This window comes from Ferrimicrobium acidiphilum DSM 19497 (assembly GCF_000949255.1).
Classification (GTDB): domain Bacteria; phylum Actinomycetota; class Acidimicrobiia; order Acidimicrobiales; family Acidimicrobiaceae; genus Ferrimicrobium; species Ferrimicrobium acidiphilum.
Genome location: NZ_JXUW01000001.1, coordinates 115,344 through 221,816, shown reverse-complemented (window position 1 = coordinate 221,816; position 106,473 = coordinate 115,344). Strand labels below are relative to the sequence as shown.

Annotated in this window: 94 protein-coding genes and 1 tRNA gene (1 of these 95 cut by a window edge); 55 read left to right on the top strand and 40 right to left on the bottom strand. The window is 54.9% G+C overall.

The annotated features are described in order from the left end of the window. From FEAC_RS00985 to FEAC_RS00960, 6 genes are all read left to right on the top strand, one after another. Nucleotides 1-337 (top strand): transposase (locus FEAC_RS00985; RefSeq protein ID WP_052565091.1); only part of this gene is annotated, 337 nt, incomplete at its 5' end. A gap of 22 nt (nt 338-359) precedes the next feature. Continuing rightward, nucleotides 360-890: an EAL domain-containing protein gene (locus tag FEAC_RS00980; protein WP_269078243.1), complete on the top strand. Its 531-nt coding sequence runs from the start codon at nt 360-362 to the stop codon at nt 888-890. A gap of 77 nt (nt 891-967) precedes the next feature. Beyond that, entirely contained in the window at nt 968-2,158 is a 1,191-nt protein-coding gene (locus FEAC_RS00975) for an acyl-CoA dehydrogenase family protein (protein ID WP_152623007.1), read from the top strand. Nucleotides 2,159-2,412: 254 nt separating this feature from the next. Next, on the top strand, nt 2,413-3,318 hold the full coding sequence (locus FEAC_RS00970; RefSeq protein ID WP_081901223.1) for a cytochrome b N-terminal domain-containing protein: 906 nt from the start codon (nt 2,413-2,415) through the stop codon (nt 3,316-3,318). Next, nucleotides 3,315-4,316 (top strand): hypothetical protein, encoded by a 1,002-nt coding sequence (locus FEAC_RS00965; RefSeq protein ID WP_052565087.1) that lies wholly within the window; start codon nt 3,315-3,317, stop codon nt 4,314-4,316. The genes FEAC_RS00970 and FEAC_RS00965 overlap by 4 nt, the downstream gene beginning before the upstream one ends. 130 nt (nt 4,317-4,446) lie before the next feature. After that, a tRNA-Glu gene (locus FEAC_RS00960) sits at nt 4,447-4,519 on the top strand. A 228-nt stretch (nt 4,520-4,747) separates the two neighbouring features. Here FEAC_RS00960 and FEAC_RS00955 read toward each other — a convergent pair. Together FEAC_RS00955 and FEAC_RS00950 are read right to left on the bottom strand one after the other, a co-directional pair. Further along, a complete protein-coding gene (locus tag FEAC_RS00955; protein WP_035391163.1) occupies nt 4,748-5,974 on the bottom strand; it encodes an MFS transporter in 1,227 nt (408 codons plus the stop codon). Nucleotides 5,975-6,062: 88 nt separating this feature from the next. Next, nucleotides 6,063-6,449, bottom strand: a complete 387-nt coding sequence (locus FEAC_RS00950) for a TIGR03618 family F420-dependent PPOX class oxidoreductase (RefSeq protein ID WP_035391194.1) — start codon at nt 6,447-6,449, stop codon at nt 6,063-6,065. Nucleotides 6,450-6,480: 31 nt separating this feature from the next. On the opposite strand from FEAC_RS00950, the gene FEAC_RS00945 reads away from it, so the two are divergent. Both FEAC_RS00945 and FEAC_RS00940 read left to right on the top strand, forming a co-directional pair. Beyond that, the gene (locus tag FEAC_RS00945) at nt 6,481-7,314 is read left to right on the top strand and encodes an aminotransferase class IV (RefSeq protein ID WP_035391164.1); all 834 of its coding nucleotides are present in this window, start codon (nt 6,481-6,483) and stop codon (nt 7,312-7,314) included. A 29-nt stretch (nt 7,315-7,343) separates the two neighbouring features. After that, nucleotides 7,344-8,300 (top strand): XdhC family protein, encoded by a 957-nt coding sequence (locus FEAC_RS00940; RefSeq protein WP_035391166.1) that lies wholly within the window; start codon nt 7,344-7,346, stop codon nt 8,298-8,300. Nucleotides 8,301-8,698: 398 nt separating this feature from the next. Here the strand turns inward: FEAC_RS00940 and FEAC_RS00935 are convergent, their stop codons facing one another. After that, entirely contained in the window at nt 8,699-10,276 is a 1,578-nt protein-coding gene (locus FEAC_RS00935) for a gamma-glutamyltransferase (RefSeq protein WP_052565085.1), read from the bottom strand. A gap of 253 nt (nt 10,277-10,529) precedes the next feature. Here FEAC_RS00935 and ald point away from each other — a divergent pair, with 253 nt between their 5' ends. From ald to FEAC_RS00920, 3 genes are read left to right on the top strand one after another with little or no spacing between them, the layout of a single operon-like run. After that, nucleotides 10,530-11,585, top strand: a complete 1,056-nt coding sequence (ald, locus tag FEAC_RS00930; RefSeq protein WP_035391168.1) for an alanine dehydrogenase — start codon at nt 10,530-10,532, stop codon at nt 11,583-11,585. Nucleotides 11,586-11,616: 31 nt separating this feature from the next. After that, nucleotides 11,617-12,966: an NAD(P)/FAD-dependent oxidoreductase gene (locus FEAC_RS00925; RefSeq protein WP_035391170.1), complete on the top strand. Its 1,350-nt coding sequence runs from the start codon at nt 11,617-11,619 to the stop codon at nt 12,964-12,966. A gap of 39 nt (nt 12,967-13,005) precedes the next feature. Continuing rightward, complete coding sequence (locus FEAC_RS00920; RefSeq protein ID WP_035391172.1) at nt 13,006-14,262, top strand: aspartate aminotransferase family protein; 1,257 nt, start codon at nt 13,006-13,008, stop codon at nt 14,260-14,262. A 147-nt stretch (nt 14,263-14,409) separates the two neighbouring features. Here the strand turns inward: FEAC_RS00920 and FEAC_RS00915 are convergent, their stop codons facing one another. After that, on the bottom strand, nt 14,410-15,843 hold the full coding sequence (locus FEAC_RS00915; RefSeq protein WP_035391175.1) for a gamma-aminobutyraldehyde dehydrogenase: 1,434 nt from the start codon (nt 15,841-15,843) through the stop codon (nt 14,410-14,412). 456 nt (nt 15,844-16,299) lie between these two features. On the opposite strand from FEAC_RS00915, the gene FEAC_RS00910 reads away from it, so the two are divergent. The 3 genes from FEAC_RS00910 to mobF all read left to right on the top strand — a co-directional run bounded on the left by FEAC_RS00910 (nt 16,300) and on the right by mobF (nt 20,686). Then, nucleotides 16,300-16,788, top strand: a complete 489-nt coding sequence (locus FEAC_RS00910; RefSeq protein ID WP_052565101.1) for an Lrp/AsnC family transcriptional regulator — start codon at nt 16,300-16,302, stop codon at nt 16,786-16,788. A 217-nt stretch (nt 16,789-17,005) separates the two neighbouring features. Beyond that, on the top strand, nt 17,006-18,367 hold the full coding sequence (locus FEAC_RS00905; RefSeq protein WP_035391177.1) for an aspartate aminotransferase family protein: 1,362 nt from the start codon (nt 17,006-17,008) through the stop codon (nt 18,365-18,367). 141 nt (nt 18,368-18,508) lie between these two features. Continuing rightward, nucleotides 18,509-20,686, top strand: coding sequence for a MobF family relaxase (gene mobF, locus FEAC_RS00900; RefSeq protein ID WP_152623006.1), 2,178 nt, complete (start codon nt 18,509-18,511; stop codon nt 20,684-20,686). On the opposite strand, the gene FEAC_RS00895 is transcribed toward mobF, so the two are convergent. Together FEAC_RS00895 and FEAC_RS00890 are read right to left on the bottom strand one after the other, a co-directional pair. Then, nucleotides 20,675-22,021: an acyl-CoA carboxylase subunit beta gene (locus FEAC_RS00895; RefSeq protein WP_052565083.1), complete on the bottom strand. Its 1,347-nt coding sequence runs from the start codon at nt 22,019-22,021 to the stop codon at nt 20,675-20,677. The two genes, mobF and FEAC_RS00895, sit on opposite strands and share 12 nt — an antisense overlap. Continuing rightward, on the bottom strand, nt 22,014-23,216 hold the full coding sequence (locus FEAC_RS00890; protein ID WP_052565081.1) for an FAD-dependent oxidoreductase: 1,203 nt from the start codon (nt 23,214-23,216) through the stop codon (nt 22,014-22,016). The genes FEAC_RS00895 and FEAC_RS00890 overlap by 8 nt, the downstream gene beginning before the upstream one ends. 251 nt (nt 23,217-23,467) lie before the next feature. Here FEAC_RS00890 and FEAC_RS00885 point away from each other — a divergent pair, with 251 nt between their 5' ends. The 5 genes from FEAC_RS00885 to FEAC_RS00865 all read left to right on the top strand — a co-directional run bounded on the left by FEAC_RS00885 (nt 23,468) and on the right by FEAC_RS00865 (nt 27,706). Then, a complete protein-coding gene (locus tag FEAC_RS00885; protein WP_035391183.1) occupies nt 23,468-24,448 on the top strand; it encodes a lysylphosphatidylglycerol synthase transmembrane domain-containing protein in 981 nt (326 codons plus the stop codon). Continuing rightward, nucleotides 24,438-24,815, top strand: coding sequence for a hypothetical protein (locus FEAC_RS00880; protein ID WP_152623004.1), 378 nt, complete (start codon nt 24,438-24,440; stop codon nt 24,813-24,815). Before FEAC_RS00885 ends, FEAC_RS00880 begins: the two co-directional genes overlap by 11 nt. A 440-nt stretch (nt 24,816-25,255) precedes the next feature. Further along, nucleotides 25,256-25,729, top strand: coding sequence for a helix-turn-helix domain-containing protein (locus FEAC_RS15025; RefSeq protein ID WP_160290299.1), 474 nt, complete (start codon nt 25,256-25,258; stop codon nt 25,727-25,729). Beyond that, nucleotides 25,632-26,009, top strand: coding sequence for a transposase (locus FEAC_RS16215; protein WP_419195357.1), 378 nt, complete (start codon nt 25,632-25,634; stop codon nt 26,007-26,009). The genes FEAC_RS15025 and FEAC_RS16215 overlap by 98 nt, the downstream gene beginning before the upstream one ends. Before the next feature lie 680 nt (nt 26,010-26,689). After that, entirely contained in the window at nt 26,690-27,706 is a 1,017-nt protein-coding gene (locus FEAC_RS00865) for a WD40/YVTN/BNR-like repeat-containing protein (RefSeq protein WP_156099256.1), read from the top strand. A 466-nt stretch (nt 27,707-28,172) separates the two neighbouring features. Here the strand turns inward: FEAC_RS00865 and FEAC_RS00860 are convergent, their stop codons facing one another. The 5 genes from FEAC_RS00860 to FEAC_RS00840 all read right to left on the bottom strand — a co-directional run bounded on the left by FEAC_RS00860 (nt 28,173) and on the right by FEAC_RS00840 (nt 33,736). After that, on the bottom strand, nt 28,173-29,966 hold the full coding sequence (locus FEAC_RS00860) for an FAD-binding protein (protein WP_052565075.1): 1,794 nt from the start codon (nt 29,964-29,966) through the stop codon (nt 28,173-28,175). An 83-nt stretch (nt 29,967-30,049) separates the two neighbouring features. Then, nucleotides 30,050-30,505 (bottom strand): MaoC family dehydratase, encoded by a 456-nt coding sequence (locus FEAC_RS00855; protein WP_052565073.1) that lies wholly within the window; start codon nt 30,503-30,505, stop codon nt 30,050-30,052. A gap of 54 nt (nt 30,506-30,559) precedes the next feature. Next, nucleotides 30,560-30,814: a glutaredoxin domain-containing protein gene (locus FEAC_RS00850; RefSeq protein WP_035388051.1), complete on the bottom strand. Its 255-nt coding sequence runs from the start codon at nt 30,812-30,814 to the stop codon at nt 30,560-30,562. Between the two features lie 155 nt (nt 30,815-30,969). After that, complete coding sequence (typA, locus tag FEAC_RS00845; protein WP_035388052.1) at nt 30,970-32,790, bottom strand: translational GTPase TypA; 1,821 nt, start codon at nt 32,788-32,790, stop codon at nt 30,970-30,972. Between the two features lie 52 nt (nt 32,791-32,842). After that, nucleotides 32,843-33,736: a cytochrome c oxidase assembly protein gene (locus tag FEAC_RS00840; protein ID WP_052565070.1), complete on the bottom strand. Its 894-nt coding sequence runs from the start codon at nt 33,734-33,736 to the stop codon at nt 32,843-32,845. Nucleotides 33,737-33,922: 186 nt separating this feature from the next. Between FEAC_RS00840 and FEAC_RS00835 the strand changes: the two genes are divergently transcribed. The 6 genes from FEAC_RS00835 to FEAC_RS00810 all read left to right on the top strand — a co-directional run bounded on the left by FEAC_RS00835 (nt 33,923) and on the right by FEAC_RS00810 (nt 41,800). Further along, on the top strand, nt 33,923-35,884 hold the full coding sequence (locus FEAC_RS00835; protein WP_160290298.1) for a WYL domain-containing protein: 1,962 nt from the start codon (nt 33,923-33,925) through the stop codon (nt 35,882-35,884). A gap of 46 nt (nt 35,885-35,930) precedes the next feature. Then, nucleotides 35,931-36,308: a pyridoxamine 5'-phosphate oxidase family protein gene (locus FEAC_RS00830; RefSeq protein WP_052565068.1), complete on the top strand. Its 378-nt coding sequence runs from the start codon at nt 35,931-35,933 to the stop codon at nt 36,306-36,308. 193 nt (nt 36,309-36,501) lie between these two features. Beyond that, on the top strand, nt 36,502-37,005 hold the full coding sequence (locus FEAC_RS00825) for a MarR family winged helix-turn-helix transcriptional regulator (RefSeq protein WP_152623001.1): 504 nt from the start codon (nt 36,502-36,504) through the stop codon (nt 37,003-37,005). A gap of 93 nt (nt 37,006-37,098) precedes the next feature. Next, the gene (locus tag FEAC_RS00820) at nt 37,099-39,447 is read left to right on the top strand and encodes an MMPL family transporter (RefSeq protein WP_035388055.1); all 2,349 of its coding nucleotides are present in this window, start codon (nt 37,099-37,101) and stop codon (nt 39,445-39,447) included. 1 nt (nt 39,448) lies between these two features. After that, entirely contained in the window at nt 39,449-40,195 is a 747-nt protein-coding gene (locus tag FEAC_RS00815; RefSeq protein ID WP_035388056.1) for an enoyl-CoA hydratase/isomerase family protein, read from the top strand. A 57-nt stretch (nt 40,196-40,252) separates the two neighbouring features. Further along, nucleotides 40,253-41,800, top strand: a complete 1,548-nt coding sequence (locus FEAC_RS00810; protein WP_035388057.1) for an AMP-binding protein — start codon at nt 40,253-40,255, stop codon at nt 41,798-41,800. Nucleotides 41,801-41,955: 155 nt separating this feature from the next. Here the strand turns inward: FEAC_RS00810 and FEAC_RS00805 are convergent, their stop codons facing one another. Both FEAC_RS00805 and FEAC_RS00800 read right to left on the bottom strand, forming a co-directional pair. Further along, complete coding sequence (locus FEAC_RS00805) at nt 41,956-42,723, bottom strand: PIG-L deacetylase family protein (RefSeq protein WP_081900896.1); 768 nt, start codon at nt 42,721-42,723, stop codon at nt 41,956-41,958. Continuing rightward, nucleotides 42,720-43,331 (bottom strand): glycosyltransferase family protein, encoded by a 612-nt coding sequence (locus FEAC_RS00800; protein WP_052565063.1) that lies wholly within the window; start codon nt 43,329-43,331, stop codon nt 42,720-42,722. The genes FEAC_RS00805 and FEAC_RS00800 overlap by 4 nt, the downstream gene beginning before the upstream one ends. 112 nt (nt 43,332-43,443) lie before the next feature. Here FEAC_RS00800 and FEAC_RS00795 point away from each other — a divergent pair, with 112 nt between their 5' ends. The 4 genes from FEAC_RS00795 to FEAC_RS00780 all read left to right on the top strand — a co-directional run bounded on the left by FEAC_RS00795 (nt 43,444) and on the right by FEAC_RS00780 (nt 49,528). Continuing rightward, nucleotides 43,444-44,121, top strand: coding sequence for a ribonuclease HII (locus tag FEAC_RS00795; protein ID WP_152623000.1), 678 nt, complete (start codon nt 43,444-43,446; stop codon nt 44,119-44,121). A gap of 61 nt (nt 44,122-44,182) precedes the next feature. Then, nucleotides 44,183-44,896 carry a GntR family transcriptional regulator gene (locus FEAC_RS00790; RefSeq protein WP_160290297.1) on the top strand — a complete coding sequence of 238 codons (714 nt, stop codon included), beginning with the start codon at nt 44,183-44,185 and terminating at the stop codon, nt 44,894-44,896. Between the two features lie 85 nt (nt 44,897-44,981). Beyond that, nucleotides 44,982-45,917 (top strand): pirin family protein, encoded by a 936-nt coding sequence (locus tag FEAC_RS00785; protein ID WP_035388060.1) that lies wholly within the window; start codon nt 44,982-44,984, stop codon nt 45,915-45,917. Between the two features lie 104 nt (nt 45,918-46,021). Next, on the top strand, nt 46,022-49,528 hold the full coding sequence (locus tag FEAC_RS00780; RefSeq protein WP_160290296.1) for an ABC transporter ATP-binding protein: 3,507 nt from the start codon (nt 46,022-46,024) through the stop codon (nt 49,526-49,528). A gap of 36 nt (nt 49,529-49,564) precedes the next feature. On the opposite strand, the gene FEAC_RS00775 is transcribed toward FEAC_RS00780, so the two are convergent. Genes FEAC_RS00775 through FEAC_RS00765 form a run of 3 tightly spaced genes read right to left on the bottom strand, consistent with a single transcriptional unit; the run spans nt 49,565 to nt 52,918 of the window. Further along, a complete protein-coding gene (locus FEAC_RS00775; RefSeq protein ID WP_035388062.1) occupies nt 49,565-50,416 on the bottom strand; it encodes a transglutaminase family protein in 852 nt (283 codons plus the stop codon). Next, nucleotides 50,416-51,369 carry an alpha-E domain-containing protein gene (locus FEAC_RS00770; RefSeq protein ID WP_035388063.1) on the bottom strand — a complete coding sequence of 318 codons (954 nt, stop codon included), beginning with the start codon at nt 51,367-51,369 and terminating at the stop codon, nt 50,416-50,418. The genes FEAC_RS00775 and FEAC_RS00770 overlap by 1 nt, the downstream gene beginning before the upstream one ends. 1 nt (nt 51,370) lies before the next feature. Then, on the bottom strand, nt 51,371-52,918 hold the full coding sequence (locus FEAC_RS00765; RefSeq protein ID WP_052565059.1) for a circularly permuted type 2 ATP-grasp protein: 1,548 nt from the start codon (nt 52,916-52,918) through the stop codon (nt 51,371-51,373). Between the two features lie 122 nt (nt 52,919-53,040). Between FEAC_RS00765 and FEAC_RS00760 the strand changes: the two genes are divergently transcribed. From FEAC_RS00760 to FEAC_RS00725, 8 genes are all read left to right on the top strand, one after another. Next, nucleotides 53,041-53,649, top strand: coding sequence for a hypothetical protein (locus tag FEAC_RS00760; protein WP_152622999.1), 609 nt, complete (start codon nt 53,041-53,043; stop codon nt 53,647-53,649). Further along, complete coding sequence (locus tag FEAC_RS00755; protein ID WP_152622998.1) at nt 53,646-55,163, top strand: Y-family DNA polymerase; 1,518 nt, start codon at nt 53,646-53,648, stop codon at nt 55,161-55,163. The genes FEAC_RS00760 and FEAC_RS00755 overlap by 4 nt, the downstream gene beginning before the upstream one ends. Nucleotides 55,164-55,166: 3 nt before the next feature. Further along, entirely contained in the window at nt 55,167-58,388 is a 3,222-nt protein-coding gene (locus FEAC_RS00750; protein WP_081900899.1) for an error-prone DNA polymerase, read from the top strand. 91 nt (nt 58,389-58,479) lie between these two features. Continuing rightward, the gene (locus FEAC_RS00745) at nt 58,480-59,646 is read left to right on the top strand and encodes an ABC transporter substrate-binding protein (RefSeq protein ID WP_035388066.1); all 1,167 of its coding nucleotides are present in this window, start codon (nt 58,480-58,482) and stop codon (nt 59,644-59,646) included. An 82-nt stretch (nt 59,647-59,728) separates the two neighbouring features. Further along, a complete protein-coding gene (locus FEAC_RS00740) occupies nt 59,729-61,027 on the top strand; it encodes an acyl-CoA dehydrogenase family protein (RefSeq protein WP_035388067.1) in 1,299 nt (432 codons plus the stop codon). Between the two features lie 97 nt (nt 61,028-61,124). Beyond that, on the top strand, nt 61,125-61,973 hold the full coding sequence (locus FEAC_RS00735; protein ID WP_160290295.1) for a PIG-L family deacetylase: 849 nt from the start codon (nt 61,125-61,127) through the stop codon (nt 61,971-61,973). After that, complete coding sequence (locus tag FEAC_RS00730; RefSeq protein WP_160290294.1) at nt 61,951-62,376, top strand: SCP2 sterol-binding domain-containing protein; 426 nt, start codon at nt 61,951-61,953, stop codon at nt 62,374-62,376. The genes FEAC_RS00735 and FEAC_RS00730 overlap by 23 nt, the downstream gene beginning before the upstream one ends. Beyond that, a complete protein-coding gene (locus tag FEAC_RS00725) occupies nt 62,377-63,159 on the top strand; it encodes an inositol monophosphatase family protein (protein ID WP_035388069.1) in 783 nt (260 codons plus the stop codon). Between the two features lie 361 nt (nt 63,160-63,520). Here the strand turns inward: FEAC_RS00725 and FEAC_RS00720 are convergent, their stop codons facing one another. Together FEAC_RS00720 and ftsH are read right to left on the bottom strand one after the other, a co-directional pair. Next, entirely contained in the window at nt 63,521-64,345 is an 825-nt protein-coding gene (locus FEAC_RS00720; RefSeq protein ID WP_052565055.1) for a ChbG/HpnK family deacetylase, read from the bottom strand. Between the two features lie 14 nt (nt 64,346-64,359). Continuing rightward, a complete protein-coding gene (gene ftsH / locus FEAC_RS00715; protein ID WP_081900924.1) occupies nt 64,360-66,330 on the bottom strand; it encodes an ATP-dependent zinc metalloprotease FtsH in 1,971 nt (656 codons plus the stop codon). 135 nt (nt 66,331-66,465) lie between these two features. Here ftsH and FEAC_RS00710 point away from each other — a divergent pair, with 135 nt between their 5' ends. Then, the gene (locus FEAC_RS00710; protein ID WP_052565052.1) at nt 66,466-67,215 is read left to right on the top strand and encodes a CPBP family intramembrane glutamic endopeptidase; all 750 of its coding nucleotides are present in this window, start codon (nt 66,466-66,468) and stop codon (nt 67,213-67,215) included. A gap of 65 nt (nt 67,216-67,280) precedes the next feature. Here the strand turns inward: FEAC_RS00710 and FEAC_RS00705 are convergent, their stop codons facing one another. Next, nucleotides 67,281-67,970 (bottom strand): class I SAM-dependent methyltransferase, encoded by a 690-nt coding sequence (locus FEAC_RS00705; protein WP_152622997.1) that lies wholly within the window; start codon nt 67,968-67,970, stop codon nt 67,281-67,283. Between the two features lie 24 nt (nt 67,971-67,994). Here FEAC_RS00705 and FEAC_RS00700 point away from each other — a divergent pair, with 24 nt between their 5' ends. The 3 genes from FEAC_RS00700 to FEAC_RS16210 all read left to right on the top strand — a co-directional run bounded on the left by FEAC_RS00700 (nt 67,995) and on the right by FEAC_RS16210 (nt 69,545). Next, nucleotides 67,995-68,477 carry a DUF6941 family protein gene (locus tag FEAC_RS00700; RefSeq protein ID WP_152622996.1) on the top strand — a complete coding sequence of 161 codons (483 nt, stop codon included), beginning with the start codon at nt 67,995-67,997 and terminating at the stop codon, nt 68,475-68,477. Between the two features lie 6 nt (nt 68,478-68,483). Further along, nucleotides 68,484-68,984: a MaoC family dehydratase gene (locus FEAC_RS00695; protein WP_035388072.1), complete on the top strand. Its 501-nt coding sequence runs from the start codon at nt 68,484-68,486 to the stop codon at nt 68,982-68,984. A 330-nt stretch (nt 68,985-69,314) separates the two neighbouring features. Continuing rightward, entirely contained in the window at nt 69,315-69,545 is a 231-nt protein-coding gene (locus FEAC_RS16210) for a zinc ribbon domain-containing protein (RefSeq protein WP_419195358.1), read from the top strand. A 403-nt stretch (nt 69,546-69,948) separates the two neighbouring features. Here the strand turns inward: FEAC_RS16210 and FEAC_RS00685 are convergent, their stop codons facing one another. Next, a complete protein-coding gene (locus FEAC_RS00685) occupies nt 69,949-70,500 on the bottom strand; it encodes a dTDP-4-dehydrorhamnose 3,5-epimerase family protein (RefSeq protein WP_035388073.1) in 552 nt (183 codons plus the stop codon). Between the two features lie 98 nt (nt 70,501-70,598). Next, nucleotides 70,599-71,696 (bottom strand): type IV pilus twitching motility protein PilT, encoded by a 1,098-nt coding sequence (locus FEAC_RS00680; RefSeq protein ID WP_035388074.1) that lies wholly within the window; start codon nt 71,694-71,696, stop codon nt 70,599-70,601. A gap of 124 nt (nt 71,697-71,820) precedes the next feature. Between FEAC_RS00680 and FEAC_RS00675 the strand changes: the two genes are divergently transcribed. After that, nucleotides 71,821-73,077, top strand: a complete 1,257-nt coding sequence (locus FEAC_RS00675) for a DUF4115 domain-containing protein (RefSeq protein WP_035388075.1) — start codon at nt 71,821-71,823, stop codon at nt 73,075-73,077. Between the two features lie 130 nt (nt 73,078-73,207). Here the strand turns inward: FEAC_RS00675 and FEAC_RS00670 are convergent, their stop codons facing one another. Further along, on the bottom strand, nt 73,208-75,286 hold the full coding sequence (locus FEAC_RS00670; RefSeq protein WP_160290293.1) for a S9 family peptidase: 2,079 nt from the start codon (nt 75,284-75,286) through the stop codon (nt 73,208-73,210). A gap of 119 nt (nt 75,287-75,405) precedes the next feature. Here FEAC_RS00670 and sufB point away from each other — a divergent pair, with 119 nt between their 5' ends. Beyond that, on the top strand, nt 75,406-76,806 hold the full coding sequence (sufB, locus tag FEAC_RS00665) for a Fe-S cluster assembly protein SufB (RefSeq protein ID WP_035388076.1): 1,401 nt from the start codon (nt 75,406-75,408) through the stop codon (nt 76,804-76,806). Nucleotides 76,807-77,179: 373 nt separating this feature from the next. Here sufB and FEAC_RS15410 read toward each other — a convergent pair whose 3' ends face one another. From FEAC_RS15410 to FEAC_RS00645, 5 genes are all read right to left on the bottom strand, one after another. Further along, nucleotides 77,180-77,350: a hypothetical protein gene (locus tag FEAC_RS15410; protein WP_156099257.1), complete on the bottom strand. Its 171-nt coding sequence runs from the start codon at nt 77,348-77,350 to the stop codon at nt 77,180-77,182. A gap of 186 nt (nt 77,351-77,536) precedes the next feature. Further along, nucleotides 77,537-79,174: a sensor histidine kinase gene (locus FEAC_RS00660; RefSeq protein WP_052565045.1), complete on the bottom strand. Its 1,638-nt coding sequence runs from the start codon at nt 79,172-79,174 to the stop codon at nt 77,537-77,539. 17 nt (nt 79,175-79,191) lie between these two features. Continuing rightward, nucleotides 79,192-79,914, bottom strand: a complete 723-nt coding sequence (locus FEAC_RS00655; RefSeq protein ID WP_035388077.1) for a response regulator transcription factor — start codon at nt 79,912-79,914, stop codon at nt 79,192-79,194. Nucleotides 79,915-80,066: 152 nt separating this feature from the next. After that, nucleotides 80,067-81,659, bottom strand: coding sequence for a S1C family serine protease (locus FEAC_RS00650; protein ID WP_052574640.1), 1,593 nt, complete (start codon nt 81,657-81,659; stop codon nt 80,067-80,069). 231 nt (nt 81,660-81,890) lie between these two features. Next, complete coding sequence (locus FEAC_RS00645; protein ID WP_035388078.1) at nt 81,891-82,670, bottom strand: enoyl-CoA hydratase-related protein; 780 nt, start codon at nt 82,668-82,670, stop codon at nt 81,891-81,893. 121 nt (nt 82,671-82,791) lie between these two features. Here FEAC_RS00645 and FEAC_RS00640 point away from each other — a divergent pair, with 121 nt between their 5' ends. Genes FEAC_RS00640 through sufC (FEAC_RS00630) form a run of 3 tightly spaced genes read left to right on the top strand, consistent with a single transcriptional unit; the run spans nt 82,792 to nt 85,093 of the window. Further along, complete coding sequence (locus FEAC_RS00640; protein ID WP_052565042.1) at nt 82,792-83,991, top strand: SufD family Fe-S cluster assembly protein; 1,200 nt, start codon at nt 82,792-82,794, stop codon at nt 83,989-83,991. Beyond that, nucleotides 83,991-84,350, top strand: a complete 360-nt coding sequence (locus FEAC_RS00635; protein ID WP_052565040.1) for a non-heme iron oxygenase ferredoxin subunit — start codon at nt 83,991-83,993, stop codon at nt 84,348-84,350. The genes FEAC_RS00640 and FEAC_RS00635 overlap by 1 nt, the downstream gene beginning before the upstream one ends. Then, complete coding sequence (gene sufC, locus FEAC_RS00630) at nt 84,338-85,093, top strand: Fe-S cluster assembly ATPase SufC (protein ID WP_035388079.1); 756 nt, start codon at nt 84,338-84,340, stop codon at nt 85,091-85,093. The genes FEAC_RS00635 and sufC (FEAC_RS00630) overlap by 13 nt, the downstream gene beginning before the upstream one ends. Nucleotides 85,094-85,163: 70 nt before the next feature. Here the strand turns inward: sufC (FEAC_RS00630) and FEAC_RS00625 are convergent, their stop codons facing one another. Next, the gene (locus FEAC_RS00625; protein WP_052565038.1) at nt 85,164-86,306 is read right to left on the bottom strand and encodes an NAD(P)/FAD-dependent oxidoreductase; all 1,143 of its coding nucleotides are present in this window, start codon (nt 86,304-86,306) and stop codon (nt 85,164-85,166) included. Nucleotides 86,307-86,310: 4 nt separating this feature from the next. After that, nucleotides 86,311-86,502 carry a ferredoxin gene (locus FEAC_RS00620; protein ID WP_035388080.1) on the bottom strand — a complete coding sequence of 64 codons (192 nt, stop codon included), beginning with the start codon at nt 86,500-86,502 and terminating at the stop codon, nt 86,311-86,313. A gap of 122 nt (nt 86,503-86,624) precedes the next feature. On the opposite strand from FEAC_RS00620, the gene sufC (FEAC_RS00615) reads away from it, so the two are divergent. Genes sufC (FEAC_RS00615) through sufU form a run of 3 tightly spaced genes read left to right on the top strand, consistent with a single transcriptional unit; the run spans nt 86,625 to nt 89,076 of the window. Further along, on the top strand, nt 86,625-87,380 hold the full coding sequence (sufC, locus tag FEAC_RS00615; RefSeq protein ID WP_211250006.1) for a Fe-S cluster assembly ATPase SufC: 756 nt from the start codon (nt 86,625-86,627) through the stop codon (nt 87,378-87,380). An 8-nt stretch (nt 87,381-87,388) separates the two neighbouring features. Then, nucleotides 87,389-88,612 carry an aminotransferase class V-fold PLP-dependent enzyme gene (locus tag FEAC_RS00610; RefSeq protein WP_035388228.1) on the top strand — a complete coding sequence of 408 codons (1,224 nt, stop codon included), beginning with the start codon at nt 87,389-87,391 and terminating at the stop codon, nt 88,610-88,612. A gap of 8 nt (nt 88,613-88,620) precedes the next feature. Then, entirely contained in the window at nt 88,621-89,076 is a 456-nt protein-coding gene (sufU, locus tag FEAC_RS00605) for a Fe-S cluster assembly sulfur transfer protein SufU (RefSeq protein WP_081900903.1), read from the top strand. Between the two features lie 90 nt (nt 89,077-89,166). On the opposite strand, the gene FEAC_RS00600 is transcribed toward sufU, so the two are convergent. From FEAC_RS00600 to FEAC_RS00585, 4 genes are all read right to left on the bottom strand, one after another. Continuing rightward, nucleotides 89,167-90,357 carry a phosphodiester glycosidase family protein gene (locus FEAC_RS00600; protein WP_035388081.1) on the bottom strand — a complete coding sequence of 397 codons (1,191 nt, stop codon included), beginning with the start codon at nt 90,355-90,357 and terminating at the stop codon, nt 89,167-89,169. Next, on the bottom strand, nt 90,354-91,913 hold the full coding sequence (locus FEAC_RS00595) for a sensor histidine kinase (RefSeq protein ID WP_035388082.1): 1,560 nt from the start codon (nt 91,911-91,913) through the stop codon (nt 90,354-90,356). Before FEAC_RS00595 ends, FEAC_RS00600 begins: the two co-directional genes overlap by 4 nt. A gap of 39 nt (nt 91,914-91,952) precedes the next feature. Then, a complete protein-coding gene (locus tag FEAC_RS00590; protein WP_035388083.1) occupies nt 91,953-92,669 on the bottom strand; it encodes a response regulator transcription factor in 717 nt (238 codons plus the stop codon). 87 nt (nt 92,670-92,756) lie between these two features. Then, entirely contained in the window at nt 92,757-93,455 is a 699-nt protein-coding gene (locus FEAC_RS00585) for an alpha/beta hydrolase (RefSeq protein ID WP_081900904.1), read from the bottom strand. Nucleotides 93,456-93,531: 76 nt separating this feature from the next. On the opposite strand from FEAC_RS00585, the gene FEAC_RS00580 reads away from it, so the two are divergent. After that, nucleotides 93,532-94,422, top strand: a complete 891-nt coding sequence (locus tag FEAC_RS00580) for an ATP-grasp domain-containing protein (RefSeq protein ID WP_160290292.1) — start codon at nt 93,532-93,534, stop codon at nt 94,420-94,422. Then, the gene (locus FEAC_RS00575; RefSeq protein WP_052565033.1) at nt 94,407-95,189 is read left to right on the top strand and encodes an ATP-grasp domain-containing protein; all 783 of its coding nucleotides are present in this window, start codon (nt 94,407-94,409) and stop codon (nt 95,187-95,189) included. Before FEAC_RS00580 ends, FEAC_RS00575 begins: the two co-directional genes overlap by 16 nt. Before the next feature lie 27 nt (nt 95,190-95,216). Here the strand turns inward: FEAC_RS00575 and FEAC_RS00570 are convergent, their stop codons facing one another. From FEAC_RS00570 to FEAC_RS00560, 3 genes are all read right to left on the bottom strand, one after another. Then, complete coding sequence (locus tag FEAC_RS00570) at nt 95,217-95,513, bottom strand: carboxymuconolactone decarboxylase family protein (RefSeq protein WP_236684572.1); 297 nt, start codon at nt 95,511-95,513, stop codon at nt 95,217-95,219. Nucleotides 95,514-95,597: 84 nt separating this feature from the next. Then, nucleotides 95,598-96,023 (bottom strand): hypothetical protein, encoded by a 426-nt coding sequence (locus FEAC_RS00565; RefSeq protein ID WP_035388086.1) that lies wholly within the window; start codon nt 96,021-96,023, stop codon nt 95,598-95,600. Nucleotides 96,024-96,114: 91 nt separating this feature from the next. Beyond that, complete coding sequence (locus tag FEAC_RS00560) at nt 96,115-97,236, bottom strand: acyl-CoA dehydrogenase family protein (RefSeq protein WP_052565030.1); 1,122 nt, start codon at nt 97,234-97,236, stop codon at nt 96,115-96,117. 95 nt (nt 97,237-97,331) lie between these two features. Between FEAC_RS00560 and FEAC_RS00555 the strand changes: the two genes are divergently transcribed. Beyond that, complete coding sequence (locus FEAC_RS00555) at nt 97,332-97,937, top strand: MBL fold metallo-hydrolase (protein ID WP_035388087.1); 606 nt, start codon at nt 97,332-97,334, stop codon at nt 97,935-97,937. A 759-nt stretch (nt 97,938-98,696) separates the two neighbouring features. On the opposite strand, the gene FEAC_RS00545 is transcribed toward FEAC_RS00555, so the two are convergent. The 4 genes from FEAC_RS00545 to aceE all read right to left on the bottom strand — a co-directional run bounded on the left by FEAC_RS00545 (nt 98,697) and on the right by aceE (nt 104,345). Next, nucleotides 98,697-99,116 (bottom strand): low affinity iron permease family protein, encoded by a 420-nt coding sequence (locus FEAC_RS00545; protein ID WP_035388089.1) that lies wholly within the window; start codon nt 99,114-99,116, stop codon nt 98,697-98,699. Between the two features lie 241 nt (nt 99,117-99,357). Then, nucleotides 99,358-100,428, bottom strand: a complete 1,071-nt coding sequence (locus FEAC_RS00540) for an NADH:flavin oxidoreductase/NADH oxidase (protein WP_035388090.1) — start codon at nt 100,426-100,428, stop codon at nt 99,358-99,360. Nucleotides 100,429-100,981: 553 nt separating this feature from the next. Then, complete coding sequence (locus FEAC_RS00535; protein WP_035388237.1) at nt 100,982-101,575, bottom strand: HhH-GPD-type base excision DNA repair protein; 594 nt, start codon at nt 101,573-101,575, stop codon at nt 100,982-100,984. A gap of 19 nt (nt 101,576-101,594) precedes the next feature. Further along, entirely contained in the window at nt 101,595-104,345 is a 2,751-nt protein-coding gene (aceE, locus tag FEAC_RS00530) for a pyruvate dehydrogenase (acetyl-transferring), homodimeric type (protein WP_035388092.1), read from the bottom strand. A gap of 14 nt (nt 104,346-104,359) precedes the next feature. Between aceE and FEAC_RS00525 the strand changes: the two genes are divergently transcribed. The 3 genes from FEAC_RS00525 to FEAC_RS00515 form a co-directional block, all read left to right on the top strand. Beyond that, on the top strand, nt 104,360-104,848 hold the full coding sequence (locus FEAC_RS00525; RefSeq protein ID WP_336433118.1) for a ribonuclease H family protein: 489 nt from the start codon (nt 104,360-104,362) through the stop codon (nt 104,846-104,848). A gap of 62 nt (nt 104,849-104,910) precedes the next feature. Further along, nucleotides 104,911-105,675, top strand: a complete 765-nt coding sequence (locus FEAC_RS00520; RefSeq protein ID WP_035388095.1) for an SDR family NAD(P)-dependent oxidoreductase — start codon at nt 104,911-104,913, stop codon at nt 105,673-105,675. Nucleotides 105,676-106,098: 423 nt separating this feature from the next. Then, a protein-coding gene (locus FEAC_RS00515) for an aldo/keto reductase (protein WP_035388096.1) crosses the window boundary here: on the top strand, nt 106,099-106,473 show its start. The gene runs 540 nt beyond the window's last position; only the first 375 of its 915 coding nucleotides appear in the window; its start codon is at nt 106,099-106,101; its stop codon lies beyond the right edge, outside the window.

Below are 106,473 nucleotides of genomic sequence, written 5' to 3'. Positions count from 1 at the left end.
GATGAAGGAGTCCTTACGGGCGATCTTTGCTGGTGACCTCGAGATCGACGAGGTGAATGAGATGCTCGATCACTGGTGCAAGCGAGCCTCACGCTCACGACTATCGAGTTTCATCCGACTCTCAAAGACCATCCGAACTCATCGAGACGGGATACTTGCCTCCATCAGACTTGGGGTATCCAATGGAAGGGTCGAGGGACTCAACACCAAAGTTCGCTCCATCATTGCCCGCTCGTATGGGTTTCACTCCGCCAAGGCTACCCTCGCACTGGTGATGCTAGCTTGTGGACCGATTGACTTGAAGTTACCCTATGAAAGGGCGAGTTTATCCACATGAATGTCAATAGAGCCAATTAAAGATCGATCGGTCTTTCATCTCTCGATTCGGTATGGATGTCAATTCATTTGCCGTAGTGAGCTCGCTCAGTTTTCTCGCCAGGATTGCAGGCATTCGTGTCGTTGCCGAGGGTGTAGAGACGACTGACGAGCTTTTTCGCTGGATTCACCTGGGGGGTCAGTTAGTCCAGGGTTATCTCTACTCGCGCCCGATCGATCTGGAGGCCTTCCTTGGCATCCTCGACCGAGGTGAGCTGCTACATCTTCCGAGTCGAGTTTTTGCAGTCGAGGACTTTCTATTGCTCAATGACGCGCTCATCGTCGGACACTTAGATCGCCTGGGTGACGGCTCTTCGCACGTGTGTCCTTTCTTTGACTGGTTTGAGATAAGGCAGGGCCGATGGAGTGAGTTGAGAAGCTTTGCAACTGCTGCTTCGATGCATACGCAACTCCATCACCTGATGGAGCATGGGAGTGACTACCACGCGCTGGCATCGCATTGGGTTGGACAAATTAGGGAACTTCGAAGTGACATCGCCTCACGCTTGCGCTAAGCAGACGCATGTAAGGCAGTGGGTCGTGCTCTGTGATACCACCAACTGTTTGCTAGGCTGAAGCCGAGGAGGGGCAGATGACGATCAGCGAACAAGAGATAAGGTCAGCCACGATAAGCCTTTTAGACGAGGTTGACTTCCAGGAGGTTGGAGGGATCTCCTTTCGCGGCGAGCAGTACGACCGGGGACTCGCGTTTGTGCATCACCCAACGGGCTTAGGTGGCCGTGGGGCGAGCCCAGCTCTTCAAGGTATTGTCGACGAGATACTGGCGGACGCGAACGTGCCGGCCGCCTTCGCTAGTAATCCGATTGGTGTGGGTATGGGTGCGCCAACGGTCATGACCTATGGATCGTTGGAGCTCCAGCGCCGTCTTTTGCGCCCGCTCTTCACGGGTGAAGAGATCTGGTGTCAACTGTTCTCTGAACCTGGTGCTGGATCGGACGTCGCTTCACTTGCAACGCGTGCAGTCAGGGACGGTGACGAGTGGATTGTGAGTGGGCAGAAGGTGTGGACCACCCTTGCTCATGTCGCTCGTTGGGGGATGTTGGTGGCGCGCAGCGATCCTGATGCGCCCAAGCACAGAGGGCTGACCTATTTCGTACTCGACATGCAAGCAGCAGGAGTCGAGGTGCGGCCTTTGCGTCAGATTACCGGCGAAGCCGAGTTCAACGAGGTTTACCTAACCGAGGTTCATATATCCGATAGCATGCGACTGGGTGAGGTTGGAAATGGGTGGTCGGTTGCCATCACTACGCTTATGAACGAACGTGCCTCGATTGGTGGATTGGTTCTCCCTCGTAGCGGCGGAGCCATTGCGGAAGCGCTGCACACCTTTGGCATGAGGGGTAGCCCAGTCGATTCACTCGATCAGCTCATGCAGCTTTGGTGCGGATCCGAGGCACTGAGACTCACCTCGCTACGAGCTGCCGCCCAGCGTCAACAGGGTAATCCGGGTCCTGAAGGTTCGGTGGTCAAGCTGGCGAACGCCGAACTCAACCAGAAGATCTATGAGTTCTGTGTCGACACCCAGCAGGAGGATTCATTGTTCTACCCCGACTATACAATGCGACGGCCAGAGTTTGCTGGTGTCCACGGTGACACGTCTCAGCGCACGGCGACGCAGGCGTTTCTGCGTTCCCGGGCCAACACCATCGAAGGAGGTACCTCCGAGGTGATGCGCAATATTCTTGGCGAACGAGTTCTAGGCCTGGCTGGCGAGCCCCGCTCCGACAAAGAACTTCCATGGTCGCAGATTCCGAAGGGGTGAGTATTATCACGCCAGTTTGATGGTGATTATCATTCGTTGGCATCTACGTGTTACCGCTCGATGGAGTCCGGCTTGTGCGCACTTCGTCCTCGCTCGTCGAGCGGTTATCGGGAGCGAACGCCTGTGTTTTGTGTGACCAAAGTCCCTAACGAAGCTCTTAAATGCTACATAGGATTGATGATAGAGCTTCCCGTGTTGGGTAACTCTGCTGTTGGGTAAGTCGTTCGCGCGTAGGCGCTAGGAAGGATACCGCTATGCACGGTCATCCGATTGTTGGGGCGATTGTCAACCTCAACCATCCTGATCATTACATTCATTGGGGTTTCATCTTGATTTCGGCGGCGAACTTTATCGTCATCGTTGTCTTGGTAGTGCTCTTTGTGCTCGCGATTAGCGTCCCGTTCCTGAAGGGCAAACCGATAAAGCGCAAAAGCTACCAACCGGCTCCTACGGACGCTGACGAAGAGGCTCCTGGGGGTTGGACTGGTCGCGGTCGACGCCTTGGTCTAAAGTACCTTCCCCCAGATAAATTACTACCAGATGGGCAACCTTCCTATGTGTCGTCGTGGGTATACGTCTTTGGCGTTTTAACCATCGGGGCTCTTATCGTCGCGATTTTGAGTGGTATGGTGCTTGCTCTTGAGGGACCGACGTGGTGGCACGTGAGCAATGTTGGCCTCTTTGTTAACTCATTACATCTGTGGTCGGTGGAGCTGTTTATGGGCTTTATGACCGTTCATCTCTGGGCAAAATTCTGGATGGCAGCATGGCGTGGAAAGCGATGGTTAACCTGGATGACTGGCGTGTTGGCGTTCCTGGTCTCGATAGTGGAGGCGTTCACGGGATACCTCTCACAGACCAATTTCGACTCCCAGTGGATTGCATTCGAGTCAAAGGATGCCTTCAACTCGGGCGGCATAGGCGCCTTCTTCAATGCGATGAACTTTGGCCAGGCCCTAATGTTGCATATTGTCGTGGTGCCTATCGTCTTGGTGCTAATTGTCGGGATTCATGTGCTTATGGTCCGTATTCGGGGGGTAGTCCCTCCGATTGGCGCAGAGGCCGCTCATCTCGGGGTCGACGGAGACAACTCGACTGCGGCTGTCACCCTGGACCAGGGGAACGGCACTAAGGGAAACGCGATGGAGGTGGGGCAGTGAGCCGGTGGAGCGAGAGCGAACGAAGGTACAGCAAGCCATGGCGCGGACCGCTGCGTCACTACGACATCCTTAAGGAGGCGACGATTGGTTTTGTGATAGTGCTCGTCTTGGTCTTCATCCTTGCAATCACATTCTCGTCACCAGATGTTCCTCCGATAACGGTTCAGGCCTGGGCAACGGCGCAGCCTGCGGGGTTCATTGATATTGCCCTAACAGAGTTGAATGGAACGAGCACAACCGCGACCTATGGACCGCCTTACAACACAGGAACCGGATCGCTGCAGTCGCTTGGTCCGGTGTCGCTTCAGAAGTTCTTTGGCGTCAAGTACCCGATCAACACTGCGAAGGACTTTGTGCTGAACCCACTATCTACCTTGCCTGGCTTTCCGACGCTGACGGCGGCAATTGCGACCTATGAACACGCATCGAAGGCAACCGAGGCTCGCTGGGTCAGCAACTATCAGACTCGTATGAACAGGCTGTCTCTCAGTAGCTCAGCTGTGATCGCACACATGCCCTCAGCGGGGCCCGTTCCTGAGTTGATGACCCACCTCCTAGCTATGGCGCAATCAGGTGCTCTCGACGCACAGCTCCTCACCCAGTCGAGTTTCTATACCACGAACTACACAAACCCGGTGATGTTCATTGGGGACTCGGTAGTTGCGCAACCCAAGAGCTATTGGAACCAAATTGTTAGCGCTGACCATCTAGAGGGCAACCAGTGGGGTGTGATGAATGAGACAGGATCCTGGCCGGGGCAGCCATGGATGTGGCTCTACACCATGTGGTATCAGGTCCCACCGATGTCAAACTCTGACAATGTAGACGTAGAGGTGCTGGCCATTATGACCGTGTTGAGTCTCGCCCTGCTCTTTGTTCCAGTAATCCCTGGTCTTCGTAGGATTCCAGAGAAAATCCCGCTATATCGTCTCATCTGGCGTCGATATTACCGCGATCCCGAGTTCACCAACGCGGATCTACCTACACAACGGCCGTAGTGTCATGACCCTAGTGTCATGAGCAGTACCGGGGACGATATATTGCGCGTCCTCGGTACTGGCGCTAGATGGTGATCAGAAGTGGCGACTTCGTGGTCTTGAGCCATTAGAGTGGATCGAGTCTCCTAGAGGCCCCATCGTCTAGAGGCCTAGGACACCACCCTCTCAAGGTGGAGACACGGGTTCGAATCCCGTTGGGGCTGCAAAGTATGACCTGCAGATGTGCAGGTCATAGCTCTTGTTAGCACTATTTGTCTATCATGGAAGTATGCCCTCATTGAGCAGCTGCGATCACTGCTCAAGCAGATGAGGTTGATGATCAAGGTGGATACTCTCGCTTCTTTCATCGGACGAAACCTTGAGTTGGAGTATGTCTGTCGACGAGCCAGGTAGGATTCATCACAACGTTTGGGAATATAAAGTTGCTACAGTCAGGAGTTATCTCTAGTGGCGGGTCGCTTGTGCGTCCCCCAGAGGACTATCAAGGCCGCAGCGAGGAAGGTTATTGCCATCAGGATAAAGGCATCTCTGAACCCACCGTCTGCGACCGTGATGCCGATGATGGCGATCCAGAGTGCACCAATCGATTGTGAGGCTGTAAAGAAGACGCCGAACCCAGCCCGGGACATACCAGGTGGTAGATAGTCGGAGAACACCGTCTGACGAAGTGATAGCTCTGAGTACGAGAAGATCCCGATGGCGATGCCGAAGAGGGAGAGGCTGAGTATATCCTTACCGGAGAAGACAAACAGCAACAGTGCAAGGGCACCCAAACCGTAATTCGTGATCAACACGCCACGATGACTTCGTCGATCAGCGAGCGAACCCATCAGAATTGGCCCAACAACGGCGCCAGCGTAAAGCAGAGTCAAAATCACAGTCAGGCTAATTGCCGAAAGATGAAGAGATGTATGCAGATACCCGGGGGTATACACCCCAACAATTCCAATCCCTTGTCCACCAGCGGCGACAGATCCAGCAACTAGCAGCGCGAAGACCGGTCGTTGGCGGATGAGTGCGCGAAGTCGACTCCAAAACCCGATGCCCTCCTGGTCGGCTGAGTCATTGGTCGAGGTTAGCCCACGCCAAGGAGACGGGAGCCACACCGCCACGGCCACGGTAGTGGTCACCAGTAGAGCTGAGAGCGTCCAGAACGCCGCCCTCCAACCATACGTTGCGATGATCGAGGGCATGAGTAGTGGAGCGAGAAGGGTTCCAATGTTGCCTGCCGTGACATGCCAGCTGAGTGTGGTGCCACGTGTTTTCGGGTATCTATTAGCTAGATAGGAGCCTCCAACGGGGTGTTGTGGCCAACCTGCACCAGATTGGATGAGTCGGCCGGCCATGAATATGTAGATGCCTGGAGCTAGGGCCGCAGCGACGGCACCGATGGTAGAGCCGATGTTTTGAATCGTGAACAGGAGACGCGCTGAAGTCTTCCTGACGACTAGCGCAAGTACCTGCAAGGCGCTACCTGCAATCGCTGCAATCGAGAGAAGTATGCCTACCATCGCGTAGTTCGTGTGGAAGCTTACGATAACGTAGGGAATCGCAATTCCTAGTGACGCTACGTATGCATGCTGTCCCGCGTGAGACCAACCGACCACGATCAGATCCCGCAGGCGACGCCTATCGTCCTGGTGGATTCGGGCGCTCATGGCTGCGTATCCTAGTGATCCGTAAAGGGTTTAGCGTTTTCGAACGATGGCAGAGGGCAGTAGTGACGCACGCCGGGAATGACTTTCACTAGTCGACGGCTCTCGTCCGTGTCGGCTTAATCTTGAGGATGACACGTGAAGATTCGATGGTGCCAGCAAAGGCCCCGCCGGTGTACTTTCTCGCCAGTTGTTCGAGGTGTTCATTAGCTAGATCGCCAGTGATGGTGTCGTGAACGATGCCGCGTACCTCCACGTAACGATAAGGGTTATCGCGATCCCAAACGAGAACAGTGACGACGGGATTATGCGAGATGTTACGAAATTTGGCTCGAGCGACCTCGGTGTTAATGAGCAGGTGTTCGTGGTCACAATCGATCCACATTACCGATGACTGTGGAACTCCTTGCGGAGTTAGTGTCGTGAGGGTGGCAAAGTTCTGGCCATGGACGAGGGCTTCAAGAGTCTGATCGAGCATACTACTAGGATAACTGCGGGAGGTTGTTGCCATGACTATGGTGTGGATAGACGGATACCTTCAGGAGGCTGACAACACCGGTGTTCCTGTTTTCGATCATGGCCTTGTGTGTGGCGATGGTGCCTTCGAGACACTTGTGGTTGTAGAAGGCGTAGCCTTTGCGGTGAGAAGACATTTAGATCGTCTTTGTCGTACCGCACGGGGCATGGGACTCCCGGAGCCAGATGTGGAGGCTCTACGCAAAGGGATTGGAGAGCTGATCGTTCGGAACCGGGTTGACACCGCAAAAATACGTATTACCTATACCGCAGGAAATTCAGGTCTCGGATCAGGTCGTTCGAGGGTAGTTGAACCGAGGGCGATCATCGCGACTGAGGAGATTGCACTTGAGCCTGCGACGACGGCACTCGCATTGGCGCCATGGCCCCGTAACGAACGTGGAGTGCTTGCTGGATTGAAGACGACCTCGTATGCAGAGAACGTGATTGCATTGGCCTGGGCGATAGAACAAGGCGCAGACGAAGTGCTGTTCGCGAATACGGTTGGGAACCTCTGCGAAGGATCAGGATCGAATATCTTTCTGGTCCGCGACGGGATAATTGTTACGCCACCGTTGAGTGCTGGTTGCTTGGCAGGGGTCACCCGCGATCTGGTACTGGAGGGCGTTGGGGCCACTGAAGAGGATGTCTCATCTGCCTCGTTGTTCGATTCATCGGTTAGCGAGGTTTTTGTGACCTCCACTCTCAGAATGGTCCAAGGTGTGTCTCGGATTGATCAACGGACGTTTGACAACTCGCCGGGCCCGGTAACCATGAAGGTGCAACAGTACTTCGCGCAGTTGATGCGCGAACGTGCAGATCCATAGATATTTTTCGAAGGCAAAGGTGGCAGGTAGTGAACTTTGAAGAGCTGAGTTTGTTGATCGAACAGCAGTTAGACCCAAGTTCGATGGTGGCGCGTCTGTTTGAGTTGAACGGCTTTGGTGGCGGAGATCGGAGTAATGACCTCATGGTCGTGGCCGGTAGGCAGCGTTATGGTTCAGTGCTCTCCCCGTCACTCGGGTCGAGGCTTATCGCCGAAGGTATGACCGAGGAGCCCAACACCCTCTCACTCGATATCGGTGACCGTGAGGCTGTAGCGAGTGGACTTGCCTGTGGGGGGTCGGTTCGAGTCATGGTGCATCCATGGGCGTGGCTGCCTGACATCAGGCCGCATGTCGGGGCGCGACGGCCGTTCGCTCTAGTGACCGCGCTGGATGCGCAGTCACGCCCCATTGGAATCCAGGTGGCGACTATCGATCTTCCGGGTGATGGCCCTGGAACTCAACAGGCAGCTGAACTACTGGCGCGTGGAAGGGCGGGGGTGTCGGTGCTTGCTTCGGAGCAACTGACGCTTCATATTCACTGCTTCATCCCAAGTTCGCGGTTGGTCGTCATTGGCGGAGGTGTTCTCGCCAAGGCACTTCAGATCCAAGGGGATCTCCTCGGGATAGAGGTAACTCAATTGGGGCAGGGAGAGAAGCCTCCGTTGGTTGGCCGAAGCGATGGAGTGGTCGTACTCGATCACGATCATGATCACGTGACTCCGGTGCTTCACCATATTTTGCAGGATACCGAGGTCTCCTATGTCGGATCCTTGGGCTCCAGGGGGACACAGGAGGAGAGACGGCGACGTTTGCTGGAGTGCAACTGCGTAGAGCATCTCGGGAGAGTGTATGGGCCAGCTGGCTTAGATATAGGGTCTCGCAGTACAGCGGAGACGTCTGTGGCGATTATAGCTGAGATGATTAGCGTGCTGCGTGGTAGATCTGCGGCAAGTTTGCGCGCAGTCCAGGGCCCAATCAACGGTTAACTACGTCATTCTTTATGTCTAGGCGCGTGTATCAACACCATTGCAGCGTGAACAAGAAGTTCTCAGTGCGTGGTCCCAAGTCCAGCGAATTGATGATCTAGGGATAGGTGAATGGTCGCCACTACGGGCCGAAGCCGGCATTGCGATACTGACAAGTTGAAACGCAAGAGTGAAGACCCTCTGTTGTCTGTAGTGTGGACACACCGCCAACGCAGACGTGAATGCGGTTAGGAATATAATCCTGGTCTTCCTGAACATGCGGTCGAGGTGCGTGGATGGAGGTAACGCGCTGGATCTAGTCAACCACAGCACAGCGACTCGATGGCGCACCAACTACCCAAATGTCGTATGAGTGGCCAAGGCAGCTCTACTCTCTATAGCGGAGTTGATCTCATCGCTTAAAAGCCAGCGGTACCAGCCGCCTCTGATCTTGGATCTGAGGCGATCATCCAATTGTTGAATCTTCGGAGTGTGAGATGGGCAACACCTGCGTCCGGCGCGAAAGCTGGGGTTGACTGCACTGGTCCAAATCTTTTTTCGAGCGCATCTATAACCGGCTTTGGCAGGTGCCCCTCACAGGTGAGGATTGGTAGCTGATCGCTGTCGTAGGTATCAAAGCCCGAGAGTTCACTAGTGGTGGGCGAAGAAAATGCAAAGCGTGGCTGAACCAGCGCATCGTTCGGGTCGGCCCCATCGCGTAGTGCTGCAGTGATGACCTGAGCGAGGATGCTGGGTTGGCGATCCGCCCCCATGGTTCCCGCTAGCAGTGCGAGATGACCATCGGGGGTCTGAGCGACGACTGGTGCGAGTGTATGCCTAGGGCGACTACGCGGCTTGAGTTCGTTGGCATCCCCGGCTATGAGATTGAAGCCTACAGCGCCACGGTCATGGATGAAGATGTTGGTATCTGGTGTCGCAAGTCGCGATCCAAATGCATGGCCGTTCGATTGTACCAGCACGATGCCCAGTCCGTTGGCATCAACTGCGGTGATTGCGGTTGTATCTGGTCCAGTTGCGACAGTACGAGTGAGGGGCGTGGCGGGAGAGATTGTGTTGGCCAAGACCGTCGACAGCTCGACTTTATCGTGGTGATACCCGCGCATCCATCCCGTGGTGCGAAAGGCATTGATAAGGTCCGCATACCAGTGAACGTCTCCAACCTCAGTCGGTACCCCGTCGAGTGCGGCTAACGCTCCGAGAGTCAGGAAGCCTGCACTTGGAGCTGGGTTGGTTGCAAGGATATGACCAAAAATAGTCGCCTTGAGCGGCGTTGTGAACCTCGCGATTGGCTCAGCGAGGTCATCTGGACGGAAGACACCTTCGCTCAACTTCATCAGTTCGGCTCCGAACTCTCCGGCATAGAACCCCTCTCGACCGAGTTTTGATATCGCCAATAGCGTTCGAGCTATGCCAGGGCGCCGCACCATTGGAAAAGAGCTAGACGTTGGATTGAGAAAGTTAGCGAGTTCGACTCCAGAGGCGAGATTGCGTATCTGTTCGAAGTTGCGCCGCAGACGATTTGAGGCTGGGAATCCGTTGCTAGCGTAGCCTATGGCCGCTTCGAGGACTTGATCTAGACGGAGTTTACCGAACTTGTGGTGAAGTGCTAGCCATCCGTCGACCGCGCCTGGTACGGTAAGAGCATGAAGGCTAGACCGCGGAATTGAGCTATGGCCATCAGCTCGCAAACTTTCGGCTGAAGCTCCAGTGCCAGACGAGCCAATTGCCTGCAGTGATTGGACCTCCGCAGAACCTCGTGAGGATGGTGGAGAGTAAACGAGTGCTACCAGGTCGCCCCCCAGACCGCATTGGTCGGGGGCAGTCACCGCGAGGACGGCATTCGCCGCGATAGCTGCGTCAATGGCGGATCCGCCACGACGTAGCAGATCTACTGCCGCCTGTGAGGCCAAGGGGTCTATCGAGGATATTGCTGCATTGGGGAAGAGCTGACTGAAAGATGGTGAGAAGTATGACACTTGCCCCAAGAATAGCCTTCAGTGGCTGGTTTTGCGTCGTTTATGCTGACTGTTTGCTTACGCCATGAGGATTCCGTCATTTTATGACATTTAGCTTTTGAATCAATTGAATTGACCTGTATTTCTTATTGATTCGCTTGCACCCTATCTCTGAATGCTCTAGCATAGTTGTGGGTCAAATTGCTCATGAGTTGTCCCGTTACGATTTCTGGCGTCGGGTTTGTCTGTCGCTACGAGTGATTGAGGAGTAAGTATGGTTCAGTCGATCGGCCTTCCTAAGGAGATCAAAGATGGGGAGCGGAGGGTCGCGCTCGATCCCTCTGCTGTGAAGTCCTGTGTTCAGGCCGGATTTGATGTCTTTGTAGAGACAAATGCAGGTGTTGGTGCGGGGTTTTCGAACGCCGACTACGAAGGTGTGGGAGCCAAGATCGCTGCCAATGCCAAAGAGACCTGGGCGGCTGACCTGGTTGTAAAGGTCAAGGAGCCCCAGGAATCCGAATGGGGTTTCTTTCGTAGGGATCTCACGCTTTTTGCATACCTTCATCTTGCGGCAGAGCCCGCGCTGGCTAAAGCCCTTGTTGATAGCGGCATCGATGCCTTCGCCTATGAGACTCTTGAAGAGAAGGGCGGCCTTCCTCTGCTTGCACCAATGAGTGAAGTTGCCGGGCGCACCGCTGCTATCGTAGGCGCCCACTATCTCGCTGCTGGGTCAGGAGTACTTCTCGGAGGGTCAGCTGGCGTACCACCAGCGCGCGTTGTGGTTATAGGGATGGGCGTCGCAGGCACGATGGCTGCTCGTGGGGCTCGCGGTATGGACGCCGAGGTTACTGGTGTCGACATCGACCTCCATAGGCTCTACATGGCCCATCAGGAGGGTACAGTGACGGCAACGCTCGCAAGCTCCGAGCACGCAATCAGCGAGGCTGTGCGAGATGCAGATCTCGTCGTTGGTGCTGCTCTCGTTACCGGTGCCAAGGCACCTAAGTTGGTGCTACGCGACCATGTCGCAAGTATGAAGCCAGGTTCGGTGATCGTTGACTTGGCAATCGACCAGGGTGGTTGCATCGAAACGTCGCGACCGACTTCGCACTCGGAGCCAATATACGAGGAGCTGGGAGTCATTCACTACTGCGTGACCAATGTACCGGGTCAATATCCGAAGACAGCGTCACGTGCGCTGTCGGCGGCGGTCGTCCCGAAGCTCGTTCGACTCGCACGAGATCCCGAAGATCCTATGTTGACCGGCTCGCTAAACATCTCTAAGGGTGAGATCGTTCATCCGGTTGTAGCCCAAGCCATCGGTCGATAGCCGAGCTTATTTAGTGATTGAGCGATAGCCCGTGTCGGTCCTTCCGAGTTTCTGGTTGCACCAGATTGACGAGATAAAGCCACGGGCTTCGCTCCGGTCATCAATCGAAGTCGATGTTGCGATCGTTGGTGGTGGTCTTACTGGTTTGTGGACTGCGCGCTACCTCGCTCGACTCGACCCTAGCCTTCGCGTTGCGGTTTTCGAGCGTTCTTATGTTGGTTTTGGTGCTTCAGGTCGCAATGGTGGTTGGGTATCTAGCCTTTTCCCGGTGTCATTCTCGAGGGTTGAACGCGAGTATGGTTCCGTTCTAGCAGGCGAACTGAAGAGTTCCCTTGAGGCTACGGTTGATGAAGTCGGCAGCCAGGTGGAGCAGCTCGGTATACGGTGTGACTTCACTAAGGCCGGGACGGTCTTGCTTGCCAGAGACCATGCGCAGTGGCGACGGCTGCAAGCAGATGTACCGCTGAGTTCAACTCTATTCGATGCACGCGGTGTTGAGCGTTTCCTGCGCGCGAACGGTGTGATTGGAGGAGCTCATGAGCCACAGTGCGCGACAGTACAGCCCGCCAAGTTAGTTCGTGGACTCGCTGACCGTCTAGACGAGATGGGAGTCAGGATTTACGAAAACACCGATGTCGTGAGTTTTGGGGATCATGCGTTGGTGGCAAATTCGCATACGGTCAAGGCTCGCTCGATCGTGGTTGCGACCGAATCTTATACCGCTCAGTTTGCGAAGTGGCATCGGTTGGTATTGCCGCTCTACTCGATGATGATCGTGACGGCTCCACTTAACGATGCGCAGTACGCATCTATTGGGAGTCCTAAAATTGGTCTGAGTTTCGCCGATGAGAGAAATCTGGTCGTATATGGTCAGATCACCGCTGATCGTAGGATTGCCTTCGGGGGACGAGGTGCTCCCTATGGTTACGGTTCAACGATCACGCCTGCTCCTGAACGTGGGAGAGACATGCGCCAGCGGCTTGAGCGTAGCGTTCGCGAATTGTTGCCCGGCCTCGACGGCGTAGAGTTCACCCATTTTTGGGGAGGAACCCTCGGGGTCACGCGAGATTGGTTTCCACGTATCGATGTGAACGAGGAATCTGGACTTATAAAGGTGTATGGTTATGCAGGCGATGGAGTAGCCTTGACTAACCTCATCGGACGGTTGATAGCACAGCGTTTGCTGACCCCACAACTCCTGCCATCGGTTAGCAAAATCTTCGACCGTCCGCCGCGTTCTTGGGAACCTGAGCCTCTACGCTACCTAGGTATCAATGCAGGACTCGCTATGACGCAAGTTGTAGACAGCTTGGAGCAGCGAGGCATACCTACGTCGATTCTTGACTCGTTGAGGCGTACTTTGATTGGCCAAAAGGGATAAGGTCAGTGTTTTGAGGGAAGTAATGGAAAAGGAGAGAGAATGGCACATTTAGCACCGGTTTGGTCGAAGCTCACACCACTCACTGTCGTCCGTGGTGAGGGAGCTTTGGTTTTCGACACTGAAGGCACGAGCTATCTTGATGCGACGTCGGGGATAGCGGTAACCTCAACGGGCCACAGCCACCCCAAAGTGGCGCAAGCTATTGCAGAACAGGCACAGAAGTTCATTCATGCACAAGTCAACATCTATACATATCATCGCCTTCAGGAGTTGGCTGATCGGCTCGAGGCTATTACACCAGAAGGCATCGACACCTTTTTCTTCAGTAACTCGGGAGCTGAGGCTACAGAGGCGGCCGTCAAGCTGGCACGCCAATATACGAAACGCACGAATCTCATTGTCTTCCAGGGCAGTTTCCATGGTCGCACCGCTCAGGCCATGGCAATGACTACATCTCGAACGGGCTATCGTGCCGGTTATCAGCCTTTGCCTGCTGGAGTATTCGTCTCGCTGTTCCCTGGTTTCCCTCGAGCCGGAGGAGCGGATGGGGCTAGTGTCGATGAAGCGATCGACTACCTTGACTACCTGCTGGCGGCGCAAACCGCGCCTAACGAGACCGCGGCGATGGTAATCGAACCGGTCTTGGGTGAGGGTGGCTATCTGCCTGCGCCGGCGGAGTTCCTCCAGGCTATACGCGAGCGCTGCACGAAGCATGGCATCTTGTTTGTTGCAGATGAGGTGCAAACTGGTTTCGGTAGAACAGGGCGCATGTTTGCAGTTGAGCATTCAAATATCACCCCGGATATCATCGTGATGGCCAAGGGTATCGCCTCTGGTTTCCCGTTTTCGGGCATTGGATCCTCTTTGGAGATAATGAAGGAATGGACAGTTGGTAGCCATGGTGGAACCTATGGTGCCAATCCAATCGGCGTCGCCGCCGCTATTGCAACTATAGATGTCATCAAAGAGGAGGGCTTGGTCGAGAATGCGGCTGCACGCGGAGCGCAGCTCAGTGAGGGCTTGCGGAAGATAGCGGAGTCGCACAAGGAGATTGGGAAGATCCGTTCACTCGGCCTGATGGTCGGTGTGGAGATCGTGGACCCGGTCACGGGTTCACCTGACCCTAGCCGGACCAGTGCCATCTTGAAGGATCTATTTAATACGCATCGAATTATTGCGATGAATGCAGGGACCTTTGGCAATATCATTCGTTGGATGCCACCCCTAATCATCTCCGAGAGGCAGATCGCCACTATCCTTGAGGGCTTTGAGGCTTCGGTGAAGGCCACGACGTAGTCCTGACCGTTTGAGTCGGTGTGGTTGGAATACTGTAGAGTCGGATAGCTTGCTAACATAATGGCCCCGGGATTAAAGCCCCGGGGCCATTATGTTTTAGTCTTGAGCTTCATCTCCAGCAGACGGAATCTGGCGTAGTGTTAACCCTCAGTCATTGCCAATGAAACTCATCACATGCTTGATGCGAGTGTAGTCTTCAAAGCCATACATAGACAGGTCTTTGCCGTAGCCGGAGTGCTTAAAGCCACCATGGGGCATCTCTCCAATGATCGGAATGTGTGTGTTGATCCAGACTGCACCGAAGTCGAGACTTCGAGAGACTCGCATGGCAGTACCGTGATCACGGGTCCAGATGCTTGAGGCCAAACCATATTCAACGTCGTTGGCGAGTCGAATTGCCTCCTCCTCGGTGTCGAAGGTTTGCACGGTGATGATCGGTCCAAAGATCTCGTTTTGGATGATCTCATCCTCTTGCTTTAGATTGTCAACGACGGTAGCTGGGAAGAAGTATCCATTGCGGTCTAGGTCGACACCGCCTGCAGTGATCTTTGCATGATCGGGGAGACGGCTAACCAGACCGAGAATCCGGTCGTACTGGTTGACATTATTGAGTGGCCCGAAGTAAGCGTCGTCTTCGCTTGGTGATCCGACTTTGGTCTCGCCAGCGACTCTAGAAAGCGCCTCCACGAAGGCATCGTGGGCTCCTCGCTGGACCAGTACGCGGGCTGCTGCGGTGCAATCTTGACCGGCGTTAAAGTATCCCGCTCCGGCGATTCCCTCTGCTGCTCGCGTGATATTGGCATCGTCGAAGACGATCACCGGCGCGTTGCCGCCAAGTTCGAGATGAACCCGCTTGACGTCGGCTGCAGCAGCTGTAGCTACTTCTCGGCCAGCACGTAGAGATCCAGTGATCGCGACGAGTTGCGGTGTTTTGTGGCTTACGAGTAGTCGCCCAGTGTCTCGGTCGCCAAGGACCACGTTGAATACACCTGCAGGAAATATCTCACCTATGAGGCGCGCAAGAACCGTCGAACTCGCTGGAGTCGTGTCGGATGGTTTTAGCACTAGCGTGTTCCCGGCGGCGAGCGCTGGGCCTATCTTCCAGATGGCCATCATCATTGGATAGTTCCATGGTGTTACGGCGGCACAGACGCCGATCGGTTCCCGGCGTATATACGACGTGTGATCGGCCATATACTCGCCGGCGCTCTTGCCTTCGAGATTGCGAGCAGCAGCGGCGAAGAATCTGATTTGATCTGCCATAGGTGGGATCTCTTCGCTCAGAGTGAGTGCGACAGGCTTGCCGGTGTTGGTTGTCTCGACTTCGACCAGCTCATCTGCGTGCTTTTCTATGGCATCTGCAAGGCGGAATAGCATAAGGCTGCGTTCTGATGGAGTCGTGTTCCTCCAGCTTTCAAATGCTTTTGCTGCACTTTTGAAAGCGAGATCGATGTCTGCCTCCCTCGAGGCGGGGGAGGTCGCGTACACTTCCCCAGTCGATGGATTGATGATCTTCAGCGTCTCGTCCGCTTGCGCCTCGACGAAGTCGCCCCCTATGTAGTTCTGAAACTGGTCGCTCATAGACTATCCTCCTTCTTATATAGCCGTCGTTTTGCGGCTGGCTAATACCTAGTGGCTTTCAGACGGTCATTCAACCTGTCACCGCCTGCCTCATCAACCATGGGATGAGAGGCTAGCCCGATCCCTACCCTACACCATCTAGGCTCAATTGAAGGGTATTACGAAGGAAATCGCAGATTTTTGCTAGAATTATTGCGTATTCGGTTGACTAGAGCCGAAATTCGATTAAGAATAGTCGTACGCATTGGCTTCATTAAGGTTTGTGGTGGTGGATATGGTATACATCGTTGTATCTGCTCTAGGGCCAGAACATGCGGTTATCGGGTATATGGAGTTGTGGCGGTAACGAGTCGCTAGCGTCGTACTGTCGAGGTAGATGAGAGGGGTCTAGCTTTGGCTAATCATGAGGATGCCGCAAAGATTGGGCACAACTTTCCATTGATCAGAGGTCAGGGACTGCCATCGAATCGGTATCAAAGCTCTCCCATTGTGCCGCCCTTGAGTCTTGATGCAACATCGAAGCGACTGATCGAATTACTGCAGGAGGATGGTCGTGCCTCCTACGCTGCACTTGCCAAGGTGGTCGGGCTCTCGGAGGCTGCGGTTCGTCAGCGAGTGCAACGGTTGATAGACAGCGGCGTGATGCAGATTGTGGCTGTGACGGATCCGACTCGAGTGGGCTTTATGCGCCAGGCGATGGTTGGGCTCAAGGTCACCGGAAATCTATCCTCTGTAGCCCAACAGTGCGCGAGGTTGCCCGAGGTTGACTACGTCGTCATTACTGCTGGCAGATACGATTTGCTCCTGGAGGTGGTTTGTGAGGATGATGAACACCTCTTGGAGTTGATGAGCGATCGAATTCGAATACTAGAAGGTGTTGTATCGGCTGAAGTCAATGTCTACCTCAGGCTGGAGAAACAGACCTATAGCTGGGGGACTCGCTAGCTAGAGAGGAGACGGTCGTTGGATGTTGATCGACTGACGGGCTTCTGCTAGCGTGGGTTGCCAAGCGGTCTGACGCTTCTGACTCAAAAGCAAGCCCGGAAGATGTGGCACGACACGTGCCCGGAAGATGTGGCACGACACGTGCCCGGAAGATGTGGCACGACACGTGCCCGGAAGATGTGGCACGACACGTGCCCAGAGAAGGAGACAAGAGGGAATGAATACAGAAGAGCTTTCAGATTCAGCGCGCAGACATTTGTGGATGCATTTCACTCGTATGTCGTCGTATGCTGATCACGAAGTACCGGTGATGGTCCGAGGTCAGGGTCCTTATGTCTATGACAGTCGAGGCAAACGCTATCTCGATGGCTTGGCCGGACTGTTTGTGGTTCAGGTTGGTCACGGGCGTACTGAGCTGGCAGAGGCGGCAGCAAAGCAGGCCAGTGAGCTCGCTTACTTCCCATTGTGGAGCTACGCCCATCAACCCGCGGTCGAGCTGGCCGATAGATTAGCGGCTATTGCGCCTGGTGATATCAATCGAGTCTTCTTTACCACTGGTGGATCAGAGGCGGTAGAGTCTGCTTGGAAGTTAGCGCGCCAGTACTTTAAACTCATAGGCAAACCAGAGAAGACAAAGGTAATATCCCGAAACCTCTCTTACCACGGCACAACGTTTGGTGCTCTGTCTCTGACTGGGCTGCCAGGGATCAAGACTCCGTTTGAACCGTTGGTGCCAGGGGCAATCAAGGTCCAAAACACCAATCACTATCGTTGTGTGGACTGTGCAATGCTAGACCAGTGCAATCTGGCGTGCGCCGATGATATCGAACAGAGAATTGAATTCGAGGGCCCGGAGACGATTGCTGCTGTCTATCTGGAGCCAGTTCAAAATGCCGGTGGGTGTTTCACCCCAGCACCCGGGTACTTCCAGCGTGTACGCGAGATATGTGACAAGTACGATATTTTGCTGGTATCGGATGAGGTGATTACTGCTTTTGGTCGTCTTGGGTACTGGTTTGGAGCACAGAAGTACGGTTATCAGCCAGACATCATCACGTGCGCAAAGGGAATGACCTCTGGATACTCGCCTATTGGGGCGATGCTCGCTTCCGATCGTCTCATGGAACCGTTCTTGAAGGAGCAGAACAGCTTCCTGCATGGGATTACCTTTGCTGGCCACCCGGTCAGTGCAGCTGTTGCACTTGCAAACCTCGACATTTTCGAACGCGATCAACTCCTCGAACATGTTCGTGGCAAGGAGGGCGAGTTCCGAGCCAAGCTAGAGACTCTTGCTGACTTAGACATTGTTGGCGAGATTCGCGGAACTGGTTTCTTCTACGGTATCGAGTTGGTGAAGGACAAGAGCACGCGAGAGACCTTCAGCGATGATGAGTCCGAGCGTTTGCTCAGAGGGATTCTCACGCCGAAGCTTTTCGAGCTAGGTCTCATTTGTCGCGCCGATGATCGTGGAGATCCAGTTGTCCAGCTCTCACCGCCGCTTGTATGCGAGTCGGAGCAGTTCGATGAGATGGTAGCGATTCTTCGGGAGGCGTTTGAGGCAGCCCAGTCGGCGCTATAGTAGAACTCAACGTGCTCCTCACCTAAAGAAGGAGCAGGCTGTGCAATAGCATCAAAACGCACGCGGCCTTAACCGCCTGCTCTTTGAGGCTGTTTTCTTGGTGTTCCCACCCTCAACGGCGTTAGACCTACGGGGGTGGGAGTGCGACTTTTTAAGATCCGGGGTTCGCTGGGATACTATGCCCAGCAAGAACTAAGTGATGAGATCGGCATCATGCGGCGTCTTGACTTCAGTGGTTCTGAAGACCGCGATCGGACTGAGGTTGTCGGGCTTGGGGATGCTATTGATGCCGCGGAGGGCGTGCGCAACCCCATAAAGGCGTTGGACTTCACGATTGCAGCTCCGAAAGCAGTATCGGTTCTCTGGGCGCTCGCGTCCGATGCCGAGCGCGACCAGATCGAGGGCGTTCATCATGTCGCAGTTGCTCGCACCTTCAGATTGATGGTTGAACTCGACTCAGCGAAGTGTAGTCGGGGGGTGCTGGCTCCGATCGAGAATCTGGCTGCCTTCGATATTGGTCACCGTCTCTCAAGAGCTGGTGATCCGCATCTGCATTCGCATCTGGTTGTGATCAACAGCGCAATGGCGGGGGATCGGACCGTTGCGCTCGATCACGAGAGATGGGCCCGCGGGCTACCCGTCTATGAGCTATGCTATCGATCCGAGTTAGCACATCTGCTCCATTCGCTAGGCGTAGAGTTGACCGGTATTGGCCTTGAATCTTGGCAGATAAAGGGTCAACCGGAGAGTCTGTTGACCGTGTTTTCCAAACGTCGCCATGACGTAGTAGCGACAGTTGAGGGATCACGTTCCTCGCGTTCACGTCAATTGGCGGTCCTGGCTACTCGGCAGCCGAAGGTTTTGTACTCACAAGCAGAGCTGCGTGCGCGATGGGAGTCGGAGGCTCGTCTTGGTGCGGATAGAGCTCCTCTTGCGGTGCCTGCCAGGGGTGGTAGCCGCGCGGTGGCCAAAGTTAGGGTTAACGATCCATTGCTCAATGAGTTCGCGAGAGCTATCGAGCAGGGAGCATCAGGAATCCAAGCAGTAACTGAGGTGGCATTAGTTCGCGCCTTCGGAGAGGAGCACGCATTTCGGCTCCTTAGCCATGGCAAGACGGGGTTCGCAGGGAAGCATATCGGGCTCGATGGCACGCTCTGTCAGTCATATAGATCGCTTTCGGTGTCCGAGCGGTTGCTGTTGATGGAAACGCCGATGAGCAATCTCAAAGTGGTGCATACCTCCAGGGAGCTGGTTTCAATGGTGCAGGCGTTCGAGCAGGCAGGCGTACATGCCGGAGACCGTGTTGCGGTAGCGACCAGAACGCCTCAGGAAGCGGCGTTGATTGTCGGCTTTGGCAACTACAGACCTTCCTCGATGGGCCCAACGCTGATTGTCGATGCAAATGCTATGTCTGCTTCTGAATTGCATGAACTCGTCAGGCGAGGACCGACCCTGGTGCGTAGTCCCGGCGAACCTGTGACTAGCACCACTTCGACGACTGTGCTTGGACTCGAAGGTGCTGCGAGTGAGGCGCTGGTCGTAGCTGAGAGTGCTGGCGTACTTTGGAATCTGTTTGTTGCCGACTGTACCAGATGGGTAGAGTCTGAATGTGAAGAACGGGTGTTTTTTAGCACCCCATCTGCCGGCCTCACCGCCAAGTTGAGGAGAGAGGTGGCTATCAGATCTCCCGATTCGGTGGTTGGCCACTTGGGTTCAAAACCGTTATTCCGCGGGGAGCGCGTGGTATTGGCTGATGGTAGCGATGGACGCATCATCAAGCTAGACGGTGACTGTGCTGAGATCCGAGTGGGTGAAAGCACCGAGATCTGTAGAACTGGCGAGATCAGATTCATGGGCTTTGGCATGCATGCACCCGGTTGCAAAGCGGTGACCTATGGCGCCTCAGCTCCCGAAGATGGCTTGGTAGAGCGTGCGTATCTCTGCCAGCCTGAGCTTAGCGATCTAACTCAAAGCCTGGAACTTATCAAAGATCAAAATGGAGTCTCTTGGATTCAGGACACCGCCGTCGCCTCGATCTCGCAAGCCCGCCTTAGAGAACTTGTTCGCACAAATGGCAGGTTCATAGGTGAGGAGCTCTACCGTCTACGCTCAGTCACCAATACCTTGAGTGGTGTCTATGACCGCGCCGAGGAGTTTGGCTTCGATTCGCGTCGTGGGAGAGATCGAATCATGGATGAGCGCTTGGCGATGCAGCAAGGTAGGAGTGTCAGAGGACGTGGGAACGCCTATTCAAACCTGGGCCATCTGAGTTGGGAACAGAGGCCATCCAGTGAGTCGGAGTTAACGCTAGAGCGGTGAGTTTGCATGCTTCGCATTGCGAAGACGTTCCTTTTTGGTGGCGAGTAGATCGAAGGCGCGAACGAGATGAGCCCTTGTTTTACTCGGCTCAATGACGTTGTCGACAAAGCCACGTTCGGCGGCAATCCATGGGGTTAGATACTCATCTTCGTACTTCTGTTGATGCCGAAGCCTCTCTTCAGCTGGTGCTCGCCGATAGATGATCTCTACTGCTCCCTGCGCCCCCATTACTGCGATTTCAGCGGATGGCCATGCGAAGGTTATGTCGTTGCCGATCCCCTTGGAGTCCATGACTATGTAGGCGCCACCATAGGCTTTGCGTGTGATCAGACAGATTCGCGGTACGTTGCAGGCAGCGTATGAGAAGGCGAGCTCGGCTCCGTGTCGAATCATCCCTCGCCACTCTACGTCCTTGCCGGGCAGGAAGCCGGGAGTATCTACGAGTGTTACGATTGGGATGTTGAACGAGTCGCAGAAGCGAACGAAACGGGCGCCTTTTTGAGCTGCTGGAATGTCGAGCGTGCCGGCCATTATTTTGGGTTGATTGGCGATGACGCCAATGGTACGTCCTTCTAGTCGCGCCAATCCAGTGACGAGTTGGTTTGCCCACGAGGATCGAAGCTCATAGAATGAATCAGCATCCATAATCCCTTTTACCAGGTCGCGTACATCGTAGGCTGCAGTGGGCTGCTCGGGAATGACGGAGTCGAGATCGATATCGATGGGATCTACGGGCTCAATCCTGACTGGCAATTCGTTAGTCGAATCAGGCAGATAACTCAAGAAGCTGAGGATCGACTCCTCGATGCCACGCCGGTCGCTGGCGACGTCGAAGGCTACGCCGGAGCGATTGAGTAGAACCGATGCCCCACCGAGATCCTGGTTTGTTACCGATATGCCGGTAAATTCGGCTACCGATTGCGGTCCGCTGAGGAAGGCGAATGCATCTGGTGCCATAACCACGTAGTCGGCGATCCCTAAGAGGAGGGCGGGGCCGGATACGGCTGGACCAGTCAGTCCTAGCAGGATAGGGACTTGGCCGGAGCAGTGCGCAAGGGCACGGGCTGCGATGCCCCAACCATGAAGAGCGGCAACACCGTCTTGGATTTTCGCCCCTGATGTGGAGAGTTCGCAGACGATGGGTACCCCGCTGCTCGCGGCGGTCGAGGCCGCGTGGGCAATCCTCTCCCCGTCGCGTTCGGAGAGAGCGCCGCGTCGCGTGCTAGCCCGAGAGGATATCCACATGATTCGCCGATCCCCAACACTTCTAAACTCAGATCGGGTAGAACCGGTCGATGAAGCCCTTAGCTCAAGGTGAGGGTTTGTTCTAGCCATCGATCGTTAGCTCCTTCGCTGATCTCTTTGTGGTGCGTATGACGCGCTCGGCAGCCTTGCGCCCCGACTCAATGGCGCCATTCATGGATGGGGATACTAGGTAGTCGCCCGCCAGGAGGACACGTTGACCTATCTCGGCCACCGTTCGCGTGCTTCGGGGGAGGGCATCTTTGACAACGCCGAGCTCTATGAACTCTAGGTTCTCTGGCTCACAATTCACCGCGAGTGCTAGCGCAGTGCGTAGCTCATCTGGAGTAGCAGTTGGATCACATGAAGCGGTGATGAGGTGACGCTCAGGATCGTGGTTGACGTAGCTAGCCGAGATGTCACTCACAGGTGCAACGGTGTAGATCGGACTACCCAGTGAAGTTAGGAGCACGGCAGGAACTCCGAAAAGACGCCGTCGGCTGAGCGCGTGAATATAGCCGATGGATCGCATCGGAGGAAGGTGTAGACCAAGCAAGGCTTCTAGCGCTGGTGGTGCGACTGCAAGAATTATCCAGTCCGCCTGGACGCTACTCCCGTCTTCCAGGGTTAACTGGCCGGTTGCAACGGAGACTGCTCTGTGTAGGTAATGGATGTGACTTGACAACCGCTCTGCTACGATGGCTGGCAGTTGGGCCATACCTCCTGTTGGTAGACTCGCATACCCGTTGAGAAGGCGTTTAAGGATAAACCGCGCGAAATCCGCCGGTCCAGTGAGCTCGGGATCAGCGGTAACTCCTCGGAATAGAGGTGCGAAAACGGTGTCTTGAAGCGGTTGAGGTAGTAGAGCTCCAAGGTCTTTGATGGTCGGTTGTGTTGTATTCAGGTAGCGCCCTGCTGACCTCCAGTCAGGCATTCGCAGCAGCGTGGACAGTGTGCGCAACGTCTGGCGTTTGGTTCCAGGGATGCGACGCGGATCGGAGAGCAGAAGTGGATCGCCAGTCTCGTGAAGATAGACACCTGGGTATAGGCGATTTAGTGGAAGCTCGGAGACGGCGGTAAGGCGGCGGAGTTCAGGGTAATCCTCCAGAACTATCTGAAATCCCTGGTCGAGCGTGAGCCCGTCGACATGTTTGGTGGCGACTCTACCTCCTGGCTTTTCCAAAGCCTCATATATCTCAAAGTCGATGTGGTTGATAGCGAGGTAGTGGGCAGCAGCTAGGCCAGCCATTCCCGCACCAACAATTGCGACTGCTGGAGATTCCGTCACTCGCCTCCCTCTCTTCATCGATTGCAAAACCTGCGAACTAGACAAGCTCATATTAGAGCTTGGGTGCACACGTCATCATTCACGCTAATGTCGGTCGTGCTCTCGGACGTCCCGTTGGAGGACTGCGCTGGGGTATCGGTCAAAGCATGCTCGGTCTGACATAGGGGTCGCGGCTCCTAGTCTGCATGAGTAAAAAGATGTTTCACTTGAGTAGGTAGTGCGACGAAGCGCTCTGAAGGGCTTGCAGCACCTTGGCTAAGAAAATCCCAACCCGGCGATTGCTCCAGTTCGGCATCGGCATTGTAGCGCTCGGCGTCGCTGCTGCCGTGATCTATAGCGAGCGTGGTCAACTTAGTGGCACCACCAGAGTGCTTTCCACGGCGAGTGTCGGGTTAGTTGTCTTAGGATTTGGCCTCGAGGTACTTTCGGACATCTCCTACTCGTTGATGACCTATTATCTTTTGCCAACCGACTTGGGTCGACTAACACGACGTTGGTTCTTTGGTGCCTCGTTAGCAGCGATCGCAATGAACGACTCAATTCCGTTGGGCGCCGGTTTTTCGGTCGCATATCTCTACCGAAAGTTACGCGGCAGAGGCTGTAGCGTCCTTCAAGCAACAGCGGGGTTGCTTGCTGGAAATTTGTTAGCTATTGTTGTGCTCTTAGTCCTGCTCGGCTTCGTCCTGGTAGAACACACGCAAGCCACGTCCGTGCTCAGCAACCTTGACGTCGTCATTCTCTTCGTTTTGCTTCTGTTAGCGGCAGCTGCCATCGTCCGCATGGATCGAGTTCTAGTGGTAGCCCTTGGGCTAGCAGTGCACCTTCGTCGGTTATTTCACCTTAAGCAAGGGTCTAATGAGGCTAACCTCGAAACAGCAGCGCAGCTCCGATTTTCAGCTCGTTCGCTGTTGCAAGCTTCACTTGGTGCCCTCGGGAACTGGCTTTTTGATCTTGCTACGCTAGTGCTGAGCCTGACGGCAGTACATGCACATGTTGGTCTCGTCGGAGTGACCTCTGCGTATATGCTCGGTGCGCTGGCGGCGAATCTTCCAATTACTCCCGGAGGGCTCGGCGTTGTAGAAGGATCCATCACTGTCGCTCTGATCGCTTTTGGTGGGGCACCTTCTTCTATGTTTGCAGCGGTGTTACTCTATCGAGTTGTTAGCTATTGGGTGTGGATTCCCATCGGCTGGATCAGCTATTTTCTATTGGGAGGCTTGCATGAGAGGTAGAGGACGGCATCGGTGGGTCGTCGCGCTGTTACTATGTGCGATGCTGCTGACCTCGTGTGGTGGTGCCCGATCGGTGTCGGGTACCTCGGCAGCTAACTGTGTGAATGCCCTGCAACGTGCCATCACTACAGCACCACATGATGACAGCTTCCGTGGCCTGGCACAGGTCAATGCCCTTGGATTGGCTCGATTGGGCTTTGGCACCGTAGCGCCTGGTCAATATTGCGTGGTCATGTTCTTGAACCTCCATCTGTCGAGTCCTAAACGGTTCGTCCTCGACCTGTACGGCTATACCGAGCGTCCTGTCCATTTGGTTGGTCATGTGCGGCACACTCGTAAAACCCCCAAGTTGCTTGATCTTGCCTGAGTCGCCGGTCAAACGCATCATTCGGTGGGCTGGATGTCGTCTGGGTTGCACGAGAGTCGAGTAAGTGGTTTGAGACGATACGGATGCGCTGGCCAGCTCCTTGGCAATTATTTCGTGGATGAAATTGGACGGAGATCATCGGAAGCAAGCCTGCCGGTCCGGGCTGCGGCTCCTCGGACCTCTGGGTGGGTGAGTCTCGTCGGGGTGATGGCTCGGGTGGGTAGAGAGCTTATGATTTGTTGTTTGCCCTCAGCTGGCGGATTCATGAAGGTCGTTGGAGGATTGGAGGTAACCAGATGGAGCTAGGGTGTCGGCAGTTCCCTAGATGGCTGCCGTCAACTTTTGACCAAACCGGAGCGCAAAGCCCCGTCTGTAAGGGCTGGATAGAGCGACCTCGATTACATCCCAAAGTCAAGTCTGTCAGACTCTCAACCAATACTATGAGCATTCGCGAGCGACTTTATCCACAAGAACAGGAGTTATCCGTTCTCGTGCGTCACTGCTCCGATGCTCGCTATGTCTGGAATCTAGCACTTGAACAACGCAACTCATGGAGACGCCGACGATCACTACCCATTCCCAAGATGCTAGAACTCGCCAAAGTTCGCAAGCTAACTTGGCTCAAAGAAGGCTCGTCCACAATTCAACAGCAAGCTCTGCGTGACTTGGACCGTGCCTTTTGGAACTGGTGGAAACGACCAGACCATTTCGGGCACCCCATTTGGCGTAGAGCCGGTATCAATGAAGGCTTTGTAATACGGGATCTGTCTATTCGACGGCTCAACCGCAAGTGGGGTCAGGTGTTCATCCCTAAGTGTGGGTGGGTTAAGTTCCGCGTCACCCGTGAGTGGCGTGATATTCAAACAGCGTCGTCCGCACGAGTCACCAAAGATCGCGCCGGACGATGGTGTTAGCTTCACCCGTCCAGGTCCACAGATTGAACGCGAGCCTACCGGCGAGATAGTCGGCCTGGACATGGGTGTCACTCATACGGTGGCTACGTCCAAGGGCAAGTTTCTCGATATGAAACTACTCACCAACCGAGAGCGCCAACCTAAGAGGCGACTACAACGCAAACTAGCTAGACAGACCAAAGGCTCCAACCGTCGTAATGCTACAAGGCTAACTATAGCCAAGTTATCAGCAAAAGAAACCGATCGACGCAAAGACTGGATCGAGTGGACCACGACCTGATTGCCCTAGAGGATTTGGGGGTCAAGAACATGATCCGTTCGGCCAAAGGCACAGTTGAGAACCCAGGCAAGAACGTTGCTCAGAAGTCCGGACTCAACAGGTCTATCCTCGAACAGGGCTGGGGTATGTTCCACAGACGGCTCACTGACAAAGCTATCAATGCCATAACCCCAATGCCATAACCCCAGTAGAAATCATCGCCATCAACCCCGCATACACGAGCCTACGTTGTTCTAAGTGTGATCTAAGGACGTGGAGGGACATCGCACGCTAACAAGCACCCAGACCCAGTGAAGCGTCAACCAGCCGAAGCTGCGTGAGCAGCCCAGGAAGCCCCGTCCTTAAGGGTGGGGAGGATGTCACTACCTGTTGGAGTCGAGGCCATGGAATCCGGCCACGGTTGTGAGCGTGCGCCTAGACTTTGCTCTGTGAAGGTGCTGGCTCATTTCGCCCTGGCTAGCTTAGGATTTAGGGCGATACTGGTCGTGATGTGTACATTGACCATGACTGCCTGCGGCGCTGCGTCAATCCAAGTCAATTCCAGCTCTCGATCTGAGGCTACCCCCAAGAGCGTACGATCCCTCTCTGCTAGTGTCAGCGGAACACGTACAGTTGGCATCGCCAAGGGTTTCGACGCAAGCAAAGTTCTTACCACTGCTACGGGTTCTGAAGTAGTGGTCGTGGGAAGTGTGCGTTGTGGGACCGCTTCCTGTACAGCGATTGCCACCAGGTCGTTGGGACCGACGTCGGCATCGGGGTCGTGGAGCAGCGTTACCTTGCACGGCTTAGGATTCAAAAGATCTCGCGGTATAACGGTGATCTCGGATTATCGGTTCGCGAATCGACGAGATGGTTTCGCGCTCTTTACTAGGTATGGCCACACCTTGATCACTAGCAGGCTTTACCTTACTACTAATGGCGGTACTCACTGGCGCGCCGTTGAGCTTGCCCACCGGCAATTTATCGACGCTGCCTTCACGACTCATTCGTTAGTAGGTTTGGCCGGTAAGTGCTCGGCTCATGGCGGAGCACAAGCATGTACCAGTTATGAGTTGATGCGTCTACCGCTCGTGACCGGACGTCCTCAGGTGAATCCGTTGCTCACCCCAAACCTTCCCTACCCGTTCTTAGAGCAGCCCTCGCTCGCGGCACAAGGTTCTACCGTAGTAGTGGTCACCAACCCAACCGGTCCACGAACTGCTTACCCACTCATGTTCGAGAGTCAAGGTGGAGTGCCACCGTTTGTCAAATCGGTTAGAAAATCGCTGGTAGCTGTGACTGCTTGTGGGCTCGCGATTCGGCGACCGGCGATCTGGGCTATGTGCCCTGGAGGGATGAACATTAGCGAACTCCACGCCCCCAGCCTGACCGGTCGATTTACGCAGTTCTGGGATCCGTCGGGAACTATCGGCGATGCCTTCGCTCCGGTAAATGCGGTGGACGCCTATCGTATTGTGGTAAACCCCAGAGAGAATGGATCCACCTTGCAGCTCACGACAGACGCCGGCGCTCACTTCCATACGGTGGCCGCGATCACGTCTCCGGAGTTTTCGCTTGGGGCAACCTCAATCTCATTTGTCTCGTTGCGAACTGGGTTCCTTGCGACGGAACAATTTGTGAAAGGTCACTTCCACCCGTTGCTCTGGAGAACCACGGACGGAGGTACAACGTGGACAAGAGTCTTTCCACCGGCTTGATGGCGATGGGTATAAACGATCGTTAACTATCACACCCGGTAGCGGATACCACTGTGTTTAGAATCGTTGCAGATACTTGCCAAGGGTGGAGACGGGCCAATTTGGCCTCCTCGAAGGACTCTATCAGGCATCTTCGGTGAAGTTGGGCAACCTCAGGAGGTTGGTTCAGCGAGTCTCCCGACTTGAAGCGTAGAGCGATGTTTGGCTGATTGCCTGCAGATTGGTCTCATTTTCCACTGTGTTGGGCCGTCTTTCCTGCCTCCTTGCCACTGGTGTTCGGCTTGATCCACATGCGCTCTCTAGGAGTCCAGGCTTTTGTATCTTTAGAACTTTGAGGCACCTGTGGGGGGATGGCCGAGTGATTTGTATCCGTTTGGTTGGCTTGAAACCTGAGCGAGGACTAGCCATCGTCTCCTTCCGTGAGTTCAGCACTATCACGGAGATGCACACAACCTCTTCTTGTGAACTAGTGCAACAGCGGGTCTTCCGGTTGTTTACATGCTGCGTTGTCTGTAATTGAGCGTAAATATTCGACGATAGGTGGCAGCGTGTCATGCCAGTCGCCAATGACGGTGAGATCAATTCCGGTGTCACCGACTGCAGACTCCAGCGTAAGGTTGACGATGGTGCTGGCTCCGCGGACGCCAGCTAGGTGATTGTGACTGCCACGGGTGCCGATACCAATGTAGAGGGCTGGGGACACGGAACGCCCGGTGATGCCAATTTGGCGTGATCGTGGCATAAGGCCGCGGTCAGCTATCTTTCGTGTGCACCCTAATTCGGCCTTGACGCTCTGAGCTAGTCGGAAGACGTCATCGATTTCGTAAGCGTTCACACCAGCGCCGACTCCGAAGATAATTGGTGCGTTGGCAAAGTTGAAGATGGGGTCAGGCACGGGAGGATCAGTGAGCACGACGCGTCCGCGTTCAGGGACAACCAGTGTGGTCTGTGAAGGCGTGGAGGGGCGCAATCGGCTTGCATGAGTAGGTACTCCAGGTCGAAGCAGCACGATGCCCATAGCTGTGGTCGATGAGACTTTTGCGACGGAGGCGACTGAGCCAACCGTCTTCCAACCTGTAATCTGTGGAAGATGATCGATTTCGAGACGAGTTAGGTCTGTGAGCACACCGGCGTCGAGCAGGACTCCAAGGCGAGCACCGATCTCGCGACCGAAGGAGGTTGCCGGAGCCACCAGCAACTCTTGTGGGTGAGCTCGGAGCCAGTCTGCAATCACCGGTACGAGGTCGTCTTCCATAGAGCTCCCTTTCAGGCGGACCAGGTGGTCGACGCCAGGAAAGCTCTTCGATACTCCTGCGAGGTCGCTTTCGGTGTGGAGTACGCAAAGTTGACAGGCGTTGGACTGGTCGCCGGAGAGTAAATAAGAGACGAAATGTCGATTAAGGTCCGGCTGTTCGGGGTCACATAGATAGGCGGCGTGTTGCATCGGCAAGGTGGTAATAGCTGACACAAGGTTGGATGGAGTCGTCCGATGATGTTGGTCAGCGAGAAAGGCGAGTGCCTTATCGAGCTCGTGCGAGCCATCAACGACGATATTCAATCGCTGGAGAGATTCGTGTTGAATCTCGTCTACGGTAGTCCGCGATTTGGGTTTGTCCACGCTGAAGTGAAGATCATTCCGATCTAGGCGCTGGACGTTCTCGGTTGGAATGGCGGCGATCTCCTCTGCTGAAGGCTTCGCTGGTGTGCAGATTCGTTCAGCAACCGCGATAACTGCCGGGAGCTTTACCTGCACAGATCGGATACCATCATCGAGTTCGGTCGACAGTAGAAGTGAGTTGGCAACCCATTCGAGTTGCTTGGCGGCCCCGGCAAATGGCATATCGAGTAGCTCTGCCAATTGAGCTCCCACTAGACCGGTGTTCGCATCGATGGCAAAGCGACCAGTCAGAATGAGGTCATATGCTAGTTCTCGTGTCCTGATGAAGTGCTCCAAAACTTCGGCCGTGACTAGTGTATCCGCTCCAGCAAAGCTCGGATCGCTAAGGAGATATGCCTCGTCAGCTCCGATTGCTAGTGCTTCGCGCAAGATCTCTGCCGCTGAGGGTGGCCCCATGCTCACCACGGAACATGTGCCTGAATGAGAGCGAGCAAGCTCTACGCCGAAGGTTACGGCTCGGCGGCAGAAGGGATTTAACTCCTGTTCCTCTGGGTGACGAATCATCACTCCCGAGGGGTCAAATTCGGTGGTGTCGGCCTGAGATACCTGCTTGATAGATACCAGAATGCGTGGGCCGTTCATCGATCTGCTCCAATCATGATTGCAACTGTTGCTTAGTTTGTGCCGCGATAATGCAGCATCCATCGAATGAGTAAAGCGATAGGTTAGCTCGGGTCATGCCGTCGTAAGACAAAGTTGGTAGCCACCATTGAGAGGACTAGTTGCCCTGTCGCTGAACTCAGCTCGATGTTGGTTTTGAGAATTCCGCGGTCTGGTTTTGAATGTGATGGCCTCGCCTCAAGGACTACACAATGGAGCCATAACTCATCTCCAGCCCGCACTGGCGCAAGCCACTTAAGACTATCGAGTCCAGGAGAGCCAAGACTGGATTCAGGGGAGAGATAATTGACAACCAGGGTCCTCATGGCGAGTGCGCACGTGAACCAACCACTAGCGATGATGCCGCCGTACATGCTGGTGCGCGCTGCGATTGGGTCGACATGAAACGGTTGCGGATCCCACTGGCGCGCAAACTCGATCATCGAAGCGCTATCCACCTCGATCGGCCCGTACTTGGCCTCTTCGCCCACCGTATAGTCCTCAAAAAATTTTGTTGGCATGCTAATTAGCCTAGCCAGCCCAACTGATGAGTGTTGATCAACCGTGAACCGGCTTTAGCTTGTCGGAGGAGGTGATACCCCAAGCTTTGCAGCAAGCTCTTGGTCGCTTGGTTCAACCAGAAAGCTACCATCTTCGAAGATGATGGTAGGAATGTGCGGTTCTCCTCCTTGTAATCGACCAATCAAAGCCTTCCCGTCGGCATCTTGATCGGTATCGACCCATGTGAACTCCGTTTGTGTGCGTAATAATAGCTCTTTGGATCGTCGACAATCTGGGCACCAATCGGCGCCATACACCGTAATGTTCACTTTAATTTACCTTCGCTCTCGCTACATCTACCACTTGCATACAGTCCTTCACTTATAGTCATTTTGGGGTTGTGAGGCAGTAAGCCCGCGCCCGGTATCTCAAACAAGACGTTGTTGATGACGAGCCATAGCGTGTCCGAATTCGTAGCCGCAGGCTAGGTGGACTGTCCTGGACGCCTTGCCTTGGCTCGAGCTGCTCCATCGAGAATTACCTTACGCACGCGCACTTGGGTCGGTGTTACCTCGACACATTCATCGTCGGTGATGAGCTCGAGTGCTGACTCTAGAGTCAAGGGAATCGGCGGGACGAGACGGACGAGCTCGTCTGCTGTCGAGGAACGTACGTTGGTGAGCTTCTTCTCTTTGGTTGGGTTGACATCCATGTCACCCGGCCGAGCGTTGATGCCTATCACCATACCTTCATAGACCTGGTCTTGCGGGGAGACGAATAGTTCACCACGTTCTTGCAGATTCAAAAGCGCATAGGTCATCGCGACACCGGTGCGGTCCGAGACGAGGCTGCCCTGGCTTCGGGGTTTAATTTCGCCGACTACAGGTCCCCATTTTTCAAAGGTGTGGTGAATGATGGCGCTTCCTCGAGTCGCTGAGAGTAGCTCGCTGCGAATTCCGAGGAGCCCTCGTGACGGAATCAGATAGCTAGCGCGCATCCAACCAGATGCCATCTGATGCATGGAGTCAAGTGTGGCCCGACGCATTGAGACAATTTGGGTGAGTGAGCCGAAGTATTCGTCGGGAACATCTACCTCAAGGAGCTCAAAAGGCTCTTGAACTTGGCCATCTACGACCATTGTGAGCGCCTTTGGCTTCGACACTGTAAGCTCAAATCCTTCTCTGCGCATAAGTTCTATTAGAACCGCGAGCGCAAGTTCGCCACGGCCCTGGACCTCAAAAGTGTCGTTGCGTTCAGTTGGTACTACTTTGATGGCGACATTACCTATTGTCTCTTGGGCAAGCCTAGAGCTGATGAGACGGGCCGTGAGTTTCTTGCCCTCCTTCCCTGCCAGCGGGGAGGTATTAACTCCGATTGTCATCGAGATCGCAGGCTCTTCAATGGTCAGTGGAGGGAGTGCAGTGGGTGCTTCAGAGTCAGCGATAGTCTCGCCGATATTTACATCCTCGAGTCCCGCGACGATGGCAAGCTCACCAGCGGCGACCTCATCCACGGCGACTCGCTCAAGGTAGTGAGTGATAAAGAGCTCACCAAGCCGTATTCGAGTTTGGGTCCCGTCGATGTGGATGCGAGTCACGCTCGCCCCCCGCTTCAGAGATCCTGCAAAAACCCGGCAAATCGCGAGCCTGCCCAGGTATGGGGAGGCATCAAGATTAGTAACCTGGGCTTGAAGTGGGGCGTCAAGGATTGCAAGCGGAGCCGGAATAGTCTCGATTATCGCGCGAAACAGTGGAGTTAAGTCGGTCTCGAGTTGGTCAGCGGCCAGGCCAGCCACCCCTTGTTTTGCGGATGCGTAGATGACCGGGAATTCGATCTGCTCTTCATCTGCTCCCAATTCGATGAAGAGTCCAAGGATCTCGTCGAGCACCTCGCCTGGCCGTGCATCGGGACGATCCACCTTGTTGATCACTACGATCACCGGGAGTTTGCGCTCAAGCGCCTTTCGGAGCACGAAGCGAGTCTGTGGGAGAGGTCCCTCTGCGGCATCGACCAACATCAAGGCTCCATCCACCATGAAGAGGGCGCGCTCAACTTCCCCACCAAAGTCGGCGTGTCCTGGCGTGTCTACCAGGTTAATTTTGTAATCCTCAAAGTACACCGAGGTGTTCTTGGCTAGAATTGTGATCCCTTTTTCTCGCTCAAGATCCATCGAGTCCATGATGCGGTCCTCGATGGCTTGATTCTCTCGGAACGCCCCTGATTGTCGGAGGAGTTTGTCTACCAGGGTTGTCTTGCCGTGGTCGACGTGGGCGATGATGGCAACATTACGTAATTCGTTGGGCACTGTTGTAGATACTCCTCTTGTTAGGGCATGGTGAGATAGGTCGAACGATGATCTAGGCGCCGGTGTTTTTATGAGTTCTTTTGAACTCGCGCTCGACATCGAGCCAAGTAATTGGCTCCGGGTCTGCACCCAGGTCCTCTTGTTTTTGCGCCCTGACCATTATAGCGACAGCGACGGTCCAGAGAATCCCGAAGTCGATGAGCTTAGAGATTCCTCCAGCTAATTGCTGGTCAGCGACCTCCGATACTCCAAATATGAGGTGCATGTTCGTGGCAAAGATTGGATAGAACGAGTGATGAGCAAATATCAGTACGATAGCTGGGAATGACGGCAGGAGGCTTTGGGTGAAAAGATACAGCACTCGTGCACCCGTCGATAGTTTCTTGGTCCCTGGGTTGAGTCTCAGCGCTGGAATCCACATGAGCGCACCGACAACGACGAAGGCTACCTGTAGGTAGACATAGACCACCATCGAGGTGGCTTGAGCTTGGACTATGGTAGCCAATATCGAGAGTACAAATACGCCGCAGTAGAGTATGGTCGTGAGAATTGGTGAGGTGAGAAGTTGAAGTAGTGCGTCGATGAACGGTGTTTCGGTCAGTTTGTGGAGAAGCCAAGTGGGGACTCCAAGGAGGAGCAAAGGAACTGCGACAAGCTCGATGATCATCGTGTGAGTGAGATAAGCAAGGCTTGAGACGTAGCGAGCAAGTTCGAGCGAGGGCCAACTCTCCATCAATGCAAGGATGATCAGACCGGTAATGAATAAAGTATGCTGGCGCCGGGTTACCGCATCTCGCAACCGGACGTGCACGGGCGAGCTGTCTAGATGACGAGCCACCGTGGGTATAAACCGGTAGTAGAATAGTCCTCCGAGTGCCAGGACAATCAGTCCTCCGTACGGAGGGGTGAAGCGAAGCACTACTTCGCCCGTTACAGCGCCCAGCACCTATTCCTCCCAGCGACACACATCCCCCACGTGAGGGTCTCCCACATGAGGGTTACTTGGTAAGTTTAGGCTATTGTTCTGGCTATCCAAAGACAGAGTTTTCATCGTCTGAGCAAGAGCATGGACGCCAGAGGGTTGATCTCGTCGCTCTGGAAGCCGCGTCGAAATAGGAAGGGTTGGTTGAGGTTGGCATTTGATCCTCTGATTCGACTGGTAAACCTCTTTGAACTCTTGAGTACCACCGTCGAGCCGTTGACTCAGGAGACGATCACCGATCTCGTACCTGGGTTCCCCGAATCGCCCCTAGCTCGTGCGCGTGCATTTGAGCGGGCGAAGGCGAGCCTGCGAGAGATAGGTATCCCTCTACGTACCGTGAGCCTGCCGGGACGCTCTCAGGTTGGCTACCGTATCGAGGTACAGGACATCCAATTCGAGTTGGATCTTACCCGCACTGAGTGGGCAGCTCTCGAAGCCGCCCTCGGATGCGCCGTCTTTGTTGGGCAGTATGGGAGGCACTTCGAGACTCGACTAGGTCTCCTGTATCGCCAGGCAGCCCCAATTGTCTGGGAGATGGGAGAACTTGTCCATCTGCACCCTGATCTTGGCAGGGCGATCGCTGAATCACGTCGGCTTCGTTTTGTCTATCGAGGATTGGAACGCGACATCTTTCCTTTTGGAGTCCTCATGCGTTGGGGTCACGCCTACCTGGTAGCCGACGAGCGAGGTCAACAAAAGAGCTTTCGTACCGATCGAATGGAACCTCCTTTTATGGTGGGTCAGATTGACGAATATCCGAGACCCGCTGATTTGAGGTCAGCTCTACCCGAACACCCTTGGCTTCTAGAGGTAGATGAAAAAGTCGAGGTCACACTCGTGGGGTCAAGAGCCCAACTCGAGTTGCTTGGTGCGCGGGTGGCAGTTGAGACGGACGGCGACCCGACTGTAGACGGTGGGAGCTTGACGACGGGCACCGTCGAGGTATCCAACGTCGGTGCGCTCATCTCTGACCTGCTGATGGAGGCTCATCCCGTAGTACCCATAGAGCCGCTAGCGGTTCGACAGAGGTTCATGCGACAGGTCGAAGCGGTACTGCATTCACTTGAAACCGATCTACGTGTAGGTGCACCTGAGGTGATTGACCCAATTCCACTTTCGCCTGCTCGTAGCCGAAAAACTCGAACACTCGAGGATCGTTTTCGAGCGGTGCAGGGACTCCTTTCATATCTCAGAGTAAATGGGGGATCTGCGACGATTGCATCGTTAGCAGAAGCCTCCGGGTTGGTGCCCACGGAGGTGGTCGAGCTGCTGGAGTCAGCGTCGCTTGCGGGCCTTCCACCTTATAGCCCAGATGTGTTGCTCGACGTTATAGTCGACGAGGAGCTGGACCTGGTTGAAGTATCGATTGACTCAGGACTTAGTCGCACACAGCGTATTGACGTGGTCGAAGCTATGACGGTCCTAGCGACACTCGAGGCGGTGACCAGCATTATGGATGGTGAAGTCTCAGAGCTCCAGAGCGCATCTGAGAAGCTACGCTTAGCCATCCGCCAACAACTGCTCCGCTCCGGTGAGGTGATTAACTCAGATAACCCGCCGGAGGTAGTCGCACTCCTGCGGCGAGCGATCGCCGAGCCAGAGTGCGTGGAGTTTGACTATGTCGATGCTGAAGGTCGTGTAAGTGTTCGACACGTGTTCGCGGTGAGTCTATTTGTGCTTGCTGGTAGGTGGTACCTCTTCGGACTCTCGGATGGTAGTGGGCGTCATTTCCGGCTCGATCGTATGCGTCAAGTTCGTCTGCTTGCGTTTGATTCATGCCAAGATGAGTCCGAGATTCGTAAGGCGAGACGTTCTTTAGATCGGCTTGATCCATTGGGTCTACGCTCCTCCGGGACTCCTACTCGATTGCAGCTCAGAGCTGAACAGCTAGCAACGTTGGAGGCTCTCACGATGGGCGTGTTTGACCATGATGGTGATGCATTCGTCGTCTATAGCTTTCGGGAGGAGTGGTTGGAGCGCCTGCTACTAGCACTCGGTCCCGGAACCAGCGGGGTGTTCGGTGCCGGGTTGTTGGCAGCTGTGCGAGCTCGCGGCGAGTCCCTTTTGACCTTGTTAACAGGGCTGACAGGGAATCTAGAGTCGGGTTGCTGAGACCGTCAGCTGTGCTAGCCGGTGATTACCTGAGAGGTGGGAAGCAATGGAGAATTCGGAGATAATAAAGGCGGTGTCATCTAGTAGACACGGACTCCTCGCTACCATTACTAGAAACGGCGCAGTACATACGGTATTGGTAAATCCCTTCTGGGAGGACAGTCACAATGCCATTGCGGTGTTTTCACGCCGCAAGAGTCAAAAGGTCACAAACCTGCTAGCCCGAACAGCAGCCACTTTAACGCTCATTGATGGTTCGAAGTACTTTGCGATGATAGGAGATGCGACGGTAGTCGACGATCCAGCAGTTGTCACCGACTGCTTTGCTGCCTTCGCTGGAAAATATAATCGCGTCCCAGCTCAAGCCGATGATAGGGTGGTGATCTTTGTCACCGTTGAGCGCACGCTTGGGGTTCCATTTTGAGGTGTGTGAGTGCTGACCGTCGGAGCATGTGAGTCCAGCAAACAGGACTGAAAATTGACCGTTGCCCCTGATCCCTCGCGGCGTCGTTTCTGGTATCGATAAGTCCTATGCTTATCAGGCGTAAACAGTTTATGAATGTTTCCATTTTGACGTGATGGGCACGGTCGCCCACGGTTAAGGGAGCGATGTGAAGATGACCGAGATTACCAATGCTAACCTTCAAGAGGTATCGACTGCCAGGTGTATATCTACCGGGCAGCTGACCGATGCGGTGTCGTTGATTCTTGCGATGATGCCGATAGTGCGTACCATCAAGGCACGGGCTGGCAGTTGTCAGATGCATGGCATGTCGATTACTCCTCGACATATGCAGGCGCTTATGCAGATCCTCCTGGTAGGCAGGGTGACGGTGAGTGAACTTGCAGACCAGTTGAGGTTGAGTCTGGCGAGCATCTCTCTGATCGTATCTCAGTTGGCGATCGCCGGACTGCTTGAGCGTCATGAGGACCCTCTGGATCATCGACGTACTGTGGTTGGCCCTGGACCAGAGTATGACCGCTTCGTAGTCGAGGTGTTAGGAGAGCGTTTCCAGCCGCTCATCCATGCGCTCGCAACTCTTTCCTCTGAAGATAGAGAGACTCTCGATCGACTCGCTCATCTGCTATCGTCGAAGTTGGTCGAGACGCTTGATGGATGAAGATACGCCTTCGATGCGCAAGTTCTGGAATATCGATCTGCTCGTGGAGGTTGACTCCTCTGGCATTGGCAAAAATTTTGACAGGAGCTGGTTTTGAGTCGGTTTTTCGAGCGCCTTGGCCTGTTTACGGTGCGTTTCAAGTACGCAATCGTGGTGGTGTGGATAGTTGGCCTGATCGCTGCACTCGCCTTTCTTCCTTCGATTGGGTCAGTAGTGCAGAATAATTTTTCGAACTTTCTGCCGACCAACTCGCCCTCGATCAAGGCTGCACAACTTGCAAATGTGTTCCAGAAAAGCACTGACTCCACCGTGGTTGTACTGGCAGATAGCCCTCATGTCCCACTTACGAATGCCGACTCCACCTATCTCACTGGCCTGTCTCGCGCGCTCAAGTCAGTTCCGACCGTGGTGAAGTCTAACGTCGTTGCTATCTCGGCTAATGGCAAGGCGGAGCAGATCGAAGTGGTTTCGTCCACCTCGCAGTTCAACGATATCGGGATAAAAACCCTGGTGAATGATCTTCAAGCCAAGCTTGCAAGCGATCCCGCCCCAGCTAGCCTCCAGATTCACCTTGCCGGTACCGTCGCGACCGCTGTAGCTCAAGCAGACCAAAATAATTCGAGTGCAAGTGCGACACAGGGCTTCTCGGTTCTTTTCATTCTTGTCCTTTTGTTCATCGTGTTCCGTTCGGTGTTGGCACCCTTGCTCACGCTTCTGCCGGCGCTCGTCGTCTCATTGCTGGCTGGTCCTGTCGTTGCGCGTTTGACTTCCGTCCTGCACTATCAGGTTTCAAGCGTCACGCAGCTACTGATGATCGTGTTGGTGTTGGGTGCTGGAACCGACTATGGGCTTTTCCTTGTTTTTCGGACACGAGAGGAGCTAAATCGTGGACGTTCCCCTCGTGAGGCGGTAGAGTTCGCACTTTCTAAGGTTGGAGAGTCGATCACATTTTCTGCATTGACGGTCATAGCTGCTGTCCTTATGCTGATCACGGCGACCTTTGGTTTCTATCGTGGACTCGGCTATCCACTTGCGATCGCGGTCTTCCTCATGCTTCTTGCCGGCCTCACCCTTCAACCGGCGTTATTGGCTATCTTTGGACGAGCCGCCTTCTGGCCCAGACGAAAGTCTGAAGGACCAGCGAAGGTCAAGTATGGCCTTTGGGGAAGGATCGCTGGTCGGCTTGTGATGCGACCGGTGGTTACCCTGCTGATCGGCGTGGCATTTTTCGGTATACTCGCTCTTTTTGCGCCGTTGAATCGTCCTTCGGGTTTTGCTAGCAACGCCTCTGCTCCCTCGGGAACTAACGCCTATTACGGAAACAAAGACCTTGCTCGATATTTCCCAAAGGCTTCTTTCAATCCGACTGAGTTGATTTTCCGTTTCTCTTCTCCGATCTGGGATCATATTGGCACCCTGCAGACCTTGGAGGCAGATATATCGCACTCTCCGCTGTTTACTCAGGTCGACGGGGCATTGAATCCTGCCGGTGTGAATTTGCCGGCTGCCCAGCTCGCACGGTTGCATTCTGTGCTTGGTCCCGCCTCCAAGCTTCCTGGAGTTAGTACGCAACACATCGTCTCGCCGGGCGTCTATCAACTTTACCGGGCGACCAGCAACTATGTCAGTGCTAATGGTGACGAGGTCCTGTTCGAGACCACCCTTGCTGCTGGGTCACCAGGACAGAATCCTGCCATCAATGCGGTGCCGGCGATCAGGGCATTTACGACGAATATTGCGCACAAGGTGGGGGCCACAAAGTCGGGTGTGGCCGGTCAAGCGTCTGCTTCCTATGACGTATCGGCCGCATCTAATCACGATCTTATCCACATCGTGCCGCTTGTGATCTTAATTATTGCCATCCTGCTGGCACTCGTTCTGCGTTCGATCGTTGCTCCAGTGTTCCTAGTCATTAGTGTTGGTCTCTCCTTCTTTGCTGCTCTAGGTGTAGCCGTGTTGATCTTTATGAAGATTGGTAGCCATAGTGGTTTGATTTTCATCTTGCCCTTCATGCTCTTCCTCTTCTTGCTTGCATTAGGCGAGGACTACAACATACTGGTGATGACCCGGATTCGAGAGGAGTCTCACCACCATACGATTCGAGAGGCGGTGGTAGCCGCTATCGGGGCCACTGGGCCTGCCGTAACATCAGCCGGCATGGTGTTAGCAGGCACCTTCCTCGTGCTGGGACTCGCCTCTGCAGGGCAGGCGGAGGTAGAGGAGATCGGTATAGGCTTAGCTCTCGGAGTCCTTATGGATACCTTCTTGGTCAGGACTCTGTTGGTGCCCTCGGCGGTGGTACTGCTTGGGAGATGGAGCTGGTGGCCTTCGCGGCTCAGCGATGTAGAGCCGGAGCCGGGAGAGGTCTCTCTCGCGGAGGGGTCAACTAGGACTGAATCGGCTGAAGCTAACAATCGGGAGCCAGAAGGACAGTTGAGTTAAGATGGCAGGCGACGTCTTCGCAGAGGTGGATGCTGGTGCGCAACTAGCCACCGTGTGGATTGACAACCCAAGTCGGTTTAATGCTATGTCGATTCAGATGTGGGAGAGACTTGCAGAGGTGCTGCGGGGGCTTGCTCTTGACCCAGCTGTCTGGGTAGTGGCGATTCGTGGCGTCAGTGGCAATTTTTGCGCCGGTGCCGATCTGAGTGAGTTTGGTGAACATCGCCAAGGAGCCGACACGCTCGTGTATGATCAGCGTACAGAGGCGGCACTATCGATACCTCGTGAGATGTCAATGCCGGTGGTTGCATTTGTCGAAGGTTATTGTCTTGGTGGCGGCGTTAGCATCGCAGTGGCGTGCGATCTGGTGTATGCCGTTGAGGGTGCGAGCTTCCAAATCCCGGCAGCGAACATGGGAACCGCCTACCCGGAGGGGGCTCTCTCTAGGCTGCGCGATCGCGTGGGTTATGCCTACGCTTTGCAGTTGATTGCCAGTTGCGCTCGCATCGATGTGGCGGAGGCCGCACGTTATGGACTGGTCACCGAGGCATTCGCCTCTAGCGAGGATCTCATGGCACGCCTCAGTCGTATCGCATCGCTTGCGCCTCGGTCTATAGCCGCAGCAAAGGCAAGCTTGCACGGACGCCTGACGGAGGACGAGCGTCTTGCTATATTTTCGAGCAATGACTACCAAGAAGGCCTTAGCGCATTTGCCGAGCGGCGCTCTCCTCGCTTCACGGGTTTTTGAACTCTCTAGCTCTAGCCTCCATGCTACAGTAGACGTAGTTCTAAGAAGGGGGGAATTGTGAAGGTAGAACTTAATGTGTTGGATTTTTTGTATCGAGCGGTTGAGGCCTTCCCTGAAAGGCTCGCGCTTGTCGACGATCCTGATGTGCCAGGTGCACTCGGTCGCCTCACCTACGGCGAGCTAGGGGAGCGGGTAAAAGGGATGGCCTCCACGCTCGAGGCTATGGGTTATCGTGTTGGTGATCGTATTGGGATCGTCTCACCCAACGCTGGGAAGTTCTTGATCTCGTACTTTGGTGTATCGGGGTACGGGCGAATCCTTGTCCCGATCAACTACAGACTGAACACCGACGAGGTGCAGTACATTGTCCAGCATTCGGGTACGCAGTTGTTGTTAATCGACCCTGAGTATGCGGACATTTTTGGAAAGGTCCAGGTTCCCCGGAAGATGATACTCGATGGAGTGGAGGATGCTGAACTCTTCGCGCCGCTGCGTCCCGGTGCTTCGGTACCAGAGTGGGCGGGAGATGAGGATTTTGCTTGCTCCATCAACTACACCTCGGGTACCACCTCTCGACCAAAAGGGGTTCAGATGACCCACAGGAACGCCTGGATCAATGCCTCGACCCTAGGGTGGCACACCACCGTGACAGACAGAGATGTTCTGTTGCATACGCTGCCGATGTTTCACTGTAATGGTTGGGGTATGCCCTATGCAGTGACTGGTATGGGCGGCAAGCACGTTGTGCAACGAAAGATTGATGGAGAGAGTATTCTTTCGAACGTCGAGAACGAGGGGGTAACGCTCGCCTGCGGAGCCCCAGCTGTCTGGGCTGCGACATTGCAGGGAGCAGAACGCCGCGTGAGTGAAGGACGACGAGTGCCCGGTGGTGACCTCGTGCGGGTCGTCACCGCAGGCGCACCGCCGCCGTCGCGAACCATTGAGAGGATACAGGAGGAGCTCGGCTGGGAGTTCATCCAGATATACGGATTAACCGAGACTTCGCCTCTATTGACCGTAAATCGGCGTCTGAAGGAGTGGGATTCCCTAGATTCGGCTGAGCTTGCTCGTCGACTTGCGATGGCGGGAACGCCGAGTATCGGTGTCCGCGTTGCTGAAGACGTTGACGGCGAGGTTCTAGTGCAGGGGAATCAGGTGTTCAAAGGGTATTGGGAACAACCTGAAGAGACGGCAAAGGCGCTTGCTAACGGATGGTTCCACACCGGTGATGGCGGTGTCTATCGCGATGGGTTTCTTCGCATTCTCGATAGGAAGAAGGATGTCATTATCACAGGAGGTGAAAATGTGTCATCCATCGAGGTGGAGGATGCACTATTCCAACACCCTGCCGTCTCCGAGGTTGCGGTGATTGGAGTTCCCGATCCGAAGTGGGGTGAGACCGTCAAGGCCTTGGTGGTGTTGAAAGCGGGTTCGCAGGCGAGCGAGAGGGAACTTCAGGATTTCTGTCGAGAACATCTTGCTCATTTCAAATGCCCAACCTCGATCGAGTTCCGCGATGAGCTTGCACGGACTGCAACTGGAAAGCTGCAGAAATTCAAGTTGAGGGCGCCCTACTGGGAGGGGCAGGAGCGCCTGGTCAACTAGGTGTTTCGGCGGCAGCGTCGATCCCAAGTTGCTGGAGCTGGCTCGAAGGCCTCCTACTCCAGGTGGCCATCTTGTCGCCGCGCCTGCTATAGGCAGAGGTTTTGGGATGATTCCAGTTAGAACGGCTCAGTGTAGCGATCCAGGCTAACTCTGGGCTAGAGGTCAGTGATCAGCTTGAAGTGCTCTACCAACAGGTCACTGCCGGGTTCGCTGGCTACCGCCAATAGACGAGTCAGGATCTCTTGCTCTGGGTTCGGGGAGTCGATGGCGAGGCCGTAGCTCGATGGGTACTGACTGCGGTGACAGGCGAGCGCTTTGGCTTTGGTATACATGTGAGGTTCCTCGATAATTTCGCTGTGGTCCTCGACGTCTGCCTCGAAGAGTAGGAGCGATGTCGGTCTAGTGGCCGGGAGTGAGAGCTCAGGCCAAAAGCTCTCGTCGCGTGCCTGAACGAGAGCGTCGATAACGACTTCGCCAGCGATTCGGTGATCTGGATGTAAACGGTAGCGTTTCCATGGGTCGTGGGTTAACAAGACGGTGGGGCGAACTGATCGGAGGAGTGCGACCAGGCGAACGATCAGGCTGGGGGTCGCCCTTAGTTCCCCGTCGATCTGCTGCAAGAAGGTGGGAGGCGAGGCACCTAGTACTGTGGCCGCGGCCCGGGCCTCGTCTTGGCGAGAGAGAGCTAATGCTACTTGATCCTGTTCTCGATTCCAGGTACCACGCCTCCCATCGGTCAAAATAGCGATGTGAATTTCGGCTCCCTGTTGGGCCCATTTTGCCAACGTTGCACCGCAGCCGAACTCGATGTCATCGGGGTGGGCCCCAATGGCGAGTGCTACAGCTGGAGTCTCTAGATCTATTGACTGGCTGGTAGTGGAGGTGGATAGATAGGTCGCCAACCCATCGCGTTGCCCACTCATAATATGCTCCATAGTTCTGCATCAGGAAAGGCCTCCTGGGCAAGGGTCAGATCTTCGGGGGTATCGATGTCAAAAGCGTGAGAGCAGGGAGTCGCTACGATCTCAAGTTGTTTTGCTTTGGCTATTCGAACATGTTGGAAGAATGAGTTCGGGCCATAGGAGAATGTAGGGTTAGCCATGGACCTTGGAACTCGAAGGAGGTTGGTCCCTGTCAGATGGGAATCTGGAGTGATAAGGCAGACGTCGTCCGTTGGACTTTGTAAATATGCCTCAAGGCTGTTGAGAAATGGCAGATCGTTAGGGATGATGGTTACAGAGTGGTAGCGGCTGAGCTCGGGGGTAGCGAGGGAGGCAGCGATGGCGGTATTGAGGTCGCCCCCTCGTTGGGAGATCGATCTAATCTCGAGCCTATGTGCTTCGCTAGCGGCCATTGAGTTCTCTGCTAGCAGGTATATGAGGTTGCGGTCTACCAGTGAGGTGATACGACTGATGCAATACCGTGTGAGTCGTGTTCTCTGTTGAGGCGACAGGACGGTGTTGAGGCGGGATTTCGATGTTGCGGGATCCCCCTGAAGGACGAGGAAGGCGACGTCGTTGGATGCGGACACGGCCATTATCCTAGCCATCGCGTGCTCTCGGGGACTACGGTGACTGTACTTGTGGATCTATGATCGTGTCGTTGCCTGCACTCGTATCTGCACTATTGGGTTAGTGGCGCTGATGGGTGTAACTAGCCTTAGTCCGGTGTACATCGGTATTGACGAGGTTGGACGAGGCGCTTGGGCAGGCCCGTTGGCTGTCGGAGCCGCAAGTGGTGACCCGGAAGCTGCAGCGCAAGTGCTTAGACGACGACGAGGTGAAGGGTTCTATGACTCAAAGGCTCTCTCAGCTCAACGACGCGAGGTCGCACTTTCTCAACTTCGCGAGGTAGGCATATCCTTCGCGGTTGGTTTTGCGTCTGCTAGTGAGATAGATACCGTAGGATTGACTCAGGCTCTTGCGATGGCTGCTCGACGTGGCTTACAGGAGCTGGCCTCGAGGCTTGCCGAGCCGCGAGATGAACAACTACTGCTTCTTGATGGCAAAACTAACTATCTTGAAGGAGCACGAGTGGAGACGATTGTAGGAGGTGATCGGGTACACCCATTGATTGCTGCTGCCTCGATTGCAGCCAAGGTTGCTCGCGATGGCTTGATGGTGGACCTTGATTTTGAGTTGCCGTACTGGGACCTCAGCTCCTCTAAGGGTTATGGGTCGCGACGCCATCGTTGTGGGCTTGTATGGCTCGGGCCTTCGGTTGAGCACCGGCGTTCGTTTCGACCTGTGCAAGAACTTACAGCGCCAGCCTCTGGTCGGTTTTTCTCTCCTAGGTCGGCGAAGCTAGACTTACTCAAGTGAAGACAGACGAGATGGGGATCTGTGGATGCGAATGGCTCAGCTGTAGGTGTTAGATCCACAGTTGGATGCTAGATCCGGAATCCCGTTGTGGGCTCAGTTGGCCGAAACCCTACGCGATGGCATAGAGGCTGGTAGATTTGTCGATCACTTTCCTTCAGAGCCTGAACTTGTCGAGGAGTTCAAAGTGTCGCGATCGACAGTGCGTGAGGCTATTCGCTATCTGCGTTCAGAGGGCTATCTAGAGTCGCGACAAGGTAAAGGAACCTTTGTGGTTGCGAGTGAGAGTTTTGAGTCTCTGCATAACCACCGATTCTCGCTGGCTGGAAGGATAGCTGAGTCTGGACTTGCCGAGGTCGCCGAGCTTCTCTGGAAAGGCTCGGTAGATGAGCCAATGCTTGCAGATCGACTTGGATTGAACTCCCACCATTTCTATCTCATCGAGAGGTTACGCGGCTCTCAACATGAGCGCTTGGCACTCGAAAGGGCCTATCTCCCTCGAGTAAACGCTGATAGCTTCGAGGGAGTTGACTTAACCCAAGCGGGCTCACTCTATGCAGTGCTGCAATCAGGGACTGGCATCACTGTTACAGCGGGAACCGATGAGGTATCGGCTGCGATGCCTTCGTCTACTGAGGCCAACCTTTTGGGTGTCTCCGTGGATGAGCCTGTGTTGGTGGTAGAGCGCATCACCTACTCTCATCAGGAGATCGTTGAGTTCCGACGGACGATACTTGTTCCGGCGCGAGTTCGCTTTCGTGCCGAGTGGGGTCGCTAGGTAGCCAACCCTAGTAGGTTGAGCGACTAGGATAATAGTTGCAAATGCAATGACTATCTAGTTGCAATGAATATCGAGGTGAGTAATGGGATCAATAGAGCTTGAGCACTCAACTGTGGTGACGGCAACCCAAGGAGAGGGTCGTAGCGAACGACTCCCCGTGCGGCTTACGCATGCTCCAAGCGGTTTGGAGGGCGAAGGTTTCCCTGTCAAGCGGGCCTTTGCTGGCGTGCCTATGTCGGAGCTTGACCCATTCGTCCATATGGATGAGATGGGAGAGGTCGACTATGGTCCGGGCGAACCAAAGGGTACTCCATGGCATCCACACCGTGGCTTTGAGACGGTCACCTACATGATGGAGGGGCAGTTCATCCACCAGGATTCTATCGGTGGAGGTGGAAGCCTGGGACGAGGTGATACCCAGTGGATGACGGCGGGTGCGGGAATTCTTCACATCGAGCGGCCACCCGAGGCTTTGGTTGTCCAAGGTGGTCTTTTTCATGGTCTTCAGCTCTGGGTGAACCTGCCTTCGCAACAGAAGTGGGTCGACCCTCGGTATCAGGATATCGGTCATACGCAGGTTGGCCTTGGGACCAGTCCTCATCGTGATGTTGCGTTGCGTGTGATCGCCGGCGATCTAGGTACTCTGCGAGGTCCAGGCATCACCTATACGCCGATCAACATGGTGCACGCCACCCTTCACCCGGGTGCGAGGTTGTCGTTGGATTGGCCGCGAGAGTTTAATCTATTGGTCTACATAATGGAGGGTCGACTCCAGTTTGGATCAACTCGTATAGATGGCCAAGCCTCACAGTTGGCGGTCTTTGGGGCGGGTGACTATTTTGAGCTCATGAATCCGGGTACGACCGATGCCGAAGTAGTGTTACTCGGAGGACGTCCTATCGGTGAGCCAGTTGCCCACTACGGACCGTTCGTGATGAATACTCGAGCCGAACTTGAACAGGCGATTGCGGACTTCCAGGCTGGAAGGATGGGTCAGATCCCCGTCGCTCACATCTAGCCATCGCTTGAATGTGGTGGAAGCTAGGCTAGCTAGAGAGAGCGACAGGTAGAGGTGATGTCAGGTTGACCAAAGGGTGGATGTCTCAACTCGTTGGAGTTGTGTTGACTCAACGAAAAGAGTTGCTCATCGCGTTGGTCACTGCGATCCTCGGGACGGTCGCTACTCTACTTGTGCCGATCTTTGAGGCAGCGTTCGTCGACTCATTGGGTAGCCATCACGAACAGGTTGGATGGTTGATCGCCCTTATTGGCTTGGCGATCGCCGCCTTTGGGTTGGCCTTTCTTCGCCGATTCTTCGGTGGGCGCTTGGCACTTGGCGTACAGCACTACCTGAGGACGCGTATCTTCAACCATCTTCAGAGGATTGACTTTGCCGCTCACGATACGCTGCAAACAGGGCAACTCGTCTCTGAGGCGAACGCTGATGTGTCGTTGATACAGGGCCTCCTCGCCTTCTTGCCTCGCCTCTTTGGAAATGCACTCCTCGCGCTTTTGTCTCTCGTCGTGATGGCTGTTGTCTACTGGCCCCTTGCTCTGCTTGTTGCACTATCGCTGGTGCTTATTGGGGCAGCCTCTATTCGTTTGCGTAAGCAGATCTTCCCGGTAAGCCTTATCGCTCAACAGGAGAAGGGAGCCGTCAACGAGGTCGTCGAGGAGACGGTTCGTGGAATCGCCGTTGTAAAGGGGTCTGCACTCGAGGACGTACAGCTAGATCGCTTGCACCAGAGGGCCACCCGGCTCTACCGTGCAAGGGTGGCTACCATCTGGAGACAGGCAAAGCTGCAGGCATTTCTGCAGTTGGTGCCGCTTCTAACTGAGGCGCTGGTGATAGGAATTGGTGGATATGCAGCGATCAACGGACACCTCTCCATTGGCGCCTTCCTCCTCTTCACTACCTATATTGTCGAGCTGATTTTGCCGGTACGCCAGCTCTCAGTGTTGGTTGCACTGTCTGAACAGGCTAGGGCGGGAGTAGAACGTATTTTTGGGCTCTTAGACATCAACCCTGCGATCATTCAACCGGAGAATCCTTACCTTCCTATTCAGGTGCGGGGAGCTATCGAATTCAGTGACGTGCACTTTGCCTATAAACCAGGTGTTGCTGTTCTCGATGGACTCAGCCTCAAGGTTGAGCCGGGTGAGACGATTGCGGTCGTTGGTTCATCAGGCTCAGGTAAGTCGTCGCTTGCTCTCCTAATACCGCGTTTTTATGAACCACAGACCGGGACGATAGCTATAGATGATGTTCCGGTGAACCAGTGGGATCTTGGGACACTCAGGCAGTCAGTTGGCATCGTGTTCGAAGAGAGCTTCCTGTTCTCTGACAGCGTCCGAGCCAATATTGCACTGGGTCGTTCCGATGTCTCTGACGACGAGATAATGTCTGCTGCTCGCTCCGCTCGCGCCCACGAGTTTATCGAAGCTCTCCCTCAAGGCTATGACACGGTCGTAGGTGAACGAGGAGTCCGTCTCTCTGGCGGACAGCGACAGCGAATTGCCTTGGCCCGTGCTCTGGTTGGGTCACCGCCGATCCTGATTCTCGACGATGCTACCTCCTCTGTTGACCCTTCCACCGAGGCTGAGATCTTGGATGCAATTGGCGCAATCGGCGGTGGTAGAACCATGATTCTCATCGCTCATCGTCGCTCGACCCTTCACCTCGCCGACCGCATCGTTCTAATGGACCAGGGTAGGATTATTGCGACAGGCACACATAAAGAGCTGTTGGCCGCAGAACCCCTCTATGCCGAACTCATGAGCGGCGAGACAGAAAGCATCGCAGAGGCTCCAAAGATCAGCCTGGTAGAGGAGGGCTCTCTTACCGAGACCCACCAGGAGGCGTCGTTGACCATCCCACGCCTGATCGATCGCCCGGTCGAGCTTGGTTGGGTTGACGAGCGATTTCGCTTCGGGAGTCTGTTCAAGCTCATCCGCATTGGGGTGATCGTAGGTGCTGTGCTGGTGGCTCTCGATGCTCTCTTGAGCTTGGCCTCCCCGCTTGTACTCAGGTCGGGCATCGATGCCGGTGTCCTGCATCACACACGCTCACTGGTGCTCGAAGCCGCCCTCGCACTAGGGGCTGTGTCGTTACTGGATCTATTTGTCGTGATCTTAGAGCAGGTCATCGCCGGGCTTGCCGCCGAGAAGTTCTTGCTTTTGCTGCGTTCGAGAATCTTCCAAAAGATTCTCCGCCTCGATATGGACTACTACGAGTCGGAGATGTCGGGTCGAATTATGACTCGAATGATTAGCGATGTAGACGCCTTCTCCAACTTGGTGCAGAATGGCTTGATCACTGCGCTGGTCTCCGTCGTCTCATTTGGTCTCGTATTGGTTACGGTGCTTATCATTGCACCGAGTATCGCTCTTGTTCTGGTCGCTAGCCTCCCGCTCACCATCATCGCCAGCGTTATCTTTCAGCGGTACTCGAATCGTGCGTACACCTTGGCTCGTGAGCGCATAGCCGCCGTCAACGCCAACTTCCAAGAACAGGTCTCCGGCGTACGGGCATCGCGGGCCAAGAATCGTGGGCGTGAGGCAATCAATCAGTTCGACTCTCTAAGCAGCGGCTATCGCGATGCACGCATGAATGCACAAAAGGCGATCTCGATCTACTTTCCGTTCCTGCTCATGCTCGCCGATGTCACCACAGCACTGACACTGTTGTTTGGGGGGAGCCAAGTCCTGCACCATACGCTTGCGGTAGGTACCCTGCTTGCCGCAACACTGTATGTTAACCAATTCTTCTCCCCGATCCAACAGTTGTCGCAGACCTTTGATCAGTTCCAGCAGGCGAGAGTGGCTGCACGCCAGATCCGGAGATTGATGGCCCGAGATATATCTATCCATCCGGCCGAGCAGCCGGTTGAGCTCAAGAACATCCACGGTGTCGTCTCCTTTCGCAACGTCACCTTCCAGTATCCTCAGGCGGAGTTTCCTTCGTTGGATGCGGTCTCGTTCGATGTCGCCGCCGGCAATCGTGTCGCCTTTGTGGGTGAGACAGGGGCGGGAAAGTCGACTATCGCAAAGCTCTTGGTAAGGTTTTACGATCCGACGGCGGGTTCTATCCACATCGACGGAGTCTCTCTGACCGATCTAGATCTCATCAGCTATCGCCGTCAAGTCGCCTATCTACCCCAGGAGCCTTTCCTCTTCACCGGTACCATCGCTGAGAACATCTCCTTTGTTCGCCCCAAGGTATCAACTGCAGAGATCGAGCGAGCCTGCCGCATGGTTGGATTGGACGGTTTTCTGAATCACCATGACGAAGGGGTAGATTATGAGATAGGCGATCGTGGGGTGCGGCTCTCGGCGGGTCAAAAGCAGTCGGTGGTGTTAGCTCGGCTGATCATACAAGATCCCACGATAGTGATTCTAGATGAGGTCTCATCGTCGCTTGATCTTGTCGCAGAGGCACAGATGCAGACTGCGCTCGACCAGGTTCTTGCTGGCCGGACGACGTTTGTCATAGCGCATCGCCTCTCAACGTTGCTAAAGGCGGACCAGATCTATGTCCTGTCCCATGGTGCAATCGTCGAACAAGGGACTCACGCTGATTTGATTGGGCAGGGTGGTGAGTACGCCTCGCTCTGGGAACTCTCCGCCTGAGCTTTCTGGTGATCGTGCTGCCCTCTATTGTGGCGGTTATGATTGTCTGACCACTCCGACGTGTACCTCCATCGTTGAGCTACCGATACCACTGTAAATACCGACCAGTGGAGGGACATCGCTGTAGTCGCGCCCCCGGCCGACGACGACGTAGCGTTCGGGTTCGACCTCACGATTAGTTGGGTCTAGTGGTAGCCAGGAACCTACCCATGCCTCGACCCAGGCATGACTCTCTGCGTCGATCAGCTCGCCAATCGAGGCTTCTTGATCTGGATAGTAATAGCCCGAGACATAACGGGCTGGGATGCCAAGCCGACGAAGAAAACCTATGCATAGATGCGCGAAATCTTGACAGACCCCTTTGCGGATCGACCAAGCTTCGGTCGCAGAAGTAGAGACGGCTGTTGAACCAACCTCGTAGGTGAGTCGCTCATGGACCAGATCCGAGGCCCCCTGTGCCGCATCGCGCGGCGTCGCACTGCATCGGAGAAGGTCTAGCGCACTAAGCACCTCGTCAGTATTCCCGATAAGCGTCTTGTCGGTGGGATCTAGATACTCGGCGAAGGCATCGTCGAAGACGGGATCGCGGTAGTGCAGCCAAGAGGGCGATTCTGGTTCGGTTAACGGTCCGGTGCCAGTTTGAACCTGAGAACGTGCAATGATCGAGAGTTCGTGGTGAGGCTGATGTACCTCAAAGACGTGTGTGAGAGTGCCCCAGTAGTCTTGGTACTCAAGAACATGGGCGGACGGTGTAACTATTAGGTGTCTTTGGAGGACGAACTGGGAGCGGTCAGACTGAGGGAGCATTCTCGCCTCGTTGAACGATCCTCCGGAGGGCTCCGAGTAGCGATAGCGTGATGTGTGTTCGATTGAGAGGATCCAAGTCATCACAGGCTCCGTGGGATGATGTGAGCAACTTCACGCTGCCATGACTGGCCCCGAGTCTGTCCGAAGTACTGCTGGGTTATTGCATCCGAGGCGAGTGAACATGAGAGACTGAGGTCCTCGAGCAGGGTCTCAATCCGTGTTGTCAGATCCTCACGAGTGAGGAATGATATAGTGGCACGGGCCTGGCCCAGAATTCGTTGCGCTGGAGCAGGTGGGGCACTTCGATGAGTATCTGGGGCGATGCGATCGAGGCAACGTTCGGCGGTCATGAGGCCGAACTGGACGCTGCGAGGGAAGAGACGGTCGACGAGTAGAAACTCTAGTACGTACTCCGGTTCAACCTGTCCATGGTAGGTGCGTATATAGAACTCATAGGCAGAACAGTACTTCAACGTGGTGACCCAATCTCGACTCTCTGGTGCGAAGACCAGTCGGAACTTCAGAAGGCGAAGCGTCATATCGACACGTTCGATGAACGTTCCAAGCTGGAGAAACTGCCAACCCTCATCTCGAGGAAAGCTCTCGTCGAGGAGACCTATCGTGATAGCAACTCGTTCGTGGGCGAGACGTACGTAGCGAAAGAACTCCGAAAGCGAGGTACTACGGCGAGGCATCTTAACCAGGAGTCGATCAGCGATGTTGATCGCCTCGTAGACTTCGCTGGGGAGAAGCTCTCGGAGCCCACCGGCGTTTCTTCTTGCGGCTACGATTGAGGATGCGATTGAATTTGGGTGTTCGGTGGAGAAACCTAGAGTTGCAAAGAGAGTTGCGGAGTCGGCCTCACCAGCTTCAAACTCGTCGAAACCGAGGGTTGAGAGGAAGGAAGTTTGTGGGCTAGCCGAGCCAGATTCAAGTTCATGGTTGAGATGCACCTCTAGGATACGCGCAGTATCGTCTGCACGCTCTAGGTAGCGACCCAACCAGAAGAGAGATTCCGCTATGCGAACTAACATGTCATTGCTCCTGCTGTTTGGCGACTTGTAACGGGTGATCTCCCGTGGTGGGCTGCCTCGCTGGGGTTGCAGAGCTGTTATTCATGGGTGCATGAAGATCAACGCTATTGGCGGAGGCGTCAAGTACCCAGGTGTCTTTGGATCCTCCGCCCTGTGATGAGTTCACGATGAGCGACCCTTTAGGGAGGGCAACTCGAGTGAGTCCGCCAGGTAGCACCCAGATGCGATCACCCTGGTTGATGGCGAACGGACGCAGGTCAATATGTCGTGGTTCGATCCCTTCATTAACCTTGGTCGGGCAGGTTGAGAGTCGGACGACCTCCTGGGCTATCCATCCGCGTGGGTGCGCGAGTATGGCATCACCCACAGCCGTGAGGGTAGCTTCGTCGGCATCGGGTCCGATGACGATACCAGTGCCACCTGAAGCGTCGACTGGCTTGAGCACAAGCTGGTCGAGTCGTTCTAGCACCCATGCACGCACTTCAGGATCCTCAAGCCGATAGGTAGGGACGTTTGCTAGTATCGGCTCCTCTCCTAGGTAGTAGCGAATCATGTCCGGAACGTAGGTGTAGGTGAGCTTGTCGTCTGCGACGCCGTTGCCGATTGCGTTTGCGATAGTTAGGTTACCTGCGCGCACGCAGGTAAGCAGGCCCGGGACGCCGAGGAGAGAGGAGGGTTCAAAGTAGAGCGGGTCGAGGTAGTCATCGCTGATTCTTCGATAGATGACGTCGACCCTTTGATCTCCTGCGGTGGTATGCAAGTAGCAGACCCCATCTCGACAGGTCAGATCATTACCCTCGACGAGGTCAACCCCCATCTGTCGGGCGAGGAAAGTGTGCTCAAAGTAGGCGGCATTGTGAATGCCAGGCGTGAGAAGTACGACCTTTGGATCCGAGGTTGCAGTGTGAGGTGCAGCCATGACAAGGGCGCGCAAGAGTTCAGTCGGATAGTTCGCTACAGGTCGTACTCGGTGGCCACGAAAGAACTCGGGGAAGATGCGGGTCATGCTTCGTCGATTCTCGAGAACATAGGACACCCCGGAGGGGGTTCTTAGGTTGTCCTCGAGCACCATGAGCGTGCCATCGCGACCCCTGACGACATCCATGCCCGAGATATGGATCCGGACACCATTTGCGGGTGTGAGCCCATAGGCATGGCGAATAAAAAGTGGGGATGAGAGGACAAGACGGCGAGGGATGATACGGTCTTCGAAGATTCGCTGCTGGGTGAAGATGTCGTCGAGGAAGGCCTCGAGCGCACGCACTCTCTGGACGATGCCGACCTCGAGGTGTGCCCACTCCTCGGACGAGATGATCCTTGGGATCGGGTCAAGCGGAAAGGGCGCCTCCATCCCTGCGAATGAGTAAGTAACTCCGCGATCCCGGAAGGAGAGATCTCGTTCCTGACAGCGTTGCTCGAACTCAACCTCACTTAGCTCTTGCAGAGCGCTGTAGAGTTCGGCACATCCTGGACGTGGTAGCCCTGGTCCTGCAAGTATCTCATCGAAGCTGCTCGAGATTGCGTAAGAGTCGAGGAGGGTGTTCTCCATAGCGCAACCTTAGCAGATCTTTCTTGATGATCTTCGCTAGCAACACTCCATTCATCATGAGGTCGCGGTATGAGCACCACGGCATGCGTCAGAAAAACGAACAAATGTACTACTATGGAGAGATGACGCTACCGCCCATCTCCTCGCTTCTCCAAGCGACCGCTTACCAGCCGTCGACACAATTGCCACTTAAGGCTGAGTATGCATCACTTGTGTCGAAAGGGGGCTTGGTGACGGGTGCGGTCACCATGGTGAGTGGTGTCGGATCCCATACGGCGGTAATCGAGATGCTCAGCTTGACGTCACAAACAGGTTTTGCTATCGCCCTCGTGGGCCTTCGTGACCTGGGTGTCGTGGCTTTGGCACAGGCTGGTTGGGACCTTTCGCGTGTTGTGTTGGTTGATGATGGAGTAGAGACGGCACAGGTGATCGCTCTGCTTGTATCCGCCTTCGACGTTGTTGTGTTCGATGCAGCTATCATCGATCGTCACTGGCACCGTTTGGTAGCGCGAGCCAGAGAGCGTAAGAGCGCGCTGGTGGTGATCGATCGCGATCGTGCCATCGATCGCTCCTCGCATCTTCGCAGGTCTCCACCTGATGTGACGCTAATCGTTGAGGAACTTGGCTGGAGTGTGCCGACGATGGAGTTCCCGTTTGGATCCCCGACCTTGCATCTTGTGGTAGAGGAGCATGGGCTAAGGACGAGCACGTCAACATCGGTGGCTCGTTGATTCTGACAGCTCCTAGGCGCATGGTCGTCCTTCATGTCAACGGTCTTTCGCTGCTTGCGGTAGATGCAACACAGGAGGATTGCGTCGCCATCGTGGGTCGTGGCCAAATCATCGAGGTTGCCCAAGCAGCGCTTCGGCGTGGTGTGGTAGTTGGCATGCGTTCGTCTGAGGCGATAGCGCGATGCCCCACCTTGGAGTTGCGAGAACGTGATGACCACCGAGAGGAGCAATGGCTTGCGCGACTTCAGCAGATGTTTGATTCCGTCTCCCCCTATTTCCGTCAGAACAACCGTGCGTTGGTAGCTCCGTTACTGGCGATGACTCGATACTTTGGAACCGAGGCACGGGTTGTGAACGCCATCGAGGAGGTGGGCAGATCACTGACCCAGTCTTACCCACAACTGAGTATCGCACTTGGGATTGCTGACTCTCTTTTTGCCGCATCGGTAGCGGTGGGTCTCGGGTGTCGAGTGCCTCCAGGGGAGTCCATGGCCTTCGTGGGCGAGCGTAGGGTCGATGAGCTGCTCCCGGCGTCGATGTCGGGGTTGTTGCGCGAGGTTGGCATGGAGTACGTCGGTGATTTTCAATACCTCGATGAGAGTGTGGTAGCTGCACGGTTTGGTGGCCGAGGGCTGTTCTGGTATCGTCTCTGCCGTCTCGATATCGATCTTGCGGTTGTTGGTGATGATCCGACGGAGATCATCATGTGCACGACTGAGGTTTTCGACGATGATACCCCAGAGCGAATCTCTTTCCGCTTAATGCAGCCCCTAGATCTTCTCTTGCGCGCCGCCGAACAGCGTGGTCTCGTGTTGGTGAAGGCGTGTATCACGCTCGTCACGACGACGGGAGAGTTGACCAAGATGGTGGAGGTCCTTGATGGGGCGAGTGCGACTGAGTTGATAGCTCGACTCCGATGGTTCGAGCAGGCGTCTCGGCCACACCGCGATACGTTGATCGAGGCACGTATAGAACCGTTGCAATGGTCATCGGTGCGTCGCCGTCAGTTGACATTTGATCGCCAGGAGCTGAAGGAGTCGGCGATTCTTGCAACCTTGACTCGTGTGGCGATGCTGTATGGCGATGATCGTGTGTTGGTGCCTGCTATGCAAGGAGGTCGTTCCCTGCGAGAGCAGGGTGCCTGGATCCCCTGGAGCGGCCGATGGCCGTCTCCACAGCTTTCGGAGGATCATCAGGCTCCTTGGCCTGGCCATCTACCGGGCGCTGCTCCAAGTTTGGTGTATCAACACCCTCGTGAGGTCCGGCTCCTCGATGCTCTTGGTACTCCAGTTGAGGTATGTGGAGATGGCATCATGATGGTTGAGCCCGCGATACTAGTCCTTGGTCGTGAGGAGCTTAGGATATCAGCGTGTTTTGGTCCCTGGGTTGTCGTTGAACGCTGGTGGGAACGTCGCCGGCGACGCTATGTACGACTTATGCTGATGACTCCGCAGAGGGTAGTGCTCGTGATGAGGGAGGCGCAGCGTTGGTGGCTTGAAGGGGATTTTGGGTAGACAATGCCATCCTACCGAGAGCTAGAACAACCGATCCAGCGAGTTCGCGACTTAGATTCAACGCAATCTAATCTCAGCGACGATCGAGAACCCGCCTATGCAGAGCTGCATGCGCACAGCTATTTCAGCTTTCTCGACGGTGTCGTTTCGCCAGAGGATCTCGTTGTTGCTGCGAGCCAAGCCGGCCTCGCTGGGATCGCGCTCACCGACCATAATGGTCTCTACGGTGTGCCTCGATTTTTGACAGCTGCGCGATCGCTGGGGATCCAGCCGATTATCGGAGCTGAGTTGACGCTTGGTGATGCCGAGGTCCGCACCGCGACACCTGATCCGAAAGGAGAGCACCTGCTCGTTCTCGCAGCCTCGATCGAGGGTTATCAGGCGCTTTCGCGTACGATTGCCGAGGCACACCTTCGTGGGGGATCTAAAGGAGTCTTCTCGTTGTCGCTCGATCAGCTGGCCACAAATCAACCACATGACGGTTGGGTTGTGTTGACTGGATGCCGTAAGGGTCCACTCTCGCGTGCCCTCATCGAACAGGGACCCAAGGCAGCTCGACATCGATTGAACGAGTTGGAGGAACGTTTCGGTCATGATGCATTAGTCATTGAGATCAACGATCATGGCGATCCATTGGATACGATTCGAGCAGATTTCTTGGCTGAACTCGCCGTTCAGCGTGGATTTCCACTTGTTGCAACACAGAATGTGCATGCCCTAAATAGTCGCGGTCAGCTACGAGCTACAGTAGCGGCAGCTATTCGATCAAACTCCAAACTTGCCGAGCTCGATGGATATCTTCCGAGTGCTGGGGTACCCCGATTACGAACGCCAAGGGAGCAGCGGTTGCATTTTGTGCGTTATCCTGGCGTCGTGGCACAGACCGTTGAGGTGATGGAGCGTTGTCGTTTCCCGTTGCACCTCATTGCCCCGGGCCTACCACGTTCGCTTGCTCCAGCAGGCGAGACAGATATCTCATGGCTCCGCCACCTTACCTTTGAACGCGCACCGAAGCGCTATGGTTCCGTGGATGCTGAGCGCATCCCAGGAGCCTATGGCCAACTCGCTTACGAGCTCGAGATTATCGATACATTGGGTTTTGCCGGCTACTTCTTGGTGGTAGCCGATCTGGTCGATTTTTGTCGAAGGGAAGGGATCTACTGCCAAGGTCGGGGTTCAGCGGCCAATTCTGCCGTCTGCTATGCACTTGGTATCACCAATGCCGACCCTGTGGCTCTTGGGCTTCTATTCGAACGCTTTCTCTCTCCAGAGCGTGATGGTCCGCCTGACATCGATGTCGATATTGAGAGTGGCCGACGTGAAGAGGTGCTGCAGTATGTCTATCGGCGTTATGGTAGAGAGTACGCCGCCCAGGTAGCTAGCCTGATCACCTACCGAGCACGCTCGGTTCTTCGAGATACGGCGCGTGTGTATGGCGTTCCGTTGATAGAGATCGATCGGTGGTCACGCCAGGTTGAACGACGTGGTTCGTTACGTGCCTCATTTGAGGCGCGTGATCATCGTGGACACCCGCTACTCGAGGTCCCGGCGGACATCGCCGAGGTCGCGCTCGACCTCGAATACACACCTCGACACCTAGGTCTGCATGTAGGGGGAATGGTGATCTGCGATCGTCCTATCATCGAGGTATGCCCAGTCGAATGGGCACGCAAGCTGGACCGCAGCGTCTTGCAGTGGGACAAGGACGACTGTGCTCAGATGGGGCTAGTGAAGTTCGACCTCCTTGGTCTGGGTATGCTAGGCGCGATCCACGAGATGGTCGATCTTGTGAAGGACGCCTATGGAGTGACGGTCGACATCGCCCTGTTACCCCAGGAGGAACAGGTGTATGTGATGTTGCAACATGCTGATTCCATCGGTCTTTTTCAGGTCGAGTCGCGTGCACAGATGGCGACGTTGCCACGACTCAAGCCGACATGTTTTTATGATCTTGTGGTCGAAGTAGCGCTTATCAGACCAGGGCCAATCCAAGGCGGGTCGGTTCATCCCTATCTCCGCCGTCGGAGCGGAGAGGAGGCGGTTACCTATCCTCATCCACTGCTCGAACGTTCGCTCTCCAAGACTTTGGGGGTGCCCCTTTTCCAGGAGCAACTCATGCAGATGGCGATGGATGTGGCTGGATTCTCCCCGTCGCAGGCGGACGAGCTTCGACAGGCGATGAGTTCTCGGAGGTCGACTGAGCGCATGGAGCGACTCAAACGGCGTCTTTTCGCTGGCATGGAGGCGAACGGGGTCGATGATCTAGCGAAGGAGGAGATTTACCAAAAGCTCGCTGCCTTTGCGAATTTCGGCTTTCCTGAGAGTCATGCCGCCTCCTTTGCCTATCTCGTCTATATCAGCGCATGGTTCAAGCTTCACTACCCAGCGGCGTTTTATGCTGGGATCTTGCGTTCGCAGCCAATGGGATTTTGGTCACCTCAGACGTTACTGCGAGATGCTGCGCGACATGGAGTTGCTGCATTGCCCCCGGATGTAAATCGAGGATCTGCATCGACTGACCTACAGGTTTACGATGGCGAGGTCTTTCTCCGAGTCGGACTTGACACCATACGCGGTGTCGGAGATAAGAAGGCCCAGGCGATCATCGAAGGCGGTCCCTATACCTCTTGGAGGGGGGTACTCGACCGTGTTCCACTCAGCGAGCTCCAAGTAATCAACCTTGCAAAGGCAGGGGCGTTTGACTGTTTCGGCCAACACCGACGGTCGGTGATTTGGCAGAGCGGAGAGGTGGTGCGAGACCGTAGAGGGCTCTCTGATATCGTCGCTAATGGAAGTCAACCCACTTTTGAAGTTCTCACCGAGGCCGAACGACAGCTTATGGAGTCACACGCGCTGGGCTTTGTGACCAAGGGTCATCCGATGGAGCTTCTGCGTTCATCCTTGAGTCGATCGGATATCGTACGCTCTGACGGCTTGGGGGCGTTGGATGATGGAGCCAAGGTGACCGTGGCTGGCATCGTCACACACCGGCAGCGCCCAGGTACGGCCAAGGGTGTGGTCTTTCTAAACCTGGAGGATGAGACTGGGTTGATTAACGTTCTTATTCGCCCTGGAGTCTGGGTTCGCTTCCGCGAGGCGGCCCTCTCCTCTGCCGTGCTGGTAACTGGGAGATTGCAGCGAAGCGGAGAGGTGAAGTCAGTGATCGCCTCAAAGGTGATGGCTCTTGAGGGTGCGCCCGTACTTCGTTCGCGTGACTTTCAATAAGCCGTAGCGGTGAGCCGTGGTTATATCCTTAAGCCTAGTGTAACTAGGTCCAGTCGATGACGTGCTAGAGTGATGCCCGATGCAGCACCGGGTGATCAGCACAGCGTTAGTGGTTACTTTGGCTGCTCTAGTACTCGCCAGCTGCGGAAGTCAAGCGACAAGCTTGGCCACACCTCTTGCGTCCGCTCCTGGGGTGACCGCATCTAGCGTCCTCTTTGCAACAGAGGTCAATGCCGAGGGGGTCTCGCATCAAAACGCAGTTGACGAGGTGGCTGGCATACGGGCGGTACTACGTCTCTTCAACCAGCACCATGGCGTCTACGGAAGGCAACTCGGCCTGGTGGTAAAGGATGATGCAGGGCAACCCTCAATTGCAGCAGACGAGACGAACTACCTGAGCGCTACCGTCGGTGCCTTCGCTCTGATCGGTGACGCTCCGTCCTCGATTGCTAACTCCGTGTCAACGGAGGCGAGCAGTTCCGGCATCTTGCAGTTGTTCCCGACGGGGCAAGCGACAGGACCTAATACTGCCAACACGGTCTCTCCACTCACCGCCACAGCGACTGAGCTTGGACCTCTGCTAGCAAGTCTTGATCTTGCTAACGGAACGATTGCAGTGGTGTCGTCGACTACGGTGCCAGGCATCGCCACTGATCTTGGTTTCAAGACGTCGCCCGAACAACTCAGCTACGGCACGACTGGAAAACTGCAAGGCACCGCCCAGTTGGCAAAGAGAGTGCCAGACTTGGTGATCAGCTTTGCACCAGCATCGGTGACCACCAGGCTTCTTGCTACCCTCGCAGCTTTGAATGAGGCACCGACAGTGATCGCTGCCGAGAGCTCCACTTCGCGTGCGCAACTACGAGCAGCGGTGCCGACGTTTCATGGTACGGTGATGCGTCTTGGACCATGGGTTCCGCGGAGCGCACTCAGCGCCGCCTGGAACGGATACCTAGAGGCTGTCGATCGCTTGCTAGCGCCAAAGGTGGCGCTTGACCCGGCAACTCTTGATGGCATCTATGCCGCCACGATGTCGATCGAGTTGCTTCGCTCTGCGGGGATCAATCCCAGTCGTAGGGCGATTCTGACGAGCCTCGCACGGCATCGGTTCGACCCGACTATACCGGCCTTCGGCTCATGGAGTGCGGCTACGGGATTTCAAGGTGCCGTCTTGACAGGTACGACTCGTCCCGTATACGTTGACGGAACACGAGTAACGACCACTCCACCTAGACTCGCCGCCCCTCCAAACCTGTAACTCGACTCAAGCGACATCGCCTGCTCTGGCTCGAGGCGTCGTTGGTGATAGAGTCGAGGTAGGGACGAGAAGGGATGCGGAGATGGCTTGGGATTTTGCAACGGAACCTGACTTTGAGGCGCAGCTAGTCTGGGTGAGGTCATTGGTTGAGAACGAGATCCTCCCTCTTGAGGCGCTTGACCTTGATACCCCAGCGCTCAAGGTGATGATCAAGCCTCTGCAGGAGCAGGTTAAAGAACGTGGACTCTTCGCCGCCCATCTGCCTCCCGAACTCGGTGGACAAGGATTTGGTCAGGTCAAGCTAGGTCTTATCAGTGAGATTTTAGGTATGTCGCCAATTGCCCCGATCGTATTTGGCAACAACGCACCCGATTCTGGAAATGCGGAGCTACTCGCGCTTGGCATCGAGGCAAATGGAGCTGAATTCCAACGTGACATGTATCTCGAACCTCTACTCCGAGGAGAGCTTTCGAGTGGATTTTCGATGACTGAACCGGATGCTGGGGCCGATCCAACTCGTATCAGCGCCACGGCCGTCCGTGATGGTGATGAGTGGGTGATCAACGGTCACAAGTGGTACACGACGAATGGATCGGTCGCTGACTTCCTAATCGTTATGGTACGCACCGTGCCCGACGCCCCAGTCCGTCAAGCGATGTCCATGCTGCTGGTTCCGAAGGAGACGCCGGGGGTTAGGGTGGTGCGCGATATACCGACGATGGAGGATCCTGTGGTCCATGCAGGGTCCTATGGTAATCACGCCGAGATCATCTACGAGAGCGTTCGAGTTCCACTCGATCACTTGATTGGGCACGAGGGTATGGGTTTTGCTCTTGCACAGAGCCGACTTGGGCCAGGGAGGATCCATCACTGCATGCGATGGCTTGGGCAATCACAGCGTGCGTTTGCGATGATGTGCGAGCGGGCCGTCTCAAGAGAGGTGTTTGGGGAGCCACTCGCCGCCAAGCAGACGGTCCAGAACTGGATTGCTGATTCCGCTGCTGAGATGTCCGCGGCACGACTAATGACTCTACATGCTGCTTGGATGATTGACCAGAAGGGACAGAAGGCGGCACGTACCGAGATCTCGATGATAAAGTACTTTGGGGCTCAGGTCCTCTATAACGTGATCGATCGAGCTATACAGGTGCATGGAGGATTGGGCTTCTCGTCGGATCTCCCGTTGGAGAAGATGTATCGTGCCGCGAGAGCAGCCCGAATTTATGATGGACCGGATGAGGTGCATCGCATGACGGTTGCTCGGCAGATACTGCGAGACTACGACCCAGCAACAGAGCCAACCGAGTTGATTGCAACCAGACGTGCGGCGGCCAGGGAGCACTTTGCGGCTCAATTGGAGTTGCTGTCGATAGACCGTTAAGATAGCTCGCCGATACCCGAACCTCTTCATCGGTCTTGCCACAGCTGTTTGGCAGTTAGCCTGGAAGCTAACAAGATGCGAGGTTGATGGAGGAGACGTGTCGAAGGATCAGCGAACTATTGTGAGCATTCATGCTCATCCCGATGATGAGGCATCTAAGGGCGCTGCCACTATCGCCAAGTACGCCGAGGAGGGTGTGCGTTCGGTGCTAGTCACTGCTACAGGCGGTGAAGAGGGTGAGTTTCTCAATCCTGCGTTCAAAGGACGTGATCCTGAAGAGTTGCCAGAGTTGAGGATGAAGGAGCTCGCCCGCTCAGCCGAGATCATTGGGTATCAAGATGTGGAGCTGCTTGGATTTCGGGACTCAGGAATGCCCGGTAGCGAGGCAAATAGTCATGAAAATTGTTTCGCCGCTGTGCCCCTTGAGGTTGCAGTACGTCCACTTGTTGCTATTCTTCGGCGAGAGCGCCCTCAGGTGATGATCAGCTACGGTGAACGCCAAGTCAGTTATCCTCATCCGGATCATCTTCGAGTCTATGAGGTGGCGAAGGTGGCCCGTGAGTGGGCAAATGACCCCACGTTCGCTCCCGAGCTTGGAGCTCCTCATTGGGTGGAGAAATGGTACTGGTCGCTATGGGTTCGTGCTCGTTTCGAGGCGTTGAGCAATGCTATCGCCGCGAAAGGTATCGAACTTCCCTTCAGGATGGCAGAGCGGGAGGGTGATGATGATCTTGTCACCACTCATATCGATGTGAGCGAGTTTATTGGTGTGGGACGTGCTGCTTTACTGGCGCACGAGACCCAGGTGGATCCGAATTCACCGTTTTGGTTCGCACTCTCGCCAGAGGAGCTCGCGCAGGTCTATCCATATGAGGAGTATCACCTTGTCGGCTCTCCTGATGGATACCAGGAGACAGACCTGTTTGCCGGATTCGGAGAGCGCTGACGTGGCGTCCTGGCTCTCAGAAGGATGGATTGCAGATACCCTGGAGCTCGGAGCTGCGATGCCCTACCAGGCTGGGGTCTCGGCGACGCTGCAGTACTTTCTTACCGATGCTGACGGCACGGAGTACAGCTACTACTGGACTATTCAGGATGGGCAGCTTGGCGGCGCCGGACTTGGCGAACACACGAGTCCAGATGTCGAGCTCTCCGTCTCGCTCGATGATGCTCGTAGCATGCAGACTGGTGCGACCGATGCGACGAGTGCCTTCATGGAGGGCAGGCTTCGCGTTGATGGTAATCTCGATCTCCTTATGCAACTCCTTCCGATCACTGGATCGAGCGAGTATCAGGAGTTAGAGCGCGAGCTCGCCCGGCGGACTGATTTCGACCATATAGGGGAGTAGTTGCCGGATACCCAGGCGGTCCTTGCACTCATCGACGCGTCTATAGAGCAGGCGGGTAACGTTGAGCACAGGGCGTGGGAGAAGTCGACAGGCGAGTGGGTCACCGAACTCGATCTGGTGATCGAAGCGGCGCTTACGGAGAGCCTTTCTTCGTTGCTCTCGGGAAGTCGAGTGCTTGCAGAGGAGGCTGCGAGCCAAGACTCGTCTTGGCTCAATTGGATCGCTCAAGGCCAGGTGTGGATTGTGGATCCGCTGGATGGAACCGCCAACTATGTAACCGGAAGCGGACCGGTAGCGACTATGGCTGCGCTGGTGGTTGATGGTTCGCCGCAGTTGAGTTGTATCCGTCTCCATGGCGGTCCAGCTCTTTTAGCGGATGCAACCGGGGTTAGGGTCATCGGTGGGAAGGCCTCAGTTGAGCATCATAGAGAGCGTGGGCGTGGAGTCATATCTGCCCGCTTCCTACCTCGCCGCATAGTCGATCAGATGAGTACTGCACTCGTGAATGAGTTCGATATCGTCGATGGATCAGGCTGTGCAGGGAGCGATTACGTCGATCTAGTGTGTGGGAGGCTCGACTTTCTGATCTACGAGCGTGTGCTGCCCTGGGATCATGTACCCGGAGCCTACGCTGTGACCAAAATGGGTGGCTCGGTGCAAATGGGCGACGGGTCAAGCTATAGAGCTCAACCCGAAGGAGCAGGATTGGTGGCCAGTAGTTCTAGGCAGCGCACATCACGCCTCTTGGAACTGCGTAGGGCGGCTATTAACACGGGTTCGTGAAGTCCTCTCTACGGCTGAAGGGCGAGGACTCCCGACGGTCTCGGGTATAGGTTTCCAAAAATAAGCCAAGCAGAACCTGTCACCCAGCGTTGGCGTCAGCTATGTATGGCAACAACATGGTATAGGCAGTAGATCATCATTGGTTGGGGGCGATCACATGGTCATCCAGGGCATGTGGTATGTCGCACCAAGACCGTCGAATAATGGAAATGTATAGGAAAATAGGCATGTAGCTGGTGTGGTTTCCGTGTGGCTCGGTGCTGTGCTTCTGTGGTGGACGCGATGAATGTTTCACGGGCCAGGCTATCGAGGGCAAGTACTTGTGTTTGGTTTGATTAGGTTGGGCGCGTGAGTGGAGTACTTATGCTTTGCGTTGTTGCTGGCGGGCGTGCGTGATACGTCGATAGGTCTCAGACTCGACATGTCGCTGCTGCAGGAGTTCCTTTAGAATTGCCGCTTGTTGAGTAAAACTGTGTGGATCGATGATGTGGATCTCCCGGGAACCAAATGAGCGAATTTCTGGCGTGTTGGCGGCAAAGCTGAGTGCTAACTCGATAATGCCATCGAGTTCGGTGGCCATCTCTTTCGATATGCAATGCAGAAGTGCATCTGTGGTGGAGAGCTCAGCTGGCGTCGCCTTGAGGGTGTGATCGATCGTTGCAATTCCGCGGTTGCAAGCCAAGATATATGCGTCGTAGCCGAGATTTGCCTCACTGTAGCTAGGCGTCAGCCGAAGCGCAACTCGGAACTCATCGGCGAGGTCGAATACTGCATCGGCTAGATCTGCCCTAGGCCATACTGCATCATGGAGTATGGCTAAATGTGAGACGCTGATACCCCAGAGGATAGCGCGCTCAAGTTGGGCGCGCAGCTCGCGATACACCTCGCCGGCATCGGCGTGTTCGAGCAGATCGTCAGTAGTGGTGGGAAAGGTTCCTTCGCCGCCCATGAGCGTTGGTGCATGAGTGAGTGGCCGATAGCCAAGGATTGGATGCGGCGATGTCAGAACAAGTTCAACGCCCAAGTCTTCGCCGCGGTAGCGGCGCACTACTTCACGAGCCCATGCGCCAACAACTACGAGCCTGCCGCCGGTTGCGAAGCCACTTCGCAGGGCCAAGAACCCCCCAGCCGTTGTCGCCTCAGTAGTGCCGAGACCCTCCGCAACAAGGATGAGCTGTTTGGTCACCTATTCGTATTCACCTAATCTATCGGGGTCGCCGTAGAGTGGTTAGCGTTGCCGGCAACTGGGAGCCCCGCCGTCGGACGGAAGTCTTCAAGTTTCGCGATCGACGCGTTCTTCTTGCCCTCTGGGTGGACTGCCTTCCCAAAGGCCTTGTCGACGAGTTCGGCAACGTCCGCTCCCGATATCGTCTCACGTTCAAGCAGGGCGTTGGCGACATTCACGAGACCTGGTAGGTGCGTCTTCAGAATTTTGGAGGCTCGCTCTTCCTGTTCGCGGAGGATTCTCTCAACCTCTTCATCTACAAGGCGTGCAGTTCGATCGGAGTAGTCGGATGAGTGGAGGAGATCTTCACCGAGGAATACCACATTTTGAGAGCCCCATGCCATCGGTCCGATACGTTCACTCATGCCCCACTCGCGCACCATCCGTCGTGCGAGTTCGGTATTTCCCTGGAGGTCATTGCTCGCACCGGTGGAGAGATCGCCGTAGACGAGGAGTTCGGCCACTCGTCCACCCATTCGGACTACCAAAGAATCTTCAATGTACTCCTTCGGATAGAGATGGCGCTCCTCAAGCGGGAGTTGCTGGGTGACTCCTAGGGCCATTCCTGTGGGGAGTATTGTGACTTTGTGGACAGGATCTGAGTACTGCAGTACATAGGCAAGCACGGCATGGCCGCCCTCGTGGAAGGCGACACGCTCCTTCTCCTCGTCAGAGAGAATTGTTGACTCTCTGCGTTGCCCCATGAGTACGCGATCACGCGAGTACTCAAAGTCCTCCATGTCGATCTCGGATGAGCTGCGGCGCACTGCGCTTAGCGCGGCTTCGTTGACTAGATTTGCAAGATCGGCGCCGCTCATTCCAGGTGTTCCTCGAGCTACAACGGTGAGATCAACGTCAGAGGCGAGCTTTTTCGATCGTGTGTGCACCTCAAGAATAGCAGTTCGCTCGTCGAGGTCCGGGAGCGGAACGACGACCTGGCGGTCGAAACGACCAGGTCGGAGCAGTGCGGGATCCAGAATGTCGGGACGGTTGGTAGCAGCCATTACGACTATGCCTTCGGCTGGATCGAAACCATCCATCTCCGAGAGCATCTGGTTCAGCGTCTGCTCACGCTCGTCGTGGCCCCCGCCCAACCCCGTGCCACGCTTGCGGCCAATGGAGTCGATCTCATCGATGAAGATGATCGAGGGTGCCTGTTTGCGAGCGGTTTGGAACAGATCTCGCACACGACTTGCACCAACACCTACGAACATCTCCATAAAATCTGAACCACTCACGGACATGAATGGGACTCCTGCCTCTCCAGCTACTGCTCTGGCGAGTAGCGTTTTACCGGTCCCAGGGGGGCCAACCAGTAGGATTCCCTTTGGAATCCGAGCGCCAAGGTCTGTGAAACGAGTCGGGTCACTGAGGAACTCCACGATCTCTTTTACCTCGCTCTTGACCCCTTGATAGCCGGCGATGTCGTCAAAGGTGGTGCGCGGACGCTCCGGCGAGTAGACGCGCGCTTTCGATCGCCCTATCGACATGATCCCCGACATCGAACCCTGTGTTCGACGGCTGATAAAGATCCAGACGAGAGCGAAGCCACCAATGAGGATGGCATACTCGATGATCGTGCCAATAATACTAGGGCTCGAGGTCTGGAAGTTATAGCTGACACCGGCCTTTTTGAGGGCGGTGATCTCACTTTGAAAGGCGGGATCTGGCCCGTAGAGGCTGTAGCTCTTACCGTTGCTGAACACGCCGGTGATCTGCCCGGAGGAGTTATCAATTACCGCCGTCTTGATATTATGGGCGCTCACGTCTGAGAGAAACTGGCTGTAGGTCAGCGTCCTTGCGGTTGGACCATGGTTTAAGAATGAGACAAGAAGAACGACGACGACTAGACCTAGTAGTAGACCGAAGGTAATCCGTCCACGACTATCTTTGCCTTGGGATTGACCGTTGTTACCGGGTCGCATATTTTGAGGAGTGCGGCTCATTGCTACTATGCTAGGCGGTTTGGTGCCGATTGAGAAACCTAGGCGGGCAACTACCCTACTTCGATTCAATTGGAGTTCCTTAGGTTTTGGATCCGTTAGCCTGATTGGCCCGAGGCCCCGAAGGAGTACGTGTGGATGGAACGTCGCTTGAAACCGGCTGATGGTCGACCTGCGCCACTTTGGTTTCCTCCGGTGGTGCTTGGTGTCGCGCTGGTGTCGAGCACCATCTTTCTCTCGATCGGGATCTCTGTTTCGCACTTCTCCGGACCCACCACGCTGTCCCGTCTGACTCCATTCCTGCTTGTGATGGACGAGATAGGGTTATGGATCTTTTTTGTCGGTGGCGCCTTTTTTGCTGCGCGTAGCTATTGGCATCGATCCTTCTTCGAATTGATTGGGTGGCATTTTCGTCCGCTCATCGACGTACCGGTTGGAATAGTTGCGGGCGTGGTCAGTCAACTTGTGATCGTGCCAGTGCTTTATCTTCCCTTTGAGGCTATCAATCCCTCACTGTCGAAGTCGCTTTCGAAACCGGCTCAATCGTTCGTTGGCATTGGCCATGGTGGAGGACTCGCGGTCGTCGCCTTTGTGCTGGTGATAGGGGCACCAGTTTGTGAGGAGATCTTCTTTCGCGGTCTCACGCTCTCGGTATTGCGTGATCGTCTGGGGAACGTCACGCCAGTAGTTCGAGTGGCGTTGTCGATTTTGGGAAGTGCGTTGCTTTTCGCGCTCGCTCACTTTGAGCCGCTTCAGTTCCTCGGCCTGCTGGCGGTTGGCTGTGTGCTGGCGGGTTTGATGTGGTGGACAAGACGATTAGGCACCACCATCGTTGCTCACGCTACCTTCAACCTGGTCGCGCTTGTCGCCTTGGTGCGCATTCACTGAGGTTGGATTAGTTGGGTACTGCCACTATGAGACCTCGATGGATTGCCGTAGAAGGTTATCGCTCACTACTGGATGTGGCCACACGCGAGTACGAGCGTGGGGAGTGCGATAAAGGTGTTGGACCCAGGATCAACGCCGGTCATGGCCGCAAGGTAGCGCCCGGCGAGCGATGCTCCAAGCCCTACCGGCGTAAAGGCGTCGATCGTAATCTCGTCCGCGTCTATCGCAGTCAGAAGATCATATAGTCGGAGACCGATGTCCTGGTCGACGATTTCGTCGCTCGCACTCGCGATGGCGCTAGTGCCTATTCTGCCCGTCGATGTGATCGGTTCGAGTAGAGCCAGGTGCCCACCCGGTCGTATCCAGCGCCGCATCGCTCTCATAGCAGCTAGCGGATTGGTAAGGTCAAGCAGAAGGAAGCGGCAAACGATGACGTCAACTTGTTTTGGCAGCTCAAGTTGGTATACGTCCTGGACGAGTTCGATCACCTGACATGATGCCGCTCCGTGCGACGTCGGAAAGACCTCCGGGTCCGCATCTACGGCGTAGAGAGTCGCCTGTGAGGGGAGCGCACTTGCGATGTCCTCGGTGATGCCGGCGTAGCCGCAACCAATATCGGCTGCGGCGCTTAGCTCGAATCCTGCAAGCATTGACGTTAGTTGAGCCGTTGCCCGATAATAGGGGTCGACCACTTCTGTGTGCAGATTTGGGCCTACACGGGTAGATTTCGTCGGAATAAGGTGGCGATCTTCCACATTTCTACGCTAGCGTTATGGGTCGTGAATGCAACATTAATTCTCTGCGATTCTGCGCAGGTCAGCGAAGGTAAACTTTTTCTCCTCGGTGGAGGATGGTCAGTGACTGGCCCTGGTATGTCGCCAATGGCGATAGCTATGAAAGTAGATGTCGGCTGGTCTGAGGCACCTGAAGCCCACCATTGGGAGCTCTTCCTTCAGGACAACGATGGTGGCGCCGTCATGGTGGAGACTCCAGAGGGTCCCCAGCCCGTCGAGGTACGAGGTGATTTCCAAATCGGCACTCCCGAAGGGGTTCCACTGGGGAGTGACATCCCTGTCAACCTGGCGATCAACCTTGGTCCGCTACCGCTTCCTCCAGGTGGTAGGTACCGGTGGGTCTTAACCATCGATGGAGAGTCTCAGCCCGACTGGAACGCCGCGTTTTCGACGATGGCGTTTCCTCAGGGTGAGGTGGTAGAAGGTGGAGAGCCAAGTGAGGCTCCACGTCCAGTGACAGAGGACTAATTCGCGGTGACTGCAAGTGATCGACCGTTTGGCCGAGCGTTTGAAGATTTCGTCGTTGGTGATGTCTATCGCCATTGGCCTGGGAAGACGATCACCGAGGCCGATGATCATCTGTTTTGCATGATCACCATGAATCATCACCCTCTGCACACGGATGCCTATTTTGCCGAGCATTCTACGGTGCATGGGAAGAACGTGGTGGTAGGCAACCTTGTCTACTCTCTCGTGTTGGGCATGAGTGTTGCCGACGTATCTGGCTCGGCGATCGCCAACCTTGAGGTTGAGTCGTTAATCCACAAGAGACCTACGTTTCATGGCGACACCATCTATGCGGTCTCACGTGTGCTTGCAGCAGAGCCGTCGAAGTCAAAGCCCGATCGAGGTATCGTGACGGTTGAGACCTTTGGGTACAACCAGCATGGTGATGAAGTCGTTTACTTTCGTCGCAAGGTAATGGTCTGGCGCAAGGACGCGTTGCCACAGAGAGAGTTTCCGTATTCTGTCTAGCTCGTATTTTAGCTAGCATCAACTCGCCGCAGCTGATTACACCCTCGGGCGTTCTCGCGCGACGCTCTTCCGGGCTCATTGTAGCTAGAGTTCGCTAGCGACTCTTGACGGAGCTTGGCTGACCAAACGGGTGAAACTACTCACCAACCGAGAGCGCCAACCTAAGAGGCGACTACAACGCAAACTAGCTAGACAGACCAAAGGCTCCAAACGTCGTAATGCTATAAAGCTAGCTATAGCCAAGTTATCAGCAAAGGAGACCGATCGACGCAAAGACTGGATCGGGTGGACCACAACCTGATTGCCCTAGAGGATTTGGGGGTCAAGAACATGACCCGTTCGACCACGGGCACAGTTGAGAACCCAGGCAAGAACGTTGCTCAGAAGTCCAGACTCAACAGGTCTATCCTCGAACAGGGCTGGGGTATGTTCCACAGACGGCTCACTGACAAAGCTATCAATGCCATAATACCAGTAGAAATCATCGCCATCAACCCCGCATACACGAGCCTACGTTGTTCTAAGTGTGATCTAAGGACGTGGAGGGACATCGCACGCTAACAAGCACCCAGACCCAGTGAAGCGTCAACCAGCCGAAGCTGCGTGAGCAGCCCAGGAAGCCCCGTCCGTAAGGGTGGGGCGGATGTCACACAAGTCACTCAAGATTCGCTCCGGTAGGTCGATGTCCTCTTTGAGGAGATGAGCCGTTGACACTGACCTCCCCCTCTTTGTCGAGCGGCCTCTCCTCATCTTTGTGTACGGGGGTTGATGATTATATGTACCTTGCGGATGCATGCATAGCTATGCATTGAAGTTCGAGTTGGGTGGCTCGCCCGGACTTTGGGCCAGACGATTGCCGATCTCGACTTAGATCGAGTCCCGGCGACTAGTCGCTTAGGCGGGACTTGATCAGTACCTCTATTGGTGTCTGACCGCCTGTCGAAGGCGGGGCAGAAGGAGTGGTTTAGGTTCTCGGTCTCCCGTGGGGTAGCAGACCTGGATCGATGTCCGATAGGTTCGGGTTGGTCTGGTCGCGCTGGGAGACGACGGGATCGACGAGTCGCCAGACGTTGCGAAAACGTGGATCATCCCAGCGGATGCCGAGCTCATCGGAGGGGTTATAGTACCCATCGACGAGGTATGTCAAGGTGATGTCAGTGAGTGTCGCGAAACCATGAGCAACACCTGGTGGAATGAAGACACCGATTGGGTTTGTCTCACCCATCTCAAGATCCATCACGGTGTCATGGGTAGGGGAATCCGGTCTTAGGTCATAGAGGACGACCTGCGCAGTGCCGTCGACGATGTACCAATAGTCAGCCTGGTGCAGGTGGTAGTGTAACCCTACCAGGGATCCGGCGATTTTGTCGGAACGAGATCCCTGCACCATCTCACGACCGAGTGGGAACCATGAACGTCGGTAAGTCTCTTGAAACTTACCACGGGCGTCGGCGTGGACTTCAGGTTGAATGATAACGACATCATCAATGAGGTCGTTGAGCTCGTGATTAGCCATGTGGTACCGCCGTTTCATCGAAGGAGTGCGACACCTAGGCTAACAGTTGACCGGTTCACACCGCGCATCTTCATCTCGCCATCGCGGACAGCGGCGGCTTAGGCGACGGCGTGACCGAGATCCTTCAACATCAGACCAAGGTCGTGACTGTTCGAGGCGTTGGCAAGTGCGGTCTCTGTTGTTATTTTCTCGTCGGTTACTAACTTGGCGAGCGCCTGATCGAATGTCATCATACCGTAGAAGGCACCCTCAGTGACGATTGTTCTGATATCGGTGGCTCGTTCTGGTTCGAGGATCGCTTGCTTAACTCTCCCATTGGTGACCAGAACTTCGCAGGCCGCCACCAACGTTCCCCCTGTACTGGCTTCTACGAGGCGCTGCGAGATGACGCCAGCCAGGATGTCGGCGATTGATACTCTCGCCTGTTTCTGTTGGTATGGAGGGAAGAAATCTATGATGCGCGAGATCGTCTCTGCAACCCCGAGAGTGTGGAGTGTGGAGAGTACGAGATGGCCAGTCTCAGCGGCTTGCATGGCAGCCTCTACCGTTTCAAGATCTCGCATCTCTCCGACGAGGATCACGTCTGGGTCTTGACGAAGTGATGCACGTAATGCCGATGCGAACGTCCTCGTATCGAAGCCGATCTCTCGTTGGTTTACAAAGGAACGCTGATCTTGATGTATGTATTCGATTGGATCTTCGAGAGTAATGATGTGTTTGGCCTTGTTTGTGTTGATTGCATTTACCATGGCAGCCAAGGTCGAAGACTTCCCGGAGCCGGTGGGTCCGGTGACCAGGATAAGTCCGCGCTCGATATTTGCCAAGTCGGCGATCGAAGAGGGTAATCCGAGATCCTCGTAGGAAGGCGCCTGTGGTTTGACCGAGCGAAACGCGAATCCTATAGCTCGCCCAAAGAGAAAGCAGTTCACCCGATAGCGTCTACCACGGGTATCGACGTAGGCAAAGTCTGTCTCCCCTGTCTTCTTGAATATGGCCGTGGCCGATTCTGGCATGATCGCCTCCATCATTGCCGCAAGGTCTTCCCCGCTAGGAGAGGGGAGTGTTTCGATGGTGCTGAGGCGTCCGCTTACCCTCACGCACGCTGGGGCATTAGCCTTAAGGTGAAGGTCGGAACCACCTAGAGTTCGCAAGGTGTCGAGGTAGCTCTCAAGAAGGACATGGTGACTAGTGGCCATACCTGGTATTCTTCGACCAGCTTTGCAGATAGCTGAAGTCGAGCCAAAGAGGAGCTATCTTCCAGTCGTGTAGCTACGCCTATACTGTTGTTTGAAGAATCGTCTCTCGCCTTCGAGGTGTCCCATGACAGTAATCATCATCTTTGTCGTCGCATTCATCGGGTTGGCGATCGTAGCGCGGATCGGGTTGTCGAATGCGACACGCGAACGCCGTTCCATGTCTGGCCATCGCCAGACTCTCGACATGATCTCTAAGGTGGCTGATGCCCCGACTGCCGATCGTGATGCTCGTACATTCAAAGTGGAGCCTTTACGTCCGGTTAGACTCGATCTCTCGAAACTCGATCATCTCACAGATCCAGATCTCATTCGTATTACTGCACCGCTAGGAAATGACGATGACCACCTCCAGACCACACCTGAGCCTAGAGGTATAGAAGACCGGGAGAATGGCGACCTGAGCCTGGATTCCGAGCCACCAGTACCAGCGCACGACACCTCCGAGCTCGTTGAAGATCCGTTGTCTGTGCCTGAACATGCTTCAACAGTCGACTCTGGACTGGTGTTTGGAGAAGAGGGTGTGTTAGAGAAGAAGGCTGATGCCGATGCGGACTCCACTGTACAGCTCACTCCTATTGGTGGTGTGCTCGCATCGTCGATGACCGAGGCTATGCCAGTGATCGACGCCTCTTTGAGCGAGAAGGAGTCCAGTGCTGAATCAGACGGCCGTGGATCGCGTGAGCATCGTGTCTATTCGACCGGCAGGAGTCTGCCGTTGTCAGCTATGGCTGTCGGCGCGGGCGCTATCGCAGTGGTCCTCGGCGTCGGTTTCTTTCTGCTCGGACGCAACACTTCATCGACGGTTATTCCACCTTCGTCGGCTACACGCACGACCACCCCTTCGAACTCGCGCTCATCCACAGCCTCAAAAGGATCTAAATCTACTTCGACCACCAAGAAAAAGACCTCTACTGCGGCTGGTGGCTCCTCGTCGACTCCGTCGAATTCCTCCACCCCTAGCAGTGGCAACCAGTCGACAAGTTCATCGTCGTCGACACCGTCTAAGTACACCCCGGTTAGCGCGAACTCGAGTTATGCAACCTACGATATTCCTGGCGGAGCTAGAACGATCGTAGTGAGCGCTAGTCAGCCATGTTGGGTAGCTGATTCTGATTCAGCTAATGGTCCGCTGTTATGGGACCAGACCCTTCCGGCCGGTGGGTCATATACGATCTCTTCAACTGCATCTTCGTTGTGGATTAAAGTTGGCAACGCACATGACTTCCAGATGCAGGTAAACGGGGTGCCGGTTTCGTTTTCATCGCCGCCGGGAGTCTTCTCCTTCAACCTTGTTGCCTCCTCCGGCCAGTCGCCCGCATAATAAGAACTAATAGAGCAACCCACAGAGGACTTGCTTGCCTCACTCAGGAGAAGGGGTCAGGCTCTCAGCAGGAGTAGGACATGAAGTTAGACAGGGATGGCTCTGCCCGATGGTAGTCCCATGAGAGCCTTTAACCAGGTTCTGACGGAGTACATGCAGCAAGTAGAAAGGCTTCGACAAGAGCCTCATTTTGGTACACTTCGGTGCGTTTTGAAGCCCCCATGTGGCCAGCCTCGTTCTCAATCTTGAGGGCGACATTGGTGAGAGGGGAGAGTAGGCGGAGTTTGGCTACGTATTTCGCGGGTTCCCAGTAGGATACTCGCGAGTCATTTAGGCCAGTAGTCACCAAGAGATCAGGGTAGCGTTCCGCCTTTAGGTTGTCGTATGGGCTATACGAAGCCATCAAAGACTCGATTATGTCTGATTCGATCGGGTTTCCCCACTCCTCCCATTCAGTGATTGTCAAGGGAAGATCAGGGTCAGAGATAGTGGTTAGACAGTCAACAAAGGGAACCTCTAGAACGGCAGCTCGGAAGCGACTGGGGTCGAGGTTGAGCGTAGCGGCTACCATCAGACCACCCGCACTAGCTCCTCGAAGACAGATGAGGCTTGGATTGGAGATGTTGTTGTCGACGAGCCAATCAGCTGCGGAGCGCAGGTCTTGAAAGCCTTGGGGCTTGTGCTCCAGTCTGCCCAAGTCATGCCATTGACGACCGAGTTCACCTCCACCGCGTACGTGTGCAATTGCATAGACAAACCCACGATCCAGGAGCGAAAGTCTCATGGTCGAAAAGCCTGGGTCGATGGGTTCGCCGTAGGCACCGTAGCTGTAGAGGAGCGTGGGTGCAGGAAGGGTTAGGTCTCGTCGATGGACGAGTGTTACTGGGATGAGGGTGCCATCGTCGCTTGGTGCGTAGCCGCGCATGGTGAGATAGTTGGTGGTATCAACGCCCCCAAGTACTCGCTGTTGCCAGAGGATAGTGCGTTCGAGAGTCGTTAGGTCGATCTCTATCAGCGTCGCCGGCATCGCAAGCGAGGTCTCTTCTATGCGGATTGTCGTCGCCGTCGGCTCTGCATTCCCCAGCAAGACTGAGGTAACGGCGGCATCGTCGCCTGAGATTTCAACGCCTGCGGGTTCACCGACTTGCTCAAAGGCGACATAGGTCAGTTTGGTTCGATCGACAGAGCGCAGTTGTAGGACGATGCCTAGAGGGGTGACCTCAAATCCTTCGAGGCGATCATCGTTTGGTAGTTCGAAGAAGGGCTCCCAAGGCGCGAGTCGATCTTGCACAGTAAACAGGCGATACTCTTCGCCGTCATGGGCTGCCATCAGGTAGAACGACCCGTTTATATGGTCGAGATGATATTCGAGCCCCTGCTCACGTGGGCGAAAGCAGATGGGGGCGCCGAGCTCACCACTTGAGGGGAGGAGCCAATATTCGCTCGTGATGGCACTGGAAGCTGAGATGACTAGTAAGTTTCGATCTTTGGTGCGACCGACGTCGAGATAGAATCGTTGGTCCTTTTCATCCATTAACACGACGTCACTGCTGTGATCGGAACCAAGGGAGTGGGCTAGGACCACGGCTGGTCGCAAAGTATCGTCCGGGCGAGTGTAGAGGAGTTGTCTAGCGTCGTTTGAAAAGACGAAGCCGTATGAGGTGGAAGGGATCTCTTCGTCGATAGTAACTACGCCGTCGACGAGATGGCCGATTCGAAGCAGATAACGCTCATCTCCACTGAAGTCGACTCCATAGGCGATCGTATGTTCATCGTCGGCGATAGCAATCCCGCTTATACCCAGGAAGTCATGATTCTGGGCTACCGCATTTTCATCTAGTACTGTCTCCACTTCGGTACCACCGATTTTCCGGCGGAGGTGAATCGGATAGTCGAGGTCTGGTTCAATCCTGCTGAAGTACTCGTAGGAGCCACGGCGAGTGGGGTAGCTCTCGTCCGGTTCTGGGATACGAGCTCGAAACTCGGCTACGAGTTCATCACGCATCTCTTCTAATGTGCCTTCCAACCGACTCATGAAATTTCGTTCTTGCTGGAGATACTCGCTTGTGGCAGGATTTGTAAGGTCTCGAAGATAGTAGAACGGATCCTCTCGGGTGATGGATCTTCCCGTGAGCGTATGCCCGAGTTGTGAGGGAAGACTAGGGAGGGGCGTGGAGCGCGCAAAGAGCAGCTGTGAAAGATATGGCATGCTGGCCAGTGTAGACCGGTCGATACGATCTTCATAGTTGTTACTATGGAGATAGTGCAAATCACCGATGCCCACCATTCCAGAGTTTCGGTGGGATGCAAAAGAATGAAGGAGTAGCAATGGCCTCTGTGGAACTTGATCTAGGACGCTACAAGCTCGGCTGGTCTGACGTCGAAGACTATGTGTTTAAGCCTAAAAAGGGACTCTCTAGAGAGATCGTCGAGGAGATGTCGAGGATCAAGGCTGAACCAGATTGGATGCGTGCATTCCGGCTGAAGGCGCTTGATCACTTCATGCGAAGGCCTATGGCTCCGTGGTTTGCCGTCAATATGCCTGATCTGGATTTTGACGACATCTACTACTACGTAAAGCCAACCGATCACCAGGTTGATAATTGGGACGCACTTCCTGAAAACATGAAGAACACCTGGGATAAGCTCGGGATCCCTGAGGCTGAACGCAAGTATCTAGGTGGCGTGACTGCACAATATGAGTCTGAGGTCGTCTATCACCGCAATCGCGACGACTTGGCAAAGCTGGGTGTCCTCTTTACCGACATGGACACTGCATTACGTGACTACCCAGAGCTTGTGAAGCAGTACTTTGGTACTGTCATCCCTCCGAATGATAACAAGTTCGCTGCCCTTAATTCGGCTGTTTGGTCCGGGGGATCATTCATCTACGTACCCAAGGGTGTCAAACTCGAGATGCCACTGCAGGCGTACTTTCGGATCAACTCTGAGAACATGGGGCAGTTCGAACGCACATTGATTATCGCTGATGAGGGTTCCCAGGTTCACTATATCGAAGGATGTTCTGCACCGGTCTACTCTACCGATTCATTGCACTCCGCTGTCGTCGAACTCATAGCCAAACCTGGTGCGCGTATAACTTATACCACCATCCAGAACTGGTCATCGAATGTCTACAATCTTGTCACCAAGCGAGCTCGAGCGGAAGCTGAGGCACGAGTCGAGTGGATCGATGGCAACATCGGCTCACGGTTGACCATGAAGTATCCATCGGTCTATCTGATGGGACCGAAGGCATCCGGCGAGGTGCTTTCGGTCGCCTATGCGGGTGCTGGACAACACCAAGATGCTGGTGCAAAGATGATCCACGCCGCACCGGAGACGACGTCGACAATCGTATCCAAGTCCATATCCAAAGATGGTGGCATCACGACCTATCGTGGACTTGTGCATATGGAGGAGGGGGCGAAGAACTCTCGTTCATTCGTGCGTTGCGACGCGTTGCTTCTCGATGATAATTCGATTTCAGAGACGAAGCCATACATGGAGATCGGCGAGCGTAATGCTTGGGTTGGACACGAGGCAACGGTGTCTAAGGTCGGCGAGGATCAGCTCTTTTATTTGATGAGTCGCGGTCTGTCGGAGGCGCAGGCGATGAGCCTTATCGTCAATGGATTCATTGAGCCAGTCACTCGCACGTTGCCTATGGAGTACGCGGTCGAGTGGTCTCGATTAATTGAACTTCAAATGGATGGTTCCATCGGATAACGATGACGCGCGCCAGATGGTATGGATTGGGCGCACGTTCCTGCACTCAGGTTGCAGTGTCGGCCCGGGGTTCTGTGTGTAGGATGTCTTTACTGGTTAGTCCGGTGTCGTTTTGGTCACCGTCGCGTGGCACAGAATAAGCTGAAATAGGGATCGGCCAGCTATGCACTGTCGGCTTCCGACTGCACAGCCGGTCAAACCTTGGTGTGAGCAGCTGTGTCCGGATGTGAACTAGGGCGCTGCAAGATCGCACGAGCTGAGTGCTGGCACCTGAGTTCAGAATCCTCGTGTATTTTCTGTGTAGACACAGAGGATTTGCGTGGTGGACTACTGGTCTTTGAACGAGCCTGCTGGCTTACAAGCTGCGGAGGAACTAGTGAGTGCGGTCCCTCATGGCGTATTTGTAACCAACCCAACCTCCAGCAGCAGCGCCAACGACGAGGCCAACTGGTCCCGCTACGAGAGACCCGAGAACGGCCACCACCGCTCCAGCTCCCACTGTCTTACCTACCATGACTGTCCCACGCTTTGAATAGCTGCTCACAGTGGCTACCTCTTTCAACTTCGATATAACTGCTATGCTACTCGTGTGTTGGCTAGGCGTGGACAACGCAGGTTCAGCTTGGGTGTCTGGACGTGTTGGCTAGCGGCAAGTGTTCCTGCCCAATCTGCTTCGGTGCAGTTACTGGCGTTTGCCGGTAGCTGTTGACGGTGTGAAGCAATCGGTGAGTTATTCCGGCTTCGCGTGTCGTTCTCTGCGTGATGGCATTCTCCAAGGGACGGCGAATCGCCCGGTGGATTCGGTTACGAGTGCGGGAACGGAAGGCGCAGGGTTGACGTCACCGGTGTCCATCTCTAGCATGGGCAGGTCAATACCGAAGCAACTTCCTCTGCCAAGACCAGCGCTCGTGACCCACGCATTGCCTCCGTGTGCATGGGTAATGGCGGCTACAAGTGAGAGCCCGAGCCCTGCTCCACCACGAGCGCGAGAGCGGGATTCATCTGATCGATAAAAGCGCTCAAAGACTCGCTCCAGTTGCTGGCTGTCGAGCCCTGGTCCAGAGTCACACACGGTAAGGCGTACTATCGCGTCCCACTCCAAGAGTGCTATTGTCTCATCAGTGCTCCCGAAGAGATCGGAGATTCCTCGCGCGGTATGTGCCCCGGTTGGTGGTTTCGCGTCCTTCGGAAGAATCTCGATACGGACCGTCACTGTTGCTGTCGCTGGGGTATGGGTGCGCACGTTGGAGAGAAGATTGGTGATGACTTGAGTCAGCCGGTGTTGATCGCCGAGGACTAAAGCTTCGGCGGGCGTAATCAGATCGATCTTGCGTTCAGGCTCAACTGCGGTCGCGTCCATGACAGCTGCGCGTGCAAGCGCTGAAAGATCGATCGGTGCCAGTGATAGTGGCCGATTCTCATCCATGCGTGCCAGCAATAGCAGGTCTTCAATGAGTGCTGCCATGCGGCTAGCCTCTGATTGGATCCGTTCCATTGCCAAAGGAGTGTCGGTTGTCGGGTCGAGAGCACCATCGAGATAGAGCTCGGCGTAGCCTTTGATACTAGTAAGTGGCGTGCGCAGCTCATGGCTTACGTCTGCTATGAACTGACGGAGTCGAGTCTGTGAGCTTTGGGAGTTGTTGTAGGCCTCTTGGAGGCGTTCGAGCATGGTATTGAGGGTTCCAGCGAGGCTTGCAATCTCCTGGGGCCCTTCATCGTCCACACGCGCCATGGAGTCACCTGCGGTGATATCTCGAGCCTGTGCTCGCATGCGCTCTAGTGGTTTAAGGCCGATGCGAATCGAGAACGCTCCGGCGAGCCCAAGAGCCAGGACCACGCCAAGTGAGACGAAGAACTCGGCTAACTCCAAGCGTTGCAGCGTGCTCTCGACGGAGGTTAGGGGTATGGACAGGATCATCGTCGCACCAAGTGATGGATCCCGCGCGGCTAGGACACGATAGGCATAGCTTGTTTTCGGCAGCTCGATGGTGATAGGATGTCCGACTGGTATGTCGACCCGCTGGTCACCCGCTTTGCCTGTGGCGACGTTTGGAGGAGGTTCTGAAACGGAATTCGAAAATTGGCCGACGATGGATGTTCCGTTAGAGAAGATCAGCTCTCCATAGCTACCCTGTGGCAGGGAGACCAGTCCTGAGAAGCTGGAGTTACCGTAGACGCTGGAGTGTAGGAGTTCGCGGGCTGCGAGCGGAATATCGGTAGTCAGCTGGGAATCTACTCGAGCCACTAGGAACGACCGCAGCGCAGTCACGGTTGTAAAGTCAATTGCCAGCGTACCTACAATCAACGTGGCGAGCGCGATGATAAGTAGTCGAGCTCGGAGGGAAAGGCGAGATCCAGTTTTCGACACGGCTCCTGTCTTACGCTTCAGGGCTCTCTGATTTCTGGTGCTCGCAGACTGTAGCCAACGCCACGAATTGTTTTGATCATCGGAGGTCCAAACTGGTCAAGCTTCTTTCTTAAGTAGCTGATATAAGTCTCAACGATGTTGGCATCACCTCCAAAATCATACTCCCAGACGTGATCTAGGATCTGTGTTTTGGAGACAACTTTGTTTGCGTTCAGCATGAGAAAACGCAAGAGCTTGAACTCCGTGGCGGTAAGTTCGACGAGCTTGCCTGCTCGGAGCACTTCGTGAGTCTCGTCGTCGAGTGTGAGGTCGTGAAAGGTTTGGCGAGACGACTCCGTTGTGCCTCCACCGCTGCGCCGTAGCACGGCTTCGATGCGAGCCGTGAGCTCTGCGAGAGAGAAAGGTTTGGTGAGGTAGTCATCTGAACCGAGCCTGAGTCCCTCTACACGATCCTCTACCGAGTCACGAGCGGTCAGAAAGAGTATTGGCGTCCCGTCACGTTCTTCGCGCAGTCGTTTGACTACTTGGAAGCCGTCAAGGCCCGGCATCATCACGTCAAGAACGATGGCGTCGGGGCGAAAAGTCTTAGTGAGTTCTAGTGCTTCGCGACCTGATGCCGCGACCCCTACGTCGTAGCCCTCAAAGTTGAGTGCCATCTGGAGCAACTCGGTGATCGGGAGTTCGTCATCGACCACAAGTATTCGTTTATCCTTGGAGGGTCGTCCTTGGGTGGATGTCATAGCTTCTCCTTTTGTTGGCAGCTAGTCCGGTTGTGCGAAAGGGATCTAACTCGGTCCGCCCATCCGATGATAGGCGCAGGCGCGACGAAACCGCCAGCGTCGATAACGCTAGCGGTTTCTGTTCTCGACTGACTCTGATGCCAGTCATTCATTTATGCTGCTGGTGCGTTGCCAAGAGTAATCCTCATAGTGGAGGTTCCTGACTGTGAAAGTACCTTCAGGGTTATCGATGTCCCTGGCGATTTGGACCTGACATCAGTTACGAGTTGAGATGCATCGGCTACTGTCTTGCCGTCAAAGCCAACGATGACGTCACCAGATGTCAAACCAGCGTTTGAGGCTGGTGAGCCTGGATAGATGTAGTCGATCAATGCTCCTGTTTGGCCAGTGGGATACCCAAGCTGGCTAGCATACTGTGGACTCAAAGTCTGAATGCCGACACCCAGGAACGCCTTGGCAGTGGTAGTCGCAGTGGAGGAGGATTGGGAGGAAGACTTCGTGTAGTAGGAGGGATCCTTCAGGATGTTCTTCACTACTGGGAGTACGGAGTCGATAGATTCAGCAAATCCGAGATTTTGGGCGGGAGTTTGTGAGGTCGACGAGATTATCGCGGTGTCCATTCCCACTACCTGGCCAGCAGCGTCTACGAGTGGCCCCCCCGAGTTGCCAGGGTTGATAGGCGCGTCTGTCTGAATCATCTGGGTAAGGTGCTCGGTCAGATTTTGATCTTGGGCGGTGATGGAGCGATTCAGTGCCGACACGATCCCTTGAGTTACAGTTGGATCACCTTGCAGGGCGAGTGCATTCCCAATAGCTACAACTGGATCACCCACCTGAAGTTGCTTAGATGAACCGAACTTCACCGTCGGGAGATTGGAGAGCCCCTGGATCTGAAGCACTGCTATATCGTGGTTGGGATCGGTTCCTACAACCTTCACTGGATATGACTTCGATTGGTTGTAGAGCGTGGCCTGTATCGAGGTTGCTCCCGCAACAACATGGTTGTTGGTAAGAACGAGGCCACTTGATCCGATAATCATTCCTGTGCCGGCGTCTTGAAATTGGCTCGTGCCTAGAAAACCATTGCTAGTAGAACCTTGGGCAGTGATGTCGACCACAGCCGGTTCGACCTTTGCCAAAATCTGTGGCACATTGAGACTACCGTTGCCGTTGAGCCCAGACCCCTGTATCGACGTGGGAGATGCAGAGGATTGAGTGATGACTACAGGCTTTGAATTAGAGGAATTACTTAAATGGACGACGGTAATACTGGTGCCAACAGCCACAACCGCTGCCACCACCGCTGCGGTCAACACGGTCAAGCCCGAGAATCTACGTTGGGCCAAGGCACCCCTTCGTTTGCGAGATCCCTTAGCTGAGTTGCTCTCTGTCGAAGGTGAGGTTGGGGGAGAGGTCCAGGTCGATGAGTAGTCGTACCCATGGTACCCGGTGCTATCGCTCGCTGCACCGGCCTGCCCAGCGTTGTCAGTTAACGAGGGATCGCCATCAGATTGATCGGCGGCCGCTCCACCTGACCAGGTCTCGCCGGATGCGAGCGCATCTCCTGATGACCAACCATCTCCTGATGACCAACCATCCCCTATCAACGTTGGCTCAGATCCCTGCTCGGGATCTGATGATGAGCCCTCGTTACCTTGAGGAGTGGTATGGATCTCTTCCGTAGGATCCTCTCCATTGGAAGGATTCGAACCGTTCACGTCCTCGGAAAACTCATTGTCACTCATCATGCGTGCCTTTCTCTACCATTCTTCGTTTGCGCTCTGAGGCTTCGGAGCATTCGGTTTAAGGAACCTTTCAATGCCCAGTCTTATGATTCATGCTTTGAGGAAGCTTAGGAACAGGTAGGAGCATGGCTAAAGGTGAGCGACATTGAAGTCTCCATGGTAGTGGAATTAGGTTAGATCTCGCCCGGGAACGCCTCAAGGCTGGAAGGATTGGTGTTGATCGATTTGTGATCAGTTGCCATGGTAGTGAGGTTGCCGTTTTTCGATCAGTGCATTGATTGCTTCTCTCATATCCTGCGATTGCATCAGAGCAACGTTGTTGCTTGCTGCGAGTTGAAGGTGTTGTAGTAGGTGCTGAGTTCGTTGTTGGACCAACAGGCTCTTAGTTGCCTGGACGGCAAGAGGTGGATTCGCCTGTATCTGTCTGGCTAGCGTCGTAACGGCTTGTGTGAGCTCCTCTGGTGTTGCGCAGAGTGTCTGTACCAGCCCAATTCTCTGTGCCTCGTTGGCATCAAGATCGCGACCTGTAAGCGCAATCTCTGTCAGAGTAGGGAGAGACATAACGTCCGCGAGCAGGGCGAGAGATCCAAGGTCGGCAACAATGCCGATGCGGACTTCGCGAAGCGAGAAGATCGCTGATTGTGACGCCATGCGTATGTCGCATGCAGCGACGAGATCGAGCCCGCCTCCTATACAGTAGCCGTTGATGGCGGCCAACGTAGGTTTGCTGGTGGTGGCAAGCGCCAAGAATCCGCGTTGAAGGGGTTCTATATCCTTGGCTGCCTGTATCTTTTGAGATCCTGGTGCCATGTCGTAGAGGTCTAGCCCTGCGCTGAAGTGGGGCCCGTTGGCACGGATCACAATGACCTGTACCACCGATTCAGCCTCAAGGATCTCGATCGCAATCGGTAGCTCCTCAAAGAACTTCGCATTCATGGCGTTGAGTTTGGCAGGACGATTCAAAATCAACTCACCGATGCCATCATGGATCTCCAGTTGTAGCGTCTCCATTACTCTCCTCTGTTGGTCGATGCTCTCGCCGTGGATAGTCACCAGATTATCACTATGATGGTAGGGTAAACCATCACCTTCTCGATACGAAGGTGGCGTAGAAGGTATCGAAGGAGATCGCGTGAAGTCCCTAGGGAAGGATTTGTCCTGGGAGTTGCCGGTTCGCAGTGCCACAAGGGTAGCCGATGTGGAGCGACTTGAGCAGCCGAATGAGGCTTTGGAGTGTTGGAGATATTCTCCGGTTGATGAGATCGATTGGGAGCGCTATCAGGGGACTCCATCGAGCTGTGCGGATGATATCTGGGAGCAGGGGATGGAGATCCTCAAGACCTTCGGTGATGTCGAAGCTGTTGTGCGCATCGATGGCGGTCGTCTTATTGGCGGTGGCCAAGAGTCGCAGGGATTGTCGGCCGTAGAGGTCGAGGCGGCAGGTGAATTCCTGCGTGAAGAAGATGAGAGCCTGCTCACGCTAGGAACACTATTAGCACCTTGTCGCATTGAAATTCACGCTGATTCTTCGGTGCGTCGACTAGGCATCATCACAGCTGGGAACGGCGATGATGCAGCGCTATGGAGTTGGCTCCGTGTCTCAGCGGACCCTGATGCCGAGTTGGAGATCGTGCACGTGGATCTCTTGACCGGATCGGTCCTTCATCTCCCGGTGATTGAGATTGTTGGAGAAGAGCGGTCCTCGATCGTCTATCGTCATCAGCTAGAGCACGATAAGACGGCGTTAAGCCTTGGGTATGTTCGATTTAGATTGGCATCCGAGGCGCGCCTTGAGATCGATGCAGCTAGTGCCCATCAGGGTTATACCCGCGTTCGCACAGACGGGGTTCTCCATGGAACCAAGGCGGAGGTCGCCATCCGGGTTGGTTATGTGGTAGGAGCTGATGAGCGTGTTGATTATCGCACATTTATTACCCATGATGCGCCGACGACTACCAGCAACCTTCTGTACAAAGGGGTAGTGAACGGGGACGGTGCTTCGATCTATACCGGGATGATTACGATTACGCCGCTGGGGCGTGGTTCTGAGGCGTTCCAAACAAACCGGAACGTTTTGCTCTCCGAGGAGGCGCTTGCCTGGTCGGTGCCCAATTTAGACATCCAGATTAGCGATGTCAAGTGCTCGCATGCCTCAACGGTTGGTCCGGTGGATGAGGAGCAGTTGTTCTATCTCGCGTCAAAGGGATTTCCGGCGGAGGAGGCGCGTCGAACCTTGGCGAGGGCTTTTTTCGCGGATATGGGCGAGGATTTTAGCGTAGAACAGCTGCGGCTGAGAGCTGCGATTGACGAGAAGTGGGAGTCAGGAGAGTAATGGAACGTATCGGAGTGACTCAGGATTTCGAGGAGAGCAAAGCTGTAAAGGTAGACCTTGCTGGCTTCCCGGTAGTCGTTGTTCGTATCGATGGAGATTTGTTCGCCATCGGTGACACCTGTTCACACGCCAAATATAGTTTGGCGGAAGGCGAGGTTTACCCGGAGACATTGGAGATCGAGTGTTGGAAGCATGGAAGTACCTTCTCACTCCGCGATGGGCATCCTACCTGCTTCCCGGCTACTAAGGCGGTCCCAGTTTTTGTGGTGACAGAGCGGGATGGTGAGGTGTTCCTGGAGGCGCAGCCCGGCAAGTCAACCGAAGATACTAGAGGTCGAGGAGAATCATGGCGTTCCTAGCAATAGACGACCTTCACGTTTCCATCGGTACCAAACAAGTGCTTCACGGCATCAACCTGGCGATCGACGACGGTGAGGTTATCGCGGTAATGGGGCCGAATGGATCCGGGAAAAGCACGTTGGTGTCTACGATCATGGGTCGCCCCAATTACCAAGTCGAGAGTGGCTCTATCGTAATAGATGGAAAGGCGATCGAAGGCTGGTCGACCGATGAGCGCGCGCGCCTCGGTGTTGCGTTGATAGCACAGAGTCAGCCGGAGATACCGGGCGTACGTGTTGATGAGCTTGTCTCTTCGATGTATCGGTTCCGGGGTCTAGATGCACAAGGTGTCACCGAGAGAATCGTGTCCGAGGCCGTGGACCTATCCTTAGACCAGACTCTTCTCAACAGATGGGTAAATGTCGACCTTTCGGGAGGAGAGAAGAAGAAGCTTGAGACTTTGTTGGTGAGCGCGGTTCCGCAGTCACTCGTCATTGGCGATGAGATCGATTCTGGTCTCGACATTGATGCCTTACGTGACGTTGCTCGTCGATTGCAGCGATTGAACGAGGAGCAGGGTACTGCTCTGCTGCTTATCACGCACTATCCCCGGTTGCTGAGAGAGATTCGAGCAGATCGTGTGGTTGTTCTGGTCCGAGGTAAGATTGTCGCCGAGGGCGGGATGGATCTAGCGATCGAACTCGAAGGCTCGGGCTATCAACAGTTTGGCGTCGAGACTGCCGAACACAACGTTGTAGATTGAGCCCTGTCGGCACTAGGAGGTGACAGAGCCTCCCGCGATGAGGGTTTGATGTGGTGACTCCGTCAGGTCATTAGCTGCTCAATGAGGAGAGAATACGGTCTCGCAGGGCGGTGAGTTCTTCGGGTGCATTGACGAGTATCGCACCTTCGATGCGATCATCGCGTCGATACAGGAACATATTTCCGCCGTCTACCGACTCCTCCTCTTCGGCGAGGCCGGGGCTTGGTACGCCAAGTATCTGAACCAGGAGCTCACCTTGATCGCTCCATCCGAAAGGGATATCCGTATATGCAATGTGCTTGTCGCTAACGAGAGCTTCGGCTGCGTGAAGAGCTTGGTTGGCGGCTACCTCGAAGTGCTCAAAGCGCAATGGACGCCCGTATAGGGGGTGATGCCAACTCGCTACGTCCCCGGCAGCTGCGATTTGCGAAAAGCCATCGACGAACCCAAATTCGTTCACTGCTACGCCTCCATCCTCTCGCAGAGGAAGGGCGCCGCCAAGCCACTCGGTAGAGGGATGAACGCCAACGCCAACGACGACCAGATCGGTGAGCCATTCACGACTTCCATCACGGACAAGCCGTCGGTTATTGACGGCTTCAAGTTTCGTGGTCGACTCCAGCGCCAACTCGACCCCAAGTCGTTGGAGATTCTCTTCAATGAGCCTGCTGACACCCGGTCCGACGGCTCGCGATAGTAGGTGAGCGCTCTGTTCGACGATGGTTACCTCCACCCCCAGCCGTCGAGCACTCACAGCGACCTCCGCTCCGATGAAGCCACCACCAACGATCGTGAGATGGTGAATCCGGGCTAGTGCCTCCTTCAGCAGATTGGCATCTCCGACCGTCCTCAGGTAGACCACGTCCTGATCAGGGGGGAACCCTTCGAGTCGATGGGGTTGAGCTCCAGTTGCTATGATGAGCAGATCAAATGATTGGATGCCGTCGCTAGTGAGAACACTGGATTGAGCGAGGTCAAGGCCGATGGCTGGATTCGCAGCGAGGAGACGATAGCCTTCCCCAGCACCGCGAAGCCGAACTCGTTGGGATGATACGGTGCCAAGCAGGTAACCCTTAGATAGGGGTGGACGTTGATATGGGAGCTCGTCCTCGGCGGCGAGCACTGTGATGTCGAGATCTGGGTCAAGGCGCCGAGCATGGACCGCTGACCGGTGTCCAGCGAGTGCCCCTCCCACCACGACCAGGCGACGCACGCTGTTAGTCGCTCACGCTTATTGCCTGTGTTGGACACTGTTCTTTTGCTGCGTGTACCGCCGCATGAAGGTCCTCTGGTGGATTTTCATTGATGACGTAGAGAAAACCATCGTCTCTGACCTCGAAGACCGACGGCGCGAGACCTTCGCACACTGCGTTGGATTGGCACTTGTCGTAGTCGACTTCAATGCGCATTCTTCCACCTACCTCTCTGGCTGATAGTTGACGTAAAGCCTACCAGAGGAAAACCGGAGATGTCGTCAAGTGCCGTGCAATTGCACTATCGCGATAGGGTTAATTGCCACTAGACTGGGAGCGTGACTGTCCAATCTTTGTTTGAAGCGCGTGACCTATGGGTTTCGGCCGCTGGCACTACCATCCTGAAGGGGTTCTCGCTCACGGTCGCCCCTGGAGAGCTGCATGTGATTATGGGTCCCAACGGATCTGGCAAGTCGAGTTTTGCCAATGCGATCATGGGAAGTTCAGACTATCAGATTGACAAAGGACAGGTTATTTTTAAAGGGATAGATATAAGCGCACTTCCTGTCGATGAACGTGCCAAGGAGGGCATTTTCCTTGCCTTCCAATATCCCGAGGAGATTCCTGGTGTCTCGGTGATCCAATTCCTTCGACAGGCGCTTCAGGCGCGGCGTGGCAGTGATGTCTCGGCGATCGAGGTTCGTTTCGACCTCCTCGAATGGCTTGAGCGCCTTGGTCTGGATCCGTCTTTCGCGTCGCGTTATCTAAATGAAGGTTTCTCAGGTGGCGAGAAGAAGCGAAATGAGATCATTCAAATGGCGATGATGCAGCCAGAGCTCGCCATCCTTGACGAGACCGACTCTGGCCTTGATATCGATGCGTTGCGGACTGTGGCTCGTGGGATCGAGACTGTAAGAGAGGCAAACCCAGATATGGGAGTCGTTCTGATCACGCACTATCAGCGGATACTGGCGTGGCTTGCACCAACAGCTGTTCACGTAGCTGTCGATGGCCATATCGTGGGTTCAGGTGGCATGGAGTTGGTAGAGGATCTAGAGCGAGAGGGATATCAGAAGTGGCGAGTGTTGAAGTAACGGATCCAATGAGTAGGCTACGGAGCGATTTCCCAATTTTTGCGGACATTCGCGCATCGAGACCGTTCTATTATCTCGACTCAGCAGCCTCTTCGCAGCACCCTGTTGTAGTGCTTGACGCTATGGATCGTTACTACCGACATTCGCATGCTAACGTGCATCGGGGCGTCTATGGGTTAGCGGAAGAGGCGACTGGCATATACGAGACCGCTCGGAGACACCTGGGTCGGTTCATCGGTGCTAGTGACCCCGCCCATGAGATTGTCTTCACCAAGAATGCGACCGAGGCGCTTAACTTAGTGGCTCAGGGGCTCGGGCGCGTGCTTTTGACTCCCGGGAGTCATGTGTTGCTTACGGAGATGGAGCATCATGCCAATCTGGTCCCATGGATGATACTCCAAGAACAAATCGGCTTCACGATTGAATATCTCCCATTTGATGCCGAGGGTCTGTTGGTGCTCGATGGATTGGATGCCATGCTAGAGAGGGCAAGTATTCTCGGCGTTACCCTTATGTCCAATGTGCTCGGAACCTTGAATCCGGTAGCGATGCTGAGCGAGAAGGCTCATCAACATGACGTCTTGGTTGTAGCTGATGGAGCTCAGTTTGTTCCTCATTTCGTCACCGACGTCAGCGAATTAGGCGTGGATTGTCTAGCCATTACAGGGCATAAGATGTTGGCCCCGACCGGTATCGGTGCGCTCTGGGCGAGGGCGGAGATCCTCGATCGGATGCAGCCCTTCCTGGGTGGTGGTGAGATGATTAGCGATGTGCGACTGGATGGCTTTACGGCGAATGAGATCCCGCATAAGTTTGAGGCAGGTACTCCACCGATCGCTGAGGCCGCCGGATGGGATGCCGCTCTCGGTTATCTAGAGGAGGTAGGCATGGGTGCGATCTGTGCTCACGACCGGAGTCTCACCAGTTATGCGATGAACCAGTTGCAGCAGAGACTCGACGATCGTATCACTATTTTCGGTCCACGTGATGTAACGAAGCGAGGAGGGGTTATATCCTTTGAACTTGCCGATGTACACCCCCATGATGTCGCGCAAGTCCTAGATCAACATGGAGTGTGTGTCCGGGCTGGGCATCATTGCGCTAAACCACTTATGCGTCAATTGGGTGTGGGTGCGACTGCGCGGGCCTCCTTCTATCTCTATAACGACGAGCAAGATGTTGACGCATTGGTTGATGCCCTGCTCGACGCCTATCGATTGTTTCACGATTAGGAGTGACTATGAACGATCTTGACGATCTGTATCGGGAGATTATCCTCGACCATTACAAGAATCCTCGAAACCAGGGAGTGCTTGAGGGACCTACGGTGCACGCACAAGAGGGTTTTAATCCACTTTGTGGTGATGAGGTTACCATCTACGCCCAAGTTGAAGATGGTGTTGTAGTCGATATCAAGATCACTGGCCAAGGCTGTTCAATATCGAGATCGTCAGCCTCTCTGATGTCTCAAGCCATCAAGGGGCAGCCGATAGAAGAGGTAAAGGCCACGGTGAGCCGTTTTAAGCGTATGATCGCGGTGGAGGAGTCAGAGGGTGAGCCGGAGCAGATCGATCTCAGGGTGGTCGGGGAGCTGGCCGCCCTTCAGGGAGTGGTGAAGTTCCCGGTGCGGATCAAGTGCGCAACGCTACCCTGGAACACGCTCATGATAGCGCTTGAGGATGCCCAGGCACACTGATCTGGTCGCCATTGACGCAGCATGTCGTCGTGAACATGTGAGTAACTGAGGCTTCTCGAATTTCCTCTATTAGCCGCCAAGCTGCGTTCGCTAGAGCGGATGCTTACGTGCGACGGCCACTACAAAATCCCTAGCGGTTCCTTCGAAGTAGCGTTGAGGCGGCCTTGCCATGTTGTAGACCAGACGGTACCCATTGGCGGGGCTAGCAGGAGTGCCGAGCGTGTGGTTGAAGTAAAAGAAGTTAGTCCAAGCGGAGTTGATGTCGAGCTCCATGGCGTTAACGGCACCGGCTCGCTGGAGTAGACGGGCTAGCGAAGCGACCGAGAGACCAGGTCCGCTCACGTATACGATGGCACCATTAGATGTCACTCCAACGCCTGAGCGCCACACGAGCACTTGATTTCCGACGGTAGCTCCCCAAACCTGGTAGTTCGATGAGTAGACGGCGGGGTTGATTCGACCTGACTGCACTATCGGAATCAGATTTTGCCTGACGACCTTGATCGATGGAGGGACGTGTTGACCTTGGGTCCACCGCTCCACCGTCGCCACGCCTTGTGAGTTGACGACGAATGAGGCAGCCCCGTTCTTGAGTGGTACGGCCATCTTTCCATAGGCGTAGTAGCCTCCCTTGGCATCACTCATGCGAAAGCCGGAGTTGAATGCTGCGACGAGATTGTTGGCTTGGCTCCCCTGAATCGGGGCCACGTAGGGCCAAGTTCCACCGCCCGGCGGCTCTTGGGCGCCAGCGTACTGAAGGAAACTCACGAGATGGGGGTCGAGCCAGGCGATGCCGGCAACCAGCGAGGTGTGAATCTTGTCAGGACGCATCAAGGTCACGTAGAGGGCGGGCGATCCGTTCACTAGTGGACCCTCGGGCGTCCACTGTCCCTCATGGGGGAGCGGTGGACTTGCAATCGGTGTGATTGCCTTTGGTTCAGGAAGAATTTTGGAGGTGTTTGCGGAATGACTTTGGCGTACACTGGCGGTTGGTTTAAGTGCACCTTTGGGGGGTGCCCCGCCTACGGCAGGTTGGTTGACGCTATACCAAACGTTCTCAGCGGTCTGAACAATACTCGCTCCACCGTTACCGCGAACCCACTCGACGAACTTTATTGGCAGGCTGGCCGAGCCCGATGCGCTGAGGGCCCCTATCACTCCGAGAGTCCCGTAACCTCCGACCACAAGGACGCCGGCGGCGATGACAGCTCGAACACGACGATACGCGAGCGAGCGGTGCTTCTTTGGTTTCTGCGATGAATCTAACGTGAGTCTTGTCAAACCTTTTCCTTCATTGGTATTGGGCCGTTTGCCGCATCCGATGGTACACGGTCTCGGGTCAAGACCGGCAGCTGTACGCGAAAACAGGCTCCCCCTAGTTCGGACGTCCCAATCGTTACGGTCCCTTCAAGGAGTTCGACCAGGCTACGTACGATGGGAAGCCCTAGGCCGGAGCCACCTTGTAGTCGACTTCGTGCCGGATCTAGCCGGGTGAAACGTTCGAAGACTGCGTCGCGTCGTTCGACGGGAATCCCTGGTCCGTCATCGGCAACCGTGAAGGTTGCCAGATGTCCATCGGTGGAGGCAGACACTGCTGTTGTCGTTTTGGCGTATCGAACTGCATTCTCGATGAGGTTGCGGATGATGCTTCTGATCTGCTCTGGATCTCCCAAAAGTCGTACTGCGCTCACTCGGGACATGTCGATGTTGATGCCTGGATGTGTACGTCTAATCCGGTGAATCTCTTCGCGGCAGAGTTCGTCAAGATCGACGGTAACCTGGACCGCCTGTACGCGAGCCTCGGCCTTGGCGAGCGTGAGGAGGTCTTCGATTAGGCGCTGCATCCGTTCACTCTCCCTTAGCGCAATATTGGCCGTCTGATGCCAGTCGGTCGACTCGCTGTGGAGGAGTCCTACCTCAAGTGAGGCACGAAGGGCAGACAGCGGACTTTTTAATTCATGTGAAGCGTCTGCGATGAACTGCTTCTGCTGCTCAGCCGAGGCGTCGAGCCGCGCTAACATCGAGTTCATCGTCACCGCCAGGCGTGCGATCTCGTCTTCGCCATCTGGTTGAAAAACTCGATTTGATAGATTCAGGGCGGTGATCTCCTCTACGTCTCGGCGAATTTGGTCGACTGGGGCCAGAGCTCTGCGGCTGAGAATCCAGGTCGAGATAGCCACTACCGCCAAGATGATAGGGTAGATGATAAGGAACTCACGATTTAGAGCTGACACCGATGCATCCACAGAGGAGAGCGATGCAATGGTATAGACATCGAAGGTTGTAGGTTTGCCAGTGGAACCAGTAATCAAATGACTTGGATTGCTGGACTTAGAACGGGATAGTACTCCGACCAGGAAGGTGGGGACTTGGACCCGGTCAGCGACAAAAACAGTGTGAAGATCGACGTTGCCGTTGATCGCTAGACGATTTGCACGGACGGAGTCCTCGGTTTGAACAATACCTTGTGATGGAACGTATTTGGGTGAGCGCAGAGCCTTGGCTCCCTTAAGGTTGGGCGAGTATGCGACAACGGTACCGTTGCTCGTTACCACCTGGGCGGCGAGGTCACCCCTTGGTATAGGGAGGGGATTCGGAAGATGTCCATCGCGCACCAATAGCACGATGTCATCGGCTTCGTTCTTTGCAGTGTTCACGACGTTACGAGTCAAGGCAGCTCTGAGCGTAATGACGACTCCGATAAAGGCAGCCATAAGCACCATTCCGACGACCACTGTGGCGGCTATCGTGGTACGCTTTCGAACCGATGCGAGTTGTCGCCCGATCCACCGTAGCGGAGGAAAACGTGTCCTGGCGACATGATCCAACTTCTCCATGGAGGAGAGCCTCACTGTGGTATTGCTCCTGCATAAGGGTTAGACAGTCGCTGGAACCTCGGCGCAGGAAACGGCTGTCGCGCCTCCGTCCTCCTCAAGGAGGTAACCAACCCCTCGCACGGTACGTATCGACTTGGTCCCGAAGGGAGCGTCGATCTTCTTGCGCAGGTAGCCAATGTACACCTCGACAATGTTTGAGTCTCCCTCAAAATCGTAGTCCCAAACGTGCTCAATGATCTCTCGTTTATTCAGCACTTTCCCTTTAGAGCGCATGAGCAGCTCGAGGAAGGAGAACTCTCGGGTGGTTAGATCCACTGCGGTGTCACCGCGCATGACTGAGTGGCTCGATGGATCCAACTTCAGGTCTCCAGCTATTAGGACGGGTGGGCGGCTATCGACGTTGCGGCGAAGTAGTGCTCGAATATGGGCGACGAGTACCGTGAATGAGAACGGCTTTTTGAGGAAGTCGTCCGCGCCCGTATCAAGAGCTTCAGCTTCGTCGAGCTCTCCATCTTTCGCGGTCAACATCAAGATTGGGGTCCATATCTCTTCACTTCGTAGGGTTGCTGTGAATTTGAAACCGTTCATTCCGGGCAGCATTATATCGAGGACAATGCAGTCATAGGGTGCACTTCTGGCCAGCTTGATGCCGTCCAAACCATTGAGACATGTGTCCACGGCGAAGCCTTCTGCGACTAGACCACGCTTCAGGGTGTCTACCAGGGTCTCTTCATCATCTACTACCAAGATCCGCATGCGACTCTCCTTTCGCGATAGCCATGCTAACTGTTCATCTAAAGGACAAGCTAGGAGATTCCAGAAGAATTGCTGAGAGGCTATTCGTCATGAAATCGTGGTGGGAGTGGGCCAGAGCTCTCGTTCCAACCATCCGAGAATGAGCGCGTAGGGGCGCGGGTCGTTTTGCAGGCGGGATGACGTAGCATACACACGATGGACTTCGGGATGATAGCGCTGAATGAGACCGTCAATGTCCAAGTTGTCCTCTCTCGAACGGTCGCCGGGTGTGACCAACATCCAACGAGCAAGCTCCGACGGAGCGGGAAGAGGGTACCCAGGTGCGGGGAAGGGGGATGAAGGATCGATGCGTACGCCAGTACTGACGATCTCGTCAGCATTGAGTTGGTCTACTAAGGGATCGACTGTTACTAGACCAACGACAGGATCAACATTCCCACAGGCGAGCATAGCGTATCCAACGAGGCCAAACCCGATCAGAACCAATGGCCGGGGCGCAAGGAAGGCGATGACGGTCTTAAGGTCCGACATTAAAGTTGTTGGCCCGAGCGTTCCATCCGACTCCCCAATTCCATGAGGGTTTACACCAACCACCTCTGTATGACAGTAGAAGCTCAGGCGTTCGGCGGCCTCCTGCAACACTCGGTTGCCACTACCGCCTAGCCCAGTATCCGCGATTCCGGGGCAATACAGGATCGTTGGTCTTCCAGGGGTGGCGCTTTCCTTCACGGTCGCGATAAAAAGTTGTAAGCCTGCTGGTTCGCACCATAACTGATCTACTGGCATGGCACCTCCCTCTCTAGACTGTAGCAGTGCAAGCTTTATCATTGGGATTGTTGAACCTCCCAAGACAAGAGACTCGGTGAGCAATACTTCACCCATGGCCGCTAAGCGTGATGTGTTGGTGGTTGCAAACCTGGGGTTAGGCGAGAAGTTTCTCGACCACGGAGTCTTGTACCAGCATGGCTTGAGTGAGACTTTTGCTGATGTCGCGCTGGTGAGCTCTGAGGAACTTATGAGCAGGGTTGATCGGGTTGATCGTAGCCGTCAACTGATCCTGTTTCTCGACAAGGACGTAGCCCTCGCTGAATTACTAGAACTCCAGGGAGCAGTTGTAGTCAACAGCTCTAGGGCGATAGAGATCTGTGACGACAAGCGTCGCACCTATGCCCACCTCGCTGCTGCCGGACTGCGTATCCCAAAGACGATGATGCTGCCTCCGGTCTATCCAAAACAGCAGATAGCATTCGGGCTGGTGATGTCGATGATCGACGAGATTGGGCTACCTATGGTCATCAAGGAGGCGAAGGGATCATTCGGGGCGCAGGTCTATCTCGCTAATACCGCCGAAGACGTTTTTGCTCTCGTAGATGCTTTGGCGGATCGGCATCTACTTGCGCAAGAGTTTGTGGCTAGTTCGCGAGGACGTGACCTGCGTCTACAAGTGGTAGATGGAGTCTGCATTGCTGCGATAGCCCGCCAACATCCGGATGATTTTCGCGCCAACCTGTCCGCCGGTGGCGTAGGGTACCCGTATCAACCGTCCGAGACCGAACGCAGACTCGCTGAGGCAAGTGCTAATGCGGTTGGAGGTTTTAATGTGGGGGTTGACCTGCTATTTGACGAAGGGAACGAGGGTTCGATTGTGTGTGAAGTCAACTCTAACGCCCATATTTGGAGACTATCGGCGATCTCTGGTATTGACGTTACTCGATATGTCGGTCAAGCACTTGGCAGATGGCTCCAACAGTAGCGATCTATTACGATCGCGACCAGCTTCGTTTAAATTCGTTCTTTCTCCATGATCTGGTTTCGGCGGGCCGTTCGTTTGGAGCCCGAGTCATTCCGGTGGTGGGTCCCGAGGAGCTTAGAGGCATTCGATTAGATGATCTTGACGCGATGCTTGTTCGTTCGCGTTCGCTACGCCAACGGATCTGGCTAGCGAGGCGCATTTCCCATGTTGTGAATAGCCCACTAATAGCGCTGTTGGGCAATGACAAACTCGCTCAGTACCTCTGGTGCAAGAAGCATGGATTCGCAACACCGGAGCTGTATCCGTTGAGTACTACACCATCATCTCTCTGGGTAGCCAAGCCAAGGTTTGGCCACGGAGGTCAGGGAGTTCGAAGGATTCAGGGGCGGCGATGGCACCAGGGGGGCGCCATGATGGTCGTCCAGCAGTTTGTCGTGGGTGCGAACTGCGACCATCGTCACTATGTTGTGGGCACTACGGTAGTGGCGACGGTAGAGCGAAAGGCGGTAGATGATTTTCGTTCGAATCTCTCGCTCGGCGCAACTGTCAATCATGTCGTACCAGACGAAAGGGAACGTGATCTTGTTCGAACGGTGGTCGAACGATTGGGCGCAGGCTATTACGGTGTTGATACCGTGTCTGGACCGCACGGCCCGATAGTGATGGAGATTGAGGACCTAGTGGGGGCAAGATCTCTATATCAGCTTGGGTTCAGCAATCATGCAAGCCGTGTAATGAAGTGGTTATGTGAATCCTACGTGGCTTGAGTAGAATTATTTGCCGACGACGGTGCGCTATTCCTGACTTTGGTAGTCTGCGAGAAACTCGTCGAAGGCTTGAAGAGCGCGGGGACCGTATACGGTACCGGGTCCCCCGCTGAGCAGGATAGTTACCCCAAGCGCCTCGGCAATTGCTTGCCGAGTGACCCCTGCACGAGCTGCGCCGCGCGCGTGGGAGGTGATGCAGCCGTCGCATTTTAGAGCGACAGCGACTGCAAGCGCAATGAGTTCTTTAGTACTTGTGGTAAGCTCACCATCTGCCATGGCAGCATGGTGCATACTCCCGTAGGACTTTAGCACCTCCGGAATCATTGTCCTGAGATCCCTCGCCGGCTGGCGGAGATCTTCTTGCACTTGGTGCCAGGGTTGGTGTTGATCATCATGCATGAGTCTAGGTTACACGGCGTGATTGCTTCGGGAGAGACTTCGCTTAATCGGGCGAAAACGCAACCATTGCAATCCGTATCCCAAGTTGATTACTACCAAGACCACAGCGATGATGATAAGCAGGGGAACGACCCAACCCATAAAGAAACTTAACACAGCCAGCGCAGCTACCGGGATCAACCCGAAGGAGTCTATGCGACGGATGCGACGGTCCCACCGTGGCCCCACGAACGGGGCACGCGTCCGTTCGAACGTCGCCTCATAGATCTGTGAAACCTTGCGAGCTTTAGTGAGCAGCATGAGGCGAACCTCATACTCATCGAAATCCAGATCACCAGATCGGAAGCGTTGGAGCAACAATGTGCGAGCACGCTCGCGATCCTCCGCTGTAGCCAAAAGCTCACTGTTCTTGTCTGCGGCGCTCTCTCGATCCATATTATTCATTCCACCACTCAGGCAACCTTCTACCTGTTCTCATCCTACTCGTTTGGAGGTCACAACGTGATACTCCATTGGGGCTCTATGCTTAACTTACGATTCCCAGGAGGTGGGCGAGTTTTCGCCGCTGAGCCGGACCATTGCCGAAGAGAATCTGGTCAGCTTTTGCACGTTTAAAGTACAGATGTGCATCATGTTCCCAGGTGAAACCGATCCCACCGTGAACCTGGATGGAGGCTGCTGCCACGCGAAAGTAGGCATCACCACAGGTTGATTTTGCGGTAGCGGCGGCAATCAACTGATCATCGCTAGCATCGGCGATGGTGAATGCGGCGTAGAGAGCTGTCGACTTTGCAGATTCAACGTCGACGAGCATATCCGCGAGGCGATGTTTGATTGCCTGAAAGCTACCGATTGGGCGGCCAAATTGGTGGCGATCCTTTGCATACTCCACCGACATCTCGAGGACACGCTCAGCTCCTCCGATCATGTCCTGTGCAATCCCGGCGCTAGCGATGGCATCAAACCGTTCAGTTAACTGTTGGAGCTGGGTGTGATCAAGAATGACTGTGGCTGGGGAGGAGTCGAATCGAACATGAGCCATGGGCCTAGTTAGGTCAAGTGTTACCTCTGCGGTGACGGTAACACCCGGTGCATCGGCTCGAACTAGAGCGAGGACAGTGCCACGATCGCCATCCAGCGCCACGAGTAGGTGAGTAGCTTGAGCTCCATCGAGGGCGAAGCGACTTTCAGCCGTGACTCCTACTCCTGCGCCTGACCATGTCCCGCACGGCCGTAACGGGTCGTCTATAGATCCGCATACGAGACCAAGAATGATATCGCCGGTGTTAATCCCTGCAAAGATCTCTGCGATGATCGGATCTTTAGCGTCCGCATGAGAGAGCAGGCTTACGCCGAGGATTGAGGTAACCAGGAAAGGCAGGGGAGCAACTGAGCGACCTATCTCTTGAAGAACACACGCAGCTTCAATGAACCCAAGCTCGAGTCCTCCAGCTACCTCTGGGATCAATAGGCCGGCGATTCCAAGTCCGTTTGCCATCTCGCGCCAGAGGTCCACCGGAATAGGGGTGGCGGACTCCATCGATGTTCGCACACTACTTGTCGGCAGATGTTGGGCAAGAAATCGCCGAGTTGTGCTCTTTAGCTCCTCTTGCTCTGCGGTTAGCGCGAAGTTCAACGTCGTCCTCACTTTCTCAGATCCTAGCTTCAGCGCCAAGTCAGTGTTCGCACTGCTAGTACTGACTAGCCTACTGTTAGTTCGAGTGTAGGAGGGGGCAGGAGACGGTGCAAACTAGCTTTACAGTCGGGGATCTTTCCGTGGAGCAGTTCGTTGTTGGTTCGTTAGAAAATAATCTCTACGTACTGACGACTCCGAGTTCCGATGAGGCATTGCTAATCGACGCGACCAGCGATGAACAGAGTTTGCTCGATGAATTTACTCGACGCAATGTGACCAGGGTAGTTATTACTCACGGGCATCACGATCACATCGGGGGTGTCGGAGCCCTGCGGAGCCGAGGCGTGAAGGTTTTGGTGAGTGAACCGGATGCCCCACTACTTGATGGGTACGATGCAACCCTGGTAGATAATGAGTTGATTCGACTCGGGTCTCTTGCTCTGCGCATAGTAGCCACACCAGGGCATACCCCAGGCTCACTCTGTATCTCCCCTGAGGGGATCAAGGTGTTGTTTACGGGAGACACCTTGTTTCCTGGTGGACCCGGAGCAACTCAGTTTCCTGGCGGTGATTTCCCTACCATTATCTCGTCACTACGTCGGATCTTTGCGACCTGCGATGATGATACATTGGTGTTGCCTGGTCATGGTGCATCCACCACGATCGGCGCTGAAGTGGGAAGTCTCGATGACTGGGTTGAACGAGGCTGGTGATTCCATCCTTGGCCGCTTGGTTTTGTGGATATAGAAAGATGTGACATCCTCCCCACCCTTACGGACGGGGCTTCCTAGGCTACTCACGCAGCTTCGGCTGGTTGACGCTTCACTGGGTCGCTGTGTTTAACCTGATTAGGGCGCAGCGTGCGATGTCCCTCCACGTCCTTTAAACGCAAGCCCTGCGGCAATGATGTTCTTGGCTGCATTTACGTCTGCGTTATCTGTGTGACCACACCTAGAACAACGTAGGCTCGTGTATGTGGGGTTGATGGCGATGATTTCTACTGGGGTTATGGCATTGGGGTTATGGCATTGATAGCTTTGTCAGTGAGCCGTCTGTGGAACATACCCCAGCCCTGTTCGAGGATAGACCTGTTGAGTCCGGACTTCTGAGCAACGTTCTTGCCTGGGTTCTCAACTGTGCCTTTGGCCGAACGGATCATGTTCTTGACCCCCAAATCCTCTAGGGCAATCAGGTCGTGGTCCACTCGATCCAGTCCTTGCGTCGATCAGTCTCCTTTGCTGATAACTTGGCTATAGCTAGCTTTGTAGCATTACGACGGTTGGAGCCTTTGGTCTGTCTAGCTAGTTTGCGTTGTAGTCGCCTCTTAGGTTGGCGCTCTCGGTTGGTGAGCAAGTCCAGTGATCAACTTGTTGAATGAGCGTGACGGTCGATGACGATGACCGGGAGGGTCAACCAACGATGAAGGTGTCGTGCAGGACTAAAGAGACGACCGCCGGAGACAACGTCCTTGGTTAGGGCTCCTCGTGCCCATTGTTCGAGGTGGTGAAGCCGACGGGATCGCGAAGTGACTCATGGTGAGCGAGTTGGTCTTGCTCAATGTCGTTGAGTTCGCTATCGTCAGCCACTTCGAGACGGACGAGGATGTCGTTTGCCTCAGGCGAAGATCGAATTAGTTCGTCTAGTTTGAGCTGTAGGACGAGATAGTTGCGCCCTTGAGTGTGTTGGACAACGAACAGCATCACAAGGGTGACCGCACCGGCTACGGTTGAGAACGCAGCCTCCCAACTCACAGGGAAGCCGGCGATGGCAAGAAGGACACCGAAAATCAGGAGTGACACCACCACGACGACTGTGGCTGTCGACCGCGATGCGAGGTCGCCTATCCAGTGTAATATACGGCTCATCCTTCGTTGAACTGCTGTATGTTCCATGAATTCTCCTTCGAAGACGTATCTCTCATCCGTTCGACCTTCTACCATGTAGGGCGTGTTCGCTCACCGACATGCAAAGGCCGAAAAGTTCTTATGGAGAACGGAAGGCGATAATCCCAGCGTAGCAGGATTGGTCGAAGTAGGCGCTTGTGCGGGACTGCTTCTCTCGAACCACGACCACGCAATGCTATGCATTTGAGCACTCCGGGGCCCTGCCACCACCTTAAACGGTTCTTAATATCTAATCGAGGAGAGTGCGAGCGCGTTCGAACTGCGGGGGCCATGCGATATAGTCACCTAGTTGTTCGGCTGCATTCAACGCCCATCGCGGGTTTCTAAGCATCGCACGTGCCAACATGGTGGCATCCGCCTTACCCGAAGCGATAATATTCTCGGCCTGTTCAGGTTCGACTATAAGCCCGACGGCGCTGGTGGGGATGTTTGTCTTGCTGCGAATCTCGTCGGCGAACGCGACCTGATATCCGGGGCCCACGGGTATCTTAACCCCCGCGACGTTGCCGCCTGATGAAACGTCAATGAGATCCACGCCTAAGTTTCCTAGCGCAGCAGATAATTCGATTGACTCTTCCAGGTCCCAGCCACCCGGTGCGTAGTCAGTCGCCGATATTCGTACGAATAGTGGGGTACCACTTGGGATCGACTCACGCACGGCCTGGGTTGTCTCGCAGAGCAATCGAATTCTGTTTTCGAAGGATCCCCCATAAGCATCGGTTCTTTCATTGGAAAGGGGCGAAAGGAATTGATGTAGAAGGTAGCCGTGGGCTGCATGAATCTCAACCAGGTCGAAACCTGCCTTGACGGCTCGGCGTGCTGCGTCGGCAAACGAGGTGATTATGTCTTCTATCTCTGCTGCTGACAGCGCGTGAGGCACTGGGTAACCTTGGAAGGCAATCGCACTCGGGGCTACGGCAGTCCAGCCACCCTCTTCAGCCGATGCAATCAGGTGATCATCCCAAGGGGCGGTCGTTGACCCCTTGCGACCGGAGTGGGCGAGTTGTATGCCAACCTTAGAGTTTTGAGAATGCACGAAATTGGTTACGCGCGACCAAGCACGTACCTGCGTATCGTTCCATAATCCCGGGCAGTACACCGAGATTCTGCCCTCGGGGGAGACTGCCGACGCTTCAACCATGACGAGACCGGCACCACCGGTGGCAAACGAGCCGAGGTGAACTAAATGCCAGTCGCCGACGACACCGTCGGTGGCTGAATACTGGCACATGGAGCTCACCCATGCACGATTGGTGAAGGTGATTTCGCGAAGATGGAGCGGACTAAAGAGAGATGACATTGTTCTTCCTGTTTTTTGGGGTCGTATTTCAAACTAATCGCGTCAAGTTAGAGACCTGCCAGGTATTGAGTCCAGAGACCGGTCTGCATGAGGGGTAGAGATGACTCATTCTTGGATAGTGAAGAATGTGTGCTGCAACCGAGTAGGCCATTTGCTATCCGTGGTAGAGCAGCGACTTCCGCATGTCACGGCTCGCATGTCACCAGTGTTGATCTTCGCGCCTTAGACGTGAGCGACCCCTCTTGCCTGCTCGCGGGTTGTGTAGATTAGAACTCTCCGATCGACGGCTTCAATCTAGCCGGGTGCCTCAGAACTCTCAATGGCTCGCCGATTGCTAGTCGATCTTGGTACCGGAACCCCGCTTCTTTCCGAAGACCCAGATAACGACTATCGTCCATGGGAATGTCGAGAGTGCATCCTGCAATGAGGTCAACGACCTTTGACTACAACGAGGTATCGATTTGAGTAACCGTGGGTAGTGTCGCTACGCAAACGTACCAAACCCAGCCTTTGATCGGACTTGGTGCGAGCTACGCGGCTACGCCTATTGTCTCTACGAGCTCGCCTTCGTCATGGCTTTCATTTTGGCCTTGAACAGGCGTATCTCTTCGAGGGCCTCTGGAGAGCTAGCGTCAGCAACCGAGCGCACTTCGTCGGCCCGACCAAATGGATCAGAGACCCGTTCCCATCCAACCGGTGCTGCGTTGAATCGCTTTCCAAGCAATGCGATGAAGATCTTGGATTTGTCAGTTCCGAACCCGTTGAGCGATTCTAAGGCGGAAAGGAGCGCCTCCGCGGAGTCTGCCCCTTCCCATAGTGCCGCAGCGTCGTTATGGTAGTCAGTAACGACCCTCTCAGCAAGGAGATGACACTTGGCAGCCATCGCCTTTGGAAAGCGATGTAGTGCCGGCTTCTCTGAAAACAGTGCAGTCATCTGGTCTTCACCGAGAGAGGCCAAATTCGCAGCACTAAGCACCTTGTCGAAATGGGTTTTGAGTCGGGCGTTCAACAGATATGGTGCGCTGAATGCACGCTCCATTGGTATTTGTTGATCCAGGAGCATGCCCATGAGAAGACCAAAAGGATTTTCCTTTAAGAAAGCGTTGGCTGCTGGTTCAGGTGAGAGATATATGTCACCCTTCATCATCTGTTTCAGCCTCTCTCGATCAGACGGTTGGGTCGTGGTGTTCATATACGACGCCGTAGTGAGTCATGGCGTCTGCGACCTCTTCGGGCTTTGCCTCGCCGAGTTTGGCGAGCGCGAAGAGCGTTGCCACGACGATAGAGCCCTCGTCGGTCTCGAAGAATCGACGTAGTGCTTCGCGGGTATCAGAGCGGCCAAAGCCATCGGTCCCTAGCGATACGAATGGCTGATGCACAAAGGGTCGAATTTGGTCAGGCACTAACTTAACAAAGTCGGTGGTCGCCACGATTGGCCCTTCGGCACTTCCGAGGAGCTGAGTTACCCAGGGAGCTTCCGTAGTCTCTCCAGGATGTAGGCGCTCAAATCGTTCGGCCGCCTCCGCGTCTTCTCGGAGGCGTTTGTATGACGTGATCGAGTAGACATCGCATATGACATTCCAGTTGTCTCGCAGTGCATCTGCAGCTGCACGAACCGACGACTGTGCCGTACCGGAGAATAGTAAAGTCGCGTGACGTTCTCTATCTCGCGGCGTCGTTGACGAGATCAACGAAGGCGAACCAGAAGATTGTCCAGCTGAAAAGAGATATCCACCACGGATAATGGCATCCTTGAGATCTTCCAGGTTCCTCTCGGGGTCAGCTGGGGGCATCAAGTAGTTCTCGTTGTAGGTGGTCAGGTAATACATGACATCGCGACTCTGTGGACCAAACATATCGGCGATTCCATGCTTTACGATGGCGGCTATCTCGTATGCGAAGGCTGGATCGTAGGCTTGAACATTTGGATAGACGGCGGCAAGAACTTGTGAGTGGCCATCAGTGTGTTGGAGGCCCTCCCCTAACAGAGTCGTTCTGCCAGCCGTTGCTCCGATCAAGAATCCCTTCGCTCGGGCGTCAGATGCAGCCCAAAGAAGGTCCCCGGATCGTTGGAAACCAAACATAGAATAAAAGAGATAGACGGGAATCATGGGTACCCCGAGGGTTGCATACGAGGTCCCTGCTGCGGTAAACATTGCAGTCGCCCCGTCCTCGGTAATGCCCATCTCTAAAATTTGTCCATCCTGGGCTTCGCTGTAGGAGAGCAGAAGGCCGGCATCGACAGGTGTGTAACGTTGACCAATCGTCGAGTAGATCTTCGCTTCACGGAAGAGCGCCTCAAGGCCGAAAGTTCGCGCCTCATCAGGCACGATCGGCACGATGCGAGTGCCAATCTGGGGATCCTTCATAAGATTGCGAAGGAGCTTCGAGAATACCATTGTTGTCGACACTTGCTGCTTGGCCGACCCCAGGTAGAACTCCTTGAAGGAGTCGTCGCTAGGCGTCGGTAACTCTGCACTCCTATTTATACGGCGGGGTAGCGAACCTCCGAGCTGCTTGCGGCGTGACTCCAGGTACGCAGCTTCGATCGAACCTTCAGGTAGACGGATATATGGCGGCTCCGGTGCTTCGAGCATCTCATCGCTGATGATATCGTTGAGGTGGAGTCGATCGCGAAATTGACGAAGTTGTTCGTCGGTCATTTTTTTAATCTGGTGAGTGGAGTTGCGAGCTTCGATGTTAGGACCGAGCGTCCATCCTTTTACGGTATGGGCGAGGATGGCAGTCGGAGAACCTTGATTGTTCACCGCCGCGTGGTAAGCGGCATAGAGCTTCCGGTAGTCATGTCCTCCTCGAGGTAGTTGTTGAAGATCTTCGTCACTGAGATGGTCCACCAATGCACGCAGCCGTGGATCGGGACCAAAAAAATGCTCCCGAATGTAGGCACCAGACTCGGTAGCGAGCTTTTGGAAATCCCCGTCGGGAGTCGTATTCATTTTGTTCAGCAAAACTCCGTCGGTGTCTCTGGCAAGAAGTTCATCCCACTTTGAGCCCCAAATCACCTTGATGACATTCCATCCGGCGCCCCGGAAGGTGGCCTCGAGCTCTTGGATGATTTTGCCATTGCCGCGCACGGGGCCATCAAGTCGCTGGAGATTGCAGTTCACAACCCAGATCAGGTTGTCTAGATGTTCTCGACCAGCAAGCGAAAGAGCGCCAGAGGTTTCTGGCTCATCGAATTCACCGTCACCTACAAATCCCCAGATACGACTCTCGGTAGTGCTGGCAAGATGGCGGTCATTCATGTAGCGGTTGAACAACGCATGATAGATCGATTGGATTGGACCCAGTCCCATCGAGACGGTCGGAAACTCCCAAAACTCGGGCATCAGTCGAGGATGAGGGTACGAAGGGATACCCAGCCCATCGACCTCCATCCGGAAGTGATCGAGTTGATCCTCTGTTAAACGCCCCTCAAGGAATGCTCGCGAGTAGATTCCTGGCGATCCGTGTCCTTGAAAGTAGACGAAGTCGCCGGGTGACCCTGAATCCTTGCCTTTGAAAAAGTGGTTGAAGCCAACCTCATAGAGGGAAGCTGAACTCGCATAGGTCGAAAGATGACCGCCGATACCGTCAGCGAGATGATTAGCTCTGGTAACCATCGCTGCAGCGTTCCAACGGATGAAGGCTCGGATGCGGCGCTCGACCTGTTCATCCCCGGGGAACCAAGGTTCGTTTTCGGGTGCAATGGTGTTGATGTACGGTGTCGAGACAGTGGCTGGAAAGCCCACCTGTCTTTCGCGAGCCGCCTCAAGAAGCTTCATCAGCAGGAAAGTGGCGCGCTGTTTCCCGCGACCATCCACTAGGGAGTCGAACGAGTCCACCCACTCCGCCGTCTCGTCTGGGTCGATGTCTGGAATCTGATGTGCAAAACCGTCAATAATCACATCACCCATTCTTGCAGCTTTTGATGAATTCGTCCACCTGGTACACTGAGGACCGATTTCTGGAGACGCGAAGGGGAGTGGTTTGGATGGCCTTGCTGATCTACACGGACGGATCTTGCCTAGGAAACCCTGGTCCTGGTGGTTGGGCATGGTTTGAGCCTGACTCCAAGGCTTTTGATTCCGGAGGCGAACCAATGACCACCAATCAAAGGATGGAACTGCTTGCCGTGCTACAGGCGCTCGTCTCACATCAGGGTGATCTCAATATCCGCTCGGATTCCACATATGTAGTCAATTGTTTTCGCCAGGGGTGGTGGAAGAAGTGGGAAGCTAACGGTTTCCGTACCAGCAAGGGAGATCCAGTGGCCAATACCGACTTGTGGAGACCGTTGCTGGATCAGGCCTTGCATACCGGCAGGCAGGTTATCTTTGAGTGGGTAAAGGGTCACAGCACCGATCCTCATAACAACCGGGTTGATGTGTTGGCCCAGGAAGCAGCTCGTCAGTTTTAATCGAATCCATATCTATGTAGATTGATTTGAGTGGGCGCTGACGGCTCGGCTAGATTAGCGGTATGAATATTCAGGGAGATGTCGCCGTCATTAGCGGCGGAGCATCAGGACTAGGACTTGCGACAGCTAGAGCCTTGGTGGATGTTGGTGTGAGAGTCGTACTTGCCGATCGTAACGAAGAGGCAGGCGGCGAGGCATCGAAGAACCTTGGTGAATTTGCGCGATTCGTCTCTACTGACGTGGTGGATGAGACTTCGGTGAGCAATCTGATGGCAGAGGCTAGCGAGTTTGGTGTGATTCGCATGGTGGTTAGCTGCGCTGGAATTGGCATTGCCGAACGAACGATAGATCGCGGCGGCAAACCTCATGACTTGTCGAGTTTTGAGCGAGTGATAAACGTCAACCTTTTCGGCACCTTCAACATGTTGCGCTATGGAGCAAGCTATTTGTCTAAGAACGATCCGCGTGATGGCCAACGAGGACTGATCGTCAATACCGCCTCGATAGCTGCCTACGATGGTCAGATCGGTCAGTTGGCTTATTCTGCGTCGAAAGGTGGTATTGTCGGGCTTACGTTACCGGCAGCTCGCGATCTTTCGAGCGCGGGAATTCGGGTCGTCACTGTGGCGCCAGGAATTATGGATACACCTCTGCTTGGCACCTTGCCAGAGGACGTAAAGTCTGCACTTGATGCCTCCGTACCTTTCCCGAAACGCTTGGGCCTCCCTAGCGACTTTGCTAAGCTCGTGCTCTCGATTCTTGACAACGACTATTTGAACGGAGAGGTGATCAGGCTAGACGGTGCGCTTCGCATGCCTCCGCGTTAATCTTTGTGGAGCGCGCGTAGAGGCGCAATACCTTCGACCCTTTTCTAACAGTCTCTAATTTCATTGATGCTTGTCCGCTAGCAAAAGCGGCGTCAATGAGAATTCGTTTCCAATCCTCGGATGCTCCGAGGAGAGGTTAGCCCGACTGTGACAGGGCGTAGCTTTGCGTCGCTCCTTCGCTAGGGGAGACTCAACGGCTGGGAGCGAAAAGAAAAGGAGTGCTTAACGATGTTTAAGTATTCTGGGGTGGCTTGTGGTCACGATGCGTGGAGGGAGATCGCGAGCCAAGTATAACAAGATGCAGCACAGTGACCCAGTGAGGCGCCACCACGCCCCAGGCTACACGTGTGGCTTAGGAGGCTCCATGCGCAAGGGTGGAGAGGATGTCACGGCTATGCCGTGCCTTTCTTCTAGGCTAGAGATGTGAGGTTTCGAGAGGTAAATGGTGTTCGTGTTAGCGTAATTGGGCTGGGAACATGGCAGTTTGGATCTGTGGAATGGGGATACGGGCGCGAGTATTCGGAGCGGATCGCGTATGAACTGGTCGAAGAGGCGCTTGACCTCGGTGTCAACGTTTTTGATACTGCAGAGCTCTACGGGTTTGGTAACTCGGAGAGGATTCTTGGACGAGCGTTAGGATCGCATAGACGACAGGCAATTGTCGCGACCAAGTATGCTCCCATACTGCCTTTGCCTGGTAACGGTAGAAAGCATGCGAGGCGATCGGCCGCCCGGCTGGGAATTGAAGAGATAGATCTTTACCAGCTCCATTTCCCCAATCCACTGTTTTCACTTAGT

Excerpts from the sequence above, each read along its gene's own strand:
- FEAC_RS00880 (WP_152623004.1), top strand. The coding sequence starts at position 24,438 with ATGAGAGGTAGAGGACGGCATCGGTGGGTCGTCGCGCTGTTACTATGT.
- FEAC_RS00575 (WP_052565033.1), top strand. The coding sequence starts at position 94,407 with ATGGCTCCAACAGTAGCGATCTATTACGATCGCGACCAGCTTCGTTTA.
- FEAC_RS00775 (WP_035388062.1), bottom strand. The coding sequence starts at position 50,416 with ATGACTTGGATCCTCTCAATCGAACACACATCACGCTATCGCTACTCG.
- FEAC_RS00915 (WP_035391175.1), bottom strand. The coding sequence starts at position 15,843 with ATGAGCGACCAGTTTCAGAACTACATAGGGGGCGACTTCGTCGAGGCG.
- FEAC_RS00970 (WP_081901223.1), top strand. The coding sequence starts at position 2,413 with ATGCACGGTCATCCGATTGTTGGGGCGATTGTCAACCTCAACCATCCT.
- FEAC_RS00950 (WP_035391194.1), bottom strand. The coding sequence starts at position 6,449 with ATGCTCGATCAGACTCTTGAAGCCCTCGTCCATGGCCAGAACTTTGCC.
- FEAC_RS00895 (WP_052565083.1), bottom strand. The coding sequence starts at position 22,021 with ATGGCTAGAACAAACCCTCACCTTGAGCTAAGGGCTTCATCGACCGGT.
- FEAC_RS00710 (WP_052565052.1), top strand. The coding sequence starts at position 66,466 with ATGGAACGTCGCTTGAAACCGGCTGATGGTCGACCTGCGCCACTTTGG.
- FEAC_RS00570 (WP_236684572.1), bottom strand. The coding sequence starts at position 95,513 with ATGATTCCGGAGGTGCTAAAGTCCTACGGGAGTATGCACCATGCTGCC.
- FEAC_RS00905 (WP_035391177.1), top strand. The coding sequence starts at position 17,006 with ATGAATACAGAAGAGCTTTCAGATTCAGCGCGCAGACATTTGTGGATG.
- FEAC_RS00545 (WP_035388089.1), bottom strand. The coding sequence starts at position 99,116 with ATGGAACATACAGCAGTTCAACGAAGGATGAGCCGTATATTACACTGG.
- FEAC_RS00765 (WP_052565059.1), bottom strand. The coding sequence starts at position 52,918 with ATGGAGAACACCCTCCTCGACTCTTACGCAATCTCGAGCAGCTTCGAT.
- FEAC_RS00610 (WP_035388228.1), top strand. The coding sequence starts at position 87,389 with ATGAGTAGGCTACGGAGCGATTTCCCAATTTTTGCGGACATTCGCGCA.
- FEAC_RS00565 (WP_035388086.1), bottom strand. The coding sequence starts at position 96,023 with ATGGATCGAGAGAGCGCCGCAGACAAGAACAGTGAGCTTTTGGCTACA.
- FEAC_RS16210 (WP_419195358.1), top strand. The coding sequence starts at position 69,315 with ATGACCCGTTCGACCACGGGCACAGTTGAGAACCCAGGCAAGAACGTT.
- FEAC_RS00955 (WP_035391163.1), bottom strand. The coding sequence starts at position 5,974 with ATGAGCGCCCGAATCCACCAGGACGATAGGCGTCGCCTGCGGGATCTG.
- FEAC_RS00520 (WP_035388095.1), top strand. The coding sequence starts at position 104,911 with ATGAATATTCAGGGAGATGTCGCCGTCATTAGCGGCGGAGCATCAGGA.
- FEAC_RS00795 (WP_152623000.1), top strand. The coding sequence starts at position 43,444 with ATGGGTGTAACTAGCCTTAGTCCGGTGTACATCGGTATTGACGAGGTT.
- FEAC_RS00815 (WP_035388056.1), top strand. The coding sequence starts at position 39,449 with ATGGCAGGCGACGTCTTCGCAGAGGTGGATGCTGGTGCGCAACTAGCC.
- FEAC_RS00860 (WP_052565075.1), bottom strand. The coding sequence starts at position 29,966 with ATGAACGGCCCACGCATTCTGGTATCTATCAAGCAGGTATCTCAGGCC.
- FEAC_RS00645 (WP_035388078.1), bottom strand. The coding sequence starts at position 82,670 with ATGGAGACGCTACAACTGGAGATCCATGATGGCATCGGTGAGTTGATT.
- FEAC_RS00830 (WP_052565068.1), top strand. The coding sequence starts at position 35,931 with ATGGAGAATTCGGAGATAATAAAGGCGGTGTCATCTAGTAGACACGGA.
- FEAC_RS00740 (WP_035388067.1), top strand. The coding sequence starts at position 59,729 with ATGGCTTGGGATTTTGCAACGGAACCTGACTTTGAGGCGCAGCTAGTC.
- FEAC_RS00525 (WP_336433118.1), top strand. The coding sequence starts at position 104,360 with ATGAATTCGTCCACCTGGTACACTGAGGACCGATTTCTGGAGACGCGA.
- FEAC_RS00540 (WP_035388090.1), bottom strand. The coding sequence starts at position 100,428 with ATGTCATCTCTCTTTAGTCCGCTCCATCTTCGCGAAATCACCTTCACC.
- FEAC_RS00685 (WP_035388073.1), bottom strand. The coding sequence starts at position 70,500 with ATGGCTAATCACGAGCTCAACGACCTCATTGATGATGTCGTTATCATT.
- FEAC_RS00975 (WP_152623007.1), top strand. The coding sequence starts at position 968 with ATGACGATCAGCGAACAAGAGATAAGGTCAGCCACGATAAGCCTTTTA.
- sufU (WP_081900903.1), top strand. The coding sequence starts at position 88,621 with ATGAACGATCTTGACGATCTGTATCGGGAGATTATCCTCGACCATTAC.
- FEAC_RS00675 (WP_035388075.1), top strand. The coding sequence starts at position 71,821 with ATGACAGTAATCATCATCTTTGTCGTCGCATTCATCGGGTTGGCGATC.
- FEAC_RS00785 (WP_035388060.1), top strand. The coding sequence starts at position 44,982 with ATGGGATCAATAGAGCTTGAGCACTCAACTGTGGTGACGGCAACCCAA.
- FEAC_RS00855 (WP_052565073.1), bottom strand. The coding sequence starts at position 30,505 with ATGCCAACAAAATTTTTTGAGGACTATACGGTGGGCGAAGAGGCCAAG.
- FEAC_RS00595 (WP_035388082.1), bottom strand. The coding sequence starts at position 91,913 with ATGGAGAAGTTGGATCATGTCGCCAGGACACGTTTTCCTCCGCTACGG.
- FEAC_RS00680 (WP_035388074.1), bottom strand. The coding sequence starts at position 71,696 with ATGGCCACTAGTCACCATGTCCTTCTTGAGAGCTACCTCGACACCTTG.
- FEAC_RS00635 (WP_052565040.1), top strand. The coding sequence starts at position 83,991 with ATGGAACGTATCGGAGTGACTCAGGATTTCGAGGAGAGCAAAGCTGTA.
- FEAC_RS00620 (WP_035388080.1), bottom strand. The coding sequence starts at position 86,502 with ATGCGCATTGAAGTCGACTACGACAAGTGCCAATCCAACGCAGTGTGC.
- FEAC_RS00760 (WP_152622999.1), top strand. The coding sequence starts at position 53,041 with ATGACGCTACCGCCCATCTCCTCGCTTCTCCAAGCGACCGCTTACCAG.
- FEAC_RS00825 (WP_152623001.1), top strand. The coding sequence starts at position 36,502 with ATGACCGAGATTACCAATGCTAACCTTCAAGAGGTATCGACTGCCAGG.
- FEAC_RS00670 (WP_160290293.1), bottom strand. The coding sequence starts at position 75,286 with ATGCCATATCTTTCACAGCTGCTCTTTGCGCGCTCCACGCCCCTCCCT.
- FEAC_RS00590 (WP_035388083.1), bottom strand. The coding sequence starts at position 92,669 with ATGCGGATCTTGGTAGTAGATGATGAAGAGACCCTGGTAGACACCCTG.
- FEAC_RS00655 (WP_035388077.1), bottom strand. The coding sequence starts at position 79,914 with ATGACATCCACCCAAGGACGACCCTCCAAGGATAAACGAATACTTGTG.
- FEAC_RS00920 (WP_035391172.1), top strand. The coding sequence starts at position 13,006 with ATGGCACATTTAGCACCGGTTTGGTCGAAGCTCACACCACTCACTGTC.
- sufC (WP_035388079.1), top strand. The coding sequence starts at position 84,338 with ATGGCGTTCCTAGCAATAGACGACCTTCACGTTTCCATCGGTACCAAA.
- aceE (WP_035388092.1), bottom strand. The coding sequence starts at position 104,345 with ATGGGTGATGTGATTATTGACGGTTTTGCACATCAGATTCCAGACATC.
- FEAC_RS00650 (WP_052574640.1), bottom strand. The coding sequence starts at position 81,659 with ATGAGTGACAATGAGTTTTCCGAGGACGTGAACGGTTCGAATCCTTCC.
- FEAC_RS00945 (WP_035391164.1), top strand. The coding sequence starts at position 6,481 with ATGACTATGGTGTGGATAGACGGATACCTTCAGGAGGCTGACAACACC.
- FEAC_RS00585 (WP_081900904.1), bottom strand. The coding sequence starts at position 93,455 with ATGCCAGTAGATCAGTTATGGTGCGAACCAGCAGGCTTACAACTTTTT.
- FEAC_RS15025 (WP_160290299.1), top strand. The coding sequence starts at position 25,256 with ATGAGCATTCGCGAGCGACTTTATCCACAAGAACAGGAGTTATCCGTT.
- FEAC_RS00535 (WP_035388237.1), bottom strand. The coding sequence starts at position 101,575 with ATGATGAAGGGTGACATATATCTCTCACCTGAACCAGCAGCCAACGCT.
- FEAC_RS00770 (WP_035388063.1), bottom strand. The coding sequence starts at position 51,369 with ATGTTAGTTCGCATAGCGGAATCTCTCTTCTGGTTGGGTCGCTACCTA.
- ftsH (WP_081900924.1), bottom strand. The coding sequence starts at position 66,330 with ATGAGCCGCACTCCTCAAAATATGCGACCCGGTAACAACGGTCAATCC.
- FEAC_RS00805 (WP_081900896.1), bottom strand. The coding sequence starts at position 42,723 with ATGAGTGGGCAACGCGATGGGTTGGCGACCTATCTATCCACCTCCACT.
- ald (WP_035391168.1), top strand. The coding sequence starts at position 10,530 with ATGGTTCAGTCGATCGGCCTTCCTAAGGAGATCAAAGATGGGGAGCGG.
- sufB (WP_035388076.1), top strand. The coding sequence starts at position 75,406 with ATGGCCTCTGTGGAACTTGATCTAGGACGCTACAAGCTCGGCTGGTCT.
- FEAC_RS00750 (WP_081900899.1), top strand. The coding sequence starts at position 55,167 with ATGCCATCCTACCGAGAGCTAGAACAACCGATCCAGCGAGTTCGCGAC.